General features: G+C 64.0%; 96 protein-coding genes, 1 pseudogene and 1 riboswitch. Of the genes and pseudogenes, 47 read left to right on the forward strand and 50 right to left on the reverse strand.

The genetic code is table 11. The features are described 5' to 3' along the window. The 12 genes from EJI00_RS20135 to EJI00_RS20190 form a co-directional block, all read right to left on the reverse strand. The coding region (locus EJI00_RS20135; RefSeq protein ID WP_126749260.1) for a fatty acid desaturase family protein at window positions 1-926 on the reverse strand (926 nt) is incomplete at its 3' end. A 72-nt stretch (window positions 927-998) separates the two neighbouring features. Further along, window positions 999-1,667 carry a GntR family transcriptional regulator gene (locus EJI00_RS20140; protein WP_126749261.1) on the reverse strand — a complete coding sequence of 223 codons (669 nt, stop codon included), beginning with the start codon at window positions 1,665-1,667 and terminating at the stop codon, window positions 999-1,001. 29 nt (window positions 1,668-1,696) lie between these two features. After that, entirely contained in the window at window positions 1,697-2,992 is a 1,296-nt protein-coding gene (locus EJI00_RS20145) for an FAD/NAD(P)-binding oxidoreductase (RefSeq protein WP_126749262.1), read from the reverse strand. Further along, on the reverse strand, window positions 2,989-3,237 hold the full coding sequence (locus EJI00_RS20150; RefSeq protein WP_126749263.1) for a (2Fe-2S)-binding protein: 249 nt from the start codon (window positions 3,235-3,237) through the stop codon (window positions 2,989-2,991). Before EJI00_RS20150 ends, EJI00_RS20145 begins: the two co-directional genes overlap by 4 nt. Continuing rightward, window positions 3,234-4,343 carry an NAD(P)/FAD-dependent oxidoreductase gene (locus EJI00_RS20155; RefSeq protein ID WP_126749264.1) on the reverse strand — a complete coding sequence of 370 codons (1,110 nt, stop codon included), beginning with the start codon at window positions 4,341-4,343 and terminating at the stop codon, window positions 3,234-3,236. The genes EJI00_RS20150 and EJI00_RS20155 overlap by 4 nt, the downstream gene beginning before the upstream one ends. Before the next feature lie 113 nt (window positions 4,344-4,456). Further along, window positions 4,457-5,392, reverse strand: a complete 936-nt coding sequence (locus tag EJI00_RS20160; RefSeq protein ID WP_126749265.1) for a 4-hydroxyproline epimerase — start codon at window positions 5,390-5,392, stop codon at window positions 4,457-4,459. 13 nt (window positions 5,393-5,405) lie between these two features. Then, window positions 5,406-6,548, reverse strand: a complete 1,143-nt coding sequence (locus tag EJI00_RS20165) for a branched-chain amino acid ABC transporter substrate-binding protein (protein WP_126749266.1) — start codon at window positions 6,546-6,548, stop codon at window positions 5,406-5,408. Between the two features lie 38 nt (window positions 6,549-6,586). Next, window positions 6,587-7,501 (reverse strand): dihydrodipicolinate synthase family protein, encoded by a 915-nt coding sequence (locus tag EJI00_RS20170; RefSeq protein WP_126749267.1) that lies wholly within the window; start codon window positions 7,499-7,501, stop codon window positions 6,587-6,589. 134 nt (window positions 7,502-7,635) lie between these two features. Then, window positions 7,636-8,610 carry a tripartite tricarboxylate transporter substrate-binding protein gene (locus EJI00_RS20175; RefSeq protein ID WP_409514035.1) on the reverse strand — a complete coding sequence of 325 codons (975 nt, stop codon included), beginning with the start codon at window positions 8,608-8,610 and terminating at the stop codon, window positions 7,636-7,638. Window positions 8,611-8,649: 39 nt separating this feature from the next. Then, window positions 8,650-9,855, reverse strand: a complete 1,206-nt coding sequence (locus tag EJI00_RS20180) for a M20 aminoacylase family protein (protein WP_126749268.1) — start codon at window positions 9,853-9,855, stop codon at window positions 8,650-8,652. Between the two features lie 77 nt (window positions 9,856-9,932). After that, complete coding sequence (locus EJI00_RS20185; protein ID WP_126749269.1) at window positions 9,933-10,799, reverse strand: pirin family protein; 867 nt, start codon at window positions 10,797-10,799, stop codon at window positions 9,933-9,935. After that, entirely contained in the window at window positions 10,796-11,386 is a 591-nt protein-coding gene (locus tag EJI00_RS20190; protein WP_126749270.1) for an NADPH-dependent FMN reductase, read from the reverse strand. Before EJI00_RS20190 ends, EJI00_RS20185 begins: the two co-directional genes overlap by 4 nt. A gap of 85 nt (window positions 11,387-11,471) precedes the next feature. Here EJI00_RS20190 and EJI00_RS20195 point away from each other — a divergent pair, with 85 nt between their 5' ends. After that, window positions 11,472-12,404: a LysR family transcriptional regulator gene (locus tag EJI00_RS20195; RefSeq protein WP_126749271.1), complete on the forward strand. Its 933-nt coding sequence runs from the start codon at window positions 11,472-11,474 to the stop codon at window positions 12,402-12,404. A 37-nt stretch (window positions 12,405-12,441) separates the two neighbouring features. Beyond that, entirely contained in the window at window positions 12,442-12,918 is a 477-nt protein-coding gene (locus tag EJI00_RS20200) for a peptidylprolyl isomerase (RefSeq protein ID WP_126749272.1), read from the forward strand. A gap of 36 nt (window positions 12,919-12,954) precedes the next feature. Here the strand turns inward: EJI00_RS20200 and EJI00_RS20205 are convergent, their stop codons facing one another. Further along, window positions 12,955-14,547: a CYTH and CHAD domain-containing protein gene (locus EJI00_RS20205; protein WP_126749273.1), complete on the reverse strand. Its 1,593-nt coding sequence runs from the start codon at window positions 14,545-14,547 to the stop codon at window positions 12,955-12,957. A gap of 186 nt (window positions 14,548-14,733) precedes the next feature. Here EJI00_RS20205 and EJI00_RS20210 point away from each other — a divergent pair, with 186 nt between their 5' ends. Both EJI00_RS20210 and EJI00_RS20215 read left to right on the forward strand, forming a co-directional pair. Beyond that, window positions 14,734-15,150 (forward strand): VOC family protein, encoded by a 417-nt coding sequence (locus EJI00_RS20210; protein ID WP_126749274.1) that lies wholly within the window; start codon window positions 14,734-14,736, stop codon window positions 15,148-15,150. 27 nt (window positions 15,151-15,177) lie between these two features. Then, window positions 15,178-16,395, forward strand: a complete 1,218-nt coding sequence (locus EJI00_RS20215) for a pirin family protein (protein ID WP_126749275.1) — start codon at window positions 15,178-15,180, stop codon at window positions 16,393-16,395. Between the two features lie 30 nt (window positions 16,396-16,425). On the opposite strand, the gene EJI00_RS20220 is transcribed toward EJI00_RS20215, so the two are convergent. Then, window positions 16,426-16,716 carry a YciI family protein gene (locus EJI00_RS20220; protein WP_126749276.1) on the reverse strand — a complete coding sequence of 97 codons (291 nt, stop codon included), beginning with the start codon at window positions 16,714-16,716 and terminating at the stop codon, window positions 16,426-16,428. 148 nt (window positions 16,717-16,864) lie between these two features. Between EJI00_RS20220 and EJI00_RS20225 the strand changes: the two genes are divergently transcribed. Together EJI00_RS20225 and EJI00_RS20230 are read left to right on the forward strand one after the other, a co-directional pair. Further along, window positions 16,865-17,944 (forward strand): M4 family metallopeptidase, encoded by a 1,080-nt coding sequence (locus EJI00_RS20225; RefSeq protein WP_126749277.1) that lies wholly within the window; start codon window positions 16,865-16,867, stop codon window positions 17,942-17,944. Beyond that, window positions 17,941-18,279 carry a protealysin inhibitor emfourin gene (locus tag EJI00_RS20230; protein ID WP_126749278.1) on the forward strand — a complete coding sequence of 113 codons (339 nt, stop codon included), beginning with the start codon at window positions 17,941-17,943 and terminating at the stop codon, window positions 18,277-18,279. The genes EJI00_RS20225 and EJI00_RS20230 overlap by 4 nt, the downstream gene beginning before the upstream one ends. Before the next feature lie 13 nt (window positions 18,280-18,292). Here the strand turns inward: EJI00_RS20230 and EJI00_RS20235 are convergent, their stop codons facing one another. After that, complete coding sequence (locus EJI00_RS20235; RefSeq protein ID WP_126749279.1) at window positions 18,293-19,621, reverse strand: Nramp family divalent metal transporter; 1,329 nt, start codon at window positions 19,619-19,621, stop codon at window positions 18,293-18,295. A gap of 115 nt (window positions 19,622-19,736) precedes the next feature. Here EJI00_RS20235 and EJI00_RS20240 point away from each other — a divergent pair, with 115 nt between their 5' ends. The 3 genes from EJI00_RS20240 (at window position 19,737) to EJI00_RS20250 (ending at window position 21,346) form a co-directional block, all read left to right on the forward strand. Continuing rightward, the gene (locus EJI00_RS20240) at window positions 19,737-20,045 is read left to right on the forward strand and encodes a putative quinol monooxygenase (RefSeq protein WP_126749280.1); all 309 of its coding nucleotides are present in this window, start codon (window positions 19,737-19,739) and stop codon (window positions 20,043-20,045) included. 85 nt (window positions 20,046-20,130) lie between these two features. Beyond that, window positions 20,131-20,727 carry a hypothetical protein gene (locus EJI00_RS20245; protein ID WP_126749281.1) on the forward strand — a complete coding sequence of 199 codons (597 nt, stop codon included), beginning with the start codon at window positions 20,131-20,133 and terminating at the stop codon, window positions 20,725-20,727. A gap of 19 nt (window positions 20,728-20,746) precedes the next feature. Continuing rightward, a complete protein-coding gene (locus EJI00_RS20250) occupies window positions 20,747-21,346 on the forward strand; it encodes a hypothetical protein (RefSeq protein WP_126749282.1) in 600 nt (199 codons plus the stop codon). 74 nt (window positions 21,347-21,420) lie between these two features. Here EJI00_RS20250 and gap read toward each other — a convergent pair whose 3' ends face one another. Next, complete coding sequence (gap, locus tag EJI00_RS20255; protein WP_126749283.1) at window positions 21,421-22,422, reverse strand: type I glyceraldehyde-3-phosphate dehydrogenase; 1,002 nt, start codon at window positions 22,420-22,422, stop codon at window positions 21,421-21,423. 65 nt (window positions 22,423-22,487) lie between these two features. Beyond that, window positions 22,488-24,596, reverse strand: coding sequence for a transketolase family protein (locus EJI00_RS20260; RefSeq protein ID WP_126749284.1), 2,109 nt, complete (start codon window positions 24,594-24,596; stop codon window positions 22,488-22,490). A gap of 135 nt (window positions 24,597-24,731) precedes the next feature. Here EJI00_RS20260 and speD point away from each other — a divergent pair, with 135 nt between their 5' ends. From speD to EJI00_RS20275, 3 genes are read left to right on the forward strand one after another with little or no spacing between them, the layout of a single operon-like run. After that, window positions 24,732-25,112, forward strand: coding sequence for an adenosylmethionine decarboxylase (speD, locus tag EJI00_RS20265; protein ID WP_126749285.1), 381 nt, complete (start codon window positions 24,732-24,734; stop codon window positions 25,110-25,112). A gap of 26 nt (window positions 25,113-25,138) precedes the next feature. Further along, entirely contained in the window at window positions 25,139-25,849 is a 711-nt protein-coding gene (locus EJI00_RS20270; protein WP_126749348.1) for an NDP-sugar synthase, read from the forward strand. After that, complete coding sequence (locus EJI00_RS20275; protein WP_126749286.1) at window positions 25,846-27,240, forward strand: aminopeptidase P N-terminal domain-containing protein; 1,395 nt, start codon at window positions 25,846-25,848, stop codon at window positions 27,238-27,240. The genes EJI00_RS20270 and EJI00_RS20275 overlap by 4 nt, the downstream gene beginning before the upstream one ends. On the opposite strand, the gene EJI00_RS20280 is transcribed toward EJI00_RS20275, so the two are convergent. From EJI00_RS20280 to EJI00_RS20310, 7 genes are all read right to left on the reverse strand, one after another. Then, window positions 27,182-28,156 carry a LysR family transcriptional regulator gene (locus tag EJI00_RS20280; RefSeq protein WP_126749287.1) on the reverse strand — a complete coding sequence of 325 codons (975 nt, stop codon included), beginning with the start codon at window positions 28,154-28,156 and terminating at the stop codon, window positions 27,182-27,184. The genes EJI00_RS20275 and EJI00_RS20280 overlap by 59 nt on opposite strands. A gap of 33 nt (window positions 28,157-28,189) precedes the next feature. Then, the gene (locus EJI00_RS20285; protein ID WP_126749288.1) at window positions 28,190-29,542 is read right to left on the reverse strand and encodes an esterase-like activity of phytase family protein; all 1,353 of its coding nucleotides are present in this window, start codon (window positions 29,540-29,542) and stop codon (window positions 28,190-28,192) included. Between the two features lie 138 nt (window positions 29,543-29,680). Next, window positions 29,681-31,291 carry an NAD(P)/FAD-dependent oxidoreductase gene (locus tag EJI00_RS20290; RefSeq protein WP_126749289.1) on the reverse strand — a complete coding sequence of 537 codons (1,611 nt, stop codon included), beginning with the start codon at window positions 31,289-31,291 and terminating at the stop codon, window positions 29,681-29,683. A gap of 7 nt (window positions 31,292-31,298) precedes the next feature. Next, entirely contained in the window at window positions 31,299-32,849 is a 1,551-nt protein-coding gene (locus EJI00_RS20295; protein WP_126749290.1) for a polyamine aminopropyltransferase, read from the reverse strand. A gap of 16 nt (window positions 32,850-32,865) precedes the next feature. Further along, window positions 32,866-33,084: a DUF350 domain-containing protein gene (locus EJI00_RS20300; RefSeq protein ID WP_015868006.1), complete on the reverse strand. Its 219-nt coding sequence runs from the start codon at window positions 33,082-33,084 to the stop codon at window positions 32,866-32,868. Window positions 33,085-33,141: 57 nt separating this feature from the next. Further along, complete coding sequence (locus EJI00_RS20305) at window positions 33,142-34,641, reverse strand: DUF4178 domain-containing protein (RefSeq protein WP_126749291.1); 1,500 nt, start codon at window positions 34,639-34,641, stop codon at window positions 33,142-33,144. A gap of 9 nt (window positions 34,642-34,650) precedes the next feature. Continuing rightward, window positions 34,651-35,700, reverse strand: coding sequence for an SPFH domain-containing protein (locus EJI00_RS20310; RefSeq protein ID WP_126749292.1), 1,050 nt, complete (start codon window positions 35,698-35,700; stop codon window positions 34,651-34,653). Window positions 35,701-35,868: 168 nt separating this feature from the next. On the opposite strand from EJI00_RS20310, the gene EJI00_RS20315 reads away from it, so the two are divergent. The 4 genes from EJI00_RS20315 (at window position 35,869) to EJI00_RS20330 (ending at window position 39,504) form a co-directional block, all read left to right on the forward strand. Continuing rightward, window positions 35,869-38,211 carry an NADP-dependent malic enzyme gene (locus tag EJI00_RS20315; protein WP_126749293.1) on the forward strand — a complete coding sequence of 781 codons (2,343 nt, stop codon included), beginning with the start codon at window positions 35,869-35,871 and terminating at the stop codon, window positions 38,209-38,211. Window positions 38,212-38,393: 182 nt separating this feature from the next. Beyond that, window positions 38,394-38,807, forward strand: a complete 414-nt coding sequence (locus EJI00_RS20320) for a ribonuclease domain-containing protein (protein ID WP_126749294.1) — start codon at window positions 38,394-38,396, stop codon at window positions 38,805-38,807. Window positions 38,808-38,857: 50 nt separating this feature from the next. Next, window positions 38,858-39,283, forward strand: coding sequence for a barstar family protein (locus tag EJI00_RS20325; protein WP_126749349.1), 426 nt, complete (start codon window positions 38,858-38,860; stop codon window positions 39,281-39,283). Next, window positions 39,262-39,504 carry a hypothetical protein gene (locus tag EJI00_RS20330; protein ID WP_126749295.1) on the forward strand — a complete coding sequence of 81 codons (243 nt, stop codon included), beginning with the start codon at window positions 39,262-39,264 and terminating at the stop codon, window positions 39,502-39,504. Before EJI00_RS20325 ends, EJI00_RS20330 begins: the two co-directional genes overlap by 22 nt. Window positions 39,505-39,554: 50 nt before the next feature. Here EJI00_RS20330 and rsmA read toward each other — a convergent pair whose 3' ends face one another. Genes rsmA through EJI00_RS20345 form a run of 3 tightly spaced genes read right to left on the reverse strand, consistent with a single transcriptional unit; the run spans window position 39,555 to window position 44,334 of the window. After that, window positions 39,555-40,325: a 16S rRNA (adenine(1518)-N(6)/adenine(1519)-N(6))-dimethyltransferase RsmA gene (gene rsmA, locus EJI00_RS20335; RefSeq protein ID WP_126749296.1), complete on the reverse strand. Its 771-nt coding sequence runs from the start codon at window positions 40,323-40,325 to the stop codon at window positions 39,555-39,557. Continuing rightward, complete coding sequence (locus EJI00_RS20340) at window positions 40,325-41,734, reverse strand: peptidylprolyl isomerase (RefSeq protein ID WP_126749297.1); 1,410 nt, start codon at window positions 41,732-41,734, stop codon at window positions 40,325-40,327. The genes rsmA and EJI00_RS20340 overlap by 1 nt, the downstream gene beginning before the upstream one ends. 17 nt (window positions 41,735-41,751) lie before the next feature. Then, entirely contained in the window at window positions 41,752-44,334 is a 2,583-nt protein-coding gene (locus EJI00_RS20345; RefSeq protein ID WP_126749298.1) for an LPS-assembly protein LptD, read from the reverse strand. A 234-nt stretch (window positions 44,335-44,568) separates the two neighbouring features. On the opposite strand from EJI00_RS20345, the gene EJI00_RS20350 reads away from it, so the two are divergent. The 5 genes from EJI00_RS20350 to EJI00_RS20370 all read left to right on the forward strand — a co-directional run bounded on the left by EJI00_RS20350 (window position 44,569) and on the right by EJI00_RS20370 (window position 49,714). After that, a complete protein-coding gene (locus EJI00_RS20350) occupies window positions 44,569-45,663 on the forward strand; it encodes an aminoglycoside phosphotransferase family protein (RefSeq protein ID WP_126749299.1) in 1,095 nt (364 codons plus the stop codon). Then, window positions 45,664-46,398 (forward strand): 16S rRNA (uracil(1498)-N(3))-methyltransferase, encoded by a 735-nt coding sequence (locus EJI00_RS20355; protein WP_126749300.1) that lies wholly within the window; start codon window positions 45,664-45,666, stop codon window positions 46,396-46,398. Window positions 46,399-46,476: 78 nt separating this feature from the next. Then, window positions 46,477-47,841 (forward strand): M20/M25/M40 family metallo-hydrolase, encoded by a 1,365-nt coding sequence (locus EJI00_RS20360; protein ID WP_126749301.1) that lies wholly within the window; start codon window positions 46,477-46,479, stop codon window positions 47,839-47,841. A 101-nt stretch (window positions 47,842-47,942) separates the two neighbouring features. Beyond that, window positions 47,943-48,404 carry a YidB family protein gene (locus EJI00_RS20365; protein ID WP_221885056.1) on the forward strand — a complete coding sequence of 154 codons (462 nt, stop codon included), beginning with the start codon at window positions 47,943-47,945 and terminating at the stop codon, window positions 48,402-48,404. A gap of 134 nt (window positions 48,405-48,538) precedes the next feature. After that, entirely contained in the window at window positions 48,539-49,714 is a 1,176-nt protein-coding gene (locus EJI00_RS20370; RefSeq protein ID WP_126749303.1) for an MFS transporter, read from the forward strand. A gap of 67 nt (window positions 49,715-49,781) precedes the next feature. On the opposite strand, the gene EJI00_RS20375 is transcribed toward EJI00_RS20370, so the two are convergent. Then, window positions 49,782-51,290, reverse strand: a complete 1,509-nt coding sequence (locus tag EJI00_RS20375) for a M20 family metallopeptidase (RefSeq protein ID WP_126749304.1) — start codon at window positions 51,288-51,290, stop codon at window positions 49,782-49,784. A gap of 91 nt (window positions 51,291-51,381) precedes the next feature. On the opposite strand from EJI00_RS20375, the gene EJI00_RS20380 reads away from it, so the two are divergent. Beyond that, window positions 51,382-52,179 carry a DUF72 domain-containing protein gene (locus EJI00_RS20380; protein WP_126749305.1) on the forward strand — a complete coding sequence of 266 codons (798 nt, stop codon included), beginning with the start codon at window positions 51,382-51,384 and terminating at the stop codon, window positions 52,177-52,179. Between the two features lie 21 nt (window positions 52,180-52,200). On the opposite strand, the gene EJI00_RS20385 is transcribed toward EJI00_RS20380, so the two are convergent. Continuing rightward, window positions 52,201-52,719: a polymer-forming cytoskeletal protein gene (locus EJI00_RS20385; protein ID WP_126749306.1), complete on the reverse strand. Its 519-nt coding sequence runs from the start codon at window positions 52,717-52,719 to the stop codon at window positions 52,201-52,203. A 135-nt stretch (window positions 52,720-52,854) separates the two neighbouring features. Between EJI00_RS20385 and EJI00_RS20390 the strand changes: the two genes are divergently transcribed. After that, window positions 52,855-53,778 carry an ion transporter gene (locus EJI00_RS20390; protein ID WP_126749307.1) on the forward strand — a complete coding sequence of 308 codons (924 nt, stop codon included), beginning with the start codon at window positions 52,855-52,857 and terminating at the stop codon, window positions 53,776-53,778. Here EJI00_RS20390 and EJI00_RS20395 read toward each other — a convergent pair. The 4 genes from EJI00_RS20395 to EJI00_RS20410 form a co-directional block, all read right to left on the reverse strand. Further along, entirely contained in the window at window positions 53,723-54,313 is a 591-nt protein-coding gene (locus tag EJI00_RS20395) for an IMPACT family protein (protein WP_126749308.1), read from the reverse strand. The two genes, EJI00_RS20390 and EJI00_RS20395, sit on opposite strands and share 56 nt — an antisense overlap. Window positions 54,314-54,350: 37 nt before the next feature. Beyond that, the gene (gene metW, locus EJI00_RS20400; protein WP_126749309.1) at window positions 54,351-54,938 is read right to left on the reverse strand and encodes a methionine biosynthesis protein MetW; all 588 of its coding nucleotides are present in this window, start codon (window positions 54,936-54,938) and stop codon (window positions 54,351-54,353) included. Beyond that, entirely contained in the window at window positions 54,935-56,113 is a 1,179-nt protein-coding gene (locus EJI00_RS20405) for a homoserine O-acetyltransferase (protein WP_126749310.1), read from the reverse strand. Before EJI00_RS20405 ends, metW begins: the two co-directional genes overlap by 4 nt. Window positions 56,114-56,241: 128 nt before the next feature. Further along, entirely contained in the window at window positions 56,242-56,805 is a 564-nt protein-coding gene (locus EJI00_RS20410) for a TMEM165/GDT1 family protein (RefSeq protein WP_126749311.1), read from the reverse strand. 32 nt (window positions 56,806-56,837) lie between these two features. Beyond that, window positions 56,838-56,997, reverse strand: a riboswitch (yybP-ykoY riboswitch). Between the two features lie 264 nt (window positions 56,998-57,261). On the opposite strand from EJI00_RS20410, the gene EJI00_RS20415 reads away from it, so the two are divergent. Beyond that, complete coding sequence (locus EJI00_RS20415; protein WP_126749312.1) at window positions 57,262-57,843, forward strand: RNA recognition motif domain-containing protein; 582 nt, start codon at window positions 57,262-57,264, stop codon at window positions 57,841-57,843. 102 nt (window positions 57,844-57,945) lie between these two features. Here the strand turns inward: EJI00_RS20415 and EJI00_RS20420 are convergent, their stop codons facing one another. From EJI00_RS20420 to EJI00_RS20435, 4 genes are read right to left on the reverse strand one after another with little or no spacing between them, the layout of a single operon-like run. Then, complete coding sequence (locus EJI00_RS20420; protein ID WP_126749313.1) at window positions 57,946-58,728, reverse strand: SDR family oxidoreductase; 783 nt, start codon at window positions 58,726-58,728, stop codon at window positions 57,946-57,948. A gap of 31 nt (window positions 58,729-58,759) precedes the next feature. Continuing rightward, window positions 58,760-59,404, reverse strand: coding sequence for an LPS export ABC transporter periplasmic protein LptC (lptC, locus tag EJI00_RS20425; protein WP_126749314.1), 645 nt, complete (start codon window positions 59,402-59,404; stop codon window positions 58,760-58,762). Next, window positions 59,401-59,949 (reverse strand): KdsC family phosphatase, encoded by a 549-nt coding sequence (locus EJI00_RS20430; RefSeq protein WP_126749315.1) that lies wholly within the window; start codon window positions 59,947-59,949, stop codon window positions 59,401-59,403. Before EJI00_RS20430 ends, lptC begins: the two co-directional genes overlap by 4 nt. Continuing rightward, a complete protein-coding gene (locus EJI00_RS20435; protein WP_126749316.1) occupies window positions 59,949-60,947 on the reverse strand; it encodes an SIS domain-containing protein in 999 nt (332 codons plus the stop codon). Before EJI00_RS20435 ends, EJI00_RS20430 begins: the two co-directional genes overlap by 1 nt. 87 nt (window positions 60,948-61,034) lie before the next feature. Between EJI00_RS20435 and EJI00_RS20440 the strand changes: the two genes are divergently transcribed. Beyond that, window positions 61,035-63,020, forward strand: a complete 1,986-nt coding sequence (locus EJI00_RS20440; protein ID WP_126749317.1) for a monovalent cation:proton antiporter family protein — start codon at window positions 61,035-61,037, stop codon at window positions 63,018-63,020. Between the two features lie 41 nt (window positions 63,021-63,061). Here EJI00_RS20440 and EJI00_RS20445 read toward each other — a convergent pair whose 3' ends face one another. From EJI00_RS20445 to rpmH, 7 genes are all read right to left on the reverse strand, one after another. After that, the gene (locus EJI00_RS20445; protein ID WP_126749318.1) at window positions 63,062-64,009 is read right to left on the reverse strand and encodes a zinc ribbon domain-containing protein; all 948 of its coding nucleotides are present in this window, start codon (window positions 64,007-64,009) and stop codon (window positions 63,062-63,064) included. An 87-nt stretch (window positions 64,010-64,096) separates the two neighbouring features. Then, window positions 64,097-64,558 (reverse strand): Crp/Fnr family transcriptional regulator, encoded by a 462-nt coding sequence (locus EJI00_RS20450; RefSeq protein WP_126749319.1) that lies wholly within the window; start codon window positions 64,556-64,558, stop codon window positions 64,097-64,099. Window positions 64,559-64,648: 90 nt separating this feature from the next. Beyond that, complete coding sequence (gene mnmE / locus EJI00_RS20455; RefSeq protein WP_126749320.1) at window positions 64,649-66,067, reverse strand: tRNA uridine-5-carboxymethylaminomethyl(34) synthesis GTPase MnmE; 1,419 nt, start codon at window positions 66,065-66,067, stop codon at window positions 64,649-64,651. A gap of 77 nt (window positions 66,068-66,144) precedes the next feature. Next, window positions 66,145-67,830 carry a membrane protein insertase YidC gene (yidC, locus tag EJI00_RS20460; protein ID WP_126749321.1) on the reverse strand — a complete coding sequence of 562 codons (1,686 nt, stop codon included), beginning with the start codon at window positions 67,828-67,830 and terminating at the stop codon, window positions 66,145-66,147. After that, window positions 67,827-68,114 (reverse strand): membrane protein insertion efficiency factor YidD, encoded by a 288-nt coding sequence (gene yidD, locus EJI00_RS20465; RefSeq protein WP_126749322.1) that lies wholly within the window; start codon window positions 68,112-68,114, stop codon window positions 67,827-67,829. Before yidD ends, yidC begins: the two co-directional genes overlap by 4 nt. Beyond that, complete coding sequence (locus EJI00_RS20470; protein ID WP_126749350.1) at window positions 68,111-68,509, reverse strand: ribonuclease P protein component; 399 nt, start codon at window positions 68,507-68,509, stop codon at window positions 68,111-68,113. The genes yidD and EJI00_RS20470 overlap by 4 nt, the downstream gene beginning before the upstream one ends. A gap of 86 nt (window positions 68,510-68,595) precedes the next feature. Next, a complete protein-coding gene (gene rpmH, locus EJI00_RS20475; RefSeq protein WP_007834827.1) occupies window positions 68,596-68,730 on the reverse strand; it encodes a 50S ribosomal protein L34 in 135 nt (44 codons plus the stop codon). A 319-nt stretch (window positions 68,731-69,049) separates the two neighbouring features. On the opposite strand from rpmH, the gene dnaA reads away from it, so the two are divergent. The 4 genes from dnaA (at window position 69,050) to EJI00_RS20495 (ending at window position 75,354) form a co-directional block, all read left to right on the forward strand. After that, window positions 69,050-70,429, forward strand: a complete 1,380-nt coding sequence (dnaA, locus tag EJI00_RS20480) for a chromosomal replication initiator protein DnaA (RefSeq protein ID WP_126749323.1) — start codon at window positions 69,050-69,052, stop codon at window positions 70,427-70,429. A gap of 84 nt (window positions 70,430-70,513) precedes the next feature. Beyond that, window positions 70,514-71,620 carry a DNA polymerase III subunit beta gene (gene dnaN / locus EJI00_RS20485; RefSeq protein WP_126749324.1) on the forward strand — a complete coding sequence of 369 codons (1,107 nt, stop codon included), beginning with the start codon at window positions 70,514-70,516 and terminating at the stop codon, window positions 71,618-71,620. A gap of 134 nt (window positions 71,621-71,754) precedes the next feature. Next, window positions 71,755-74,379, forward strand: coding sequence for a DNA topoisomerase (ATP-hydrolyzing) subunit B (gyrB, locus tag EJI00_RS20490; RefSeq protein ID WP_126749325.1), 2,625 nt, complete (start codon window positions 71,755-71,757; stop codon window positions 74,377-74,379). Between the two features lie 153 nt (window positions 74,380-74,532). Further along, the gene (locus EJI00_RS20495) at window positions 74,533-75,354 is read left to right on the forward strand and encodes a hypothetical protein (RefSeq protein ID WP_126749326.1); all 822 of its coding nucleotides are present in this window, start codon (window positions 74,533-74,535) and stop codon (window positions 75,352-75,354) included. A 109-nt stretch (window positions 75,355-75,463) separates the two neighbouring features. Here EJI00_RS20495 and EJI00_RS20500 read toward each other — a convergent pair whose 3' ends face one another. Then, the gene (locus EJI00_RS20500; protein WP_126749327.1) at window positions 75,464-76,609 is read right to left on the reverse strand and encodes a glycosaminoglycan attachment protein; all 1,146 of its coding nucleotides are present in this window, start codon (window positions 76,607-76,609) and stop codon (window positions 75,464-75,466) included. Between the two features lie 613 nt (window positions 76,610-77,222). Here EJI00_RS20500 and EJI00_RS20505 point away from each other — a divergent pair. From EJI00_RS20505 to EJI00_RS20530, 7 genes and pseudogenes are all read left to right on the forward strand, one after another. Next, on the forward strand, window positions 77,223-77,645 hold the full coding sequence (locus EJI00_RS20505) for a helix-turn-helix domain-containing protein (RefSeq protein ID WP_126749351.1): 423 nt from the start codon (window positions 77,223-77,225) through the stop codon (window positions 77,643-77,645). A gap of 234 nt (window positions 77,646-77,879) precedes the next feature. Then, on the forward strand, window positions 77,880-78,605 hold the full coding sequence (locus EJI00_RS20510) for a TnsA endonuclease N-terminal domain-containing protein (protein WP_126749328.1): 726 nt from the start codon (window positions 77,880-77,882) through the stop codon (window positions 78,603-78,605). Next, window positions 78,565-80,574, forward strand: coding sequence for a Mu transposase C-terminal domain-containing protein (locus tag EJI00_RS20515; protein WP_126749329.1), 2,010 nt, complete (start codon window positions 78,565-78,567; stop codon window positions 80,572-80,574). The genes EJI00_RS20510 and EJI00_RS20515 overlap by 41 nt, the downstream gene beginning before the upstream one ends. Further along, a complete protein-coding gene (locus EJI00_RS20520) occupies window positions 80,561-81,520 on the forward strand; it encodes a TniB family NTP-binding protein (protein ID WP_126749330.1) in 960 nt (319 codons plus the stop codon). The genes EJI00_RS20515 and EJI00_RS20520 overlap by 14 nt, the downstream gene beginning before the upstream one ends. Next, window positions 81,517-81,879: pseudogene (locus tag EJI00_RS25610) on the forward strand (TniQ family protein); the annotation flags it as partial. The gene EJI00_RS20520 and the pseudogene EJI00_RS25610, both read left to right, overlap by 4 nt. A 426-nt stretch (window positions 81,880-82,305) precedes the next feature. Further along, window positions 82,306-82,908, forward strand: coding sequence for a hypothetical protein (locus tag EJI00_RS25450; protein ID WP_260590794.1), 603 nt, complete (start codon window positions 82,306-82,308; stop codon window positions 82,906-82,908). Further along, the gene (locus EJI00_RS20530; RefSeq protein WP_126749332.1) at window positions 82,901-84,718 is read left to right on the forward strand and encodes a TniQ family protein; all 1,818 of its coding nucleotides are present in this window, start codon (window positions 82,901-82,903) and stop codon (window positions 84,716-84,718) included. Before EJI00_RS25450 ends, EJI00_RS20530 begins: the two co-directional genes overlap by 8 nt. 166 nt (window positions 84,719-84,884) lie before the next feature. On the opposite strand, the gene EJI00_RS20535 is transcribed toward EJI00_RS20530, so the two are convergent. Then, a complete protein-coding gene (locus tag EJI00_RS20535) occupies window positions 84,885-86,225 on the reverse strand; it encodes a site-specific DNA-methyltransferase (protein ID WP_126749333.1) in 1,341 nt (446 codons plus the stop codon). Window positions 86,226-86,331: 106 nt separating this feature from the next. Here EJI00_RS20535 and EJI00_RS20540 point away from each other — a divergent pair, with 106 nt between their 5' ends. The 4 genes from EJI00_RS20540 (at window position 86,332) to EJI00_RS20555 (ending at window position 89,343) form a co-directional block, all read left to right on the forward strand. Next, window positions 86,332-87,237: a DNA adenine methylase gene (locus tag EJI00_RS20540; RefSeq protein WP_126749334.1), complete on the forward strand. Its 906-nt coding sequence runs from the start codon at window positions 86,332-86,334 to the stop codon at window positions 87,235-87,237. Further along, window positions 87,238-88,593 carry an HNH endonuclease gene (locus EJI00_RS20545; RefSeq protein WP_126749335.1) on the forward strand — a complete coding sequence of 452 codons (1,356 nt, stop codon included), beginning with the start codon at window positions 87,238-87,240 and terminating at the stop codon, window positions 88,591-88,593. 139 nt (window positions 88,594-88,732) lie between these two features. Continuing rightward, window positions 88,733-89,098 carry a hypothetical protein gene (locus EJI00_RS20550; protein ID WP_126749336.1) on the forward strand — a complete coding sequence of 122 codons (366 nt, stop codon included), beginning with the start codon at window positions 88,733-88,735 and terminating at the stop codon, window positions 89,096-89,098. Then, the gene (locus EJI00_RS20555) at window positions 89,095-89,343 is read left to right on the forward strand and encodes a hypothetical protein (protein WP_126749337.1); all 249 of its coding nucleotides are present in this window, start codon (window positions 89,095-89,097) and stop codon (window positions 89,341-89,343) included. The genes EJI00_RS20550 and EJI00_RS20555 overlap by 4 nt, the downstream gene beginning before the upstream one ends. 219 nt (window positions 89,344-89,562) lie before the next feature. Here EJI00_RS20555 and EJI00_RS20560 read toward each other — a convergent pair whose 3' ends face one another. Both EJI00_RS20560 and EJI00_RS20565 read right to left on the reverse strand, forming a co-directional pair. Continuing rightward, complete coding sequence (locus tag EJI00_RS20560) at window positions 89,563-91,515, reverse strand: UvrD-helicase domain-containing protein (protein WP_126749338.1); 1,953 nt, start codon at window positions 91,513-91,515, stop codon at window positions 89,563-89,565. Next, on the reverse strand, window positions 91,512-93,881 hold the full coding sequence (locus EJI00_RS20565) for an AAA family ATPase (protein ID WP_126749339.1): 2,370 nt from the start codon (window positions 93,879-93,881) through the stop codon (window positions 91,512-91,514). Before EJI00_RS20565 ends, EJI00_RS20560 begins: the two co-directional genes overlap by 4 nt. A 405-nt stretch (window positions 93,882-94,286) precedes the next feature. On the opposite strand from EJI00_RS20565, the gene EJI00_RS25455 reads away from it, so the two are divergent. Beyond that, window positions 94,287-94,781: a uracil-DNA glycosylase gene (locus EJI00_RS25455; RefSeq protein ID WP_260590795.1), complete on the forward strand. Its 495-nt coding sequence runs from the start codon at window positions 94,287-94,289 to the stop codon at window positions 94,779-94,781. Window positions 94,782-94,885: 104 nt separating this feature from the next. On the opposite strand, the gene EJI00_RS20575 is transcribed toward EJI00_RS25455, so the two are convergent. Together EJI00_RS20575 and EJI00_RS20580 are read right to left on the reverse strand one after the other, a co-directional pair. Continuing rightward, window positions 94,886-95,197: a hypothetical protein gene (locus EJI00_RS20575; RefSeq protein WP_185868177.1), complete on the reverse strand. Its 312-nt coding sequence runs from the start codon at window positions 95,195-95,197 to the stop codon at window positions 94,886-94,888. A 181-nt stretch (window positions 95,198-95,378) separates the two neighbouring features. Beyond that, on the reverse strand, window positions 95,379-96,149 hold the full coding sequence (locus tag EJI00_RS20580; protein WP_126749340.1) for a DUF4393 domain-containing protein: 771 nt from the start codon (window positions 96,147-96,149) through the stop codon (window positions 95,379-95,381). A 403-nt stretch (window positions 96,150-96,552) separates the two neighbouring features. Between EJI00_RS20580 and istA the strand changes: the two genes are divergently transcribed. The 6 genes from istA to EJI00_RS20610 all read left to right on the forward strand — a co-directional run bounded on the left by istA (window position 96,553) and on the right by EJI00_RS20610 (window position 102,017). Further along, complete coding sequence (istA, locus tag EJI00_RS20585) at window positions 96,553-98,097, forward strand: IS21 family transposase (protein WP_126749341.1); 1,545 nt, start codon at window positions 96,553-96,555, stop codon at window positions 98,095-98,097. After that, window positions 98,087-98,878, forward strand: coding sequence for an IS21-like element helper ATPase IstB (gene istB / locus EJI00_RS20590; protein WP_126749342.1), 792 nt, complete (start codon window positions 98,087-98,089; stop codon window positions 98,876-98,878). Before istA ends, istB begins: the two co-directional genes overlap by 11 nt. Window positions 98,879-99,300: 422 nt before the next feature. Continuing rightward, entirely contained in the window at window positions 99,301-100,047 is a 747-nt protein-coding gene (locus tag EJI00_RS20595; RefSeq protein ID WP_126749343.1) for a TIGR04255 family protein, read from the forward strand. Next, window positions 100,044-100,511, forward strand: coding sequence for a hypothetical protein (locus EJI00_RS20600; RefSeq protein WP_126749344.1), 468 nt, complete (start codon window positions 100,044-100,046; stop codon window positions 100,509-100,511). The genes EJI00_RS20595 and EJI00_RS20600 overlap by 4 nt, the downstream gene beginning before the upstream one ends. Continuing rightward, entirely contained in the window at window positions 100,441-100,962 is a 522-nt protein-coding gene (locus EJI00_RS20605) for a hypothetical protein (RefSeq protein ID WP_126749345.1), read from the forward strand. The genes EJI00_RS20600 and EJI00_RS20605 overlap by 71 nt, the downstream gene beginning before the upstream one ends. Before the next feature lie 131 nt (window positions 100,963-101,093). Then, a complete protein-coding gene (locus tag EJI00_RS20610; protein WP_126749346.1) occupies window positions 101,094-102,017 on the forward strand; it encodes a nuclease-related domain-containing protein in 924 nt (307 codons plus the stop codon). Window positions 102,018-102,216 lie beyond the last annotated feature (199 nt).

Raw genomic sequence — 102,216 nt, forward strand, 5'->3', positions numbered from 1 at the left:
GGCTGGGCCGAGGCCGCGCGCTTCAGCAGGCTGAGGTAGCCGGGCTGCACTTCCATGCGCGCAGTTGCGCCGCGTCGCTGCAGCAGCCGGTGCGCCTTCGGCAGGCTCCAGCAGGGCAGATTCGTGAACATGTGGTGTTCGCAGTGGTAGTTGACCCAGTAGGGCGCGACCAGCGCGCGCTCGAGCCAGCCGGCATGCGTGGTGCGCGCCTGGCGCAGCGGATCGGCCTCGTTCTGCGCCACCAGCGCGTGCTCGGCGATATTGCGCACGCGGCTCACGAGCGGCAGCCAGGTGGCCATGGGCAGCAGCCACATCAGCAGCCAGACCCACCCGTAGCCGGCCAGCGCGAAGGCCAGGAAGCCGAGGCCGTTGCCGAGCAGGAAGCGTCGGTCCTTGGCGAACTCGCGCCCGAACACCCGGAGCGCCGACTCGCCCGGCGCGCGGTTCCGGATGCCTTCGGCGATGTGGCCGAAGCGCTGCTTGTAGAAGGTCTGGCCGCTCAGGTCGCGCACGACCTTGCGCCACATCGATTCACGCGTGATCGGAAAAGGCGCCGACAGCACCAGGTCCGGGTCTTCGGTCTGCTGCACGAAGCGGTGGTGCTGCAGGTGATACGGCCGGTAGTCGCGCAGCGTGGACGAGCACAGCCAGTAGGCCACCCAGTCGTTGACCTTGCGGTTGCGGTGCAATCCCGCATGCGCGGCGTCGTGCATGAGGATGAAGAGCCCCAGCTGCCGCGCGCCAACGATCGGCACCATGAACGGCACAGTCCAGGGCCACGCGATGCCTACGAGCATCGCGGCGCCGATGACACCCCAGCAATGCGCAACCAGCCAAAGGCCCTTCCATGAGGAACGGCTGGTGAGCGACTGCCACTCTTCGGCGGTGAAGAAGTCTTCGGGTTGGGCGCGGGGTGCGACGGCCATCGCGCCAGTATGCGCCGGAGGCCGCGGCAGATCACGCGTAGTTCCCCGGTGTTGGCCGAGCGGCCCTTCGGCCTACTTGTCGATGATTTTCCGGGCGAAAAGCTCGAGGTAGTCCATGAGCCGGTTGGCACCCGCGACGGCCGCGGCCTCGTTGCCGGTGGCAATGCCCTGCGCCAGTTCGAGGTGCGCATTGGCGCCTTCCACGATCTCGCCTTCATGCTGGTAGGCGTACCAGAAGCGCCGGCACTGCACGATGAGCGGGATCACCGCCTTCACCGCCGAATCGTTGTGGCTCGCCTGGTGATTGACCAGGTCGAGCGCCCGGTCGGCCTGCATGTAGTCGTTCAGGTCGCCGCGATGGGCGGCCTCGACCATCACCTCGGCGCAGCGCACGATCTCCTTGCGCTGCAGCGCGGTGGCGCGGCGCGCCGAGCAGGCCGCAATCAGCAGTTCGAGCACGCGCCGGGTCTGGATCACGTCGAGGTGGTCGGCCAGGTCGATGGTCGACACCAGCAGGCCACGGCGCGGCTGCTGCACGATGAGGCCGATCGACACCATGCGCATCAGCGCCTCTCGCACCGGCGTGCGGCCAAGCCCGGTGCGCTCGGCCAGGTCGGCCTCGACCACCTGGCTGCCGGGCTCCAGCTGCATGGTGGAAAGCAGCGTCTCGATCGCGTCGTAGGCGAGGTCGGCGGCCCGTCGCTTGGGCTGGGGGCGGGAGACGGTCTTCGGTGGGGCCATGGTTTTTTTCTTCTGAAGCTGCTTCGGTTTCATTGTCGGGCCACATCGTTGCCGTGGACCGCAAGGCCGGCCAGGGTTGCAATGCGCGCCGGCGAGAGTGGTGGCCGCGGCGAAGGCGGCGTCCAGCCGAAGAGGAACTGCGCCGCATCGCCGCACACGCGGCCCTGGCAAGCGCCCATGCCGCAGCGGCGATGCAGCTTGGCATCGGTCCAGCCGCTGCAGCCTGCAAGCGCCGAGAAGGGCACGTCTTCGCAGCGGCACACCAGCGTGTCGGGCTGCGGCATCTGGCGGATGCCGGGGGCCAGTGCAAAGCTTCGGTGCAACTGTGCGGCAAAGGCACTCCAGCGGGCACGTTCGTGTTCATGCTGCGTTGCCGCGCGTTCATTGCCGACTGCCGCGTAGCCGGCAATGGTGCCCTGCGCAAGCGCGCGTTCGCTGCCGCCGAAGCCGGTGCATTCGCCGGCCGCATAGACGTTGGGCAGGCTGGTGCGCTGCAAGGCATCGACCGCCAGCGCCAGTGCACCGTTGTCTGCAGGCGCAAGGCCGCAGCCGAGCAGTTGGCCGAGCTGCGTATTGGGCGTGAGGCCGAAGCCGCACGCCACGCGATCGCATTCGATCTGCACTTCTCGCGCGCCTTGGCGCAGCCGGACCGATTCGACCTGGCCATCGCCCTGAACGGCGACGATGTGCGACGAGGTGCGGTACCGTGCATCGCCCAGCGTCAACGCTTGAACTGTCTTGCCCGGCCAGCGCAGCAGCTTGACGGCAAAACCCGCCACCGCCGCGAGCGATGCCTGCTCGGCGATGCGCACGACCTTCGCGCCCGCGGCGCGCGCGGTGGCCGCGGCTGCGAGCAGCAAGGGCCCGCTGCCCGCAACGACGATGCGCTCGCCCTCGACGGGCAAGCCTGCCTTGACGAGCGCCTGCAAGCCGCCCGCACCAGTGACGCCGGGCAGTGTCCAGCCCGGGAACGGCAGCAACAGTTCGCGTGCGCCGGTGCACAGGATCAGCTTCTTCCACTGCATGCGCCAGCCGCGCACGGCATCTTCGAGCAGCAGTTCGCCGTCTGCAGGCGCAGCGATCACGCGCGTGCCGCTGCACACGCGAATGTTGGCGTGGCGCTCCAGTGCCTCGCGCCACTTGCGCGCGGCGGGCGGTAGTGCGGCGCCGGGACCATCGCGCCAGATCTGGCCGCCGGGCGCGGGGTTGTCGTCTATGACGACGATGGATGCGCCGCTGGGCGCCGCCGCCAGCGCCGCGGCCATGCCCGCGGGACCCGCGCCGACGATCAACAGATCGCAATGCTCCAGCGCCATGGCGTTCATGCCGTGGTCTCCACCTGCATGCCTTCGGCGCAGACCGTCTGGCAGGCCAGCATGCGGCGTCCGTCGATCCGTACACGGCATTCCTGGCACACGCCCATGCCGCAGAACGGCGCGCGCGGCTGGCCCGAGACGGAGGTGCGTGCAACGCCTACGCCACCGGCGATGCGCAATGCCGCGGCCACCGAAGTGCCCGCCTTTACGCGAACCCGGCGGCCATCGATGTGCAGCGAGGTCTCGCCGCTCATGCGAATTTTTCTGAAGCAAGGCCGCGCGGCGCGTAAGGCGCCGCGTCGAATTCAGGGGCGGTGCCGTTCATGAGCGCCGCAAGCAGGTGCGCGCTGCCCGGCGCAGTCGTCACGCCCAGGCCTTCGTGGCCGACCGCGAGCCAGAGCTTTTCGCGCCACGGGTGCTTGCCCAGCAGGGGCAGCCCGTCGGGCGTGGCAGCGCGCATGCCGGTCCAGGAGCGCACGGCGGTGAGGTCCGCAAGGCCGGGCAGGTACTCGAGCGTGCGTTGCAGCATGCGCGCGAGCATCGGCGCCTCGACGGCAGGGTCGGTAGTGTCGAACTGGCGCGAGGAACCGATCAGCAGTTGCCCCGTCGGCCGCGGCTGCACGTTGAAGGCGACCGAATCTCCGTCGCTGTGGTGCGCGCTGGTCACGTAGCCGAGCTCGACGAGCTGGTGATGCACGGTGCCCGGATAGCGGTCGGTGATCAGCAGGTGGCCCTTCTTGGGGCGAATCGGCAGTTCGGGGCACAGCGTGGGGGCCTCGATGCCGTTGGCGAGCACGATCTGCGGTGCAGTGCGGCGGCTGCCGCCAACGAGCCGCAGCGTGCCGTCGCCTTCAATCTCATCGACCTTCGCATGTTCGACGCGGACCGAATCGCCGTCCTGTGCGAGCAGCCAGCGCGCCGCATTGGGCGCATAGAGAATGCCGTCGCCAGGCACTTCGAGCGCACCTGCAAGACCGTTGCGCAGCGCGGGTTCGGCGCGCGCCAGTGCGACCCCATCGAGCAGGCGGCTTTCGATGCCGTGCGCCCGCAGCCTCTGCTGCTTGCGTTCGGCCTCGGTCATTTCTTCTTCGTTCGCGGCAATCCACAGGGTGCCGCAGGCGCTGTAGGCACACTCTTCGCTCATGCGCGGCGCCAGCGCGCGCCATTGCGCGGTCGAGTGGCTGCTCAGTGCAAGTTCGGCCAGGTTGTCGTCCATCACCACCAGGTGCCCCATGCCGGCGCCGGTGGCCCCGCCGATGCGCGCGTCGAGCACCAGCACGCGGCGGCCTGCTTGTGCCAGCGCATGCGCGCAAGCGGCACCGACGATGCCGGCACCTATGACGATGACATCGGCGTGCACGGCCTATTGCACTTCGGGGAACACCGCGGAACCGGCTTTGCCGGGCCGCTGGTGTTGCCCCCGGTAGGGGGTTGGCGCAGCGACACGAAGTGCGCGAAGACTGGAAGCGAGCTTCATATCCGGATGCCCCACCCGAAAGGATCGTTGTCGTCGATCAGCAGCGTGGCTTCGGCACTGATGTGCGCACGGCCGCGCAGGGTTGGGATGACCTTGCCGTCTTCCACCGTGTAGCTGGCTTCGAAGCGGCTGCCGATGACGCTGGCCTGCGTCCACACCTCGCCCGGCGCGAGCTTGCCGTCGGCCGCGAGGCAGGCGATCTTGGCGCTGGTGCCGGTGCCGCATGGCGAACGGTCGTACGCGTTGCCGGGGCAGAGCACGAAGTTGCGGCTGTCCGCACCGCCGTCGTCATCGGCAAAGAGTTCGATGTGGTCGATCTCCGCGCCTTCCGCCCCGGTGATGCCTTGCGCAACGAGCGCCTTGCGAAGTGCCTCGGTGTAGCCGGACAGCGCGGCGAGGTTGTCGCTGGCCACGCGCTGGCCGTGATCGCTCACCAGGAAGAACCAGTTGCCGCCCCACGCCACATCGCCATGCACAGTGCCGTGCCCCGGAAGCTCGACGGCCACCTGGTGCAGATGCCGGTAGGCAGGCACGTTGCGCACGCTCACCGAACCATCGGCATGCAGCGTGGTCGTGACGGTGCCCACGGGCGTTTCGATGCGGTGCTCGCCCACGCCGATGCGCCCCATGTGCGCAAGGCTTGCCACCAAGCCGATGGTGCCGTGGCCGCACATGCCGAGGTAGCCAGTGTTGTTGAAGAAGATCACGCCGGCCGCTGCATCCCTGGACACGGGTTCGCACAGCAGCGCACCCACCACCACGTCGCTACCGCGCGGCTCTAGCACGGTGGCGGCGCGCCACTTGTCGTGCCGCTCGGCCAGCAGCGCGCGGCGCTCGACCATGCTGCCGCCACCCAGGTCGGGGAACCCGCCAACGACCAGGCGCGTGGGCTCGCCGCCCGTGTGCGAATCGACGATCTGGATGCGCTGCATGTCTTCCTTCGGCTCAGTAGCTGGCCAGGGGAACGGGCGCTGCGTTCTTGAAGGTGTACACCGTAATCGGTGCCTGCTTCATGTTGCCCTGCTCGTCGTAGGCGTAGGTTGCGGCCACGCCCTTGTAGGTGGTCTTGTAGAGCTCGGCGCCCACCTTGTCGGGGTCGATGGAGTTGGCCTTCTGCATCGATTCGCCGATGAACATCACCTGGTCGTAGTACGAGGCCGCATAGGCATCCGCGTCGACATTGAAGCGCTTCTTGAACTTGGCCTTGAACGCCGGGCCGCTCTGCGCCTTTTCAAGGATGGAGCCACCCTGTGCGCAGAACACCAGGTCGTTGACCGCGTCGCCGCCCAGCTTGCCGGTGGCCGGGCTGCACACGGTGTCGCCGCCCAGCAGCTTGCCGGGCACGGCAAGCTGCTTCATCTGGCGCGCCATGGGTGCGGCCTGCGGCGCATAGCCGCCGAAGAAGATGGCTTCGGGCGCCTTGGACTTCATGTTGGTGAGGATGGCGGTGAAATCCACGGCCTTGTCGGTGGTGAACTCCTGGCCGACGATGGTGAGGCCCTGCTTCTTCGCCTCCTTGGTGAACTCTTCCGCAAGGCCCTGGCCGAAGGCGGTGCGGTCGTCGATCACGCCCACCTTGGTGACCTTGAGCACCTTGGCCGCGTACACCGCCATGCTGGAGCCGATCTGGTTATCGCTCGCGATGATGCGGTACAGGTTCTTGTAGCCGCCCTGCGTGACCTTCGGGTTGGTGCCCACGGTCGAGATCATGGTGCCGCCGCTGGCATAGATGCGCGAAGCCGGAATGGCCACGCCCGAGCAGTACGGGCCCATGACGTACTTGACGCCGTCGTCCACGAACTTCTGCGCAACGCTCACGCCGGTCTTGGCGTCGCACTGGTCGTCTTCGGACACCAGCTCGAACTTCAGCGTCTTGCCCCCCGCGGTGATCTTCTTCGCGTTGAGTTCCTCGATGGCAAGGCGCACGCCGTTTTCGTTGTCCTTGCCCGCGAATGCATTGGGCCCGGAGAGAGGGCCGCTGTGGCCGATCTTGACGACCTGCTCTTGCGCGCCGGCGTGGCCTGCGAGGGTGAGGGCGGCGAAGCCCACGAGGCCGATGAACGGAACCATGCCTACTTTTGTCTTCATGCTTCTTCCTAGGTTGGGAACAACGAAAAGAGCGGTTATTACATAACCGACTGGTATTGCACAGGCCGTGTTGCCAGCGCCTTCTTCACGATGGCCTCGACGGCCGCTCGCTCTTCGCCGATGAGCGGCAGCCGCGGGCGGCGCATGTGCTCGCTGCCCACGCCCACCAGTGCGTCGATCAGCTTCAGGTTCTGCACCAGCTTGGTCGACACGTCCAGGTGCAGCATCGGCGTCATCCACTGGTACAGCTTCAGCGCTTCGGCAAACTTGCCGGCCTTCATCAGGTCGTACAGCGCCACCGTCTCGCGCGGGAATGCGCAGCCGACGCCGGCCAGGAGGCCGTCGCAGCCCAGCGCCAGCCCTTCGTACGCCAGGTCGTCCACGCCCAGGAACAGCTGGTAGCGGTCGCCCACCGTGTTGCGCAGGTCCGTGATGCGGCGGATGTTGTCCGTGCTCTCCTTGATGGCCGCGATCCATTCGCAGTCGGCCAGTTCCACCATGTGCTCGGGCTTCAGGTCCACCCGATAGGCCACCGGGTTGTTGTAGACCATGACGGGTTTTTGCGCCGCATTGGCGATGGTGCGCACATTCAGCATTGCCTCGCGCGAATCGGCCACGTAGATCACCGACGGCATCACCATGAAGCCCGCCACGCCCAGCTTGTTGGCTCCGTCCACATAGCGCAGCGCTTCACGCGTGCTGGTTTCGGACACATTCGCCAGCACCGGAATGCGGCCGTCCGCGGCTTCGAGCGCAATCTTGGCGACCTGCAGCTTTTCTTCGAGCGTGAGCGTGCTTGCCTCGCCCAGCGAGCCGCAGGTGACCAGGCCGTGGATGCCGTTGCGGATTTGAAAATCGATGTGGCGCGCGGTGCCTTCGGTATCGATGCTTTCGTCGGCGTGGAACTTGGTGGTGATGGCGGGAAAGATGCCTTGCCAGCGGGGATTGGTCACGGATGGTGCTCCTGAGGTGTGCGGTGGAAATCAGGTGCACTTTAAATATATTAACAATATATCGTCAAGACATTTCTGCTTTGCCACGCCCCTGGAACGAGGCTTGGCCTGGCGCGGTTCGCTGGCGGGCTCTCCTAGTCGATCTTCGCGCCCGATGCTTTCACCACCGCGCCCATCGCATCCCAATCCGCGCGCAGCAGCTTCTGAAACTCCTCGGCGCTCTGCGTGCGGGGCTCCACGCCCAGGCGCTTGAAGCGCTCCTGGATCACCGGATCGGCCAGAACCTTGTTGGCGGCCGCGTTCAGGCGCTCGACCTCAGCCTTGGGCGTGCCGGCAGGTGCGAGCAGGCCGATCCATGAATCGAAGGCGTAGCCCGGCAGCCCGCTCTCCGCGACGGTCGGCAGGCTGGGCAGGAAGGGGCTGCGCGCCTTGCCGGTCGACGCGAGCAGCTTCATGCGCGGGTCTGCCTGGAAACCCATCACGCCGATGCTCGAGGAAATGACCGCCTGCACCCGACCCGCGAGCACTTCGTTCACCGCCTCGCCCGTGGACTTGGTCGGAATATGGGTCATCTCCAGCCCTGCCTTGGCGAGGAACGACGCCATTGCAAGGTGCGTGGCGCTGCCGTTGCCCGCCGAGGCGTAGTTGTACTTGCCCGGGTTGGCCTTGACCTCCTTGATGAAGTCGGCCGTGTTCGACACGTTGAGCTCGCTCGCCACCGCCAGCACATAGCCCGCGTTGCCGATGTTGGCCACGCCCACGAAGTCCTTCAGCGGGTCGTACGAGAGCTTGCTGTACAGAAAGCCGGCGATGTTGTGGCTCGCGGCGGCGAGCACCAGCGTGTTGCCGTCCGCCGGCGCCTTGGCAACGGCTGCCGCGCCCACCGTGCCGCCCGCGCCCGCACGGTTTTCGACAACGGCGCTGGCATTGAGCGCCGCGCCAAGCTCGGCATTGAAGGCGCGCGCCACGGTGTCTTGCACCGCACCGGTGCCGAAGGGCACGACGATGTGGATCACGCGCTGTTGCGCGTGAACGGGTGCGAGGGCGCCCACGGCCATGGCAGCTGCAAGGGCAGCGAGCGAACGTCGGGTGAACAGGGTCGGGGTCATTGGGGTGGCCGCTTTCATCATCGTTGGCAGTAAGAAATTTCAGGCGCCCGACGGCAGCCAGCGCTGTACCAGCTTCACGAAGTAGCTGGCGCCGATCGGAATGATCTCGTCGTTGAAGTCGAACGAGGTGTTGTGGATGATGCAAGGGCCGGGCCCGTGGCCGTCGAGCCGGTGGTCGCCTTCGCCATTGCCCAGGAAGGCGTAGCAGCCGGGCCGCGCAAGCAGCATGTGCGCAAAGTCTTCGGCGCCCATCACGGCAGGAAAGTTGTCGGTGACCATGTCGTCGCCCACCACCTCCCGCATCACGCCGGCGGCAAAGCGCGCCTCGGCCGCGTGGTTGACCACCGGCGGCGAAGAACGGTTGAAGAAAACCTCGGCCGTGCAGCCGTGCGCCGCGGCCACGCCGGCGGCCACCTCGCGCAGGCGCGCCTCGATCTTGTCGATGGCCTCGATGGAGAAGGTGCGGATGGTGCCGCCGACCGTGGCCACGTCGGGAATCACGTTGGGCGCATCGGAGCCCTGCAGCTGCGTGACCGCGAGGAGGGCACGCTCGGTGCTCGGAATGGTGCGCGGCACGATGGTCTGCAGCTGCTGCGCGAGCGTGACCACCGCGGCCACCGGGTCGATGCCGGTGTGCGGCATCGAGGCGTGCGTGCCGCGCCCACGCACGGTGATCTTGTAGGTATTGCTCGACGCCATCAGTGCGCCTTCGTTGAGCGCGAAGCGACCCACGTCGCCCACCGGAAAGTTGTGCAGCGCAAAGACCGCATCGCACGGAAAGCGCTCGAACAGGCCGTCCTGGATCATCTTCTTGGCGCCGGCCTTGCCCATCTCCTCGGCCGGCTGGAAGATGAAATGCACCGTGCCGTCGAAATCGTCAGGGCCCTGCTGCGACAAGTGCCACGCCGCGGCCAGCAGTATGGTGGTGTGGCCGTCGTGGCCGCAGGCGTGCATGCGGCCTGCGTGGGTGGACTTGTGGGCAAACTCGTTGGCCTCGTGGAGCGGCAGCGCATCCATGTCGGCGCGCAGGCCGATGGTGCGCGAGCTGGTGCCCTTGCGCAGCACGCCCACAAGGCCCGTGCCGGCAATGCCGCGGTGCACCTCGATGCCCCATTCGGCGAGCAGGCTCGCCACCTTTTCGGAGGTGCGGTGCTCTTCGAAACCGAGCTCAGGGTGGGCGTGAATGTCGCGCCGGATATCGACGAAGCGGGAGACGTTGGCGGCGAAGGAATCGACGATGTTCATGAGGATGGGAGCTGCAGCGGAGTCGTTCGAAGCGAACGATTCTGGCGCAGCTGCCCATCGGGCGCAAAAACACAGGCTCAGGCGAGCCGGCCTTCCTGCCGCAATCGCGCGCCGATGCGCCGGATCTCGGCCTCCCCCTGGTCCAGCGCGGCCTTGCTCGTATGCACCGAATAGTGCCCCATCACCAGTTCATGCGGATGCTTCACGGCCGAGCCCAGCACGAAGGACGTGTTGCCGCGCGCCACGAAGTCGATGGCCGCGCCGGACTCTTCGAACACCGCCAGCTCGCCCGTGCCGACGGGTTCGCCGCCGGTACCCGTGCCGAGGCGGCCCGCGCTCACCGCCACCCACCCCACGGTGTGGCCGGCGGGCGGCGTGTAGCGCCAGTGCTCGCCGTCCTTCAGCTGCACGGCCAGGTAGTTCATCGGCGCCGGTGCCGGAATGAGGCTTTGCGCCGCGCCGTAGCGGCCGAGCAGCACGCGCGCCGGGCCTTCCGCCGGTACCTGCGAGGGCGAGAGATAAATGCTCTGGGCCGGCGCGTTTTCTTCCGCAGCCGGCAAGGCCACCCAGAGCTGGAAGCCTTGCACGCGCTTCGTGCCCGGCGCGGGTGCGCCGTCGTGCCACACGCCGTTGCCGGCGCGCATCCACTCGACGCCACCGGCCGGCAGCACGCCCTGCTCGCCGGTCGTGTCCTCGTATTGCGTGTCGCCTTCGATCAGCCAGGTGAGCGTGGCAATGCCCGAGTGCGGGTGCATGCCGAAGCCCTTGTGGCCGCCCGTGGTGTCGAAACCGAAGAGGTCCAGGAACACGAACGGCTTCAGAAACTCGCCCAGGTCGCCCGGGCTCATGAGCCGGACGATCGGCCCGTGCTGCGAGCCGAACGTGCGGTAGACGATGGCGCGCGCCGCGGTGGCGGCAGGAGTGATGGCGGTTGCGGTGCTCATGCGGCCTCCCTGGCGGTCTTCAGCGCCTTGGTCCACCACGCGAGGTCGTCGAGCATGCCGTTGGCGGCCTGCGCCAGGTGCGGAAAGTCGTCGAAAGTCTTGCCCTGCTGCCAGATGCCGAGAAACTCGACCATGCCGATGTGCACCGCGTTGCGCACCGGCGCCATCTGCATCTCGACGGCGACGAGCCGCAGCTGCTCCACGGCACGCGCAGCGCCCACGCCGCCGTAGCCCACAAAAGCGATCGGCTTGCGGATGAACTCCTTGTAGGCCCAGTCGATGGCGTTCTTCAGCACCGCGCTCGGGCCGTGGTTGTATTCGGGCGTGACGACGATGAGCCCGTCCAGCGTGTCGAGCTTGGCGGCCCAGCGCTGCGCGGCCTCGTTCTTTACGGGGCCCCAGGCCGGCGCGCCTGCTTCGTTGAAGAAGGGCAGCGGATAGTCGCGCAGGTCGATCAGTTCGAACGACAGATCGGTGCGCTGCCTGGCCAGCTCGTAAATCCAATGCGCGGGCTTTTCGCCGAAACGGCCTTCACGGGTCGAGCCGATGATGATTCCGATGCGAGGTGGTTGTTGTTGCGAGGTCATGGGCACAAGGTTAGGGTTGCACCCATTGATCGACTAGACGGCAGAATCGGATTTCACTCATCCATTGTTGCAAGGAATCGCCGCCATGCTCGACCTCAACGACATCGCCATGTTCGTGCAGGTGGTGCGCCACGGCAGCTTTGCCGGGGCGGCGCGCCGGCTCGGCCTGCCGCCCAACACGGTGAGCCGGCGCATCCAGCAGCTGGAGGCACGGTTGGGCACGCGGCTGATGCAGCGCTCCACCCGCAAGCTCACCCTCACCAGTGCGGGCCAGGCTTTTCACGAGCGCTGCGCCGGCGCGGTCGACGGGCTGGTGGAGGCTGGGCAAGAGCTGATGACCGGCAGCCGCGAGCCGAGCGGCTTGATCCGCGTGGCGGCAACCGCCGATTTCTTCGACTTCTTTCCCATGGAGTGGGTGGCCGACTTTCTGGCCGCGCATCCGCTGGTGCGCGTCGACTTCGTGCTCAGCGACGCCAAGGCCGACCTGATCGCCGAGCAGATCGACATCGCATTCCGCGGCGGCGAACTGCCCGACTCAGGCTATATCGCCCGCAAGCTCCTGAACGCCCTGACCGACGGCATGGTCGCCAGCCCCGCCTACATTGCCGCGCGCGGCGCACCCGCCACTTTGCAAGACCTGGCGGCGAACCACGACTGCGTGACCTCGCCGCACCCCAGCGGCCGCACCATCTGGCGCATGGCGGGCCCTGACGGCGTGCAGGAAGAGGTGCAGGTCGCGGGCCGCTTCAGCGGCAACACCGCCCAGGCGCTGCGCAAGGCTGCCATCGCCGGACTGGGCGTCGCGCTGCTGCCGCCCACCATGGCCCGGATCGACGTTCAGGCCGGCCGGCTCGTACCGGTGCTGCCGCAATACCAGCGCACGGGGCAGGGGCTGAGCGTGCTGTATCCGAGCCGCAAGCACCTGCCGCTGGCGGTGTCGGCGTTCATCGACGTGGTGACGGAGAAGCTGAGTGCGGAGGAGGCGTTGCCGGAAATGCTGCGGGTGGCGAAGGCCTAGCCTCACCGGCCGATCGATTTGCACAGAAAATGCCTTCATGAAAATCGAAAAAGACACCGTCGTCACCCTCAAGTACAAGGTCGCCGACGCCCAGGGCAAGCTCATCGAAGCCAGCCCCGAGCCGATGGCCTACCTGCATGGCGGGTACGAGAACACGCTGCCCAAGATCGAGGAAGCGCTCGATGGCAAGGAAAAGGGCTACCAGACCATACTGAACCTTGCGCCTGAAGACGCCTTCGGCCTGCGCGATGAATCGCTGGTGCGCAGCATTCCCAAGTCCGAATTTCCGCCGGGCGTGAAGGTGGGCGGACAGCTGCAGGGGCGGCTCGACGACGGCACCGAGCACGTTTTCACGGTAATGAAGATCAAGGGTCCGGTGGTGCTGCTCGACGGCAACCATCCGTGGGCGGGCAAGGCGCTGAAGTTCAGCCTCCAGGTGACGGACGTGCGCGCCGCGCTGCCGGTGGAGATCGAGCATCGTCACGTGCATGGGGCGCACGGGCACCACCACTGATCGAAGCTTCGATCCTTCGGCCTTCCGGCGTGCGGCCTACTTCTTTGCCCAGAAGCTCCGCGCCTTCTCGATCTTGCCCAGCGCCTTGCGGCACGCCTTCGCGCCAGCCGCATGGCGCGCGCTGAACCAGCCGACCGCGAACCATGCGCGCGCATCGTGCGCAGCGGCTTCGCGGTAGAGCGCCATCGCCACGGCTTCGTCGTTGAACTCGCCCAGCGCGTCTTGCGCCGGACGCAGCCGCTTCAGGTATCGCTCGGCAGCTGAGCTTTTTCCATCGCCCGCGTCGGCAAACAGCGGCGCCACGAACTCGGCCAGGTAGCGCAGGCGCTTGAGCCGCTTGCGGGTGCGGTGCTGGTCTTCGGTGGGCAAGGACTCGAAGCGCTGGCCGTCTCGGACGACCTGTTTATGCAAGCGCTGCAGGCGTTTGCGCAAGAAGCCGCGGGCGTCGCCGGCATCCAGCGGCGCCGGTTGCTCCTGCTGCGCGGCTTCCCCGGCTTTCGCCGCTTCCGCGTGCGTCGTCGTGGCGGTAAAGCCGATGAGCGAGACCAGCACCGACTGGAATGCGTGCGTGCGCACGATGTCGCCGGCTGACTGTACGCGAGCCGCGGCCTGGTCTCCCGTGAGCGGATCGAACTCCGGTGCGCCTGCGCTACGCAATTGCGGCTGCGCCAGCTTCACGACCTGCTGGCGATCGCGCAGCGCGCCAAGGGCGTGAAAGGCTTCGACCAGGGGCGGCTCCCATGCGGCCGCGTCGAGAAGACCCGCGCTCGCATCGAGCCCCGCGAGTTCGCGCAATGCGGTACGCAGCCGACGGATGCCGATGCGCAACTGGTGGATCTGTTCCTCGTCGGTGCTGCCGGCTGCGATCTCGCTGGCGTTGGGCAGCATCTGGGCGAGGCAAGACGCAACCACAGCTTGCTGGATGGTGCGGCCGTCGAGCTTGCTGTTTTTTTCATCGGCGAAGCGGGGCGTCTCTGCCTTCACGGCCGGCACGAGCTCGAGCTTTGCCAACAGGCGGGCGCCGCGTTCGGCCTTGGAGAGGGTGCTGAACCACAGGCCGTGCTGCTGCGACCAGCGGCGCGCAAGCGCCACCAGTCCTTGCACATCGCCCCGCTTGAGTTCGAGTTCCAGTTCGCACACCGGCGATTCGCGCTGCTCGGGCGTGCCTGCGTGGGCGACGACCTTGCCGACGTCGAGCGCCAGCTCCACCACGGCCGCGTTGGCGCCGGTGGTGCGCACGTCGCGCGTGAGCCGCACGATGTCCGTCGATTGGCGCTCGACCAGTGCCGCGTCGCTCTCGGCCAGCACCTTGGCGAGCCGCTCGCCGACCGGCGTGCCCTGGTGGCGTTGCGGGTCGATCGTGGGCGATGCGCCGCCCGCCGCGGCGCCAAGATCGACGTTGTGTTCGAGCCGGTGCAAGGCGTTGTCGCCGGTGGCCTTGACGGTCTGCACCCAGCGCCGCCCTTCCTTGCGCAGGCGCAGCACGATGCCTTGCGCGGCCAGCGCCTGGTCGGCGGTGTCGAAATAGCGCGCCTGCAGCCGGGTGCGCGCCACGGTGCCGCGCCGCATGGCGGCCTCGACGGCTTTCAGGCGCTCGGCGGGAATATGAAACTTGAACTCGATTTCCATGAGGGCATGATGCCCGCTCTTTTTCCGCCCGGCGCCACTTCCGGGCGGGCCAGGGATGCCCCCGCGATTCCGAGTCTGAAAAAATATGTGGACGCCGTCCATTTTCTTTGATATCTTTTGTGGACGGCGTACACAACGCGCTGGCAAACCACCCGATCCACTCTTCATCGACACAGGAAGACCACCATGGCCAACAAGCAAATCTTCGTGAACCTCCCCGTCAAGAACCTGGAAAAGTCCAAGGCGTTCTTTTCCGCGCTGGGCTACACCTTCAACGAGCAATTCACAAACGCCAACGCTACGTGCATGGTGATCAACGAAGGCAGCATCCACGCCATGCTGCTGGTCGAAGACTTCTTCAAGACCTTTACGGACAAGAGCCTCACGGACACCAGCAAGAGCACCGAGGTGCTGCTGTGCCTGTCGTGCGAAAGCCGCGCGGAGGTGGACGAGATGGTGGCCAAGGCGGTGGCCGCGGGCGGCACGGTGCCGCGCGCGCCGCAGGACTACGGCTTCATGTACGGACACGGCTTCCAGGACATCGACGGCCACCTGTGGGAGCTGAGCTACATGGACCCGAACGCCGAGATGCCCCCGCAGTAAGGCACGGCCGAAGAGAACGAGAGAACGATGCCCATCGTTCCATATGCGCTCTTCACTGTTGCACGGAAGGCACCTTCCTTAAAGCACGTTCGCCCCGATATTCCGAAGAACAATGCTGCCGCGCGTTCCGCGGCGCGATCAACGGAAAGGAATATCGAGGTGTCCAGCAACAACGACAGCAATGAAGAAGGCCGCAGCCCCGTGCTGCAGGTGAGCGCGCTCGGCTTTCCGTGGCAGACGATCGACCCGTTCCTGTTCTGCGTCTACCACGACGACGCTTATCCCAAGGCCAACGCGCAGATGGGGCCCGAGGCTCCGCTGGCGGGCCGGCAGATCGGCCAGGACTTCAGCCGCAAGGACGGCTGGAGCATGTACCACGGCGACACGGTGCCGGGCTTTCCATCGCACCCGCACCGCGGCTTCGAAACGGTGACCATCGTGCGCAAGGGGTTGGTCGACCATTCCGATTCGCTGGGCGCCACCGCGCGCTTCGGCGGCGGCGATGTGCAGTGGCTCACAGCGGGCAAGGGCATCGTGCATTCGGAGATGTTTCCGCTGCTCGATGCGAACGCGCCCAACCCGCTGGAGCTGTTCCAGATCTGGCTCAACCTGCCGGCCAGAAGCAAGATGGCCGATCCGCACTTCACGATGTTCTGGTCGGAGGCGATTCCGCGCTTTGCGTCCGACGATGCGAACGGCGGCCGCACCGAGGTCGCGATCATCGCGGGCCGCTTCGGCGATTCCGCGGGCAATGGCAACGCATCGGCGCCGATCGCACCGCTTGCGCCGCCGCCCGATTCATGGGCTGCGCAGGCCAATGCCGACGTGGCGATCTGGACGCTGAAGATGACGCCCGGCGCGCAGTGGACGCTGCCTGGCGCAACCGGGGAGGGCACGCGGCGCATGCTGTACTTCTTCAAGGGCGCCTTCGCACACGTTGCGGGGCAGCGCATAGAAGGCCCGGCCGCCATCGAGCTGCGCGCCGATGCGGCTGTGGACTTGGTCAATGGCAACGAAGAGGCCAGCGAATTCCTGCTGCTGCAAGGCCGCCCGATTGCGGAGCCCGTGGTGCAGTACGGGCCCTTCGTGATGAACACGCAGGCGGAGATCAGCCAGACGCTGGCCGATTACCGCCGCACACAATTCGGCGGCTGGCCGTGGAGCGACCCGGCGCCGGTGCATGGCCGCGATGAGGCGCGTTTTGCGCGGCACCCGGGTGGGCGCGAAGAAAAACCGAGGCCTTGAAAAAGAAGACGCAGGCCAGCCCGCGGCGCATCAGAAAGTTTTAAGCAGCTCGACGGCGGGCGCGGTCATGCTGGGCACGAACTCGATCACGTGCGTGCTTGCGGCGCCGCTCTGCACGAACGGGTCGCGTGCCAGCACCGCGTCGAGCGCGGCCCGGTCGCCCGAGCGCGCGAGGATCACGCCACCCTTGCGCGGCACCTGCCGGCCCGAGGCCACGAAGAGGCCGCTTGCGTAGTGCTTTCGTAGCCATGTCATGTGCCCATCCATCAACGCATCGAGCTCTTCAAGCGGACGGATGTAGGTGAGAGTGACGATGAACATGGACGAGGCGGCAAGTAGATCTGGAACTTGCAATCCTATGGCCTGAAGCGTGGGCATTCCGTGACACGAGAAGTAACGAAGTGATCTATGTTTTGCAGCTTCTGCTAACTTCTTTTTCATTGCTTCAACTGCCCAGGGGAGTCGTTCAATGCCGCTTCAGTCGCCGCGTTTTTTGCCGCCTGGTTTCGTACCGCCGTATCTGCTGGACCGGCTGGCCGAGCGTGCGAGCGCCCATGCGAGCGCGCGGGCGGCGCAAACGCTGATGATCGACCGCGAGCACCGCGGCCTTCGCGAGACGGTATCCGCCCAAGGCCCGCCAGGGGTCTCGTCAAGCCGGCCTCCGGCATATGTGCGGCGCGATTCGCCGCAGCGCGCCGTTCACGACGCGGAGCACACCATGAGCCTGCCGGGCCGGCTGGTGCGCGCCGAAGGGCAGGCACCCACACGCGACATTGCAGCCGACGAGGCCTACGATTACCTGGGCGCCACCTACCGGCTGTACCGCGACATCTACGAGCGCGACTCCATCGACAACGCCGGCATGCCGCTCACGGGCAGCGTGCACTATGGCAACGACTACGACAACGCCTTCTGGAACGGCAAGCAGATGGTGTTTGGCGACGGCGACGGCGAAGTCATGAACCGCTTCACCATCGCGGTGGACATCATCGGCCACGAGCTGACGCACGGCGTCATCGACCACGAGTCGGGTTTGATCTACCAGGGGCAGTCGGGCGCGCTCAATGAATCGGTCTGCGACGTGTTCGGTGTTCTGGTGAAGCAGCACTTGCTCAAGCAGACGGCGCAGCAGGCCGACTGGCTCGTAGGTGCGGGGCTTTTCACCGCCAAGGTAGAGGCACGCGCCCTTCGTTCGATGGCCGAGCCCGGCACGGCTTACGACGATCCGGTGCTCGGCAAAGACCCGCAGCCCGCCCACATGAAAGACCTGGTCGTCACGCGGCAGGACAATGGCGGCGTGCACATCAATTCCGGCATTCCGAACCGCGCTTTCTATCTTGCGGCCACGGCCATGCAGGGTCCGGCCTGGGAGACGGCGGGCCGCGTCTGGTACGACACCGTGTGCGACAGGCGGCTGCGCCAGGACTCTGATTTCCTGGCCTTCGCACAGCTGACCGTGGAGAATGCGGCCAGGCGCTTCGGCGCCGACAGCGCGGCGCACAAGGCCATCGGCGCCGCATGGAACACCGTGGGGGTCACACCATCATGATTCAGCTTCCGCCTCTGGACCAGGCTTCGGTCGTGCGGGTGACGCGCGAAGGTGGCGTTGCCTACATGCCGGGCCTTTCGCGGCCGCGCAGCTACCAGTTGGGCAATTGCAGCGAAGAACTGCGCCAGCAGATCGGCGAAGCCTTGCAAAGCGCTGCTCCGCATGCAGAGCAGCGCGACGGACCCGCCTCGCCGGGCGGCGACCAGCGCTTCTACCGCGTGGAAGTGGTGGTGGAAAGCGCCACCACGCATTCGGGTTCGGTCAGCTTCGAAGTGCCCGAGAACGAAGCGCCGGAGGCGCTGGTGCATCTCTGGAAAGATGCGGCCGACCGCTGAGCGCAGCCTCGGTTCAGAGCCCGCCGCAGATCGTAGACACCACGAGCCACACGTTGGCCGAGCTGATCACGCCGAACAGCCCCCACGCCAGCAGCTTGACCACGGGGCCGTTGGCAAAGCCGCCCATCATTGCGCGGCTGCTCGTGAAGCGGATCAGCGGCCACATCGCGAACGGCAGCTGAAAGCTCAGCACCACCTGGCTCAGCACGAGCATCTTGCCCACGCCGCCGTCGCCGAACCACCACACGCCCAGAAAGGCCGGCCCGAGTGCCAGCGCCCGCGTGATGAGGCGCCGCTGCCAGCACGGAATCTTCAGGTCGAGAAAGCCTTCCATGATGATCTGGCCCGCAATGGTGCCGGTGAAGGTCGAGCTCTGGCCCGAGGCCAGCAGCGCAATGCCGAACAGCGTGGCCGCCACCGCACTGCCCACGATGGGTTCGATGAGCCGGTAGGCATCGTCGATCTCCGTCACTTCCACGTGGCCTGTGCTGTGGAAGGCACTGGCCGCCAGCACCATGATGGCCGCGTTGACCAGAAGCGCGAGCGAAAGCGAGATCACCGCGTCGAAGGTGCAGAAGCGCACCGCCTCGCGCCGCGCCGCATCGCTGTCGGCCACCAGCCGGGTCTGCACGATGGACGAGTGCAGGTACAGGTTGTGCGGCATCACCGTGGCGCCGACCACGCCGATGGCAAGGTACAGCGCGCCGGGCTGCTGCAGCCGCTCGAAGCTCGGCGCAAAGCCCATGGCCACGCCGAACCAGTTGGGCTGCGACATCGCAAGCTCCACCACGAAACAGCCCGCGATGGTGCCCACCAGCCCGAGCACGATCGCCTCGACGCGCCGGAAGCCAGCGCCTTGCAACCCGAGGACGAGCAGCGTGTCGAACGCCGTGATCGCAATGCCGACCGGAATCGACACGCCGAACAGCAGATGCAATGCGAGCGCGCTGCCCAGCACCTCCGCCAGGTCGCAGGCCACGATGGCGAGTTCCGCGCCCAGCCACAGAAAGCGGCTGACGCGCGGCGAATAGTGTTCGCGGCAGGCGCGCGCAAGATCTTTCTGCGCCACGAGGCCGAGCCGCACGCACAGCGTTTGCAGCAGCATGGCGGCCAGGCTCGCAAGCAGCACCACGAAGAGCAGGCCGTAGCCGAAGCGCGAGCCGGCCTCGATGTCGGTCGCCCAGTTGCCGGGGTCCATGTAGCCGACCGACACCAGCAGGCCCGGGCCCGCGTAACGCAGCAGCTTTTTGCCGAAGGGCAGGTCCTGCGGGACCGCCACGCTGCCTTTGACCTCGGAAGGGCAGAACGGCGCGGTGGCGGTGCGGGGCAGCGGAAAGAACATGCGGGCGATGATAGGGGTGGCGCATCGGGTCTCGCGCGGGACCGACACCAAAGCGCCGGATCTTTTAGATTCGACGCTCGCCATTCAATCACTCACACCACCGGAGTCCGTTTCAATGATCCACGTCGTCGCCGTCATTACCGCCAAGCCCGGCCAGCGCGCCCAGTTGCTCGAAGCCTTTGCCGCCAACCGCGCGGCCGTGCTGGCCGAAGAGGGCTGCATCGAATACGGTGCCACTATCGACGCGCAGGGCGTTCCGTCGTCGAAGGCCAGCTTCGGGCCCGACACCTTCGTGGTAATTGAAAAGTGGGAAACACTGGCCCACCTGCAGGCGCATGGTGTCGCACCGCACATGAAGGCCCATGGCGAGAAAACCAAGGCGCTGGTCGAGAGCAAGCTGATCCACGTGCTCGAACCCGTCTAAGAGATCGGGCAACGGGCCTTCGCGCGCGGCGCAATGCCTGCTACCCTCGCGCCGGGATCAGGCATCCCGAGGAGGGACTCACGGCATGGCGATCTTCTTCAGACCGCGCGGCTGGCACGTGCGCGCTTTCGCGCCAAGGCTCTGCGCAATGGCCGCGGCCGTGCTGCTGGCCGGTTGCGCGCAACTCGCTGCGCCGCCTTACGCGGCCGACTATGAAGCGCTCGACCGGCTCGAGGCCACGCGCCCGGGCATGGTGGCCGTGGCCAAGGTTCAGCCGACCGCCCCGAACGACAAGATCAACAGCCTGAGTCTGCGCCGCGCGAAGCTGCTTTCGCCCAGCGGCACCTTCGCGCAATACCTGGAAGACGCGCTGATGCGCGACCTGGGCGAGATATCGGCATATGACCCCAAGGCGCCCACCCGCATCGCGGCGCGAATACTGGTCAATGAACTTGATCTTGGCGTGATCAACGGCACGGGCCGCATGGACGTGGAGGTGGTGGTGACGCGCGCCAACGCGCAGCGGCTGCGCAAGACCTACCGCGGCGAGATCGCCTTCGATTCGAGCTACGCAAACATCGTCGCCGTGCCCGCCGGGCAAGCCGCCTACCCGAGGCTGGTGCGCGCGCTTTTGCGCCAGGTGTATGCCGACCCGCAATTCATCGCGGCCATTGCGCCGTAACGCTGCAGAGAGCCGCACCATGTCGTTCGCTTTTTCTTCTTCGGCTGCACGCGCGTGCGCTGCCGCGGCGCTCGCGGCCTTGCTCGCCGCCTGCGCCCATCCGATCACCATGATCACCGAGACCGCGCCGCCGCGGTCGATGGCCCACCTGGTCCCCAAGAAGGTGGCCTATGTGATGACCGACGCCCAGCGCGACCAGCAGGTGACGAGCCCCGGCGGCAGCGGCGACCGCGTGAGCTACTACCCCTACCGCGATCTGGAAAAGTCGATTCGCGATGCTTTGCGCGCGGTGTACCGCGACGTGATCGTGCTGCGCACCGCCGGTGACGCAAAGGCCAACGAGGCGGCGGGCGTTTCGCTGGTGTTCACGCCGCAGATCAAGACCGATTCGAGCTCGTCCTCATGGATCACCTGGCCGCCCACCTCGTTCACCGCCGAGGTGAGCTGCGTGGTGAGCGATGCGGCTGGCGGGGAGGTGACGCGCGTGCGGGCGGTGGGCAACGGCACGGCGGATTTCGGCGAGTTCAATGGCGACTACGGACTGGCCGCCCGGCGCGCGGCCAAGCAGATGACTTCGCAGCTCAGCAGCGAGATCCGCAGGAACGAGAAGCTGCGTTGAAATACTGTGCTTGCTGACCGGACGCATAAAAAAACGCGCCCAGGAGGCGCGTTTTTCATTGAAGCGTCGAAGCCTTACTTCGAGACGACCTTCACCATCTCGAGGCACTTGTTCGAGTAGCCCCATTCGTTGTCGTACCAGCTCACGAGCTTGACGAAGGTGCCGTCCAGCGCAATGCCGGCTTCGGCGTCGAAGATCGAGGTGCGCGGGTCGCCGCGGAAATCGGTGGCCACCACCTTGTCTTCGGTGTAGCCCAGCACGCCCTTGAGCGCGCCTTCGCTCTGCGACTTCATTTCAGCGCAGATTTCCTTGTACGTGGCTTCCTTCTCGAGCTCGACCGTGAGGTCGACCACCGACACGTCGGAGGTCGGCACGCGGAAGCTCATGCCGGTGAGCTTCTTGTTGAGCTCGGGGATCACCACGCCCACGGCCTTGGCGGCGCCGGTGCTCGAAGGAATGATGTTTTCCAGGATGCCGCGGCCGCCGCGCCAGTCCTTGTTGCTCGGGCCGTCGACGGTCTTCTGCGTGGCGGTGGCGGCGTGCACGGTGGTCATCAGGCCGCGCTTGATGCCCCACTTGTCGTTCAGCACCTTGGCGAGCGGGGCCAGGCAGTTGGTGGTGCAGCTGGCGTTGCTGACAATGGCTTCGCCGGCGTACTTCTTGTCGTTCACGCCGTAGACGAACATGGGGGTGTCGTCCTTCGACGGGGCCGACATGATCACCTTCTTGGCACCCGCGTCGAGGTGCTTCTGGCAGGTTTCCTTGGTGAGGAAGAGGCCGGTCGACTCGAGCACGATGTCGGCGCCGACTTCGTTCCACTTCAGCTGCGACGGGTCACGCTCTTGCGTGAGGCGGATCTTCTTGCCGTTGACGATCAGCATGTTGCCTTCAACCGTGACTTCGCCCTTGAAGCGGCCGTGCACCGAGTCGTACTGGAGCATGTAGGCCAGGTAGTCGGGCTCGAGCAGGTCGTTGATGGCGACGATCTCGATGTCGTTCTTGAAGTTCTGCACCGCAGCGCGCAGCACGTTGCGGCCGATGCGGCCGAAGCCGTTGATACCGAGTTTGATAGCCATCTGATTTGCTCCTAAGGTTGAAAAACTTGTGATCTGACGGAAAGAAGAAGCGCCTGGCTGCCAGCTCAGTCGCGCAAGGCGGCTTCGACGGTGGCGGCAACGTTCTCTGCCGTGAAACCGAAATGCTTGAACAGCGCCGGTGCGGGTGCCGACTCGCCGTAGCTGTCGATGCCCACGACGGCCGCGCAGCCGTATTTCCACCAGCCGCCGGTGCAGCCCATTTCGACGGCGATGCGCGGCAGCTTCTTGGGCAGCACGCTCTTCTTGTAGGCCACGTCCTGGCGGTCGAAGGTGGTGGTCGAGGGCATCGACACCACGCGCACGGCAATTTTCTTCTCGGCCAGCAGTTTCTGCGCGGCCAGGGCCAATTGCACTTCGGAGCCGGTGGCAATAATGACCGCGGCGGTCTTCTTGCTCTTGAGGCCGACGGCTTCAGGCTCCGACAGCACATACGCACCGCGGCTGATGTCGCCGAGGTCGCCCTTCGGCGCGTAGGCGATGTTCTGGCGGCTGAGCAGCAGTGCGGTGGGGCGCGACTGGTTCTGCAGCGCCACGGCCCAGGCCACGGCGGTCTCGGCCGTGTCGCCCGGACGCCAGACGTCGAGGTTCGGAATCAGGCGCAGCGACGCGGCGTGCTCGATCGACTGGTGCGTGGGGCCGTCTTCGCCCAAGCCGATGGAGTCGTGCGTGAACACGTGCACCACGCGGCGCTTCATGAGCGCGGCCATGCGGATGGCGTTGCGGCTGTAGTCGCTGAAGGTGAGGAAGGTGCCGCCGTAGGGAATGAAGCCGCCGTGCAGCGCCACGCCGTTCATGATGGCCGCCATGCCGAACTCGCGCACGCCGTAGTTGATGTGGCGGCCGATCAGGCCGTGGGGCGGCTCGGCCTTGTCGGCAGTGCTGTCGGGCTTGGGCTCGTCTTCGGCGCCCTGGGCGGGCTGCTGCGGCTGGCCCATGACCACGGCACCGGTCTTTGCGTCGAAGCGCAGGGCCGCGGTGCTCTTGGTGTTGGTGAGGTTGGAGCCGGTGAGGTCGGCGCTGCCGCCGAGCATTTCGGGCAGCGCGGCGGTGAAGGCCTCCAGAGCGAGCTGGCTGGCCTTGCGGCTGGCCACGGTTTCGCCCTTGGTGTGGGCCGCCACCACGGTGTCGAACGCCACCTGATGGAAGTTCTTGGGCAGCTCGCCCTTCATGCGGCGGGTGAACTCGGCGGCCAGGCCCGGGTAGGCCTGTGTATAGGCGGCGAACTTGTCGTTCCAGGCAGCCTCGGCCTTGGCGCCCTCGGCCTTGTGGTCCCAGTCGGCGTAGGCTTCCTGCGGCACTTCGAAGGCAGGGTAGGGCCAGTTCAGCGCGGCGCGGGTGAGCGTGATTTCATCGGCGCCCAGCGGCTCGCCGTGGGCCTTGGCGGTGTTGGCGCGGTTCGGGCTGCCCTTGCCGATCTGCGTCTTGCAGATGATGAGGGTGGGCTTCGAATCTTCCTTCTTGGCCTTGGCGATGGCCTTGGACACGTCCTTGGCGTCGTTGCCGTCGATCGGGCCGATGACGTTCCAGCCGTAGGCCTTGAAGCGTTCTTCGGTGTTGTCGATGAACCAGGGCTTCACCTGGCCGTCGATGCTGATGCCGTTGTCGTCGTACAGCGCAATCAGCTTGTTCAGGTGCCAGGCACCGGCCAGTGCGCAGGCTTCATGGCTGATGCCTTCCATCATGCAACCGTCGCCCAGGAAGGCGTAGGTGTGGTGGTCGACGATGTCGTGGTTCTTGCGGTTGAACTCGGCCGCGAGCAGCTTCTCGGCCAATGCAAAGCCCACGGCGTTGGTGATGCCCTGGCCCAACGGGCCGGTGGTGGTTTCCACGCCGGGGGTCACGTCGACCTCGGGGTGGCCGGCGGTCTTGCTGTGCAGCTGGCGGAAGTTCTTGAGCTCGCCGATGGGCAGGTCGTAGCCCGTGAGGTGCAGCACCGCGTACAGCAGCATCGAGGCGTGGCCGTTCGAGAGCACGAAGCGGTCGCGGTCGAACCAATGCGGGTTGGCCGGGTTGTAGCGCAGGTGTTCGCCCCAGAGTGCGACGGCCATGTCGGCCATGCCCATCGGTGCGCCCGGATGTCCGGAGTTAGCTTGTTGGACGGCATCCATGGCCAGCGCGCGAATCGCGTTGGCCATCAGGGCTTGGTTTGCCATGGGCGGTGGACTTTCGGGGAATGTGGATTGGGGGGAACCCGCGATTTTACCGGGCTCGCTCCAACCCGCTCCAATACGGCCTGAACACCCGACTGATGTTCTTTGGCGACACCCGGACTGCTAGAGTTGCCACCCATGCACGGGCTGCACCTCACCGCCGATCTCCACGACTGCCAATGCGCAATGCAATGGCTTACCGACAAGGAGGCGCTCGGCGCCGTGTGCCTGAAGGCCGTAACGGCCGCCGGGCTGCAGCCCGTGGGCAAGCTGGTGCACGGGTTTCCGGCCACGCCGCAGGGGCCGGGCGGCGTGACGGCCACGGTGCTGCTGGCCGAATCGCACCTGTGCATCCACACCTGGCCCGAACAGCGCGGCGCCACGCTCGACGTGTATGTGTGCAACTTCGGCGGAGACCATTCGACCAAGGCGCATGCGCTGATGGAATGCCTGGTAGCGCTGTTCCAACCCGGCCGCAGCGAACGAAACGAGCTGCTGCGCGGCAAGGTGGCGGCGTGAGCAGCGCCCCGGCTTCCGCGCGGGCGATGATCCTCGCCGCCGGCCGCGGCGAGCGCATGCGTCCGCTGACCGATACCACGCCCAAGCCGCTGCTCGAAGTGCGCGGCAAGCCGCTGATGCAATGGCCGATGGAAGCCCTGGCGGCCGGCGGATTCACCGACCTGGTGGTCAACACCGACTGGCTGGGCGAGCAGATTTACGCCCGCTTCGGCACCGAACCGCAGCTTGGCGAGCAGCTCGCGCTGTCAGTTTCGTATTCCGACGAAGGCCGCGACTTTGGCGGCGCGCTGGAAACGGCGGGCGGCATCGTGCGCGCACTGCCGCTGCTGGGCGATGTTTTCTGGGTGGCCGCGGGCGATGTGTTCGCGCCGGATTTCGCCTTCACACAGGCTTCGGTGGCGCGGTTCATGGCCAGCGGCAAGCTTGCGCACCTGTGGCTGGTGCCCAACCCGGCGCACAACCCGAAGGGCGATTTTGGCCTTTCGGCCGAAGGTCTGGCGCTCAATTCGGCGGCCGAGAAGTACACCTTCTCGACCATCGGCCTGTACCGGGCCGCGCTCTTTTCACCGCCTTACTGCAGCATTCCCGCCGGCAACCCGGCGGGCGTCAAAGCCCCGTTGGCACCGATCTTGCGCGCCGCGATGGACAATGAACTCGTGAGCGCCGAGCTCTACACCGGGCCATGGACCGATGTGGGAACGCCCGAACGGCTTCTTCAATTGAACACGCCAAGATGACCTCAGAAGACAACAAGATCTACGCCGAGCGCCGCGCGCGCCTCGCCTCGCAACTGGGCAAGGACGGCATCGCCATCGTCCCGACCGCGCCCGAGCGCCAGCGCAACCGCGACAGCGATTTCCTGTTCCGGCACGACAGCTACTTCTATTACCTGACGGGCTTCACCGAACCGAACGCCTGGCTGGTGCTGGCGGGCGACGGCCGAAGCACGCTGTTCTGCGCCCCCAAGGACCTGGAGCGCGAGATCTGGGACGGCTACCGCCTGGGCCCCGATGCCGCGCCCGAGGCGCTCGGCGTGACAGAGGCCTTCTCTGTCAACGACCTTGACGCCAAGCTGCCCAAGCTGCTCGAGAACAGGTCGACCGTGTGGTTTCCGTTCGCCACCCACAAGGGACTCGAGACCCGCATCGACGGCTGGCTTCAATCGGTGCGTGCGCGCGTGCGCTATGGCGCGCTGTGCCCTCAGGAGCAGCACGACCTGTGCGGCCCGCTCGACGAAATGCGGCTGATCAAGGATGCGCACGAACAGGACATCATGCGGCGCGCCGCGCAGATCAGCGCCAGGGCGCACATTCGCGCGATGGAGCTTTCGGCGCGCATGCTGCGCGAGGGCAAGGACGTGCGCGAATACCACCTCGACGCCGAGCTGCTGCATGAGTTCCGCCTGGGCGGCTCGCAGTACCCGGCCTACGGCTCCATCGTGGCGGCGGGCGCCAATGCCTGCGTGCTGCACTACCGCGCCGATGCGGCCCCGGTGCGAAGCGGCGAGCTGGTGCTCATCGATGCCGGCTGCGAACTCGACGGCTACGCCAGCGACATCACGCGCACCTTTCCGGCCAACGGCAAGTTCAGCGGCCCGCAGCGCGCGCTGTACGACCTGGTGCTTGCCAGCCAGGACGCGTCGGCCGCGGCCACCAAGGCCGGCAACCGCTTCAACGACCCGCACGATGCGGCCGTGAAGGTGCTTGCGCAGGGCATGCTCGACCTGGGCCTGCTCGACGGCAACAAGGTCGGCAGCGTGGACGACGTGATCGACAACCGCGCCTACTTCCAGTTCTACATGCACCGCACCGGCCACTGGCTGGGCATGGACGTGCACGACTGCGGCAGCTACGTCGAGCCCACGCAGGTGGGCGAGGTGAGCGAACGAAAAGATCCGCTGTCCAATGAGGTCATCAAGAACCGGCCAAGCCGCATCCTGCATCCGGGCATGGTGCTGACGCTGGAACCCGGCATCTACGTGCGGCCCGCCGACGGGGTGCCCGAGCAGTTCCACAACATCGGCATCCGCATCGAGGACGACGCCATCGTCACGGCCACCGGCTGCGAGCTTATTTCGCGCGGCGTGCCGGTGAAGGCGGACGAGATCGAGGCACTGATGCGAGCTTGACCGCCCGCTGAGACACCGGCGGCGGCACATGCCGCGCCTGCAGGAAGTCGATGAACACCCGCAGCTTGCGCGGTATCTGCGCCGAGCTCGGGTGATAGAGGTAGAAGCCCGGAAAGGTCGGCCACCAGGGCTCGAGCAGCGGAACCAGCCGGCCGCTGTCGAGATCGCCGCGCACCGAGCCTTCGAAAGCCACCGCAATGCCCGCGCCGTCGCGCGCGGCGGCCAGCAGCACGTCGCCGTCGTTGCTGATCAGCGGGCCGGCCACTTCGACGTCGAGCACGCGGCCGTCCTGCGCGTACTCCCACCGATAAAGGCCGCCCGTGGTCAGGCGGTAGTTCATGCATTGGTGTTCGCGCAGGTCTTCGGGCGTCTTCGGCAGCTGGCGTTTCGCAAGGTAGCGCGGCGACGCAACAGTCACCATGCGCTGCGGCCCGCCCATGGGCAACGCCACCACGTCTTGCGCCAGGCTTTCGCCAAGCCGGATGCCCGCATCGAAGCCGCCTTCGATCAGATCGACCATGCGGTTGTCGCACACCAGTTCGAGCGTGATGTCGGGAAACGCTTCGGCAAAGTCCCCCAAGTGCGGATACAGCAGAAGCTCGGCCGACGCGCGCGCAACGTTCAGCCGCAGCAGCCCGGCCGGCTTGTCGCGCGCCTCGTTGATGCCTTCGACCGTTTGCGCGAGCGCGGCAAGCGCCGGCTGCGCACCCTTCAGCAGTTGCTGGCCCAGCTCGGTCACGCCCACGCGGCGCGTGGTGCGGTCGAGCAGGCGCACACCCAGCCGCCGCTCGAGCGTGCGCAAGGTCTGCGACAGCGCCGAAGGCGAGACGCCCAGCTCTTCCGCCGCCCGCGTGAAGCTGGCGTGGTGCGCAACGCGTGCGAAGGCGGCAATGGCGGGAAGCAGTTCGGGCGACATGCGCCCGATTATCGAGACCGCGGCAGACCCCGGCTACTTTGCCTGCAGCAACGCCCCCGCTTCGAGCAGCACCAGCTCGTTGTCGTCCGCCTTGTTCGGCTCGCGGCTGCTGGAGAACGGCAGGTTGTTGTCGTTGCCCACCACGATGTGCGTGGCGTCGACCACATCGACGTTCTCGATGGTGAAGAACGGGAACTTGAGCACACCCTCGTTCAGCGGCTTGCGCGCGAGCCTGGCCGGGTCGGCGATGTTCAGCAGGTCGATGTAGCCGATCTTGCGCACCGCGCCGCCCACGTTGGCGTCGTTCAGCTCGACCTTGTAGACGCGCTTGAACTTGGCGATGTCGTGGAAGCAGTCGGTGCGCTTCTGGCCTTCGGGGCAGGCCTTGTCGTTGGTGCCTTCGCCGTTGTCGCGCTCGATGATGAGGCCCGTGGCGCCATCGATCATGTTGAAGTCGCCGATGGCATGGCCGTTGGCTTCGAGCACGTAGTGCCAGTGGCGGCCGGTCCATTTTTCGGAGGCCACGTCGAACTCCAGCACGCGCAATGCTTCCTTGCCGTCCTGTTTCTCGTAGTCCTTGGCCTCCGCGTTCCACACCGGGCCTTCGAGCAGCGCATAGAGCTTGCTGCCGTCTTTCGACGCCGCCATGCCTTCGAAGCCCTTGGAGCGCTTGACCTGGAACTCGACCGCGCCACCTGGTGCACCCGGCGTCGTTACCGCGGGATGGTCCGGCGAACGAACGGCCTTGCCGCCCACCAGCGTGTCGAACACCGCGAGCACCTTGCCCTTCAGGCCGGCCTTGATCAGGAAGGGACCGAACTCATCGCCGATCCACATCGCGCCGCCGGCAAACTGCAGGCTCTCGGGGTCGAAGTCGGAACCCGTGAGGTAGCGCTGCTTCGTGCCTTCATGAACGATGCGGAAGGGCACTTTCTTGTCGGGGTCGTGCAGGAAGACGGTCTCGAGGCGGTTGAACTTGCCGCTCTTGAAGTCCACCTTGTAGTGGTTCAGGTAGAGCATGAAGTCCGGCGAATTGGCCTTGGCGCCCGCACCGTTGTCGGTAAGGACCCAGAACGAGCCATCGTCCATCTTCTTGATGCCCGAATGGCCCTGCAGCGGCTGGCCCTTGAAAGGCACCGAAACGCCCGTGCCGCGCCCGCCCGAGAGGCCTTCCACAGTGCCCGGCGCCTCCGCCCGCTTGCCCGTGGTGAACTTGCCGCTCACGTGCAGATCGGCCGGCGCGTCTTTGGGCGCCGCAACGAAGCTCTGCGCGGGCAGCACGGCATGGCCGGCGAGCGTGGCGGGAAAAGCGGTCTGTGCGGCGGCATGGCCGCAAGTAAATGCGGCGGCAAGGGCGATGAAGGAGAGAGAAGCGATGCGCGTCATGAGAGCAAGAAGAAAGGCTTCAGTCGAAACGCGAGACCATGCCGATTGCGCGTGACGCGGCCATGACATGCAGCGTTCAGAACTGGAGCGAAGGCTTGTTCATCATCAGCCGGGACACGGCCAGTGCGGCGAAGATCTTCATGCGGCGTCCATGCCCGCAACGTGCCCACGCGTGAAGGCTTCTTCAAAGATCGAGTAGCCCGACCAGTCCGCATGCGCGAACGAGAGGCGCCCGGCGGCAACGTCGCCGCGGTGCGCCGCACCGAGCCGTGCCAGCAGGCCCGGCGTTGGAATGGCCATGGCGTGGCCGTAGCGGGTGATCTCGACGTGCGTGGCCAGCTCCGGCAGGTCCGGGTGCGGCACCGAGAGCTCGGCGAGCAGATCGTCCCGCCATCCGGTCCAGGGGCGGTCCTGCAGCAGGCGGCGGCCGTCGGCCGTGTCGTAGCTGCTCGGGCCAAGCGGCCGGTACCAACTGATGACGGTGCTGCGCGGCGTGGGATCGAGCGTCTGGTGGCGCGCATCGACGTACCCCAGGCCGCGTGTGCCGTACACGACGTTGTCCCAGCTCGGCGCTGCGCCGGGACGGTCGGCAAGCGGGCCGCTCAGGTGCACGTTGGCGACCAGCCAGGGCGCATGGCGCGTGTGCGCGGCGGCATTGCGCAGTACCTCCGGTGCGTTCTCGACGATGCGGGCGGCGATGAACACCGGCAGCGCGACGATGCAGCGCTCGGCCTGCCAGCGCACCAGCGATTTTGTTTTCGCGTCCCATGCGTCGACCTCGACGCCGCCGCGCAGATCGGCGATGCGCGTGACGACCTGGCCCGTACGCAGCCGGTCGCCAAGTGGCTCGGCGAGCCGCTTCGTGAGCCAGCCGTTGCCCTCGGGCCAGGTGAGAACGCCGTCGCGTTCGGGGTTCGAATCGGCACCGGTGCCCGATGAACCCGGCGCGTGAAACCCGTGCCGGCTTGCGAAGTAGTGGATGCCGGCCCAGGCCGAAACGTGGGCGATGCCGGCGCCATAGTCGTCGCGGCAGCAGTAGTCGAGGTACCAGCGCAGTTGCGGATCGCTGAAGCCTTCGCTGTCGAGCCAGCGCTCGAACGGAACGGCGTCGAGCGCGAGCAGCTCGGGGGTTGCCGCCACCTTGAGCGTGGGAATGGCGAAATGCGCCGCGTGTTGCAGCGCATCGATCCGCTTTGCGAACTTGCGGTACTGCGCATGGGTGCTCTCGCCGACGTCGTTCACGGGCAGAAGGCCGTCCTGCCACTCGCCGCGAAAGAACAAACGCTCCTGCGGGCTATGGCAAAGGCTGCGCTCGTCGTATTCCCAGCGGCCGGCCACGCGGCGGCGCAGGCCGAGTTCCTCGAGCAGGTCTTGCACCTCGCGTGCGTTGTCGTCGGGCACCGGCAGGTAATGTGCGCCCAGCGGGCAGGCAATGCCGTTGACCATGCCGGAGCGGGAGTTGCCGCCGGCCGTGTCTTCGAGTTCGAGCAGGGCGAAGTCTTCGATGCCCGAAAGCCGCAAGGCTCGCGCCGCGGCAAGGCCTGCAACGCCGCCTCCGGCGATGACCACGCGCGTGCGCTTCACGGTTGCGGGGGCCTGGCTCTTGAGCGCGCCGTCGCGCATGGCGTGGCCTCGCGCCATGTCGATGCCGGTGAAGCCGCCTTCGATGATTGGCTGCGGCGCCTCGCAGCCCGCGAGGGCAAAGGCGCCCGCCGCACCCACTGCACCGAGAAAATCGCGCCGCTGCATGCCGGGGCTAGTGCGTCATAACCTTGCCCCACTCCTGTTCGTAAGTGGTGACGAGAGTCTGGTTCGACAGGCGGTTGACCTCGGCCGGCACACGCGCCATATCGAGCGGAAAGTCGAACATCAACGGCAATGTCGAAGGTGCCAGGAAACGCAGTCCGGAAGGCAGCGCATCCGGCATGCGGTACGGGCGGCGGCTGGCGATGATGTAGCCCCACTCGCCGAAGCTCGGCACGTGCGCGTGGTAGGGCGTGGCCTTCAGGCCGACCGATTCGATGGTGGTCGCGACGGTCCAGTAGCTCTTGCGCGCCACCAGCGGCGAGGTGGTCTGGATCACCGCATAGCCGCTCGCGGAAAGACGCTTTTCGAGCAGCGAATAGAAGCTGTTGGTGTAGAGCTTGCCGATGGCGAAGTTGGTCGGGTCGGGAAAGTCCACCACGATGACGTCGAACATGTCTCCGGGTTGCTGCAGCCACTGGAAGGCGTCGGTGTTGACGACCTTCACCTTGGGGGACGACAGCGCATGGCCGTTGAGCGCAGCCAGCGTTTCATGTCCGGTAAAAAGCTGGGTCATGTTCGGATCGAGCTCCACCAGCGTGACCGATTCGACCGAGGGGTACTTGAGAATCTCGCGCACCGCCATGCCGTCGCCACCGCCGAGCACCGCCACTTTCTTCGGTGCGCCGTGCGCGGCCATTGCCGGGTGAACGAGTGCCTCGTGATAGCGGTATTCGTCGCGCTCGGCGAACTGCAGGTTGCCGTTCAGGAACAGCCGGTGCCCGAGCTGCCCGCGCGTGACCACGATCCGCTGGTAGGGCGAACTGGCGCTGAACACGATGTGGTCCTGGTAGAACTTGTCTTCGGCCAACGTGGTGATGTGGTCGGCCCACACAAAGGCGCCGAGCAGCGCCGCGAGCGAAAGAAAGCAAGCCAGCGCATGAGCACCCATGCGGCGCAGTTCATGGCGAAACAGCCACAGCGCCCACACGGCCACGGCCGCGTTCATGAAGCCGAACAGCAGACCGGTGCGGATCATGCCGAGCTGCGGCACCAGGATGAGCGGAAAAGCCACCGACACCGCCAGCGCCCCGAGGTAGTCGAAGGTGAGCACCTGCGACACGAGGTTCTTGAGCTGGATGTTGCGCTTGAGGATGCGCATCACGAGCGGTATCTCGAGCCCCACCAGCGTGCCCACCACCATCACGAGGCCGTAGAGCAGCAGGCGGAACGCGCCGGGCACATAGGCGTTGGCCAGGAAAAGAATGGCTGGCAGCGCACCGCCGATGAGCGCGACGAGCAACTCGATGCGAAGGAAATGCGCGGGCAGCTGCCGCTCGAAATAGCGCGAGAGCCACGAGCCGACGCCCATGGCGAACAGGTAGGTGCCGATGATGGTGCTGAACTGCAGCACCGAATCGCCGAGCAGGTAGGAGCTCAGCGCGGCCGCGGTCAGTTCATAGACCAGGCCGCAGGCGGCCACCACGAACACGCTGGCAAGCAGCGCAATTTCAACGGGCTGCGGCCCCTTGGCCGGCGGCGCCGGACTGGCAGGAGCATCCACGGAAGCCAAGCAGGCGCTAATGGATCGCCGCGGCCACGATGACGCAGATGCCCAGACTCATGGCCGCGACCACCAGCCCCAGCGCGACGTTCTGCTTCTCGACGATCTCGCCCCACAAATCGTAGGGGGTGAGCTTGTCGATGATCAGGAAGCAGAGCCAGAAGATCAGCACGCCAAGCAGCGCATACACGAGCGATCCGAGGACCACGCCCGGTTTCAGCCATTCAAATCCCATGGGGACCTCCAGTCGTAGTAGCAGTAGTGAGAGAAGACATCGCGCGAAACCCCGCCGTCATTTGTGGCCGCCGCCGCTCGAGTAGCCGCCGTACGAGCCGCCCGTGCTGCGCGAACTCGAACAGTTTTGCACGCGCGGGTCGCAGCGCGACGAACAGGTGCTCAGGATGATGAGCACAACGATGACGATGATCACGATGAAGATGATGGTGCCGCAGCCCATGCCCGACGCAGCGCTGACGGGCAGTGCGTCGCCGCGCACGAACATGTCCTTCTTGTCGTCGAGCTTGAACGCGGCGGACACCGCGCCGCTGTCGAGCTTGCTGCCCGAAGACCAGGTCAGCTCGTTGGCCGAGCGCTCCATCGACAGCAGCGCATTGCCGCTGGCGAAGTCGCGGTTGAAGGTTTTCTGCCCGCGCTCCACCTGCCAGTAGAACTCGCCGGCCACATAGGTGGTCTCGGCGTTGTAGGCGTATTGCTGGGTGTAGCGCTTGCCAAGATAGCTGGCGCTGCTGCCGTTCTCGGCCATGACGGGCGCGCCGGTGGTCGGCTTGACCATGCTCCAGCCGTCTTCGGCGTCGACCAGGAAGCTGAAGCCGCGCTTCTTGTTGTACAGCAGGTACTCGCTCCAGCCGAAGTGCTCGTCGTCGCCGGGCTCGGTGCCCATGCGATGCTGGAAGCCCACCACCTGCCACTGCGCGCCCTGCAGCTGGCCCACGCTGCCGATGGCGATGAGCGGCCGAACGGGTTCGTTCTGCTCCGCGTGCTTCAGCTCGCCGCCGATGCCTTGCGACAGGTCGATGATGCTGTTGCAAGAGCCGCAGGTAATGCTCTTGCTGTCGGCCAGGTTGACGGTAACGGGCGCGCCGCAATTGGGGCAGTTGAAGGCGCGGCCTTTTTCTTCCTTGGCGGATTCGTCGCGCAGGCCGGTGAGCTGCAGGTCTTCAAGCTGTACCGAGCGGCCCAGGTGCGCGCCGGGAGGCTGCGTGCTGTAGTCGAGGCTGAGCACCAGGCCGTTGCCGCTGCGCAGCTCGACCATGGGGAACGAGCGGCCCAGTTCCGGCAGATGCGAGAGCTCGCCCTGCGCGGAAAGCAGCGCCACCTGTTCGTTCGACGACACGGTGTAGCTCTGGCCGTTGAAGGCGCTGGTGGCGCCCACGCGCAGGTCGGTCGGCGGCGGCGCGGCGCGCTGCAGTTCGAGCGGCAGCGCAAAGACATAGGCACCGTTGTCCTCGCTCAGGATGCCGGCGCGGCCGTCTTCGAGCGCGGCGATCCATTCGGTCCAGCGACCGCCCGGATGGCTGTATTGCAGCCGCCCGACGATGGTGAACGGCTGGTCCTGGATGCGGCCCGCGGCAAGCAGCTGCAGCGGGCTGAAGTCGTCGAACAGCTCCGCCATCTTGCCGATGCGCGCGAGCGTGTCGCCCTGGCGCACGACGGTGCTCTGGCAATACGGGCACACCGCATGCGTCGATTGCGCGGAACGGAATTCGACCGGTGCGCCGCAGCCAGGGCAGGGCGCACGGTAGGCGCGCTGGGCGCCTGGTTGCTCAGCCATTGCCGGTGCTTAGACCAGCTTCTTGAGCAGCTCCGCCTTCTTGGCGTCGAACTCTTCCTGCGTGAGGATGCCCTTGGTCTTGAGCTCGCCGAGCTTCTCGAGCGTGGTCATGACATCGTTCGGGCTCACCACGGCAACAGCGGGCTGCTGCTGGGTTGCCGCAGCCTGCGCCGCTGCGTTGGGGCTCAGGCCCTGCGCGAGGTTTTGCGCCAGCACCTGGCCGAGCGCCACGCCGGCACCCAGCCCCATGGCGTCGCCCGCAATGCCGCCGCCGTTGGCAGCGCCTTCGGCGAACTTGGGAATGGCTTGCGCCGTCTGGTACTGCATGAACTTGCCCATGTCGTTGCCGACCATGCCCATGCCGATCTTCTGGTCGAGGATCTTCTGCAGCTCTTCGGGCAACGAGACGTTCTGGACCGTGATGTTCTCGAGCTTGATGCCGATCTTCTCGAACTCGGGCACCAGCTGCGCGGCCAGCGCCTGCGCAAACTGGATCTGGTTGGCCGCCAGGTCGAGAAAGGGCACGCCGCTGGAGGCAATGGCGTTGCTGATGTTCTGCAGCACCAGGCCGCGCAGCTGGCCGTCGAGATCGGCCACGCTGTAGATGTCGCGCGTGCCGGAAATCTCGGTGTGGAACAGCTTGGCATCGCCGATGCGGAACGAGTAGTTGCCGAAGGCGCGCAGGCGCACGGCGCCGAAGTCCTTGTCGCGGATGGTGATGGGCTGCGGCGTGCCCCACTTCTGATCGACCTGCTGGCGCGTGCTGAAGAAATAGACGTCGCTCTTGAAGGGGGATTCGAAGAGCTTGTCCCAGTTCTTGAGGTACGTGAGCACGGGCAGCGTCTGCGTCGTGAGCTTGTACATGCCGGGGCCGAACACGTCGGCCACCTGGCCTTCGTTGACGAACACGGCCACCTGGGACTCGCGCACGGTGAGCGAGGCGCCGTTCTGGATTTCCATCTCGGCCATGGGGAAGCGCCAGGCCAGCGTACCGTCTCCAGACTCGGTCCACTGGATGATGTCGATGAACTGTTTCTTGATGAAATCCATCAGGGCCATGGCCGCTCCTCGTCGAGTTTTTTTACAGACTGCGCATATTGCCACATCGCCTTGACAGGCCGGCGTGCTTTCGGCAAGGCCCATACCCCGCCATACCGGCCCATGGCGTCATGGGCCGAGGTCTACAATCGGCGCCCCCAGAAGAAGCGCCACCAGGAGCAACGGCCCATGTCCGATTTGACGACCTCATCGACCCCTACGCCCGAAGACAAGCGCGCCGAACTGCGGCGCGCCGCCCTCGAGTACCACGAGCTTCCGGTGCCCGGCAAGATTGCCATCGCCGCCACCAAGCAGATGGTGAACCAGCGCGACCTGTCGCTGGCCTATTCGCCCGGCGTGGCCGCGCCTTGCGAGGAAATCGTCAAGGATCCGGCCAACGCCTTCAAGTACACGGCGCGCGGCAACCTGGTGGCGGTGATCACCAACGGCACCGCGGTGCTCGGCCTGGGCGACATCGGCGCGCTGGCTTCCAAGCCGGTGATGGAAGGCAAGGGCGTTCTCTTCAAGAAGTTTGCCGGTGTCGACGTGTTCGACATCGAGATCGACGAAAAAGACCCGGTCAAGCTGGTCGAGATCATCGCCTCGCTGGAGCCGACCTTCGGCGCCATCAACCTGGAAGACATCAAGGCCCCGGACTGCTTCTACGTCGAGCGCGAGCTGCGCAAGCGCATGAAGATTCCGGTGTTCCACGACGACCAGCACGGCACGGCCATTACCGTGGCGGCGGCCATGCTCAACGGCCTGAAGGTGGCGGGCAAGGACATCACCGAGGTCAAGCTGGTCACCTCCGGCGCGGGCGCTGCGGCGCTGGCTTGCCTGAACCTGCTGCTCAAGGTGGGCCTGAAGCGCGAGAACGTGTTCGTCACCGACCTGGCCGGCGTGGTCTATGAGGGCCGCGAAGAGCTGATGGACGACGACAAGCGCCAGTACATGCAAAAAACCACGGCCCGCACGCTGGCCGAGGTGATCGACGGTGCCGACGTGTTCCTGGGCCTGTCGGCCGGCGGGGTGCTCAAGCCTGCCATGGTGGCCAAGATGGCCCCCCGCCCGGTGATCTTCGCGCTGGCCAACCCGAACCCGGAAATCGCGCCCGAAGACGCCCATGCGGTGCGCCCTGACGTGATCATGGCCACGGGCCGCACCGACTACCCGAACCAGGTCAACAACGTTCTGTGCTTCCCGTACATCTTCCGCGGCGCGCTCGATTCGGGCGCCACCACGATCACCGACGAGATGGAAATTGCCGCGGTGCGCGCCATTGCCGACCTGGCGCAGGCCGAGCAGAGCGAGCGCGTGGCGGCCGCCTACGTCGGCGAAAAGCTGTCTTTCGGCCCTGAATACCTGATTCCGAAGCCCTTCGATCCGCGGCTGATGATGAAGATCGCACCCGCAGTGGCCAAGGCCGCCGAGGAAAGCGGTGTGGCATCGCGTCCCATCAAGGACATGGACGCCTACCGCGACCGCCTGCAGAGCTTCGTCTATGCCTCGGGCACCACGATGAAGCCGATCTTCGACGCCGCCAAGCGGGCGCAGAAGAAGCGCGTGGCGTACTGCGAAGGCGAGGAAGAGCGCGTGCTGCGCGCCGCGCAGATCGTGGTCGACGAAGGCATTGCCCGCCCGACGCTGATCGGCCGCCCGGCCATCATTGCGCAGCGCATCGAGAAGTTCGGCCTGCGCCTGAAGGAAGAGCTCGACTACGACATCGTCAACGTCGAGCAGGACCACCGCTACCGCGACTTCTGGCAGACCTACCACCGCATGACGGAGCGCAAAGGCCAGACGGTGCAAACCGCCAAGATCGAGATGCGCCGCCGCCTGACGCTGATCGGCGCCATGCTGCTGCACAAGGACGAGGTCGACGGCATGATCTGCGGCACCTGGGGCACCACGCTGATCCACCTGCACTACATCGACCAGGTGATCGGCAAGCGCCCGGGCGGCTGCGAAAGCACCCCGCAGGACGTGCCGGTGTACGCCTGCATGAACGGCCTGCTGCTGCCCGACCGCCAGGTGTTCCTGGTCGACACCCACGTCAACTACGACCCCTCGCCCGAGGAACTGGCCGAAATCACGACCATGGCGGCGGAGGAGATGATGCGTTTCGGCCTCAAGCCCAAGGCTGCGCTGTTGTCGCACTCCAACTTCGGCACCAGCAACGAGCCCAGCGCGGTCAAGATGCGCAAGACGCTCGACCTGCTGCGCGTGCAGGCACCCTGGCTCGAAGTGGACGGCGAAATGCACGGCGACGTGGCGCTCGACAGCAAGCAACGCGCGGTCGTCATGCCGCACAGCGCGCTCGCGGGCGACGCCAATCTGTTGGTTTTTCCGAACATCGACGCAGCCAATATTTCTTACAACCTGCTCAAAACTGCGGCAGGCGGAAATATCGCCATCGGCCCGGTTCTGCTCGGCGCCGCCAAACCTGTGCACATTCTCACGGCCAGCGCAACCGTTCGGCGCATCGTGAACATGACAGCCTTGACAGTCGCTGACGCAAACGCAGAGCGATAGGCCATCTGGCGAGAGTGGCTGCCCACTTAAGGGGCCACTCTCCGCCCCTTCGGACTGCTCAAACTTTGGGCAGTCGCTTGCTATTTTCGCCAGCGTGGTGCACACTCGCGGGCTTGAATTTGCGGGTTAACCCCAGGGTTGCACGCCAATTTGGAACCCCCGCTCTTTTCTTGTGGTGCCCCATGGCGGCTTACGCCTCGATCACGTCCTCTGTCACTAAGTTTGCGCTCACCGGCTTCGTGCTGGCGGCGTTGGCGACGGGGGCCGAGGCCCGCCGCGAGTGGTTCGGCACCGGAAAGCCCGCCCAGGAATCGATTGCACTGACCGAATTGCCGGCTCAGGGCCAGCGAACCTACGAAGCCATTCTGAGTGGCGGCCCCTTCCGATACGAAAAGGACGGCACGGTATTTGGCAATCGCGAGCGTCTTTTGCCGCCGGCGCGGCGCGGTCACTACCGCGAGTACACGGTGGCAACACCCGGCTCGCGCGATCGCGGCGCACGGCGCATTGTCTGCGGCGGTGAACAGCGCACGACACCTGAGGCCTGCTGGTACACGGCAGACCATTACGCGAGTTTCAGACGGATTGCACCATGAGCGATGACAACGACTTGAGCGGCGCCCCGAAGCGCCCCGAAGAAATGATGATGACTATGGAAAGACCAGCGGAGATGACTTTATCCCTTCGTGCCGTACGCCCGAACATCGTGCAATCGATTCGTGCGTTCCGCGTGAACGACCTGCAGGAAGCCGCCAACGCAGCAGGCCAGCACTTCCTGTACGCCAACCTGGGCAATGCCCAGACCAAGCAGGACGTTCTCGACCTCATCGCGCAGCAGTTCACCTTTCCGGCGCACTTCGGCAAGAATTTTGACGCGCTGTACGACTGCATGACCGACCCGTTGTATAAATCGGGCCCGCAGCCCGGTTTTGTCATCGTGCTCGAACAGATTCCGGCCAACGCCAAGTTCGACAAGGAAGCGCGCGAGCAATTGCTCGACATCTTCCGCGACGCCTCCGACTACTGGGGCGACCGGAAGGTCCCGTTCCGGTGCTTCTATTCTTTTCTGTAGCCCGTTCTGCACACACCAGCCAAGCAGAACGGGCGAACGAGGCTCAGCCGAACGGCGCAGCACTCGATGGCATCGAAATCAACAGCAACAATGCAACCGCAGCAGCCGGCGCGGAGCCGGAAGGCGAAAAAATGCCGACCGATAAACTGGTCGACGTTTCGCCGCTCGCATTGCGTATGAGCAGCCCCTTTAATGCGGGCTACTGGTTAGCAGCCGCGTAAGACGCTCTCGCCCCAGGCGCTACAAAAAGCCCGTCTCGCGACGGGCTTTTTTATTTGGACTCAGGAGGAACGGCCTGGGCCAAGGCCACGTATTCGGCCACAGGCACTTCCTCGGCCCGGCGCTGGGCGTCGAATTCACCCGCAAAGCCATGCTCTTCGAGCCACCGGCCCAAGGTATGCCGCATGATCTTGCGGCGCTGGCTGAAGGCAACCTGCACGATTTCACCGAGGCGGGCCGCATCGACGGCCGGCGGCTCGGTCAGCGGCACCATCCGCACCACGGCACTGTCGACACGCGGCGGCGGATCGAAACTCTCGGGCGGCACGAACAGCACGTTTTCCATCCGGTAGCGCCACTGCAGCATCACGCTCAGGCGGCTGTAGTCGGAGGTGGCGGGCTTGGCGACCATGCGGTCGATCACTTCCTTCTGCAGCATGAAATGCTGGTCGGCAATCAGGTGGGCGAAGCCCAGCAGATGGAACAGGATGGGGGTCGAGATGTTGTAGGGCAGGTTGCCGACCACGCGCAGCGGCGTCGGAAACCTGGCGGCCAGCTCGGCGAAATCGACCTTGAGCACGTCCGACTCGATCACGTCGAGCTGCGGATGGTCCCGCAGCCGCTTGGCCAGGTCGCGGTCGAGCTCGACAACCGTCAGGCGCCCGAGCCGCTCGACCAGCGGCTGCGTGAGCGCCGCCAGCCCCGGACCGATCTCGACCATGGCGTCGCCAGGCTGCGGCGCGATCTCGTGCACGATCGCATCGATGATGCCCCCGTCGGACAGGAAGTGCTGCCCGAACCGTTTCCTGGCGATATGTGCCATCAGGACTGGGGCGGCTCGCGGTATTCGACGTAGGCGCGCGCCCGCACTTCCTGCACCCAGGTGGTGAAGGCTTCTTCGACCCGCTGCTCGCGCAGCACGGCCCGTGCGGCTTCGCGCTGCTCGGTCTGCGTGAGCTTGGATTCACGGCGGCCGACCACCTGGATCAGGTGAACGCCGAAGCGCGACACCACGGGGTCGCTGATCTGGCCGGGTGCGAGCCGGTCCATGGCTTCCTCGAACTCGGGCACGAACTGGCCCGGGCGCGACCAGCCGAGATCGCCGCCTTCCTTGGCGCTCGCGTCCTGCGAGTTGTCGCGCGCCAGACCGGCAAAGTCGGCTGCGTTGGCTTGCAGGCGGCGCTTGAATTCGGCCAGCTGCGCAACCGCTTGCGCTGTCGTGCGCTTGGGGTCGTTGAGCAGCAGGATGTGGCGCACCTGGGTCTGGGTGACGGTCGCGTCCATGGCGCCCAACTGGGCCTTGGCCAGAACCTTCAGCACATGGAAGCCCGCACCCGAGCGGATGGGCCCCGCAATGCCGTTGACCGGTGTCGACTGCGTCGCTTCGACGAACAGCGACGGATAGCGGTCGGCGCCGCGCATGCCGATGGCACCGCCGTTGGCGCGGTCGGGCGAATCGGAGTTTTCCTGCACCAGCTTGGCGAAGTCTTCGCCGGAACGGGCGCGCTGCGCGAGGCCCTGGGCCTTCTGCTGCAGCGTGGCCACTTGCGCGGGGGTGGCGTTCTCGGGCACGGCGACGAGCAGCTGCGCGAGATTGATGTTCTGCAGGGCCGCGTCCTTGGTGGGGGAGTTTCGCTGGTCGCGCAGGTATTCGTCGGCCTCGGAATCGCTGACCTTGACCTTCGATTCGACTTCGCGGTCGCGCAGCCGCGTGAGCAGCAGCTGGTCGCGCAGATCGTTGCGGAATTCGCGCGGTGCAATGCCTTCGGCCGCCACGCGGCGGCGCAGTTCTTCGACGCTGAGCTGGTTCTGGCGTGCCACGGTCTGTTCGGCCTGGTCGATCGCCACGTCGTCCACCTTGATGCCGTTTTCCTTCGCCAGTTGGAGCTGGGCACGCTCGGAGATCAGGCGCTCGAGCACGAGGCGCGTGAGTTCGGCGCGGGGCACGCGCTCGGCTTCGGCGTTTTCGCGGACGAGGCGAGTCACGCGCGTCTGCACCTCGGTGTTGGTGATGGGCTCGGAATTGACCAGCGCGACGATGTACTCGGCCGAGCGCTGCACCGGCGCCGCGGTGGAGGGCGCGGTACGCGGGACCGGCGGCGCAAGCCGCGGGCCGGCGCGCATGATGTCCGTGATGCCCCCGCCGCCGCTGGGACGCAGGCCCTGCGCGCCGGACGTTGCAGCCAGCGCCGCAAGGCAGCTCAAGGTAAGGATGGAACGGATGTGTTTCATGGCTTTGCTCAATCGTCTCAGTCGTAATTGGTGAAGCGGCTCGGCGCCTCGGTGGGCTCGCGCAGGGGCTGGTAGCGCTGGATGTTTTGCCGCAGGGCCTGCATGGGACTCGATCCGATGCTGGAAAATCCGACGAATTCGAGCTGGAACATGATGCGGGTGTTGGCCGTCACCTGCCCGGTCGTCACGCGCTGAAGCACCACGCGCCCGATCCAGCAGCAGCCGTCGTACTCGAAGCCGAGCACGCCGTCCGTGAGTTTCTTGTCCTGCAGGCTGTAGTTGAGCCGGCCCACGGCATACCAACGCCCGCCGCCCTGGCCCTTGCCCGGGCCGAGGTCCTTGCCCTTGTCGCCCCACAGGTCGTTGAGCGGCCATTGCCAGCCCACGTCGAACGACTTGTTGCCGTCGGTGGCGGTCGGGGTGCTGGGCGCCTGGTAGCGGAATGCGGCGCTGAGGTTGTGATACGGCTCGGGGTTGTAACGCGCGCTGATGGCCGAACGCGTCGACCTTTGCGTGTCGGGGTTGTACTGCACGACCGTGTCCAGGCTCCACTTGGGCGTCCAGTTGATCTGCGCGCCCACCAGCAGGTCGCTCGCGCGATCGGTGATCGGCACGCCGCCCGGCAGTGTGACTTTTTGATCGCTGAAACGCAGCCGCTGCGCAATGCCGAAACGCGCTGCTTCAACACCCGTGGCGGGGTCGATCAGGCGGGACGTCACGCCGAGCGTGAGCGTGTTGGTGTCGGAGATGCGGTCGTTGCCCGAGAACGCGTTCTCGGTATAGATGGTCGCAAAGCTGAAATCGTTGGCCGCCGAATCGTAGTTCGGCAGCATGCTCTGGTTGCGGTACGGCGTGTAGACGTAGTACGCACGCGGTTCCAGCGTCTGGCGGAAGGCACGGCCGAAGTAGTTCGCATCCCGCTCGAAGATCAGGCCGCTGTCAAGGCTGAAGGTCGGCACCGTGCGGTTGCTCGAGGTCGGAAAGAAATACAGCGAGTTCGGGTTGTAGGGCACGCCGTTGACGTACGTGATTCCGTTGACGGTGAGCTTCGGAACGTCCGCCTGCGGCAGGTAGTAGTTGTACGAAGTCGCATGCAGCTGCAGCTTCGGAATGACGAAGGAACTCGGCGTGATGAACGGACGGCTGATGGTTGCCTGGGCGAAGGCGCGATCCCCGTCGGGCTGCGACTGCTGGTTGACGTCGAAGCCAGGCTGGCCGCTCAGGATGCTGTTGACCCGGAAGCGCGTGTAGTCGAGATTCAGCCCCACGTCGAAGCCGTGCCAGTCGTACTTGGCGTAGTTCGCGGTGATCTGCGGCATCCGGTCGTACGACGGCACGATCGGCGAGAGGTTGTATTGCAGCGTCTGGTAGCGCGTGGTGCGCAGAATGCCGCTCCAGTCGTCCTTGGCCCAGTTGAGTGCCGCTTCGTTCGGCAGCTGGCGCTGCGCCAGTGTGGGCGTGCGCGTGAAGTCGCGCCAGTAGTCGTCGTCGCTGACCCGGTTGATATTGATGTTGGCCGACAGCGAATCCAGGCCCAGCGCCTTGGCATTGAACTCCTGGTGATGGGTGCCCCAGATGCCCCAGCGCTTGCTGCTGTTGGGCGCTGAGGTCAGGTCCTTGGCCTGGATTTCTCCGTTGGCCAGCTGCTGGAGCTGGCTGGCGCGCAGCTCGTTGTAGCGCTGGCCCACCAGGCGGTCGCTGCCCATGAAGTCCAGGCGGATGGTGCCGTTGTAATCCTTCTCGAGATAGCGGAACTCCGAACCCAGGTTGAGCCCCCGCTTGCTCATCAGCGTGGGCGTGAACGTGGCATCGCGGTTGGGTGCGATGTTCCAGTAGTACGGCTGCGAGATCTCGATGCCGTTGGTGTTGTCGATGCCGACCGTCGGCGGCAAGAGGCCGCTCTTGCGCTCGCTCGACAGCGGAAAGCTCACGCTCGGCAGCGGCGGCGTGCTGATGCCCATGAAGCTCAGCCGCGCATCGGTGGCCACGCCGATGTTTTCTTCGGTGTCGGTGGTCATGGTGGCCGCGGTCAGCAGCCAGGCGGGCATCCAGCCCGGGTAGTCTTCGCGCCGGCAGGTGGTGTAGGTGGCGCTGCGCGCCACCGACACGCTGCTGTCGACGAAATCGATGCGCTGCGCCTCGCCGTGCCCGCCGGTGGCGAGAAAGCTGTAGCGCACATTGTTGAAGAAGCCTTCGAAGGTCTCGAGCTTGAGCTCGAGCTCGGGACCTTCGTACACATTGCCGGCCTGGTTCACCCGCACGTTGCCGCGCGCCTTGGCCCGGTCGTCGGGCTGGTAGTACTCGAGCCGGTCGGCGGTGATGGCGACTTCGCCGCGCCGCAGGGTGGCATTGCCTTCGACCACGGTCTCCAGGTCCTGGCGGCCGGACAGGCGGTCACCGGTAATCAGGCTCGGCAACTGGCTGCGCTCGGCGGGGGGCAGTGTTTCGGTCAGCTGCGGCGTGCGCTTGAGCACCAGGGGGCCGTCGAGGCCGCCCGCCGGCTGCGCGGAGGCGCCGTGCGCGTGCAGCAGCGCCAGCGACAGCAACGCCAATGGCAGCGGCGGACCGGAACGCCGCAAGGCAGCAGCACGTCGGCTCATCAAGCGCCCCGCCGCATCGTTCCGGAGAAGGACCGCAGTCTCCCCGAGGAGGGCTGCGAGTGCACAAGGTGCCAAACGTGGGAGCTTTGGATCGTAGGCATCGGTCAGGAACGAAGGATCGTCGGGAGGACGGCGCGGCAGGCCGGCAGGTTGCAGGAGCCGGCGGCAACTCTGTTCGACCAGGGAGGACCGCAGGAGTTGCCGCGCCAGGCGGATTTGTAGAATCGATTATCCATGACAGCACCCCAGTCCCCCGCCACCGAGCCCGCCCCCCCTGCCAACCCCATTCTGTGGGCCGATCCGCAGCGCGCCGCGGTGTTCGAAGGCTGGCTGGCCGGCATTGCCGCCGCGCACCGCCTGCTGCCCGGCACCGTGCGCCTCGCGTCGGCCGATGCGAGCTTTAGGCGCTACTTCCGCGTCGACACCTCAGAGGCCGCCGGCACCCGCATCGTGATGGATGCGCCGCCCGACAAGGAGAACAGCGAGCCGTTCGTGCAAGTCGCCCGTTTGATGGCCGAGGCCGGCGTCACGGCGCCGCGGGTGCTCGAATGGGACCGGCCCAACGGCTTTCTGCTGCTCGACGATCTCGGCCACCAGACCATGCTCGACGTGATCGATCCGGCCCAGCCGGACGCGAGCCGTCCGCTCTACGACCAGGCGATCGACGCGCTGATCCGCTGGCAACTGGCGTCCAGGCCGGGCGTGCTGCCGCCGTACGACAGGGCTTTGCTCGAGCGGGAGCTGGCGCTTTTCCCCGAGTGGTACATCGGCCGCCACCGCGGCATTGCCGTCGAGGGCAAGCTCAAGGAGCGGCTGGAGCGCAGCTTCAAGCTCATCGTCGAGAGCAACCTGGCCTCGCCCAGCGTCTACGTTCACCGCGACTTCATGCCCCGCAACATAATGGTCCGCGATGGTACCGACCTGGGCGTGCTCGACTTCCAGGACGCGGTCTACGGCCCCATCACCTACGACATCGCCAGCCTGATGCGGGACGCTTTCCTGAGCTGGGACGAAGAATTCGTGCTCGACATCACGATCCGCTACTGGGAGGCCGCCCGCAAGGCCAAGCTGCCGGTCGACGCGGATTTCGGCGCCTTCTATCGCTCGGTCGAATGGATGGGGCTGCAGCGCCATCTCAAGGTGGCCGGCATCTTCGCCCGCCTCACGCTGAGGGATGGCAAGCCGCGCTACCTGGCCGACACGCCACGCTTCGTCGCCTACATCCGCTCGACGGCCAGCCGCTACATGGAGTTGACCCCGCTGCTGCGCGTGATCGACGAGATCGAAGGCAGCTCGGCCATCACCGGCTTTGCCTACGGCAGGGTCTAGATGCCCCGCTTTCATTGCCCGGTGCCGCTGGCCGCCGGCGCCACACTGGCCCTGCCGCCCGGCGCGGCGCGCCACGTGCAGGTGCTGCGGATGCAACCCGGCGATGCGCTCACGCTGTTCGACGGTTCCGGCGGCGAATACGCGGCCACGGTCGAGCGCATGGGGCGCAGCGACGTTTCCGTCACGGTCGGCGTCCACACGCCGGCGGAGCGCGAAGCCGCACGCGCAGTGCATCTCGCGGTCGGCATGCCCGCCAACGAGCGCATGGACTGGCTGGTCGAAAAGGCCACCGAACTGGGTGTCGCAAGCATCCAGCCCCTGGCAACGGCCCACGGCGTGCTGCGCCTTTCGGGCGAGCGCGCCGAGAAGAAGAGGGCCCACTGGGAGGCCATTGCCATTGCGGCCTGCGAGCAATGCGGCCGCAACCGCGTGCCGGTGATTCATCCGGTGCGGTCTTTTTCCAGCCCCTCGGCGTGGATCGATGCGGCCGCCGGCAAGGACACACTGCGCCTCATCCTGAGCCTCGCCGAAGGCACGCGGCGCCTCACGGACGCCACCGCTTCGGCGCCAGCCGAACGCGGCGTGCTGGTGCTGAGCGGACCCGAAGGTGGCCTGAGCGCCGCTGAGGAACAAGAAGCGCTCGCCTGCGGCTTTGCGCCGGTCACGCTCGGACCCCGCGTGCTGCGCGCCGAAACCGCGGCACTCGCTGCGCTGGTATTGCTGGCCGGTAGCTAGGCCAGGCCGCTGGAGAGCAAGTTGCGGAACAATGCTTGCTTCACCCATTCATCACGACCAGAGAAGGATCTTCACGCCATGCTTCGCTCGCCACGCGCGCTCCGATTTGCGCCCCTCGCTCCCCTTGTGCTGGCCATGCTCTTCGCCACCCAGGGTGCGCAGGCTCAGAACACCGCCGTGGCGCCCACGCCCGCGCAAGTCGCTCCCGAGGTGGACAAGGTCTTTACCCAGCTGACGGCGGCGCCTTCGATCCAGAAGCTGCTCGACGCAGTCAAGGCCGACCACGACCGCTCGATCGAAGACCTGAAGATGCTGACCGAGATCGAGGCGCCCCCGTTCAAGGAGCAGAAGCGCGCCGAGGCTTTTCTGGCGCGCATGAAGGCACTCGGCCTCACCGACGCGAAGATCGATGCCGAAGGCAACGTGATCGGCCTGCGCAAGGGCACCGGCAACGGCCCCAAGCTGCTGGTCTCGGCCCATCTCGACACCGTGTTCCCGGCCGGCACCGACGTGAAGGTGAAGGAGCGCGACGGCAAGCTGCACGCGCCCGGCATCGCAGACGACACGCGCGGCCTCTCGGTGCTGCTGTCGTGGCTCAAGGTGCTCAACGACAACAAGGTGCAGACCGTGGGCGACCTGCTGTTCGTCGCCAATGTCGGCGAGGAAGAGCTCGGCAACCTGCGCGGCATGAAGGCCATCTTCCGCGACAACCTCGACATCGACGGCATGGTGGGACTCGAGCCGTCGCCGGACGGCAACGTGCTGATTCTCGGCACCGCGAGCCACCGCTATGAAGTCACGTTCAAGGGGCCGGGCGGCCACAGCTTTGCCGCCTTCGGCCAGGTGCCCAGCGCCATCCACGGCATGGGCCGCGCCATTGCCAAGATCGCGGAAGTGCGCACGCCCAGCTTTCCGAAGACCACCTTCACGGTCGGCACGGTGGGCGGCGGCACCTCGGTGAACACCATTGCACCGGATGCGCGCATGGCGATCGACATCCGTTCGGACGACATGGCGTCGCTGCTCGAAACGGAGAAGAAGATCCTCGCCGCCATCGACGAAGCCGTGGCCGAAGAGAACAAGCGCTGGAACGTGAGCACGCTGAGCGCCAGCAACAAGCTGATCGGCGACCGGCCGGGCGGGCGCACGCCTTCCGACTCGGTGATCGTCGAGGCAGCCATCCGCTCGAACACCGCCTTCGGCCACAAGACGCTGCTGCGCGGCGGCAGCACCGATGCCAACGTGCCGATGTCGTATGGCATTCCGGCCATCATCATCGGCGGCGGCGGCAAGTCCGCCGGCTTTCACGCCCTGAGCGAATCGATCGACGTGACAGACGCCTGGAAAGGCGCGCAGAATTCGCTGGTGACAGTGCTCGGCCTGGTCGGCGTGCAAGGGGTCAGCCCCGCATTGCTGCCGAAGCGCGCGGTGCGCACCAAGTAATTTGTCACGCCGCGCGTTCGAAAGTGGGCAACCCCTTTCGCGCGCGGCTCATCTCGCTGGCGACAATGCCGGCAGTTCTGTCACACACCAAGGAAACGTCCATGGGAATGCTCGATTCGGTACTCGGCCAAGTGCTGGGAGGCGCTGCCCAACAGCAGCAGCCACAAGGCGGCGGCATCGGCGGCTTGGGAGATCTCGGCGGCCTGGCCGGTGCGCTGGGCGGCCTGCTCGCCAACAACGGCGGCCAAGGCGGCCTGGGAGGGTTGGTCTCCAAGTTTGAACAGGCCGGCATGGGCGATGTCATCGGCTCATGGATCGGCAAGGGAGAAAACCAGCCGGTCTCCGGCGGACAGCTGCAAGAGGCGTTGGGCAGCGACACCATCGCCAACATCGCTTCCAAGCTCGGCATCAATGCGCAAACCCTGCTGCCCATGCTGGCGGCCATGTTGCCCACCCTCATCGACCAGCTCACGCCGCAAGGCAAGGTGCCTGAGCAAGGCCTGGACACGCCGAACGACCTCCTGGGTTCGCTCGGCAGCCTGCTGCAGAACAAGCAGCTGTAAGCCAATTTGCTCACAAGAATTATGGCGCCCGCGAGGGCGCTTTTTTTTGGCTGCCGCATTTCGACTGGCGCATCCGCGGCGAATCACGTAGAACCTCAAACCTTCATGCCGCAACCTGCTTCCACCTTCTTCCGATGAACCGCAACCTCTGGCTGCTTGCCATCTGCCAGGGCTTGTTCCTGACCAACAACGTCACGTTCATTGCCATCAACGGCTTGGTGGGCCTGAGCATTGCGCCGCGCGGCTGGATGGCCACGCTGCCGATCATGGGCTACGTGGTGGGCGGCGCGCTGACCACCGGGCTGGTGGCACGCACGCAGCAGCGCTTCGGCCGACGCGGGTCGTTCCAGATCGGCTTGGCCGTCGGGCTCGGATCGGCCCTGCTGTGCGCATTCGCGGTGATTTCGAAGAACTTCTGGCTGCTGTGCTTTGCCACGGTGGTGGCCGGCTACTACAACGCCAACGCCGGCCTCTACCGCTTTGCAGCCGCCGAACTTGCGGCACCGGCGTGGCGCGAGAAGGCCGTGTCGCTGGTGATGGCCGGTGGATTGATCGGCGCCGTGGCGGGGCCCAACCTCGCCACGGCCACGCGCGAAGTGTTTGCCGTGCCGTTCGCGGGTGCCTACATTGCGCTGGCGGCGGTGGCGTTGCTGTCCATGGCGGTCATGCACTTCATTGAATTTCCACCCCCGCTCACTCGCCAGCAGGCAATGGGTGGAAGGACGTTGTCGCAGCTCATCCGCCAGCCGGTGTTCGTCGTGTCAGCCGCGGCGGGTGCGTTGGGCTTTGGCGTGATGAACCTGCTGATGGCCGCCACGCCCATCGCGATGCAGATCTGCAGCCTGCCTTTCTCCGATGCCGCGCTGGTGCTCGAATGGCACGTGATCGGCATGTTCGCGCCCGGCTTCTTCACCGGCCACCTGATCCGCCGCTTCGGTGCGCTGCCAGTGATGGGCGTGGGAGTTGCGCTCAACTTCGGCTGCATTGCCGTCGCGCTCTCGGGTGTGGAGCTTCAGCACTTTCTCGTGGCGCTGTGCCTGTTGGGCGTGGGCTGGAACTTCCTGTTCACCGGCAGCACGACGCTTTCGCTCACCGCCTACACGGCGGAAGAACGAGACCGGGCACAGGGTGCGCTCAACTTCTGCGTATTCGCGACAGTGGCACTGACCTCGTTCGCCTCGGGCGTGCTGGTCACGACGCAGGGCTGGCAGCTGTTGAACTACGGTTCGCTGGTGCCGGTGGTGCTCACGGGCGCGGGGCTGCTGTGGCTTGCCCGGATGCGCCGGTGCGAGGCCGCTACAAACGCATGACGCGCCGCTTCAAGCGCGCGTGACGATGAAACGCGCTGCGGCAAGGGCTGCCGCAGCGCGGTACCGATCAAGCAGCCGGCTCCGCGGCGGCGGTGCGGTGCGCGGCCGGCAAGGCCGCAATCACTTCGGCCACGGCGGCCGTCAGCTTCTTGGCATAGGGCACATGCAGGAACTCGTTGGGGCCGTGCGCGTTGCTCTTCGGGCCGAGCACGCCGCAGACCATCATCTGCGCCTTGGGAAAGCCGGCGCTCAGCATGTTCATCAGCGGAATGGTGCCGCCTTGGCCGATGTAGCCGCACGACGCGCCGAAATGCGCCTGCGAAGCCTTGTTGAGCGCGTCCTCGAACCACGGCGTGATCGTCGGCGCGTTCCAGCCGGTAGCGCCGCCGCCGCTTTCGAAGGTGACACGCGCCTGGTAGGGCGCGTTGTCCTCGAGCAGCGCCTTCAGCTTCTGCACCGCCTCGGCCGCGTCGACCAGCGGCGGCAGGCGCAGCGAGAGCTTGAACGCGGTGTAGGGGCGCAGCACGTTGCCCGCATCCTTCAGCGCCGGAAAGCCTTCGGCGCCGGTGACCGACAGCGTGGGCTTCCAGGTGCGGTTGAGCAGCGCCTCGACCGGGTCGGTGGTGGTCGGCAGCGCGAACATGGTCGAGCCGCCGCAGTCGTAGTGCGCCCACGGAAAGCGCTTGTAGACCTCTTCGCCGAGGATGGCGGCGGTGGCCTTGGCCTGCGCCAGCCGGTCAGCCGGCACTTCGCAATGGAAGCTCGCGGGCAGCAGGCGGCCGGTGGCGCTGTCTTCGAGGCGGTCGAGCACCTGCCGCATGATGCGGAAGCTCGAAGGCACCAGGCCCGACGCATCGCCGGAGTGAATGCCCTCGGTCAGCACCTCGACCTTGAGCGTGCCGCTCGCCATGCCGCGCAGCGACGTGGTGAGCCACAGCTGGTCGTAGTTGCCGGCGCCGGAGTCGAGGCAGATCACCAGTTCCACATTGCCCAGCCGCGGGCGCAGCGCATCGACGTACGGCAGCAGGTCGTAGGAGCCGCTTTCCTCGCAGGTCTCGATGATGCCCACGATGCGCGGATGCGCCGCGCCCTGGTTCTTCAATGCCTGCAGCGCGGCGACGCTGGCGTAGACCGCGTAGCCGTCGTCGGCGCCGCCGCGGCCATAGAGCAGGCCATTCTCGTACTTGGGCGTCCAGGGGCCGAGGTCGTTGCGCCAGCCGGTGAATTCGGGTTGCTTGTCGAGGTGGCCGTACATCAGCACGGTCTCGCTCATGTCGGTGCCTGTGGCCCGCACTTCGAAGAACAGCACCGGCGTGCGGCCTTCGAGCCGCACGATCTCGAGCTTCAGGCCTTCGACCTTCTGCGCCTCGACCCAGGCCGCCGCATTGCGCAGCACCGTTTCCAGGTAGCCGTTGGCCGACCAGTCCTTGTCGAAGCCCGGCGACTTGGCGGGAATGGCGATGTAGTCGGTGAGTTGCCTGACGATGTCGCCGTCCCATTGGGCGGTGACATCGGAGAGAGCGCGCTCGGCGTCGAGCGTTCCGGCGGGCATTTCGCGGTGCAGGGGGGCGTTCATCGGTGGGTTCTCCGCGGGTGACGAAAAAAACGCATTTTGCGCCTCGTCGCGACCCCGCGTAGAGTGCGGCGTTCTCAACCCGGAGCGCAATGTGAGCAAGGCAACATCGACTCGGACCCAGGCGAATATCAAGGTGGGCATCGGCGGCTGGACCTACGAGCCCTGGCGGGACAACTTCTATCCCAAGGGGCTCGCGCACGCAAAGGAGCTGCGCTATGCGAGCCGCAAGGTCAGCGCCATCGAAATCAACGGTACTTACTACAGCACCTTCAAGCCGGAGACTTTTCGCAAGTGGCACGACGAGGTGCCCGACGACTTCATGTTCTCGATGAAAGCCTCGCGTTTTTCGACCAACCGCAAGGTGCTGGCCACCGCGGAAGACTCGATCAAGCGCTTCATCGACAGCGGCGTGAGTGAACTCGGCGACAAGCTCGGGCCGATCGTGTGGCAGTTCATGCCCACCAAGCAGTTCGATGCGGAAGACTTCGAGGCCTTTCTGGAGCTGCTGCCCAAGAAGGAGGGCAGCCGCGTGCTGCGCCACGTGATGGACGTGCGGCATGAGAGCTTCATCACGCCCGCCTACCGGGCACTCGCGAAGAAGCACAAGGTGTCGACCGTGTTCACCGACGCCGACAAGTTTCCGTCGTTCGAGGAGCCCGAAGGCGACTTCGCCTACGCGCGGCTCATGATGGCCGACGCCAAGCTCAAGACCGGTTATGCGCCGAAGGCGCTCGACAGCTGGGCCGAGCGCGCGCAGCAATGGGCCGGGTCGCCCAAGAAGCGCGACGTGTTCGTCTATTTCATCAACGGCGCCAAAGAAAAAGCACCGGCCGCGGCCGGTGCCTTGCTGGAGCGCCTGGGTTGGAAGCCGCCCGAAGAGGCGGCCTGACAGCTAGGAGTCAGATATGGATCAGGTGGCCGATTGCAGCGACTGCTTGGCGCCGAAGCTGATTTCGCCCGAGAGCTGGCCGCCTTCTTCGATCACGATCTTGCCGTAGCGGATCTTGCCGGTGACCTTGCCGGTCGAATGGATCACGAGCTTTTCGCGCACCGTGAGGCTGCCGTCGAAAATGCCGCGGATTTCGGCGATGTCGATTTCAGCCGAGCCCTTGAACTCGCCCTGTTCGGCAATCTGCATCAGGCGCGAGTCCATGGTGGCCTCGACCAGGCCTTCGACCACGAGCGTGTCGCAATCGGTGATCTCGACGCCCTTGAGCTTGATGTTGGGGCCGACGGTGAGCTTGCTGCCGCCTTCCTTGGCGACGGGAGCGGCCGCCGGAGCCAAGCCGCCTTGCTGTGCGCTGAGGGAAGAAGGGTTGACGGGCGAACCCGAGAGATTGGTACCCGAGCCCACCAGCGGCGCGGGGCGGGAGGTCAACGAGTCGGTGTCACGATCACGCTTGCCGAAAAATGGGGACTGTGTAGCCAAAGGGGAGCTCCTCAACAAAGGGGCTATCGTAAGAACCACTCCACGGCCTGCGGCACTTCATTGCGCAAGAAACGTAACTGAATAAATCCCCCGGCGTTGGACAATCCCCCTTTTCGTGACCTCCCGGCCCGCAAGATGACCCGAACGAACACCGCTCCCGCTGCCCGGACCCTGGCTATCTCCTCGACCATCGACGCGCGCTTCGACAAGCCGGCAAGCGGCTGGCGGCGCCGGCTGTTCACCGTGATCTTCGAGGCCGACACGCGTGCCGGCCTGCTCTTCGACCTGGCGCTGATCGCCGTCATCGTGACCAGCGTGCTGGTGGTCATTCTCGACAGCGTGCAATCGATCCGCGACCAGTGGCGGCCTCTGTTCAATGCGTTCGAATGGGGCTTCACCATTCTCTTCACGCTCGAATACATCGCGCGGCTCGCCTGCGTGAACAAGCCGATGCGCTATGCGCTGAGCTTCTACGGCGTGATCGACCTGCTCGCGCTGCTGCCAACGTACCTGGTGGCGTTTGCGCCAGAGCTCGCCTACCTCATCGATGTGCGCGTGCTGCGGCTTTTGCGGGTGTTCCGCATCTTCAAGCTGTCGCGCTACTCGGTGGAATACCGCGCGCTGGTCTCCGCCGTGGCCGCGAGCCGCCGGAAGATCACGGTGTTCGTGGGTTTCGTGATGCTGGTGGTGCTGGTGATGGGCACGCTGATGTACGTGGTGGAAGGCCCGGTGCACGGCTTCACCAGTATTCCGGTGGCGATCTATTGGGCGATCTCGACCATGGCCACGGTGGGCTTTGGCGACCTGGTACCCAAGACCGACCTTGGCCGCGCCATTGCGTCCGTGATGATGCTGGTGGGCTGGGGCGTGCTGGCGGTGCCGACCGGCATCGTCACCGCCGAGATGGCGCGCCGTGGCCCGGGCGACGATGAGGCCCCCGTGGTGCTCGCGCCGCGCGGCGTGCTGGCGATGGCCGCGCCCCCGGTGGTGCCCGCGCGGCGGCTTACGCCTGCGGCCAGACGGCGCGCCCTTGCGCAGCATCGTCGAGGCGGGCGATGAAGGCGCTGGCGTCGGGCTCGGGCAGCGTGAATGCGAATTCCACGGCGTCGCCGTGCCGCACGTCTGTAATGGAGGCGCCGCTCACAGCTGCAATCTCACGGCGCACGAGCCCTTCGAGCGCATAAGGCACGGTGCATTGCAGCAGCCGCTGGCGCACCAGCGGTACCAGCGTTGCGCCGACACAAGCCTGCGCAACCGCATCGGTGTAGGCCCGCACGAGCCCGCCCGCGCCCAGCTTGATGCCGCCGAAGTAGCGGACCACAGTGGCGAGCACGCCTTCGAGTTGCTGGTGCCGCAGCACCTCGAGCATCGGGCGTCCGGCGGTGCCGCCCGGCTCGCCGTCGTCGTTGGCCGCCGATTGGCCGCCTGCCATCAACGCCCAGCAGACATGCGCCGCGGCGGGGTGTTCATTGCGAAGCGCCGCCACCACGGCCAGCGCGGCGGCACGGTCGGCCACGGGCTGCACGCAACCGATGAAGCGGCTCTTCTTGACCAGCAGTTCGCTGTGCGCCGGTTGCGAGAGCGTGAAGCTCATGAGGCCGCCGTGTTCGCTTTTGCGTGGCGCAAAGCGCTCAGCGCTCCCGCTCGAACTTGAACACGGCCGTGCTCGCGCGCGCGTTGGGCAGCCAGCGCACGCTGCGGCCTTCCTGCACGCCGAAGGCATCGAGCACGCGCAGGCTGTTCTTTTGCGCCAGCACTTCGAAGTCCTTGAAGGTGCCGACCCGGATATTGGGCGTGTCGTACCACTGGTAAGGCAGGCGGCGCGTCACCGGCATGCGGCCGCGCGCAATGCTGATGCGGTTCGGCCAGTGGGCAAAGTTGGGAAACGCGACGATGCCGATGCGGCCCACGCGCGCGGTTTCGCGCAGCATGACCTCGGCATTGCGCAAATGTTGCAGCGTGTCGATCTGCAGCACCACGTCGAAGGTGGCGTCGTCGAACACCGCAAGGCCTTCGTCGAGGTTCAGCTGGATCACGTCGACGCCGCGGCGAATGCACTGCAGCACGTTGCCGTCGGCGATTTCCACGCCGTAGCCGGTGCAGCCGCGCTCGCGCTGCAGCAGGTCGAGCAGGGCGCCGTCGCCGCAGCCGAGGTCGAGCACGCGCGCGCCCGCGGGCACAAGGTTGGCGATGAGGCGCTGGGCTTCGATATCGCTCATTGGGCGGCACTCCCTTCAGCCTCGGTCTCGAGCGCCACGCGCTCGAAATAGGACCGCACCACACCCATGTAGCGCACATCGTCGAGCAGGAACGCGTCGTGCCCGTGCGGCGCGTCGATCTCGGCGTAGCTCACGTTGCGGCGGTTGTCGAGCAGCGCCTTCACCAGTTCGCGGCTGCGCGCGGGCGAAAAGCGCCAGTCGGTCTTGAAGCTCACGAGCAAAAACTTGGCGGTGGCCTTCGCAAGCGCAGCGCTGAGGTTGCCGCCGTGCGCGCGTGCCGGGTCGAAGTAGTCGAGCGCGCGAGTGATCAAAAGGTAGGTGTTGGCGTCGAAATATTCGCTGAACTTGTCGCCCTGGTAGCGCAGGTAGCTTTCGATCTGGAACTCGATTTCCTGCGTGGAATAGCGGTAGTCCAGCGTGGCCGCCTCGCCTTCCACCGCGCTGCGCAGGATGCGTCCGAACTTCTCGTTCATGACGTCGTCGCTCAGGTAGGTGATGTGGCCGATCATCCGCGCGATGCGCAGCCCCCTCTTGGGCACGACGCCGTGTTCGTAGAAGTGGCCGCCATGGAAGTCGGGGTCGGTCACGATCGCGCGGCGCGCGACTTCGTTGAAGGCGATGTTCTCGGCCGTGAGGTTGGGCGCACTGGCCACCACCACGGCGTGGCGCACGCGGTCCGGGTATTGCAGCGTCCACGACAGCGCCTGCATGCCGCCGAGGCTGCCGCCCATCACAGCCGCGAGCGTGCGGATGCCGAGCGCGTCGAGCAGCACGGCCTGGGCATCGACCCAGTCCTCGACCGTGACCACCGGAAAGTCTGCGCCGTAAATGCGCCCTGTGGCCGGGTTGGTGTGCATCGGACCCGTGGACCCGAAGCAGGAGCCGAGGTTGTTCACGCCGATCACGAAGAAGCGGTTGGTGTCGACAGGCTTGCCCGGGCCCACCATGTTGTCCCACCAGCCTTCGGACTTGGCCTGGCCTTCGTAGACGCCGGCGACGTGGTGCGAGGCATTGAGCGCATGGCACACCAGCACCGCGTTGCTGCGGTCGGCGTTCAGAGTGCCGTAGGTTTCGTAGGCGAGCGTGTAGCTGCCGAGCGACGCGCCGCTGCGCAGGGCCAGCGGGCCCGCGAACTGCATCGACTGCGCAGAGACGACCAAAGAAGTTGACGACATCAATAAAAAACCCGGCCTCGCCAAAAACGAGCCGGGTTGTTCGCCCACTGACTGTCTTTAGCTGAATTTATAAAGCGCCCGCAAGCTGAAGCAAATCGGCGCAGCCGGCAGTATATCGCTCTGCCGCATTACCAGCCGACGATCATCACGATGCCGAGCACGAGGAAGATCGCCGCAGAGATGCCGTGCACGAGCGTGATCGGCACCCGCTTCACCAGCTTGTCGCCCAGCCAGACCACGGGCGCATTGGCCAGCATCATGCCGAGCGTGGTGCCCGTGACCACCCAGATGTAGGCGTCGGTGAACCGGGCGGCGAGCATGACGGTGGCGATCTGGGTCTTGTCGCCCATTTCGGCCAGGAAGAACGCGATGAGCGTGGTGCCGAAGACGCCGTAGTGCGAGGCCGCGGGCGCGTCGTCTTCGTCGAGCTTGTCCGGAACCAGCATCCAGGCGGCCATGGCGATGAACGAGCCCCCCAGGATCCAGCGCAGCAGGTCGGGGCCGAGCCAATGGGTGATCCAGTTGCCGACGGCGCCGGCCAGGGCATGGTTGACGATGGTGGCAACGAAGATGCCGAGCACGATTGGCCAGGGTTTTCTGAAGCGGGCGGCCAGCAGGAGGGCCAGCAACTGGGTCTTGTCGCCCATTTCGGCGAGCGCGACCACGCCGGTTGCAACGAGAAAAGCTTCCATGAGGGCAGGGGTTCCTTGGGCCGAAGGACGCAATTGACCGTGCAACACCTTCGGCCAAATTCCCGAAGTTGCACGGTCAAAGGTCTCGCCAGGTGAATCACTGCGCGCGCCATGTCCCGTGTGGGGCAGGACAAGTCTGTTGACGCGGGCCCTTCTCGCGGTGGAAGGCGGCTACTCCCCAATGACGGAGCGGATTCTACCTGCGGCTTTGCGGCCCCTTCGGCGCCGTTCTTGTAAGCGGGCGCTAGCTTCTTTTAATTTTCGGAAGCCCTACAGCAAGCAGCAAATTCCTGCTTGCATTTCGTGTATTTCACCCATAATGCACGAGCCTCCCTCTTCATTTTGCCGGGGCGGCAGTTCGGTGATCGGTCAGTTTCGCGCGACTCGACAGCTCTTGGTTGAGTGATGCTTTCGGGACTCCATCGCTTTTCTTGATGTGTTTATAGGAGTCCCTTGATGGGCAACAAACTGTATGTCGGCAACCTGCCTTACTCGGTGCGCGACGGTGATCTCGAACAGGCTTTCGGACAATTCGGCTCGGTAACCAGCGCCAAGGTCATGATGGAACGCGACACGGGCCGCTCGAAGGGCTTCGGCTTCGTCGAGATGGGCAGCGACGCGGAAGCACAAGCAGCAATCAACGGCATGAACGGCCAGCCCCTGGGCGGCCGCAGCGTCGTCGTCAATGAAGCACGCCCAATGGAAGCACGTCCCCCGCGCAGCGGTGGTGGTGGAGGCTACGGCGGCGGCGGTGGTGGCTACGGCGGCGGCGGTGGTGGTTATGGCGGCGGTGGTGGCGGTGGCTACGGCGGCGGTGGTGGCGGCTATGGTGGTGGCGGCGGCGATCGCAGCGGCGGTGGCGGCCGTTCGGGCGGTGGCGGCGGCTACGGCGGCGGTGGTGGTGGCCGTAGTGGCGGCGGCGGCGGTGGTGGCGATGGCGGTTTCCGCAGCCCCTACGGCGCCGGTCCCCGTGGCGGCGGCGGTGGCCGCTCCGGCGGTGGTGGCGGTGGCTACGGCGGCGGGAACAGCGGCTACTGAGCCCTGCATTCCAGGCACACAGGCAAAAGGCTCCCGAGGGAGCCTTTTTCTTTGGCGCTCGCGAAGAATCCGCTCGCGCAGCCTTGCCGAGAGCCCTGCCGTTCAGCTTTCGCCGCTGCGCTTCTTGCGGGCCCGGCCCTGCACGGCGCGGTCGAGCACGGCGTTCGGCAGCATGCGCATGAGCTTGGCGACAACGCCCATCTGCCAGGGAATCACGCGGTAACTGGTGCCGGCCTCGATGGCGCGCAGCGCCTGGTCCGCAAAATCTTCGGCCTTCATGAGAAAGGGCATGCCGTACCGGTTGCCCTGGGTCAACGGCGTGTCGATGTAGCCGGGGCAGAGGGTGACGACCTTGACGCCGCTGCCATGCAGCTCGCCGCGCAAGCTCTCGCAGTACGCGACGACACCCGCCTTGCTGGCGCAATAAGCCCCGTGCCCCGGCAAGCCGCGTATGGCCGCGACGCTCGCGATGCCGACCAGCCGGCCGCTGCCGCGCTGCCTCATTGCCGCCACGAAAGGGTGAAAGGTGCCCATCAGGCCCACGTTGTTGGTGGCGAAGGTTCGCGCCATCACGTCAATGTCTTCACGTTCCGCCGTGTCGATGCCCACGCTGATGCCGGCGTTGGCAATGACTACATCGGGCAAGCCCTGGCGCTCGATGCATGCGGCGCCCGCGGCCAGGATGCTGTCGATCTGCGCCACGTCCGCGCTATAGATCCGGTAGGTGGCCGGATCAAGGTTGCGGGCGTTTGCCCAGGTTTCGATTTCCGCGGTGCGCCGCGCCACAAGGGCCAGCCGGTAGCCGGCTTCGTGGAAGCTGGCGGCCAGGGCCTGGCCGATGCCGCTCGACGCACCGGTGATGAAGACCAGCGGGGACGTAGTCATGGGTGCGGGCGGCTTCCGGTGATTTTTTTCTTCAGCGCGGCTTGCCGCCCGAGGCGGCTGCCGACGGAATCAGGACGCCGCGCACTCGCCCGGTCAGGTTGGCGACCCCGCTCAGGTTGTCGTAGTCGAGGTTGTCGGCGGTGAACTGGTCAGTGCCGCGAATGAGGGTGACGGGCTTGTTCGAGGTCACGCGTTCGGTGTCGAGAAAGGCATGCAGAAAGTCGCCGCGGAACTCGAGGCGCGGCGTGGCCTTGCCGTTGGGGCCGACGACCGGATCGCGAATCACGATGGCATTGCCGAAGAGCTGGATCTCGCTGCCGTCGGAATTCGACAGCCCGCGGTTGGCCGTGGCATGGGTCGTGTAGCCCTGCGGAGAGACGGAGCGCACGCGCACCTCGTCAACCTCGGTGGTGTCGGTGTCGGGGTAGTGACGGCCTTCCTTGCCGTGGAGTTCGCTGCGCAAGTCGCCGTTGGGCAGGTAGTTCTTGATGACGAAGCCGCGCATGAAATAGTCGGGCTCGTGGGTGGGCGCGGCCTTGACCGTGGGCTCGAGCAGCTTGGGCGCATTGCGCACCAGCCAGTAGGTGCCGAGCGCCACGGCCGCCGTCAGGATGATGGGCAGGTAGATGGTGGCGCGGTCGACCGCGTTGCGCAGCAGGTTCCAGGCGCGGCTCATTGCGTGGGACCTCGCGCAGCGTCGAGCAGGCGCCGGTACTGGCCGCAGGCGGTCAGCAGCACGTCGCAGAACTCGCGCGCCGCGCCTTCACCGCCGCGCGCCCGGGTGACGTAGTTGACGGCGTCGCGCACTTCCACGTGCGCGTTGGCTGGCGCCGCTGCAAAGCCGACGCGCGCCAGCACCGGCAGGTCGGGCCAGTCGTCGCCGATGGCGGCGGCCTGGTGCCAGCCGAAGCCCAGCTGTTCGAGCATGGCCTCGGCCGCGGGCAGCTTGTCTTCGGTGCCGTAGCGCACATGCTGGATGCCGAGTGCCTCGAGCCGCACGCGCAGCGGCTTGGAATCGCGTCCGGTAATCACCGCCGGCGTGATGCCCGCCAGGCGAAGCAGCTTGAGCCCGTAGCCGTCGAGGATGCTGAAGCGCTTGAGGGTTTCGCCGTGCTCGGTGAAGTACACACCGCCGTCGGTCAGCACGCCGTCGATGTCGAAGAAGGCCACCCGCACATCCTGCGCGGCCAGCAAGGTTTCAGCCTGGAAGTCGAGCGGCATCAGATGACCTTCGCGCGCATCAGGTCGTTGATGCTCAGCGCGCCGATCAAAAGCCCCACGGGGTCGACGATGAGCACGCTGGTGATGCGGTGTTCTTCCATCAGCTCGGCCGCCTCGACCGCCAGCGCATCGGCGCGCAGCGTGCGCGGGCCGGGGTGCATCACGTCGGCGGCGGTCAGGCCGCGCAGGTCGCCGCCGGTCTCCACCTGCCGGCGCAAGTCGCCGTCGGTGAAGATGCCGATGGCCCGGCCGTCGGCGTCGACCACCGCCGTGGCGCCCAGGCCCTTGGAGCTCATCTCGCGCATCAATTCGCTGAGCGTTGCGGTGGGGGCCACGCGCGGCACGTCGTCGCCCGAGCGCATCACGTCGCTCACATGGGTGAGCAGCTTGCGGCCCAGCGCACCGCCGGGGTGCGAGCGCGCGAAGTCTTCGGAGCCGAAACCGCGCGCGTCGAGCAGCGCCACCGCCAGCGCATCGCCCATTGCCATCTGGGCGGTGGTGCTTGCGGTGGGGGCCAGGTTGAGCGGGCAGGCTTCCTTGGCAACGCCGGCATCGATCACGATGTCGGCGTGGCGCGCCAAGGTGGAATCGGTGCGACCGGTCATGGCGATGAGGGGCACGCCCTGGCGCTTGACCACGGGGAGAATCACGGTAAGCTCGTCGACCTCGCCGCTGTTGGAGATGGCCAGCACCAGGTCGACCGACTTGATCATGCCGAGGTCGCCGTGGCTGGCCTCGGCCGGGTGGACGAACATGGCCGGCGTGCCGGTGGAGGCCAGGGTGGCGGCGATCTTGCGGCCGACGTGTCCGCTCTTGCCCATGCCCATCACGACCACGCGGCCGCGCACTTCGAGGACCTTGCGCACGGCTTCGACGAAGCTCGGGCCCACGCGCGACTTGAGGCCGAGTACGGCATCGGACTCGATGTCGAAGGTGGCACGGGCCCGCGCAAGGATGGCGTCGGCGTCGACCACGGGGGGCAGGGGAGCTGAACTCATCGGCGGATTTTACGGGGCGGCCGGCATCCGCCGTCATCGGGTGAAAGCGGCGCGCGCGGGGCATGGACATTGCTCTAGCATCCAGCCATGTCTTCGTTCGATCTCACGCTGTTGTATTTGCTTGCCGCGGTCATCGGCGTGGTGATCTGCCGCTCGCTGAAGCTGCCGCCGATGCTGGGCTATCTGTCGGCCGGCGTGCTGATCGGCCCCCATGCGTTGGCATTGGCGCAGAACTCCGAGGCCATCCGCCACTTGGGCGAGTTCGGCGTGGTGTTCCTGATGTTCGTCATCGGGCTGGAGTTCAGCCTGCCCAAGCTGCGCGCCATGCGCAAGCACGTGTTCGGCCTCGGCCTGCTGCAGGTGCTGCTGACGATGACCCTCGCCACCGCCGGCGCGCTCTTGATTGCCTCGCAGCTGCCACCGGCCTGGCGGCTCGGCTGGCAGACGGCGCTGGCCCTCTCGGGCGCGCTCACCATGAGCAGCACCGCCATCGTGGTCAAGCTGATGGCCGAGCGGCTCGAGCTCGAAAGCGAGCACGGCAAGCGGGTGATGGGCGTGCTGCTGTTCCAGGACTTGGCCGTGGTGCCGCTGCTGGTGCTCATTCCCGCGCTGGGCGCGCCGCCCGAAGCGCTGGCCAAGGCGCTCGGCTTCGCGACGGTGAAGGCCATCCTGCTGATCGGCGTGCTGCTTTATGGCGGGCCGCGCATCATGCGCTGGTGGCTCACGCTGGTGGCGCGGCGGCGCAGCGAGGAACTCTTCATCCTGAACGTGCTGCTGATCACGCTCGGCCTGGCCTGGCTCACCGAACTGGCCGGCCTGAGCCTGGCGCTGGGCGCCTTCATCGCCGGCATGCTGGTTTCCGAAACCGAATACAAACACCAGGTCGAAACCGACATCCGCCCGTTCCACGACGTGCTGCTGGGGCTCTTCTTCATCACGGTGGGCATGTCGCTCGACTGGCACATCGTGGTGGACCGCTGGGCGCTGGTGGGCGTGCTGCTGCTGATACCGCTGGCGTTCAAGCTGGTTCTGGTGACGGTGCTGGCACGGGTGCTGGGCGCCACCTCGGGCGTGTCGCTGCGCACCGGCCTCTACCTGGCGCAGGCGGGCGAGTTCGGCTTTGTGCTGCTGACGCTCGCACAGGAGCGCAGCCTGCTGCCGCCGTGGCTGGCCAACCCGGTGCTGGCGTCGATGGTGCTGTCGATGCTGGCCACGCCGTTCATCGTGATGTACACCAACGCGATCGTGCGCAAGCTGGTAGCGAGCGACTGGCTCCAGCAGTCGCTGCAGATGACGTCCATCGCGCGCAAGACCATCAACACCGCCAAGCACGTGATCATCTGCGGCTACGGGCGCTGCGGCCAGAACCTCGCGCGCATCCTGGAGCGCGAAGGCATTCCCTACATGGCGCTGGACCTGGACCCCGACCGCGTGCGGCAGGCAGCCGCGGCCGGCGATTCGGTGGTGTTCGGCGACGCGGCGCGACTGCAGGCGCTGATGGCGGCCGGCCTGGCCCGCGCCAGCGCCGTGGTCGTCACCTATCTCGACGTACCCGGCGCCATGAAGGTGCTGGCCAACACCCGCGCCCACGCGCCGCAGGTGCCGGTGATCGTGCGCACCCAGGACGACCACGACCTGGAAAAGCTGCAGGCGGCCGGTGCGACCGAGGTGGTGCCCGAGGCCATCGAGGGTTCGCTGATGCTCGCGAGCCATGCGCTGGCGCTTGTCGGCGTGCCGATGCGGCGCGTGATCCGCGTGGTGCAGGACCAGCGCGACGCACGCTACAACCTGCTGCGCGGCTACTTTCACGGGGCCGACGACGACAACGCCGACGAACTCGACCATGAGCGGCTCAACACCTTTACGCTCACGCCGGGTGCGCGCGCCGTCGGCCAGACGCTGGCGCGGATGGCGCTGGAAACACTGGGTGTGCGCGTTGCCGGCCTGCGCCGGCACGACGGCCAACCCCAGGTGCCCACCGACGACACGGTGCTGACGGACGGCGACACCCTGGTGCTGTCGGGCAAGCCGGCCGCATTGGCGGTCGCTATCGAGCGGCTGCAAAAAGGCTGAGAGTACGCGCCCGGCAGGGGCGGCCGCGGCTTTAAGCCCGCTCAGTTCACCAGCGTGGGATTGCGTTTTTCTTCTTCGATCCGCTGCTGACGGCGCACCGCCTCGCATTGCGCGTGCGGCTTGAATTCGGGCTTGAGGCACTGCGCAGCCATGCATTGCGCCTTCGCGATGAAATTGCGGTCGCCGCAGATGGATTGCGGATCGGTGGGCCCCGCGGCCGCGGGCTGCGGCGCGGGCGCGGCGGCCACTGCGGGTGCGGCCTCGGGCGCACTCGGCTGCGATGGTGCTGCCGGCGCCGGCTTGCGGGACTTGGCCGCGGATGGCGGCTTCGGCGTGGCGATGGTCGGCGTGGCCGGGGCTGCGGCGGCAAGTGCCGCATCTGCAGCAGCCGGGGGCTCAATGGGCGGCAATGCGAGCGGTGCCGCCTCGGAAGCTGGCGATGCAGGAGCAGGCGCCACGGCAGGTGCGGCAACAGGCGCGGCAGTCGACGCCGCTTCGGCCTGTTCGGCCGGCGTGCCTTTTCCGTAGCCGTACCAGCCGGCGACGATCATGAGCAGCCCGACGGCCAGCAGCACCAGCCACAGCAGGATGCCGCGCACACGCGGCGGCTTGCGCACTTCCGCGCCGACAGGGCGCGGCGTCCGAGGCCTCGAAGCCTTCTTGACCCTGGGCTCGCGCGGCGGCGAAGGCGGCCGCTTGGAGCGGCCCGCGCCGACGATGACGGTCTTCTCATCAGCCAGCGACCCGGCATGCGCGTAGGCGGCTTGAGAAGCGATCGGCAAGCTGCCGTCGAAAAGCCCACCGGGGATGGTGGGTGCGCGCAGTTGCGCGGGCGCCGTGGCGGCCCATTCGCGCTCCGACCGGCTTTCAGGGCCCGGGGGCGGCGCCATCGGCGCCGGTGCCGCAGGCGCCAGCTTTCCGCCGCAACTCCTGCAGAAATTCGCGCCCTCGCGGTTCTCCGCACTGCACACCGGACAGATCAAGGCCATGACGACTGACTTCTAGGGAAAACGATTTCAAAAACTGGCTGCGAAGAGCCGTCTGGGCCTGAATTGCCGAACCGACCCGATGGATGTTCAGGTCACCGCGACGCGCTTGGACCGGTGCCCCATGCGCTTGGCGATCACCGCGCCGAGCCCCATGGCGATTTCGAGGGCGAGGTTGGGTTGCCGGTTGGACATTTCCGCAAAGCGGATGGCCGTGAGGCGCCACACGCGGCCGGCGCCGGTCACCACCACGTTGGCCGAATGCGGCTCGCGCGAGAAGAACGAGCCTTCGCCCACCACCGATCCGGGCATGAGCACGGCCAGCTTCATCTGTTCCTTGCTGCTGACGCGATGCACGCTGATGGCGCCGCCTTCGAGGAAATACACCGAGCGGTCGTGGGTACCTTGTTCGATGAGAACGTCGCCAACGCCGGTATCGATGGGCTGCAGGTAGCCCGCCAGCGTTTCCCACTGCTGTACGTTGAGCGTCAACGCGAAGGCGTCGTTGCTGTTGTTGTCCGCGATGGCGCGGCTCAGGTTCTGGATGGACATGCTTTTCTCAACCCCCGCATCTGTGCCGAAGTATCCGCGAAGGCCGCAGGTTTCGGCTACAACTCTTTACGTTTTTCGTTGCGGCTGTCGCTATTTGCCGATGCAAAAGCGCGAAAAGATGACCCCCAGCAGGTCGTCCGCGCCGAATTCGCCGGTGATTTCGTTCAGTGCGTTCTGCGCCAGGCGCAACTCTTCGGCCAGCAGATCGAGCAGCTGGGCTTGTGCCGCCAAGTGGCCTGCAGCCAACTCCAGGTGGGTTTGGACGCGGCCCAGCGCCTGCAGGTGGCGCGCGCGTGCGAGGTAGACACCCTCTGGCACCGACTGCCAACCCGCCATGGCAAGCAGCTGTTCGCGCAGCGCTTCGATGCCGAGGCCGGTCTTGGCGGAAAGGACGATGCCTTGGGCCGAGCCGGGTATCCCGGCTGCCGGCGCGGCGTCCTGCTTGTTCCATACGTCGAGCACCGGCACGCTCGCGGGCAGCTTCTGCCGCAGGCCGCGCAGGATCTCCGCGTCGGCCGCGGCGTAGTCGGCAAGGGCCGCGCGCGTCAGGTCGTGAAGGAAGAGCACGGCGTCGGCGGTCTCGATCTGGCCCCACGCGCGCGCAACGCCGATCTGCTCGACCTCGTCGCTGCTCTCGCGCAGGCCCGCGGTGTCGGCCACATGCAGCGGCACGCCGTGGATCTGGATGGTCTGCGAAACCACGTCGCGCGTCGTGCCCGCCACGGCGCTCACGATAGCCAACTCGGCCCCGGCGAGCGCATTGAGCAGCGAACTTTTGCCTGCATTGGGCTGGCCCGCAATCACGACCTTGATGCCTTCGCGCAGCAGCGCCCCCTGCTTCGCCCGCTGCTGCACCGCCGCCAGTTGCGCCTGCAGCCTCACCAGCTGCCCGGCCGCATCGGCCTTTTGGAGAAAGTCGATTTCCTCTTCCGGAAAGTCGAGCGTCGCCTCGACCAGCATGCGCAGGTGGATCAACGCGTCGCGCAGCGTATGGATCTCGCGCGAGAAGGCGCCCGAGAGCGAACGGCCGGCGCTGCGCGCAGCCGCCTCGGTGCTGGCGTCGATCAGGTCCGCAATCGCCTCGGCCTGGGCCAGGTCGATCTTGCCGTTGAGAAAAGCGCGCTGGCTGAACTCGCCCGGCTCGGCCACGCGCAGGCCGGGCAGCCGCGCGCGGCCGGTCATCGGATCGGGCTCGGCGGCGGCTTCGAGGCAGCGCGCCAGCAACAGCTGCAGCACCACCGTTCCGCCATGCGCCTGCAGCTCGAGCACGTCTTCGCCGGTGAACGAATGCGGCGAGGGAAAGTGGATGGCCAGGCCGTGGTCGACCGGCTCGCCGGCCGCATCGCGGAAGGGCAGGTAGGTGGCTTCGCGCGGCTTGAGCGCCCGGCCGCAGAGCGCGTCGCTCAGCGGCGCGAGCCGCGCGCCCGAAACGCGCACGATGCCCACCGCCCCGCGCCCCGAGGCGGTGGCAATGGCGACGATGGGATCGGTGGTGCGGGCGAATGTCATGGAAGCGCGATTCTTTCAGCAAAAGCAAAAGGGCCGCGAATGCGGCCCTTTTGCACAGTGGCGGAAGCTGCCGCGGCTTACTTGCCCAGCACGCCCAGCCGCTTGTTGATGAACCACTGCTGCGCGATCGACAGCACGTTGTTGGTGATCCAGTACAGCACCAAGCCGGCCGGGAAGAAGATGAACATCACGCTGAACGCGAGCGGCATGATCCACATCAGCTTGGCCTGCATCGGGTCCGGCGGCGTCGGGTTGAGCCAGGTCTGGAACAGCGAGGTCAGCGTCATCACGACCGGCAGGATGTACCACGGGTCGGGCGCCGACAGATCGGTGATCCAGCCGATCCACGGCGCGTGGCGCATTTCGACCGACGACAGCAGCACCCAGTAGAGCGCAATGAACACCGGAATCTGGATCAGGATCGGGAAGCAGCCGCCCATCGGGTTGACCTTCTCGGTCTTGTAGATGCGCATCATCTCCTGCTGCATTTCCTGCGGCTTGTCCTTCAGCCGCTCGCGCATTTCCATGATCTTGGGGTTGATGGCCTTCATCTTGGCCATGCTGGCGTAGGCCTTGGCGTTGAGCCAGTAGAAGGCCGCCTTCAGCAGCACCACCAGGGCCACGATGGACCAGCCCCAGTTGCCCAGGATGCCGTGCAGCTCGTTCAGCAGCCAGTACAGCGGCTTGGAGATGATCGCGAAGATGCCGTAGTCCTTGACCAGGTCGAGGCCCGGCGCAATGGCTTCGAGCTTCTTTTCTTCTTCGGGGCCGGCGAACAGCGCGCTGTTGACCACCAGGGTCTGGCCCGGGGCGATCTTCGGCAGCGTGGCCACCATGGCCACGGTGAAGAGGTTGTCGCCCAGGTCCTTCACGCGGAACTCGCGCCGGAGCTGTTCGCTGGCCGGGTCGCCCTTGAGGAGCCACGCCGACACGAAGTAATGCTGCACCATCGCAATCCAGCCGTCGTTGGCGGGCGGCGGCGGCTCGACCTTGCCCTTGGCAATGTCCTTGAAGTCGAGCTTGTGAAACTTCTTTTCGTTGGTGTAGGCCGCGGGGCCGGTGAAGGTGTTGGTGCCGAACATCGTGCCCGCCGCCACCGTGCCGTGGCGCAGCAGCTGCATGTAGAGCTGCGCATCGCGCGGCTGGTCGCTCACGTTGACCACTTCATGGCGCACGCCGACGGTGTATTCGCCGCGCTTGAAGACATAGGTCTTGACGTACTTCAGGCCGCCCGAGGGCGCACTTTCGAAACTCACTTCGAGCGTGTTCTGGCCTTCGGCCATTTCGCGCGGGCCGGCTCTCGGCGTCATCGGCGTCAGGTGGTTGGGGAAGGCTTCGCCGGTCTGGCTCAGCAAGCCGGTTTGCGCCACGTAACGCGTCGCGGGCGAGTCGTTCTCGAACAGCACCACGTGCTTGGTGCGGTCGGCCTCTTCGTACTTGAGCAGTTCGAGGTAGTTGACCGTGGCGCCTTCGCTGTCGATCGCGGCCTTGAAGAGATCGGTGGTCACGCTGACCTGCTCACGCGGTGCGACCGGCGCGGCCTGCGTGGGCACGGCGGCGGCAGTGCCGCCAGCGGTGGACGCGGTCGGCACGCCGTTGCCGGCCGCCGGCGTACTGCCTGCCGGCGCGCTGGCCACGGCAGCCGGCTTGCTCGACGGCAGGAAGGTCGGCTTGTTGCCGTTGAAGACCTGCCATTGGTCCCACAGCAGCACCAGCGAGAAACCAAAAATCACCCACAGGATCGTGCGGCGTATATCGTTCATGACGAAGACTTCTTGTCGGAGGAAAGGAGAGACGAAAACAGCGAGCCTGACTTGTCAGTGCGACACTGTGATGCCGGTGGAACCGGATCGTGCCCGCCCTGGCACCAGGGCTGGCATCGCACGATGCGGTGCAGGGTGAGATAGCTGCCCTTGAGGGCACCATGGACTTCCAGCGCCTCGATCGAATAGAGCGAACAGGTCGGCTCGAAGCGGCACGACTGCCCGAGCCAGGGGCTCAGCAGCAGGCGGTAGCCCTTCACAAGGCCGATCAGCAGGCGCTTCATGGGGAGGATGCGGAGGAGGAGCGCGCGGCGCGCGCCAGCAGTTGCTGGAGCTCGGCGCGAACAGCGCTCTTGAGCTTGTCCGAACTGGCGCTCACGAATTCCTTGCGGTCAAAAGCCGCGCGCAGCCGCACTACGTGCGCCGCACGTGGCAGGCCGGCGTCGGGCGCAGCGCTCACGATGTAGATCTGGCGCTTGATGGCGTTGCGCGTGACCGCGCGACGCGCCCAGCGCTTGGGCACCATGGCGCCCAGCCAGACATCGTCGGACGCGAACAAGGGCTGCGCGCTCGATGTCGAGTCGAGTGCGCAGCGATGCAATGCGAAATGAGCAGTGCGCGCCACGGTGGCACCTGCGAGGACGGCCTGGAATTGCGCGCGGGTCTTGAGCCGCTGCACGGAAGCCGGGCCGGACACGCCAGAAACACTGGCTGAGGAAGCTGGCGCTGGCGGGTCGGCGGCTGGCAACGGCAGAGGAACTGCCGTCAGACGGCCAGGCGCTTGCGGCCCTTGGCGCGGCGCGCGTTGATGACGGCGCGGCCGCCACGGGTCTTCATGCGGACCAGAAAGCCGTGGGTACGGGCGCGGCGGACTTTGGAAGCTTGGTAAGTGCGTTTCATGATGAGATTTCCTGCTGGTTCCCCCGATATCCACCGAGCCCGACGAAGCCTGGAAAGGCTGTATCGGGCAGGCGGGCGCTGGGAGCGTTTTTCGGATGACCCCCGAAAGACGCAATGAGGTTTTCAGGGAAACCCGCAATTATCGCAAACATTCGGCCCAACACCAAACATCGAGTAACTTTGCGGGCCTTTGCATAGTGCCCGGGGGGATGTGGATAAGGTTTTGACAAGTTAGAATGCGGGCCGCCTTGCAGCAGAGAATATCCACAATACATATACCAAAAAATGGACGAGGGACTCACCACTTTTTCAAGCACCCATGTCGACTGACGGCATCGGTGAAAGCCTCTGGCAGGCCTGTGTCGACCAGCTCGCGCAGGAGCTGTCCGAGCAGCAATTCAATACCTGGATCAAACCCCTGACGGCGCAGGTCACCGACGACCTTTCGCGCATGACGGTGTTCGTTGCCAACCGCTTCAAGCTCGACTGGATCCGCGCGCAGTACGCCGGCAAGATCGCCGCCATGGCCGAGAAGATGTACGGCCAGCCGGTGGCAGTTGAGTTAGCGCTTGCTCCGCGTGAAGCGCCCGTGCGCTCTGCACCCATTGCCGTCATGGCAGAAACCGATGTGCCGCGCGACATGGCCGGCCCGGGCGAGGAGCCGGCCGCGGCCGGCTTCAAGAATCGGCTGAATTCGGGCCTGACCTTCGACACCCTGGTGGAGGGCACCGCCAACCGCATGGCGCGCGCCGCGGCCATGCACGTGGCCGGCATGCCGGGCCATCTGTACAACCCGCTGTTCATCTACGGCGGCGTCGGCCTCGGCAAGACCCACCTGATGCACGCTGTGGGTAACCGGCTGCTCGCCGACCGGCCCGATTCCAAAGTTCTCTACATCCATGCCGAGCAGTTCGTCTCGGATGTGGTCAAGGCCTATCAGCGCAAGACTTTCGACGAGTTCAAGGAACGCTACCACTCGCTCGATCTGCTGCTGATCGACGATGTGCAGTTCTTCGCCAACAAGGACCGCACACAGGAAGAATTCTTCAACGCGTTCGAGGCCCTGCTCGCCAAGAAATCGCACATCGTGATGACCAGCGACACCTACCCGAAGGGCCTGGCGGACATCCACGAGCGGCTGGTTTCGCGCTTCGATTCGGGCCTGACGGTGGCCATCGAGCCGCCCGAGCTCGAGATGCGCGTGGCCATCCTGATCAACAAGGCGCGGGCCGAATCGGCAGAAATGCCGGAAGAGGTGGCCTTCTTCGTTGCCAAGAACGTGCGCTCCAACGTGCGCGAGCTCGAAGGCGCGCTGCGCAAGATCCTGGCCTACTCGCGGTTCAACCAGAAAGAAATCTCGATCGCCCTGGCGCGCGAGGCGCTGCGCGACTTGCTGTCGATCCAGAATCGGCAGATCTCGGTCGAAAATATCCAGAAGACGGTGGCCGACTACTACAAGATCAAGGTCGCCGACATGTACAGCAAGAAACGCCCGGCCAGCATTGCGCGGCCGCGGCAGATCGCGATGTACCTGGCCAAGGAACTCACCCAGAAGAGCCTGCCGGAAATCGGCGAGCTGTTCGGCGGGCGCGATCACACAACGGTGCTGCATGCGGTTCGCAAGATCTCGGGCGAGCGCCAGCAGCTCACCGAACTGAACCAGCAACTCCACGTGCTCGAACAAACGCTCAAGGGCTGACCCCGGATGTCATCAGCCACCCGCAACAGCGGAGAATGGCGTCTTACAAGCGGATTCAAAGAGATAAGAGAAGAGGAAGAAGACATGATCGTTTTGAAGGCAACCCAAGACAAAGTCCTCGCCGCGCTGCAGTCGGTGGCGGGCATCGTGGAGCGGCGCCATACCCTGCCGATCCTGGCCAATGTGCTGATCCGCAAGACCGGCGGCCAGCTGCAGCTGACCACCAGCGACCTCGAGATCCAGATCCGCACCACGGCCGAGCTCGGCGGCGACGAAGGCAACTTCACCACCACCATCGGCGCGCGCAAGCTCATCGACATCCTGCGCACCATGCCGGCCGACCAGACCGTGAGCCTCGAATCAAGCGCGAGCAAGCTGGTGCTCAAGGGCGGCAAGAGCCGCTTCACGCTGCAGTCGCTGCCGGCCGAAGACTTTCCGCTGGTGCAAGAGGCCGCCAATTTCGGTCCTGTGTTCAGCGTGCCGCAAAAGACGCTGAAGGATCTGCTCTCGCAGGTTTCGTTCGCCATGGCCGTGCACGACATCCGCTACTACCTGAACGGCATCCTGTTCGTGGCCGAAGGCAAGCAGCTGAGCCTGGTCGCCACCGACGGCCACCGCCTGGCGTTTTCGTCGGCCACGCTCGACGTCGAAGTGCCGCGCCAGGAAGTCATTCTTCCGCGCAAGACCGTGCTCGAAATGCAGCGCCTGCTGTCGGACGCCGAAGGCGCCATCGAGATGCAGTTTGCGAACAACCAGGCCAAGTTCAGCTTCGGCGGCATGGAGTTCGTCACCAAGCTGGTCGAGGGCAAGTTCCCCGACTACAACCGCGTGATTCCCAAGAACCACAAGAACAGCGTCACGCTCGGCCGCGCCCCCCTGTTGGCCAGCCTGCAGCGCACCGCCATCCTGACCAGCGAGAAGTTCAAGGGCGTGCGCCTGAACATCGAGCCCGGCACGTTGCGCATTGCATCGAACAATGCCGAGCAGGAAGAAGCGCAGGACGAGCTCGACATCGACTACGGCGGCGACGCCATCGAAATCGGCTTCAACGTGACCTACCTGATCGACGCGCTGACCAACATGGGCCAGGACATGGTCAAGCTGGACCTGGCCGACTCCAACAGCTCCGCGCTTTTGACCATCCCCGAGAACGCATCCTTCAAATATGTCGTGATGCCGATGCGAATCTAGAAGACAGAAAACACAGCGCCTTGCGCAGACAGCCCGCGGCCCTCCGCGGGTTTGCGCTTTCAAGAGGCAGGAAAAGCAGGCCGCCAAGGCCCGAAAAATCCCGTGAATGCCGTGAGAGATAGAGGAATATCCGAATGAGTGCAGAAGAAAACAAGCCCGAAGTACCCCACACCGAACCGGTCTACACGCCCGAGATCGAGAGTGCGGTGCCGATCGAGATCACGCCCGCCGACACCAGCTACGGCGAAGGCTCGATCACGATCCTCGAAGGGCTCGAGGCGGTGCGCAAGCGCCCCGGCATGTACATCGGCGACACCTCCGACGGCACGGGCCTGCACCACCTGGTGTTCGAAGTGGTCGACAACTCCATCGACGAAGCATTGGCCGGCCACTGCGACGACATCGTCGTGACCATCCATAGCGACAACTCGATCTCCGTGACCGACAACGGCCGCGGCATTCCAACCGGCGTGAAGATGGACGACAAGCACGAGCCCAAGCGCTCGGCCGCTGAAATTGCGCTCACCGAACTGCACGCCGGCGGCAAGTTCAACCAGAACAGCTACAAGGTGTCGGGCGGCCTGCACGGCGTGGGCGTGAGCTGCGTGAACGCGCTGAGCGTGATGCTGCGCCTGGTGGTGCGCCGCGAGGGCAAGATCCACGAACTCGAATTCAGCCGCGGCTTTGTGCAGAACCGCTTGCTCGAAACCGTGAACGGCGTCGAGGTCTCGCCCATGAAGATCATCGGCGACACGGACAAGCGCGGCACCGAGGTGCACTTCTTGCCCGACACCGAAATCTTCAAGGAGAACAACGATTTCCACTACGAAATCCTCTCCAAGCGCCTGCGCGAGCTGAGCTTCTTGAACAACGGCGTGCGCATCCGCCTGAAGGACGAGCGCACCGGCAAGGAAGACGACTTTTCGGGCGCCGGCGGCGTGCGCGGCTTTGTCGAATTCATCAACAAGGGCAAGACCGTCCTGCATCCGAACTCGTTTTATGCAGCGGGCGAAAAGCCGGCCGACACCTACGGCGGCATTCCCGGCACGCACATCGGCGTTGAAGTGGCCATGCAGTGGAACAGCGGCTACAACGAGCAGGTGCTGTGCTTCACCAACAACATTCCGCAGCGTGACGGCGGCACCCACCTCACGGGCCTGCGCGCCGCGATGACCCGCGTCATCAACAAGTACATCGAAGAAAACGAATTCGCCAAGAAGGCGAAGGTCGAAGTCACCGGCGACGACATGCGCGAAGGCCTGTGCTGCGTGCTGAGCGTGAAGGTGCCCGAGCCCAAGTTCTCGAGCCAGACCAAGGACAAGCTGGTGTCCAGCGAAGTGCGCGCACCGGTGGAAGACATCGTCGGCCGCCTGCTCACCGACTACCTGCAAGAGCGCCCGAACGACGCCAAGATCATCTGCGGCAAGATCGTCGAGGCCGCCCGCGCCCGCGAAGCCGCGCGCAAGGCCCGCGAAATGACGCGCCGCAAGGGCGTGCTCGACGGCATGGGCCTGCCCGGCAAGCTGGCCGACTGCCAGGAGAAGGACCCCGCGCTGTGCGAGGTCTACCTGGTGGAGGGCGACTCCGCCGGCGGCTCCGCCAAGCAGGGCCGCGACCGAAAGTTCCAGGCCATCCTGCCGCTGCGCGGCAAGATCCTGAACGTGGAAAAAGCGCGCTACGAGAAGCTGCTCACCAGCAACGAAATTCTCACGATGATCACGGCGCTCGGCACTGGCATCGGCCGTGCCGGCGCCACCAGCGCAGGCGGCGGGGCGGACGACTTCAACGTTGCCAAGCTGCGCTACCACCGCATCATCATCATGACCGACGCCGACGTCGACGGTGCCCACATCCGCACGCTGCTGCTCACGTTCTTCTACCGGCAGATGCCGGAGCTGGTCGAGCGCGGCCACATCTACATTGCGCAGCCGCCGCTCTACAAGGTGAAGGTCGGCAAGGAAGAGCAATACCTGAAGGACGGCCCCGCGCTGGACGCCTTCCTGCTCAAGGTGGCGCTGAAGGATGCGAGCATCGAGACCGGCGGCCCCAACTCGACCACCCTGAGCGGCGACACGCTGGCCGAACTGGCGCGCAAGCACCAGCTGGCCGAGGCCGTGATCGCGCGCCTGCGCAACTTCATGGACGCCGAAGCGCTGCGCGCCATTGCCGACGGCGTGGCGCTCGACCTCGACACCACGCCCGCGGCCGAAGCTTCGGCTGTGGCACTGCAGGCCAAACTGCGCGAACTCAACACCACCGGCGTGCCCGCCGAAGTGAGCAGCGAGTTCGACGCCCGCACCGACAAGCCGCTGCTGCGCATCAGCCGCCGCCACCACGGCAACATCAAGAGCAGCGTGCTCACGCAAGACTTTGTGCACGGTGCCGACTACGCCGCGCTCGCCGAAGCCGCCAACACCTTCCGCAACCTGCTGAGCAGCGAGGGCGCCATCGTCCGCCGCGGCGAGGGCGAGCGCGCCAAGGAAGAAAAGGTGGCCGACTTCCGCATCGCAATGAAGTGGCTCATCGGCCAGGCCGAAAACGCCACCTCGCGCCAGCGCTACAAGGGCCTGGGCGAAATGAACCCCGCACAGCTGTGGGAAACCACCATGGACCCGACCGTGCGCCGCCTGCTGCGCGTGCAGATCGACGACGCGATCGAAGCCGACCGCGTATTCACGATGCTGATGGGCGACGAGGTGGAGCCGCGGCGCGAGTTCATCGAGCAGAACGCGCTGCGGGCTGCGAACATCGACGTGTAAGAAGTGTCGGGCGACACGAAAAGTGAAAAACGCGCCAAGTAAGTGAAAAAGCTCCGACGCGGAAAGTGAAAAATTCCCGCACCTCAATCCAGGTGCGCGATCACGCCTCCCTGAGAAGTAGCGTCGGCTCGGAGTAGGCTTCGCCAATACGCGATGTCCAATCCTTCGTTCTCACCGACATTTCAGGCACTGCTGAAGGAAGTGCAGTTCACCCGCGACATTCTTGGAGCCGGTGCAACTCAGATTCGTCGTGCCAACTACGCATCAAAGGGTACGTATTTCCTCGCTCTCGTAAGTCTGTCGACCGGACTTGAGCGCTTGGGAAAGCTGTGCCTGATGATGGATCACCTCCTTTTGCACGGCAGCTTCCCAGATCTCGCGCAACTCAAGCGCGAGATCGGACACCGCCTCTCACTGATTCACGAACGGACACAAGCGCTCGTCCAACGTCGGGGCCTCACGCTTCAGTTCAGACAGACTCTCGAAGATCCGATCCACGGCGCCATCCTTGGATGCCTACACAACTTCGCAGAAGGGGATCGGTACGCAAACATCAACCTCCTCGCGGGCGCACCGTCCGCAACGGATCCGGTTGCGGCTTGGCATCAAGAAGTCGACCTACCGCTCTTTCGACTGCGAGTCTCCCCCGCGAAGCAGGCCCGGATTCGCCGTAATGCCCAAATGATCGACCAACTCATCGGCCCAATGTCCATGGTGGTCCATCTATCAGAGACCGGAGACGCCATCGACAATCTAGAAGACGCGAGTTTCCGGACTGGTGCAATGGAGGCGGTAGGGCCGTACCGTCAGTTATATGTCCTGCAGATAATCAGGTACTGGGTGGAGGTACTCGGTGAACTTCAGTACCCTGCCATGCAGGTCAGTGACGACATACCCCACTTCTCTGAAGTCCTAGCGATCTTCAATAACGACGACAGCTACTTCAGGTCGCGCAAGACCTGGGAAAAGTTGTAAGGCCCAGCCTTCACTCAAGCGCCTCACACACCGGCATGACTGGTCCGGTTGATACGTTGAGCTCCCGCTTTCGTCATAGGAAACGGCCGCGAATGCATCGCCACCGAATCTATAGCGGGCGCGAGCCTATGACTTTCAATAGCGGCTTCAGTGATTTCATGGTGGCCGAGATCAGCATTTCATGCAGGGCCACCTCGTGCGCAAGTTCAGTGCGCGTCGTTTTGGCAGGGTAGATGCGTGTCCCGGAAGAGTGCGGAATGAAGGGCTCTGCGGCCGTGGAAACTATCTTGTCGCCTTCCCTGCGCACCTCAACCGCAGCGCCAAGCCAGCCCTTTTGAAGCGGATGTGTTGCTGTCGGATTGAGGATCAGCGTCGACGCTTGCCGCCAAGTCTCTATTGGAGCGCTTGCCTCGCCCACCTCATATATGAATGGGTCCGGCATGGCGGAATTGGGATCCAGATTTTGCGCCATCCCAATCCTGAGCATTGCGAGCTTGCGCGACGCTCCGAGCGCCTGCTGTCCCATTCGATTGAACTTCGAAATAGTACCGGAATTGGAAAAGAGGACCGCGGAGACCATCTCGCCATTTGGCTGACTGAAGAAGCCAGATGGTATGGGAGTCAAATTTTTCTTCAGATGTGATTCAATCGCATGCTCGCTGATAACAAGTTCGCCTTGCGCATCGTGATACCAGCGCTCTTCAGAGCCGAAGAGGTACTGGATCAACGGGACAGCGGTCTGCATCAGCGAGCCGGGCCCGTGAAAATCCTCGATCGCCAAGATCAATGGTCTCCCGTTGACGTGCGGAAGATCCCAATACCTTTTCTGAAGCTTGCTGAACAGCGGGCTCCCAAGCTTGACCGCTGCTTCGTGGCGCACATGGTGCAAAACGTCCTTCTCCGAAGCCTCAAAAAATTCGTACGGTTCGCCCTTGGACGGGTTCGCTGTGACGGCTTCCACGGCTGAGGTGATGCCATCGCGAGATATCAGGAAGTCAGGACTGTTGTGAGTTCGATCCACGGTCAGGCCAACTTCGCGAAAGAACTCGAAGAGATACAACTCGAATGTTCGGGCGTCAAAGCCGGTTGTTTGAAACTGCTCGACAAAATTGCCATCGACGTCTTCAAAGGACGCCTGCGTCTTTTTCAGCTCATCGCGCGCAGGTTCGAAGCCGTCGCTGTCACGAAGAGTCAGAAACTGGGGGTGTAGCGCCTTGTCCGGCCTACCAAGGTTTGCAAAAAGATCGATTGGCATTGGCGTCCAATTTGGCATGACTCATGCGGTGGAGCATGCCACGCAGGACTGGCAAACAGGAAGAGGGGAGAAGGGGGGCCGATCCCGCGTGCAACTTGGTCCGACTGAACAGCTGCAGTCTCTGCTCTTGTCGTTGAAAGTCGTCCTTTCGATGCATCGACTCGATATGCGTCTGTGGATTCGAAGGATCTCCACGACTTTCCTCGAGGCGTATATCTGATGGAGGGTCGATCAAATCGGCGCCGGCGTGTCGCGCCAAATGCCCATGCAGCAATCAAGGTTGTGCAGAAGAACGGAGTGCGCGCTCCCGGGTAGCGAGTCGCAAAAAGCGATTAATGCGAGCACGAAATGCGCGTAGAGAAGACGCACTGAGCCAAATAACACGCACATAGTGCGGTCCGCACGCACACCATGCGAGGCTGTCTTCCGAAGTTAATCGCGGCAGAAATTCATATTGCAGGACCACGATAAACGGGACATTGACCGCCGTCCAATGTGCGAATACGCTGCCCGCGATACTCGGGTTTCATGATGGTTATACGGAGGCGTTCCGCTCAAGCCGCCCAGGCCTTCGCCTCGCATGAATCCTCACGATACACACAGGTTGATGTCGATGAGTCCCTTCTCGCATTTGCTCCATGAACTGCGCCTGCGGCACAACGTGCGCCAGGCGGACCTTGCCGCATTGCTTGGCTACGAGCAAAGCTATGTGTCGGCCTTAGAGGTTGGATTGAAGGGGCCGCCCACTCCCGAGTTCGTCGAGAAGCTGATCGAAGCGTTGCCGCTTGCGACCCCAGAAGCCGACGAACTGAGGGCGGCCGTCGAGGCTTCTCAACGGAAACTCGTGATCGATATTGACACACCTCAGGACGTGTACTGGCTGCTCAATAAGCTACGCCGCAAGCTTCCATCCCTGAGCCCGAAGCATGTTCGATTGATCAAAGATGTTCTCGATATGACGGACGCACATTCGGAGCCGTGGTCGGATCCATTGCGGCGAATAGGGCGCAGAAGAAAACAGGAGGCCACCATGTAAAAAACGGGACAAACCTTGCGGCTTGCCCCGTTGGTCTGAGCATCTCACGATACGCAGTTCGCACCTCCAGTATCGCGACCGCTCCGGCCAGCGTCAAGACCGCTCCACCTTTGCACCTGTTATTCGCACGGCTTTATTGCCGAGCGCGGGAATATCTACGCCCGAAAACAGGCAACCCAAATCCGTCAAGGCCGCTGCGGAGCTGCAGTCACGCTTTGATCGACGGAGCAATGCATGTCTACACAATTCTGGGCCGGCCTATGGAATGGCCGCAAACCCGCTGGCGATACACACCTGCGCTCACGCGAGGTGCTCAGTCCTTCCGGCGGCATCATGCGCGGCAAGTTTCCGAGCCGCAAGAACGGCCGCATGGTTCACCATGAAGGGCTCCTTGAGCTCGACGCCATCTACCTCTTTGAAGCTTCGCCGGCGATAGACGGCTACCGCGAGCAGCCAACACAGATTCCCTATCCAGACGGCGATCGCGTTCGCAGGTACACACCGGACTTTGAAGTCAGGCTGATTGACGGCCGCGTTGTCTTAATCGAGGTAAAGCCGACCGCAGCTCTTGCGTCCGCGGAAACGGCTCACAAGCTCGCACGCATTGCCGACCACATGCACCGCAGCGGCCAGCCATTCGTGGTTCTGACCGAACAAGTGCTTCGGCGTGAACCTCGGCAATCTAACATTCGAACGATCTGCCATCGTGCACCTCGCGTTCTACCGTCACCTAGGCTCGCTCGGATCGCTCTGGAGCGCTGCATCGCGCAACTGCCAACGACGCTCAGCGAAGCCACACGGCATTTTGCCCAGCATGACATCGACCTGTACAGCTTGTTGATGATGGGCTTGTTGCGCTGCCCGTTGGAAAAAGAACCCATCGGTCCCGCCACTTGCATCACATCTACAACGGAGGCAAATGATGGCTGGTTTTGGCTTTCAGAAGAACACGGCCTTTGAGTGGAAAGGCGCAATGTTCCGAGTCGAGCGCTTGCAACCCGGCGACGGCGTCGTGTTGGAAAACCTCGATGGTGGAAAGCTTTGCTTCACCACTCGCCAGGAGCTCCTAGACGACTACACCAAAGGACTTGTCGCTCGACCTTCCTCGAACTTGGCTGTCACGTCAGGTCGTCCGATTTATTCGAGGCCGCTGGACCAACTTCCCGAGAAGGTGCTCAATGCAGCAATTCGCAGGAAGCGCTATCTCGACGGACTCCTCGCACGAGGCAGACCCGTATTCACTCCGGAATACATCGTCCCTATCCTCGAGGAGATCTGCGCAGAAATAGGCGACGTCACACCCCCTAGCGCCACATCTGTCTACCGCTGGTACCAGCGATTCTCTCGCAGCAGTGACTCGCGGGCGCTGATCCCGCGGTATGACCTCCGCGGGGTGCATCGGTCCCGCCAAGCCGACAGGGTGATGACTCTTGCGTCAGAAGCCCTGACGGAGGCATTCAGGCTATCGCCCCTCACGACTGGTCGTGAAATACACGCCTCGCTGCTCGGAAAGATCACGGCAGAGAACCGCTGCGCCTTCCCTAGCGATCAGCTTGTGGCTCCCAGCGAAAGGACGGTGAATCGAATGATCGCCAGTGCGAGCCTCTACGAGATGACGGTCCTCAGGGATGGCCAGGCAACCGCGGACAAGCGATCTCGTGTGGGCAAAGCCGGTATCAAGACGGCAAGAATCCTTGAGCGCGTGGAAATGGATCACACGCCCCTTGATGTATTTCTAATCGATGAGCGGACCTGGTTGCCATTGGGTCGCCCCACACTGACCATGCTGATCGACCACTTCAGCCGAATGCCACTCGGCTACTACATCAGCTACGGTAGCCCGTCCGCGGCGGCGGTAGTGGGGGCTCTTCGACACGCCATTCTTCCGAAAAATCCGGCATCACCGGCAATCCCGACGTTGAAGGTCGAAGGCAGCTGGCCATGTTACGGAATCCCCCAAAGTCTCGTGGTCGACAACGGTCTCGAGTTTCTAGGGGCCGACCTCGAAGCGATTGCGTTCGATCTGGGATTTGCGATCACGCAATGCCCTGCGCGTCAGCCCCGTTTCAAAGGAACGGTGGAACGCTTTCTGGGAACCGTCAATCACAGCTTCGCTCACCAGCTCCCCGGCGCGAGCTTCGCGCGCTTCCATCTTCGAGGCGACCACGATCCTCAGGGACAAGCAATCCTGACGCTTGGCGAGTTCACACACGTACTCGAAAAATGGATCATCGACATATATGCCCAGCGCATTCACAAAGGGATCGGCACAACACCTGCGGCGCGCTGGAGCGAGGGCATCGTGGTTTATGAGCCCACGCTTCCAGCAGACTTGCGACTGCTTCAGTCTCGAATAGGGCAGAGCACATCACGAAAGCTGCGTCGCGATGGCTTTGAACTCAAAAGCATTCGCTACAACGGAAGTCAGCTCGGCACCATCCTGCGCCAGTACGGTGAAGGAGTTGAGATTCGAGTCGTTTTTGACCCTGAGGACCTTGGCGAAGTGCAGGTCTGGGGTCCATCGGACGTCGAACCGATCCCTGTCCAAGCGACGGACCTGGAGTTCGCGAAAGGCCTCACCGTTCGACAGAATGAGTTGATCAGACAAATCGTTCGAGAGAACGGCTCCAGGGTTGAAGACCGACAGGCAGTACTGCGCGCCCGACATGAAATTGCCCAGGCATTGCTGGAACTGATGACCAGTCGGAAGCAGAAGGCTCGTCAACGGTCCGCGGCGATCCGCGGGATCAGCAGCAGCAAGCCCGATCCATTTGCACCATCGCCTGGTGCCGGGGGGTCCGAAGACGCAAAGGCGAAGGTGCGCAAGCAACTTCCGCGCAAAACAGGTATGCAGGAGGGCCAAGACGTTCCCGTCCTGCTGCCAGCGTTCAAGATCACCGCAAAACGAGGTGACCATGGCGGCGACTGACGTGCTCGATCAGCTCAAACAGTTCGAGGAGCAGTACATACCGTTCCCAACCTTCGTCGCAGCAAAGGACGCGATCGAGTCGAGCTTGAGCTTGTTTCGCGAGACAGGGCTTGCCAAGCACATGCTCGTTCTCGGCGAGGCTGGCACAGGAAAAAGCAGCCTGTGTCGCTGGCTGGCCGAGCGCCATCCCAAACGGGTCCTGCCCGAACGCAATATTGTCGAAGCTCTGTTTGTGGCCACGCCGCCTGCCGCCACCGTCATAGGCATAGCCGATGCGATCCTGACGGCACTAGGTGACCCATGGCATGAGCGCGGGTCCGTCACGGCCAAGACTGCCCGAATCGTCACCTTGTGCCGGGAGTGCCGTGTCGAGATCATGCTGCTCGACGAGGCACAGCACCTTCATGACCGGGGCGATACGCGCACCCACTACATGGTCGGTGACTGGCTCAAGCACCTCATTGATGCGATCGGCATTCCCACCGTCATGCTCGGACTGCCGAGACTCGAACGATTGTTGGAGATCAACGATCAGCTCCGGCGCCGGTTCTCACGGCGATTGAGGCTGGGACTCGGACAGAGTGACACAGACAGCGTCGAGACGGAATGCCTGCAGCTCTTTCTCTCGTTGGTGTCGCTGGTGTCTGTGCCCGTCTCGTCTCGCCCGTACGACTCCAAAGAGATGGGCATGCGGCTGTACTTCGCGAGTGACGGCCGTGTTGCCTACATCAAAAAGCTGCTGGCGAGCGCCTTGCAGCAGGCGCTCGATCAGAACCTCGACGTCGTCGATGCCGAGGTGTTCGAGAGGGCATTCACCGACGAACTTTGGTGGGAAGGCATTGGCAAGCTCAATCCATTCAATCCGAAGTTCGAGTTTCGCCGGCTCGATCGCGGCGGGGAGCCGTTCCAACAGGCCGAAGAGGGGCGTCCGCGCAAAGCGAGATGACGGAATCGACGACGTTCACTGAATTTCCCGTAAGGCCATTGCCTCGGGAAGGGGAGAGCGCAGCCGGCTATTGCTGGCGCTTCTTCGACGCGAATGGCCACACCGCGCCGGCAACGGCGCGAGTTGCGGCACGTAGTGACCTGCCAGTGGATAGAAAGATCAGCGCGATGGTTGGTCCGCACGTAATCGATCGACTTCGATCTGCGGAACGGGATCGTCTGACCTGGCAAGGCTCGCTGCCGCCCGCCAACTGGTTTGCACGTTCACGGATGCCCCGTTTCTGCAGCGTGTGCATCGCCGAACTCGGATACCACCTGGCTGTTTGGGACATGCCGCTCATGTCAGCCTGTGGTGTTCATGGTTGTCGTTTGCTGAGCCGCTGTCCAAGATGCAGCGCTTCACTGAGCTGGAGTACGCTGGGCTCCGGCTGGCGCTGCACATGCAAAACCGCCATGTCGACGGTGATACCCTTGCGAGCACATCGCTGGGAAGTGATCTTCAGCCGGCTCTTGGCGGGTGCGTGTGATAGCGACGCCCCAGTTGAACTTCGACATCGAGCTTCACACGAGCCGATGACCCGGTGCCAATATCGAACGCGGGATCTCTACGGGCTTCTCGTCTACTTGCTCTCGGCGAGAAGGTATGTCCGCAATGGCGGGCACCGGTCGATGGATGCCGCGTGGTCAGAACTCCGGCGATATGGTGAGCGTACGGCACCGTCGAGACCTGAGGTCACACTGCTGAGCACGCTGTCACCCAGTCTTCAGGTGAAGGCGGGCAGATTCATGCGATGGCTTTGCCGCCATTCAGCCGAGACGCTGGTCGACATGGGCGATGACCCTCGCTTTACTCCGATGCTCGATGCGCTCCAGAGCCTGAGCGCCGCAGGGAATCCGTTTGCCGGCCCTGCGCTTTGTACCGTCGGTGAGTGCTGGCGCAGTTCGCACATCGGCATCTCGTCGCTGGAGACGGTTTGCTTCAACCCACAGCTTCGGCTTGATGAACGCGTGCCGATCCTCGATGGATTCAGCCGTTGGTGGGCGAGCTTTGTCACGCAAATCCAGCCGCGCGATCCCGCAGACTGTTTTGCTGACGATCCGTCCGACGAAGAGGAGTGGCTATCGGTATGGGATTCCCGACACCACGCCGTGTCGATACTCAATGCTTTCTTGGATGTTGCAAGCGGCAAGCGATCTCGTGACGGCCTGCTTCAATTGATTCGGCGTTGGCATCCTCCAGAAGAACTTCGGCGATCTGGTGCGACTTTGCAGTCGGTCGGTGCCTATCTCACAACCTTGAGCCTGAGAGAACTTGCCTTCGTAGACGCATTGATGTCTGCGCCGATGTCGAGCAACAGGCCTCCCACTGACTATCCCAATCATGGCTGACATCGACCAACCGCGTGTGCCCGGCGTCAGCTACGCTGTGCGACCAAGGCCGTACGTTGGGGAATCCCTGGCCGGTTTCGTTCTGCGTGTGGCCCAACGAAATGGCTACACGACGGAGTCGCAGTTACTGACCTCGCTCCAGCGCCGCAGGCAACCGGCCTTCGAGGAGCTTTGTGACCGACTGTCGCTCAGCGATACCGAGCGATCACGGCTCTTCGGTACGTTGCCGCGACGATGGGATGCCGACATCATGGGAGTCGGGCTCTCTGCGCGGGACTTCAATCACGAGAGCGTGCGCTGGTGTCCGCGGTGCTTGGACGAGAAGGGCTTTCTGGATGGCCGGTGGGACCTGAAATTAGTCTGTGCCTGTGTGTACCACTCGATCTGGCTGCGTGAGAGCTGCGGCCGATGTGGGCGGCGCCCAACGCGAGCAACTGTCATCACCGGACATTGCGAATGCGGGTCACCCCTGGCCGACGGCCCGGGTTCGCCGGCGCCACCACAGGTCGTCGACCTTACCCATGCTCTCGGGGGTTCCCCCGAAGGCATGCGACTGACCGCGGGGGCGCCACCCGCGAATGCGTCAGTGGCAAATCTTCTGGTGCGTTATCTCGGGCAGTTTTCGCCGCAAGCCCGGCCGTCCCGGCCTGGTCAGATTTCAGGCCTTGATCGCTTGGCCGTTGCGAGCGCCCTTGTCTCGGGCACCGCAGCACTGCTGAAGGACTGGCCGACAGGCTTCCATTCATTGTTGTCGGCCATGCAATCGACTGTCGCGCAATCGCCCAGCCTTCGCCGATCGTTCTCTCCGCTGTATCAAGTGTTATATGTCGATCTGTCCGATCCGTGGTTTCAATTCATGCGCGACGCTTTTGAGGACTACCTGCGCGAGCACTGGTGGGGGCTGGTTTGCAAACGAAATCGCTTGCTGCCACGACAGGCTGTTGAGGCACACCCGCGTCTGACCACAAGGCAGGCGGCGGATACGTCAGGTTTGACACCAGCGGTCATCCGGCACCTGGTGCAAGCGGAGTTGCTGCCCTCGGCTGTTGCCCTTCTTCCTTCTGGCCGTCGCGCTCGAACGATCGGCAGTGAGGACCTGGAACACGCAACCATAGCGGCCGCTGGCGGCCTGAACCTCGGGCAAGCTTCCGAACGCCTCGGCCTGCCGGAAGGGCGACTCCGGGAATTGGTCGCTGCTAATGTCGTCGTGCCGCTTATCGCCAAGAGTGGGCGACAGCGCCAAGCCGCATGGGTGTTCAGCAAAGCAGAGGTCGAGCGACTGACCCTGACGCCGAACGGCACTTCGTCAGTGACAGTGATTACTTTCAGGCAAATCCTGAGGTACTGGCACCTACGACCACCTGAGCCGGCCGCGCTGGCGAAGGCTGTGTTGGCGGGCGATCTGCCTGTGAAAGGTGATGGCTGTACGCGCGTAGGCCTGGGCAACGTTCTGTTGAGTCCGCTCGCCGTCAGAGACTGGCTTGACTCCCGCCGGTCGACAACTGAGGCGACGGTATCCATTAACACGGCGGCGAAAACGTTGGGCGTCAAACAGCAGGTTGCGTATGCGCTGACGAGGACCGGACTGTTGCGAGCCACCGTAGCTCACGACGGAAATCATCGAGTTGTTGCTCGCACGGAGATTGATCGATTCAGGAAAGCATTCGTGTCTCTAGCTGAACTTGCAAAACACTCAGGACACCTGCCCCGGGCTATCTTGAAAGCGCTAGATGCGACTCCGGTCTGCGGCCCGTCAATCGACGGCAGCCGGCAATACTTCTATCGTCGGGCTGACATCCATTTTCGCTAGACCGGTCCCCTGCGGCCGATGTCTGGATCCCCGCCATCTCCCCGCAGTTGCACAGACGTTTGCGGGGCAATATGAGATTGGACGACGTGAAGAGTCACACGTGAATCACGCGCCTCGCCGTTTTTTCAGCTAGCGCTGAAGGTGGCGCATTGTCCGGAGGCGCGTATCAGGCTGTAGCGAAGGATGCTCCATCACGGATCAACGATGGGCTGCGCGCCGCCGCCTGCGCCGCCATATGCCGCTTGATGGCCTCAGCTCGACACTTCCCGGTAAGTGTCCCGAACCGAGGTGCCACATGGACGACCCCGAAACTGCCACCTCCAACCCAGGAAGTGGCCTCAGTAACGCCGCCCGAGTCAGCGCCGTCGATCACCTGCTGAAGTCTCGGCAGCAGAAAGTCGAGGACGGTCTGCGTATTGCGTTCCGCGATCACCCATCGGCGGCGCATTTTGTGTGCGACGGCAGCAGTTGTTCCGCTACCGCCGAATATGTCGACCACGAGTTCGCCCGGATTGGTCGCAATGTGAATGATTCGCTCCAGAAGCGACTCAGGCTTAGGAGTGTCGAACACCTCGACATCCGGGAACATTGCCATCAAGTGCCGCTTCGCGTCGTCGTTCGTTCCGGTGTCCGGTGGCCCCCACACCGTGAATGGAACGAGCCCTCTGAGTTGATGGGCGAAGAGTTTCAGCCGCGGAGAACCGTCGCCGCCTTTAGGGAACCATAGTCGGTCATCTGCAAGCAAATCGCGATAGGTCTGCTCGGTGGCGTACCAAGAACGGCCTCGTGGAGGCCGCAATACTTGCCCGGTCGGCGTGACGATGTCGTACTGCTGCGCTTTGCGAAAGCCGGGCGCCGTAAAGGGCGCGTCGGACCAAGGTCCGCGAGGATCATCATCGCGGTTCTGCAAGTGCGCTTCGTCCTTGACCAGCAGATTGCGCGATGTCTTCCATTTCTTCGGCCCACTCGGGGCATACACCAAGATTGTGTCGTGGTTCGACGAAAAGGCTGCACGGGAGTCACGTGTGGTCTTCTTCTGCCAGACGACAGAGGCGACAAACGCGTTCTCGCCGAAAACTTCGTCCATCACTGCTCGTGCCCGGTGCACCTCTGAGTCATCAAGATGCACCCAGACGCTAGCATCCTCTGCGAGAAGTGGGCGCAGCGCTTCAAGACGGTCGCGCATCATGCTGAGCCACATCGGCCGTTGCATGGTGTCGTTGTACTGACGAAAGTTCACCTGAGTGTTGAAAGGCGGGTCGATGTACACGAGCCGAATGCCGCCGTCCAGGACGGTCGTCTGTGACGACAGCGCCTCCAGAACGTCCAAGCCATCGCCGAAGGCCAACACGTTCGCCTGAGCGTTCAATGGGGCCGCCGTGAGTGGTTCAAATTTGAGCGGCATCAACAGTCGCCGGTCGGTTGGCTGCACCCACTCTAAGCCCGCCTCACCCGAGGCCCGCAACTGCAGGTCTTTGTTCGGCCAAATGAGTTGAACGTCGGACATAGAAACCTAGAGACCGGAGGTGAGCAACTGGCGCTCAATACTGGTGATTTTTACAGGATATCATGAGCCATCGAAACGCAGATGGAACGATGGGACCACAAAGAGAATGACGCTGCCAGCTCTGGACATGCCACCCGATATTTTGCACGCTGTTCAGGCTGACGCGATGCCCATCAAGCCCTTCATCAGGTGGGTAGGTGGCAAGGCACGACTCCTTCCGCGCATCCTTCCGCACGTGCCTGCCAACATAAAGAATTACTACGAACCGTTTTTAGGTGGTGGCGCAGTCTTTCTCGCATGTGCCTCCCGTGTGTCTGGCCGCTCGCGGCTTGCGGATCTCAATGAGCATCTTGTCGCAGCTTGGGTTGCAATGAGAGACCACCAGGCGGAGCTGCGTCCTTTGCTCGACTGGTACTTGGCGAACGACTCCAAGGAGTTCTACTACGAGGTGCGGTCGACCATTCCTGTTGGATTCGTTGAAAAGGCGGCGCGCTTCCTTTACTTAAACGCGGTTTCGTGGAACCACCTGTGGCGGGAAAACTCTCGAACCGGAGCCATGAACGTGCCTTGGGGCGACCGCAGCTTCAAGGGCATCAACGACGCGACGATGAAGTCCATCGGCGAAGTTCTGACTCGTGCGGACATCGTGGTCGCCGACTTCCGCGAAGTGCTTGGCACCGCCACACGCGGAGACTTCGTGTACCTTGACCCGCCGTACTTGCCCGTGTTCACGCGACCAGATGTGGAGAAAGAGCCCACCGCAAAGTTCAACAAGTACACGGCGAAAACCTTTGAGATGGTGGACCTCATCGAGCTCGCAAAGATCTGCGCTGATCTGTCTCATCGAGGCGTGCGATGGATGATGTCCAATCGCGACACCGAGTCGGTTCGCGAGTTGTTCCCAAACGCTGAAATCATCGGATTTACAACTCATCGCTCGCTGGCCGCGCAGAGTCGACGGGAAGTCGAAGCGCACCTTTCGCCCGAAGCGATCATCATCGGGAGAGTCTGAATGGGTGCACAGGCAGTTGAGTGGGTGCTCGTAATCTTCTATGGCCCGTCAGCGCACCGCGCTACTTATGGGCGCTTAGCAGGGACCACGTACACGAAGGATTACCTTCAGCTCTCTAAAAGGACTGAATTTCTCGATGCAGTGACCCGCCTCTTCCCAGTGGACGTCAGCGGCGCTGGGTCGGTGCCGCTTACCTATCGGTGGCCTACGGGAACGACGCCGGGCGCGTTCGTGTTCAACTCCGCAGACCGGCCACACCTCAAATGGGAAACAATCCTCGGCGCGCCGAAGGCCTGGAGGATGTCGCTCGCACCGAGCGAAACCACGGCCGAGACGATCCCGGGAGATCCCTCCCACCTCGATTTCGAAGCTGCCGAAAACGAACTCGCGCTACTTGCAGATCGTGGCGCTGGGCAGCCGTACCTGCTGGCAATTAAGCTTCGGGACGAACCGAGGACGTTGCACCTGCGCGCCTACCTCAAGAATCCGAGCGAAAGCTATGGGTGGGCCGACTTGAGACTTGCACCGCAGGAAATCCAAGATCTTGCTGCGACGACATCTCAGAAGTCAGCTCTTGCATGGTCGCTCCTTCATAGCGCGGGGATTGCGCCGAGCGCACAGGTTAGTGACGCGATTTCGCGACTCGCCCAATCGAAAAATCGCACGTCGGTGATCGACACGCTTGAAATAGATGCGGGCCGTGCACTCATCAGCTACCTCCGGGCACCTGGTCACGGGCTGTTCTTCGATCCGGCGCGGAATCATGACGCATGGATGCAGCCCGCTTCTCTTACCAAAGACATCGCCGCGTCCATCGATGACTTTTTGCAGGCGCTGGAGGCGCGCTTCCCCGCCATCTCACAAGGAGACGCGGCTGCCGAGGCACTCGAATCTGATCCAGTAGAGGTCGAAGCCTTCCGCGAGAAAATTGGGCAAAAAAACTACGAAGTGGCAGATTCGACAGCGACGGTCAAGACCAGAGGCAGCGCGCAGAAGGTGTTTGCCGAAGCGGTCAAGGCAAACTATGGATATCGGTGCGCGATTACTGGAATCGGGACTAAGGACTTTCTCGTCGCATCGCACATCGTTCCGTGGAGCGCAGATCAAAGCGTCCGACTGGACCCGTCGAACGGTATTTGCCTTTCACTTCTCGTTGACCGAGCATTCGAGAAGGGACAGCTACTAATTGAGGACGATCTCACGATTCGCATCGACTGGGACAGAGTCGGAAATGATCACGCGCTTCGGAGCCAGCTTGAACCGTACGACGGGCAGAAGTTGAGGGCGCCAGAGGACGAGTCTCCGCAGCTACAGTACCTTCAGCGGCGGCGGGCGCTCGTCGCTTTAGCTGACTGACGCAGATGTGCGCTGTGCGGCGCACGCGTGCGTCATGCAAGGCTGAGCCAAAGCGGTGGACGGGCGTGACCGCACTGTTTATCGAACTTACGTTGCCAAGTGCGGTTTGTCCGACAATGTCTTATCTGCTGGAGATGGCATGGTCGAAATACTTGTTGGCATCGTTTGCTTGGTCGCCGCGTTCCTCTTCTTCACGACACCTCGTAAGGGGTCGCTGGCGCAACTGCAGATCGACGAACGGGCGAAGGAGATTGCCTTTCGAGCATCGCCGGCCGGCGATGAGTTGACGCAGTACCGCCGAGAGCAGGTCGACGGCTACAGCGTCTGGTGGGAGCGCACCAAAAACCGGGCATACACGCTCGACCCCAACAGATGGGACGGCCTCCAGCCCATGAAATTTCCGCGAGATTGGGCTGTCGAGTGGCCCGACTTGGAGCGCGCAAAGCTCCATGAACTCATGAAAGCGGCAGAGTCGAAGGTCGAGAACTCGGTAAGGACACCATGACGAAATCAGGCATCGAACCACAGCGCAGCCTCGAGGAGCTCCTTCCAGAGAAACTGCGTGAGGGTTGGCTCAGGACCCTGGCTGACCGACGCGAGGCGTATCGGACGAAAGATGAGAAGAAAGCAGAGGCTGCTTTTCAGTACGGCTTGGGCTTCGTGCACGCCCTGTATCAGGCAGAGTTGGTAAGCGCGGGAGCCAGGGACGACTTGCGCGAACTGCTCATTTCACCCGATATAAGACGCTGAGGGCGTGACGCGCCGCCTGGCGCGCATGACGGCGTCCGGCCGAATCACTCGAAGACTTTGTAGGCCCACCCGTAGTAGCTGTAGAGGTATTCTCCACCGCTCTTTCGGTCCGTCAGCTTCGCCTGAATTCAGAGCTTTGTACCGACCGGGTAGTTGCCCGAGAGGCTTTTTGAACATCGATCGCTTGAATCCGCAGCCGAATCTTGCCATCCAGCAGCACTACAAAGCGTTTATTTCCTCCTCAGCAAACCATTCAGATTGCTTGATTGCGGCAAGCGCTGCTGCGGGGTTTTGGGCCCAGAGAACCAGAGCGAGGCTTTCTTCAGCTCGGCTGCAGGTGACGTAAAGAAGTCGCAGCGTTCTATCGATGGTCGTCTCATTGCCCTCCCCGACGTTCTCTCGGTCGGTTGGGCTCAGCGCCTCGGCTCCGAAGAGCTTGTCGTAGGAGAACTGGTTGCCGCCAGCTTCCTCATCGTCCATGACGACCATGACGTGCCTGAACTCGGAGCCTTTGACCACTTGGTGTGTGGCGAGCTCGGCTTCGCCGGCAAGGTAGGCGCGATACCTAGCAATCTCTTTCCAGGGCGCGTTGAAGAGAGCGTGCCATCCGCGCTTTAGCCGGTCTTCCTTTGCTTCCTTGCCTTTGATCTTCGGCTCGGGTGGTGGAGCCGAGGTGTCTCCATATGCTTGGACTAAACGTGAGTCCGCATCGAACAGCCTCCCCTCAAGGACAGGCGACAAGACTTCCCGCACCGTAGCGCCGTCTCTGATCGTGGCGGCGGCGAACCCCATGACTGCGTCGTGAATGTTGCCCAAGGCCGCCTGACGTTCAGCACTGGTCTGCGGCAGCTTCGCAAGCGCGCCATGGCGGCGCAGCACATCCATGGCTGCAAACTCGTTTAGCGATCCATCCGGCTGCAGGCACTCGGCAAGCTCAAGCATTGGGCCGAGGATCGGCCGAACCATGGCAGGACCGGTTCGCTCCCCGTTGCTCTTAGGCATTGCGGCATCCTTGTCTAGCAGATCCATCGCGTTGTATGCCTCGAAGAAGTCGCCTCGTTTGGCGGCCAGCTTGTGCTCAAGCGCGAGCGTCTTGTAGCTTCGCACGCCCCCTTGCCAAGCCGCACTGGTAGTCGCGACAGCCATGGCTTGCGCGCACTTCGCCTCCTTCTCAATCTTGTTAGCCGTATCTGTCTTGGTGTCGCCGACGAAGATGCGGACCGTGCCGGCGTTCTTCTCCGTCCGCGAATGCTGAGGCACGCCTGTCCTGGGCTGAGTACGGCCTTCGATGTCCGCATCCCAAATCTTGTTGATGAGCTTGACGATGCGCTGCTGGCTGCGATGGTTCATCTGCAACGCGGGGCGCTCCCAATCCTCGGGCACGTGCGACGGCAGGTCGTCGTGGCCATCAGGGTAAATGCGCTGCCGATGATCGCCTAAGAGGCCGAGCGCGATGTGACCCGGGCGGCTCTTCGAAAGTCCGAACAGCGCGTCGAGAACACCCTTCATCGTGTCTTGCGACTCATCGATGAGGATGAGCGGGTGTCGATCCTCCAAAATACGCTGCAGAGTAGGTCGCTCACGAATGAGCCATGCCGCCACTTCCAGGACTTCAGCGTGTGACAGCGCACCTTGTCCGTAGGTGTTCCGGTCCGGGTGATAGATGAACGCCTCCGTCTTGCGGATTTCGTCGGCCTCTGCCTCAAGCTCAGCGTACTTCTCCCGGTCTCTGTCCGACTCCCCCTTCTTTTTGCCCATTGCATATGCTTTGGCATCCGCAAGCTTCTTGGCATTGCGAGCAAGCAGCGCGTCTCGGATGTCCTCGTCGAAGCCCTTGATGAACTCCCAGCAGAAAGCGTGGATCGTCGATACGGCGGTCAGGTAGTTCTCGCCAAGCCGACCGGTGACGACGGCGGTCGCGTTCTTGGTGTAGGTGATGACGCGAACCGACTGACCGCGAGACCGGAGCCGCTCGGCATACTGTCCACCTGCTTCATGCTCCACCACCCCGGTGAGTCGTCGCAGGACCTCGACCAACGTGCGAGTCTTCCCGGACCCAGCTCCGGCGAAAAGGAAGAAGCTGCGCGGCGGAACCGCTGTGATGTAGCCGCAGATGTCCTCGACAACGTGTGCGTCGCGGTCATTGTCCAGCGGCTGCACTGCGGCGTTCACGGGGTTTCTCCCGCTGCAACGTTGAGCTGATCGCCCAGCCAAGCAAGTGCGTCAGCGATGTACATGGGACATGCCAAGGCTTGACCATTGTTCAGTCGCTCGAAAAGGGTGGCGGCGAAGTCGCCCTTACTGAAGTTCCCGCGCAGCATTGCGTGGAGCTCCTTCAGCAACTCAGCGTGCTCAGGGTGATCGAGCACGAGGCCTATCACCTTGCCAAGAGTGCCACGATGGTCTTTTTTCTTGCCAGTGGTGGGGTCCTTTTCATCATTCAACGCCTTGAACCAGTCGATGTTGGAGAGCACCAGAGCGTCCTCGAACGAGCTGGGCCATTGGTCACTGGCGGCCGCAATGGGTAACTGCCATGCGAAGCGGACTTTGACGCCGGAGTCAGAGGTCCACTCCAGCTGGGCTGCCATTGGCTTTGCATAAGCTTGGAAGTTCGGCAGCTTCGGATGCCACGCGGTCAGCGTGTCGTTCCCGCATTCCAGGCCCGCTTGGCCTGCAATGTGCACCGCCGCCCGCACGATTCGCCCTTTGGCATTCGTGGTCGGCAGCACAGGGTCCAAATCGGTGATGACGGCGGTTGGAATTCCCAGCCGCTCCACAAGCGGCCTAAGCCGGTGAGCATGGCTGCCTCCGATGTCGAGGAAAGACACGTACTTCTTGGCAAGCTTGGGGAAGTCCCGCTCGATGAATAGCGGCACGAGCATCCGCTCGGCGGTGCCCTCCACGAAGACGGCCGCATCAGCGAAGAGCAGGTCTGTGTGCTGGACCTGAAAGTAGCGCTCGGCGAACGTCCTGGTCTGGATGTCGTCGCCGAAGGCATCGCCGAGATTGATGACCTCCGTGCTGGGTTTGACCCCTGCGCCAGTACTTGCCACCCGCTTTACATATCGAAGTCTCGTGAAGCTGTCGCCATGGGCCAGATGGCTTGAGTGAGTGCTGATGAGCAGTTGGCTGCGAAGGTAGCTATGCACCGGCTCTTTAGGGCGAATGAGCCCGTGGGCGTTCGATGAGAAGTTGCGCTGGACTTGCACGTGAAGGTGGGCTTCAGGCTCTTCAACCATCACGAGGTGAACTGCGGCCGGAGTGCCCTGCGGCGGATTGAGGCGCGCAGCACGGAACGACACGAGCATGAAGCTCAGGGACTGAAGATTCTGATAGCCCAGCCCGATGGAGTGCTCGGGCAACGATTCGTCTACCTCGCTCTTGTCTAGACGATACTGAACGGCAGTACTGTGCGCCAGAAGATCAGAGGTCTGGATACGGGTGCGGAAGTAGATCTGTTGAGGGTCGTGCATGCCCGGATATCCGAGGACCTCCACATCCTCCATCGCCGGCTGCAGCGCCTTATAAATCGAGTCGTCGAGTTCGGCTTGAGCTTTGGCGATAGCCTCGACTAGATCCTCCCGATGTCCATGGCCGGACGGCGCGACGTTCAAATGTTGCCGAGCAAATTTCAGGAGCTGGCTCGAGAACATTCCGGGTCGAGTGTTGGCTGACTCAGACCGCGACTCATCTTCCTCGGCGCCGAGTCCGCGCTGAGCCGGAACAAAGTCCACGCGGATGAGCTTGCGTAGGAGCGACAGCTCGACCGGCTGTGAGCCAAGCGGCAGATGCTGCAGGTCACGACGCTTTTTGTCCGCCAGAGGCCCCTTCGCGGGGTCGAGGCGATATGCGGCTATGCGGCGCAGGTCGGCAGAGTTCCGGAGCCAGTAATCAAGCAGGTCCATTGGCCATGCGTGGCCGTCCTTCGCAAGCTTCCGCACAGGAACGCGTGCTTCACGATATCGCCAAGCCAGCTTACGAAGTTCGTCCGCGGCTGCCACGGGCTCCACCCGAACCCGCACGCCAACGGCTCCCCCCGACCACTTCAGCGACGTAATGAATGGAGCAACATGGTTGTACGCCCCTTCCTTCGCATCGAACCAAAGGTCGATAAATGGCATGCAAGCGATGAGCTGCTGATACTGATCCTCCCACTTTTCGGCATCCTTGGATTCGGTCGTGGGATCTTCGTCGAGCGCCTCCCAGAGCTCGCCCAACTTGCGCAACTTCGCCCACTGCGCGAGGCTGATGTCGAAAGCGCGGAAGCCGGGCGCCTCGCTAAGAAAGTTTCGAAGGACGGTGAGTAGAGAAGTCTTGCCGCTGTTGTTAGCGCCAACCAAGATCGTGGTGGACTCATCGAGCTCAAGGCGGGTTTTGCCTAGACGTCGGAAGTTGCTGACCTCGACGCAAGCGAGCCGAATTGGCGAAGCGCAGAGAGGCGCTGCTCCTGCGGTGGGTGGCGCTGCGGACACGCTCGGTGCGGGACCCGCGGCGGGGTGGGCGGGGGGAAGGGGAGCAGAAATCTTGTGCGTGATCATGGCGCCTGCCTATATGCAACCGCCTCTTCTGTCAGCGGCAAGGCTTGTAGTATGAGCCCACGATCGAGAACGCCATGACGCTCGATTTTGAGGTCCATCGCGAAGACTACGACGCCGCGAAAAAGATCGTACAACGCAAGAAGAAGCCTGCGCCACGATACCGGACGTGTTCAACCCGTACGCCGACACGTGCTCGGTGCACGACCGTGCTGGTGCGCCCGCTATGCGTCGACGTAACCTCACGACGCTGCTGAGCGCCGCGAGCCAGTTGGGTATCGATACGATCTGGATGGGCAGGGACCTCGGGTACCGCGGCGGGCGCCGCACAGGCCTGGCGCTCACTGACGAGCGTCATCTGCCGGCGATGAGCCGCATCTGCCGGGGACCGAGTCAACGAGGTCCACCATGGGACCGGAGGTCGCAGAGCGTACCGCTGCCGAAATATGGGCCGTGCTCACACTGCTAGACAAGCCACCCCTCCTGTGGAATGTCTTTCCTTTTCATTCCCACGAAAAAGACGACCCATTCACCAATCGCAAGTTCACCACGCGCGAGCTACGAGAGGTCGACGAGCTGAACGCAGCGCTGATCTCCTGGCTGGGCATTCGGCGGATCGTATCGATCGGGCAGGACGCGGCCAGCTATGCCGCCAAGTTCGGTGTGGAGGTGGTCAGCGTTCGACATCCAAGCTATGGGGCGTCACAGAGTTTCGCGGGGGCATCCGCCAACTGCATGGCCTCGATGTGCGCAAGCGATGCGTGGCGCTGGATCAGCCCGAGCTTTTCTAGTCCAGCGCCACTGCGTCCAAGCGTTACCGCACCGCCTGGACGCGGGCTGCGCTCGCTGAACTCCAGTAGCGCGGCGTGCAAATGCACTTCAGCGTGCCGGGGCCATAAATGAGCACCGGTCACCGTCCCAACCGCCGCAGAGGTGTGCCACCAGTGATGGCCGACATCAACTTGCGCGCACGGACGGGGCAGAAATACCCCACAGGAGAAGAAGGCTCAGGGGATCTGTGGGGGCATGATCTGCCGATCCATGGGCAAGTTGTGTCGCCACTGCGAACCAGCACCATCTACCCATGATTGCAGCTGGTCAGCACTCAATTGCGGGTTTGCACGCAGCGCTGTTGCCACCATGGCAACAGCCTGATGAAAGCCGCGGCGATAGGTGCCTTCCGAATCGCGCTTGGCTTCGCCCACGTCCGAGAGCGGGCTCATATCAACGTTCATTTCATTAATCCCTGAGATACAGCCCAGATTGGGCCGCTGCAAGCGTAACGCATGCTCGCGCTTGGGAAGCTCCAAATCGCGCACGGCGGCTGGTAGCACCAGTTGTTGCGGCCCACTATGGGCTAGAGCTTCAGATCGGCTGAGTCGGCCTGATGGAACTCCTACCCCTGTTTTCATCCTGCCTCGTCGGTCAAACGACAGTAGTTAACCGATACGAGCGTCAAGCAGTGCCGCAAGGGCACGGACGCAGACAAACTGATAGGCATCAATGATCTGCCGCACTGAGGCATGCAAGATGAAACAGCCGCCCAAACTCATTTAAGCGAATGAAATGAAGCCGGTAGTTTTGAATAGCGGACTGACCTCGAACCGACGCGAACGGGCCTTCCCAAGGCTCGTTTGTATATGACACCAGGCCGAGTGATACCAAGTGTTCGATGTATGTATAGATCAGGTCCGGCTGCCCAAGGTCTTCCGGACGAACTAGTATTTCAAGCAGCTTCTCTCTTGCTGGGTACTGAAGGCTCGCTGTTTGAAGCGATTCGCGACGCTCTTCCTTGAGAACAGCCTTATTTTCTCGCGGATGCCCACGTAAATAAGCACAAGGATCGCTGTTAGAAAGCTGCTGAAGCAAGAGTGCCTCATCCGGGGCAAGTTGCGCGATAAGGTGCACAAACGCGGGATGGGCCCGGCCAACTTTGTCCCGACTCATCGCACTGCTCAGCAAGCTCATGTACATCGCCGCGACGATGTCGTCCTCTTGGTACTTGAGGCGTTCGGCAACCTGCAGCGTCAGTGATGGTACGGGAGGGATTCGCTTGTCTATGGGGACTGCTCGTATTGAACGATCGATAAATACAGCCAACCGGTCCTGAAGCGCACCTGTAATTTGCAGTGGAAACAAGACGAGCCGAATCGTCTTGGCAAAGTCAGTGCCCGCCTTGCCAGCCTCTTTGAGAACGCCAGAGAGCGCGTCTCCATAAACCTCTTTGGCAATTTCGCCGGGTACCGATTTGAGTAGATTGATTGGGTCCATACGGCGATCCTTTTAGGTCTCTCAAGCATGAAATTAGAACCCATCCAGGTTCACTCAGGTGAACGATGGCTGCTTCTGCCGCGCAGCGACAACGTTGATCGTCGGGGGTCGACGTCATTCAAGGCTTAAAGCGACTCTACATGCCTGCTGAATTCGCTCGATACTGATCCCTGGTTTTCATCTCAATTGACCCAGCGCGCGCGTGTCGCCCCAAGGGAATAAGGGTGAATGATGGCTCAAAGGGTCGCAAAAAATTATCTTCAATTTGGCTCATTTTTGAATGAAAAACATACCCCGTGTTGATTGCCACCGAAAATTGACCCGGCTAACGCACTAATTTCCGTCTAAGACTGACCCACGTAAAACTCTACCCTGCTCATTTTTAAGGCAGGGGATCCTAGGAGTGATAGACGTGGCGACATTGAGTGTCATCAGACGCTGGGCCCTGCGCGAGCAGATGTCCATTCGCGAGATAGCCAGGCGTACAGGCCTGTCTCGCAACACCGTAAAGAAGTACCTGCGAGCCGGCGAAGAAGCGCCGCGCTACGCCAAGCGGGCGAGCTCAAGCAAGCTCGACCCCTATGCCGACAAGCTCGCGACCTGGCTCGCGATCGAGGCCACCAAATCGCGGAAACAGCGGCGCAATCTGCGGCAGATCCACACAGACCTGGTCGCATTAGGCTTCGAAGGCTCCTACGGCCGCGTGGCGGCCTTCTACCGGAAGTGGCAAGCCGATCGGCAGGAGGCACAACGTATCGCCAGCCGCGGCACGTTCGTGCCGCTGGTGTTCGGCCCGGGCGAGGCGTTCCAGTTCGACTGGAGCGAAGACTGGGCCGTGATCGCTGGTGAGCGCACCAAGCTGCAGGTGGCGCATTTCAAGCTCAGCCACAGCCGGGCCTTCAGCGTGCGCGCCTACCCCCTTCAGACCCACGAAATGCTGTTTGACGCGCACAACCATGCGTTCGGCGTGCTGGGCGGCGTTCCCAAGCGTGGCATCTACGACAACATGAAGACGGCGGTCGACAAGGTCCGCACTGGCAAAGATCGAGACGTCAACGTTCGATTCAGCGCGATGGTGAGCCACTACCTCTTCGAGGCCGAGTTCTGCAATCCGGCCTCCGGTTGGGAAAAAGGCCAGATCGAGAAAAATGTGCGTGATGCCCGCCATCGGCTTTGGCAGCCCGTTCCGGCATTCCCGACGCTGGCCGAGCTCAACGACTGGCTCGAGGTCCGTTGCAAGGCGCTGTGGAAGGAGATTGCCCACGGGCAACTGCCAGGTACCGTCGCCGACGTCTGGGCTCAGGAGAAACCCTTCCTGATGCCTCCGCCACCTGCGTTCGACGGCTTCGTGGAGCACACCAAGCGTGTTTCGCCCACCTGTTTGGTGACCTTCGACCGCACGCGCTACAGCGTTCCGGCCTCGTTTGCCAATCGGCCGGTCAGCTTACGGGTGTACGCCGACCGGTTGGTGGTGGTCGCCGAAGGCCAGTTGGTGTGCGAGCACCAGAGGATCATCGATCGACGGCACGATGTGACGGGACAGACCATCTACGACTGGCGTCACTACCTGTCGGTGCTGCAAAGGAAGCCGGGTGCCCTCAGGAACGGTGCTCCGTTTGCAGAGCTGCCGGTGCCGTTCAAGCGGCTGCAGGCCATGCTACTCAAGAAGCCGGGCGGTGATCGAGAGATGGTGGAAATCCTGGCGCTGGTGCTGCACTACGACGAGCACGTGGTTCTGGCTGCCGTCGAGGCTGCACTCGACGCGGGTGTGGCGACCAAAACGCATGTCCTGAACATCCTGCATCGCCTCATCGACGGAAAGTCTGCCGCGCCTGAAGTGATCGCGCCGCAAGCCCTCAGGCTCTCGACAGAGCCGCAGGCCAACGTCCTGCGCTACGACCTACTCAGGGCAGCGCAGCAGGACAAGGAGGTACGCCATGGCACATGATTCCACGACGACCGCGATCGTCAGCCTCCTGAAGAGCCTCAAGATGTACGGCATGGCCCACGCGGTATCGGAACTGGGCGAACAGGGCGTTCCTGCCTTCGAAGCGGCCCAACCAATCCTATCGAAGCTGCTGAAGGCTGAAACAGCAGAACGCGAAGTGCGCTCACTGGCCTACCAAATGAAGCTGGCCAAGTTCCCCGCGTACCGAGATCTGGTCGGATTCGACTTCGGACACAGCGAGGTGAACGAAGCGACGGTGCGCCAGTTGCACAGATGCGAGTTCCTCGATCAGGCGCACAACGTGGTTCTCGTTGGCGGGCCCGGAACTGGAAAGACCCACTTGGCCACCGCGATCGGGGTGCAGGCCATCGAGCATCACCGTCGACGGGTGCGGTTCCTCTCGACGATCGAACTGGTTAACGCGCTAGAGGTGGAGAAATCCAACGGGCACACAGGTCAGATCGCCAACAAGCTCCTGCACGTGGACCTGGTGATCCTGGATGAATTGGGCTACCTGCCCTTCAGCGAGTCCGGGGGCGCACTCCTGTTCCACCTACTCTCAAAGCTCTACGAGAGAACCAGCGTGGTGATCACCACCAATCTGAGCTTCGGAGAGTGGGCCAGCGTCTTCGGAGATGCGAAGATGACGACTGCATTGCTGGATCGATTGGCACATCGGTGCCACATCCTGGAGACCGGAAACGATAGCTTCCGGTTCAAAAACAGTTCTGCAAAGTCCCAACCTAAAAAGGAGAACATCAAGCACTTATCCACATCGTGAAGCCTTCGAGTTCACAAAACGGGTGGGTCAGTATTCAATGGAAATCTAGGGTCAGAGATCGGCGGAATCCAACAGTCAAGGAATGGCTGTATATAAACACAGTCCTAGAGCTCAATCCCCTGTATGCATCCGGCAACAAACAATCTAAACTCACTCTAACTGGATTCTCTGGGGATCGCGTTGGCCCGCTCGAACGTCGTCGAGACATCTAAGCTCCAAGTCACCGTGGATGCCACCACGGACCGCCTCATTGACGAATTGGCCAGGATAGGTATTCATGGCACTTCAAAGGCAGAGGTAGCATGCTCAATCCTTCGCATGTGGCTTTGGGACAATCAAGAAAAGTTGATGCAGAACGGCGTGTTCGTGGCCCCTGAAAATGCTCCGCGTTCGCGATCAATCGCAAACAAGCGTTAGTAGTTATGGTCGCCGCAAGACACTTAGAACACGCGCCCATCAGGGAAGGCATGGTCGACATTCAGTTTGAGCCCCCAATCCCTCTGGAACGGATTGAGCGCTTCGCAGACTCTCTTGCCACTGAATTTCCGAAGCGGACTCGCTTATGGCAACACTCGTTTGGCGTTGAGATAAGCACCGGCGGCAAGCACAACGCAGCTAGTGAGGGAACGCCTTTAGGGGTTCGCCTTGAGTCCGATCCCTCCGGGAGAATCTTGTCGATTCGCACAAATGGCTTCGCGTTTAGCCGACTGGCTCCCTACGAGGATTGGGCCGATTTGCGAGAAACAGCCAAAACTGTCTGGGACAGGTTCGTCGTCGATGTTCAGCCGGAAGTAGTCAGTCGCATGGCGGTCCGGTTCATCAATCTCTTGCCATTGCCGGCACCCTTCAACGACTTTTCGGAGTACCTTACTGCGGCCCCAAATGTTCCTCCCAATTTGCCTCAAGGACTTTCCGCATTTCTTCAGCGCGTGGTGATCGTTGATCCCGCCCAGAATCGAAAGGCGATAGTTACGCAGGCGCTGGAGGAATCGCAGAGTAGTGTACAAACCGGGACCGTCGGGATTTTCCTGGACATCGATACGTTCCGGGTGGCCCGCGTCGACTCACCAAGCCCTGAAGTGTGGGCGGCACTCGACCAGCTTCGCGACTTCAAGAACGCAATCTTCTTTGATCACATCACCGAAAAAACTGCGGAGCTATTTCAATGAGCACACTTGACGCTACATACGTCCCGCTGTCAGCAGGCTTGTCCAACTACGGCATTGGTCCCGAGGCAACCAAGCTCGGGGCGATGCTCGCGGATGCTCTGAGCCCCCTCAGCCGGCAAAATCCGATCGAACCAGCCATCCACGACTTGTACACACTGAGACAAGAATCCGAGGCAGATGAGGGCGCCTCGTTGACAGCAGAGATGCTCGAAATAGGTAAACGATTTCTGCTCGCTTGGCCGAAGACGCTCCCGGCTCCTGAGCTTGCTTTGGATCATGACGGCGAGGTCACCTTCGACTGGTCAGCTTCTCATAGGCGCGTGTTCTCAGTAAGCCTTCGCTCTGACGGACGTGTGTCATATGCCGGGCGTCTAAGTGCAAGGAGAACTGTCCATGGAACTGAAGCTTTTGATGACTCGGTTCCTGAACAGATTGTTGAGGCCGTTAAACAGCTCTACGCCTGAGCAACCTGAACCTCAGCTCGAGCTTGCCGAGCCGCTCCTGCCGGCCGCGCTCGGTGCGGACGAATATGTCGCTCGTTTTGTATTCAGCGAGCGCCACATCGACAAGAAGTTTCGAAATGTGAAATGGCAAGGGTTCATGCCCATGCTCTACGAGGGAAATTTTGAAACGTCGGTTTGCCGAAACACCGGGATCCAAGAGAGCAGAGTTTGGGAGCTATCGCGAGTTTGCCGTCATCCGATGCAGGCTCTTGCGAGAGCTGATGTCGGCATAGTCGTAGCCCACGAAGCCCTGCTTATGGCGCAAGCAGCCCCTCAACCAAACTATGCTGAGCATGCCGTTATCTTGGGTTGGCCACCGATCACGAATGACGACAAGTCACCACAGATGATGGCTGCGACGCTGCTAGCTACAAGCGCGCAGACGATCTCACCGCCGCAGCTCTTGAGCTAAATGCCTTAATGTAGAAGGGCCATCTTGTCGGAATTCATGATCGATTTCGTGTTGATGTTTTCCGAGGGCGTCAACGCTGGGCTGGCCTCTGCACAAGAGGGAAGTTCAGTACAACTCGCCGGATCGAAGTAATGGGAGAAATCGCCCAGCAAGTTGGCATCATTGTCGGTCTGCTTGCCGCAAGCTTCGCCGGGCCACTGCTAGCCATTGGCTTTCTGGTCGCTCGCAAGCGCCGCGCGAGGGCTCGTCGTCGATCACCTGTTGCGATCGATCTTCTTCGTAGTCCCGGGCATACGATCCGAGAGCAGCTCGACGAAGTCGGCATCGACGTGCTCACCAATGTATTTCTATTGATGCTGATCCCGCTGCTGGCGCTCGCTACCTTCCTTGCACAAAGCCACCTGCGTGGCCTCCAGGGAATGATGCCTCTGAGCCCCATCTATGTGGTTTTGGTTTTGAGTTTTGTCGCCGTCATGGTTCGCAAGCTTTGGAGGGCGGGCGGGCAACTTGACAAGCTCAAGGCCGGCTACGACGCCGAGCTGGCCGTGGGGCAGGAACTCGATCAACTGATGCGTCAAGGCGCATATGTGTTCCATGATTTTCCAGCGGACGGCTTCAATATCGACCATGTCGTGATCGCTACCACAGGCGTTTTCGCGGTGGAGACCAAGGGTTTCACAAAGCCGAACCGAGGGCTCGGCAGAGCCGATGCGACCGTGGCGTTCGATGGCAAGGTATTGAAGTTCCCCACGTGGACGACCAAGGAACCGCTGGAGCAGGCCGAGCGGCAGGCTGACTGGCTCGCCAAATGGTTGACAAGCGCGACCGGCAGCCCGGTTTATGCGCTTCCCGTACTGGCACTGCCGGGCTGGTTCGTCGAACTCAGTGGTCGGAGCAACGTAAATGTTTACAGTGGAAGACAACTGTCTCAGTTGCTGAGATCTCGGGGTGCCAAGCCTCTGTCCGACCAGGATATTCAACGCGTCGCACACCAGGTGCAACAGCGTTGCCGCACGGTTGCGCCGAAGTACTCCGACAAGGAGAAAGCGTCTTGAGCGCAGCCGTTGCACAGGCGCAAGCACGGACCGCCCAGTCTTAGGCCGGAACTACGTAAAGCCACATGCGGTACTGGTGGGTTAACCAGAATCAAACCTACCGCCACGAGGTGCTCGGCGGTCAAGCAAAAAGCATCGCCAATCGTTCTTGCCAACGAATACGGTCCGCACTTGAGAACTGTGAACCCCGGGAGCCGAT

Source organism: Variovorax sp. DXTD-1, assembly GCF_003984625.1.
Classification (GTDB): domain Bacteria; phylum Pseudomonadota; class Gammaproteobacteria; order Burkholderiales; family Burkholderiaceae_C; genus Variovorax.

What these genes read in the sequence shown, in the direction of transcription:
- EJI00_RS20140 (WP_126749261.1), bottom strand. Translation starts at nt 1,667, where the DNA reads ATGGCCCCACCGAAGACCGTCTCCCGCCCCCAGCCCAAGCGACGGGCC.
- EJI00_RS20145 (WP_126749262.1), bottom strand. Translation starts at nt 2,992, where the DNA reads ATGAACGCCATGGCGCTGGAGCATTGCGATCTGTTGATCGTCGGCGCG.
- EJI00_RS20150 (WP_126749263.1), bottom strand. Translation starts at nt 3,237, where the DNA reads ATGAGCGGCGAGACCTCGCTGCACATCGATGGCCGCCGGGTTCGCGTA.
- EJI00_RS20160 (WP_126749265.1), bottom strand. Translation starts at nt 5,392, where the DNA reads ATGCAGCGCATCCAGATCGTCGATTCGCACACGGGCGGCGAGCCCACG.
- EJI00_RS20165 (WP_126749266.1), bottom strand. Translation starts at nt 6,548, where the DNA reads ATGAAGACAAAAGTAGGCATGGTTCCGTTCATCGGCCTCGTGGGCTTC.
- EJI00_RS20175 (WP_409514035.1), bottom strand. Translation starts at nt 8,610, where the DNA reads ATGACCCCGACCCTGTTCACCCGACGTTCGCTCGCTGCCCTTGCAGCT.
- EJI00_RS20180 (WP_126749268.1), bottom strand. Translation starts at nt 9,855, where the DNA reads ATGAACATCGTCGATTCCTTCGCCGCCAACGTCTCCCGCTTCGTCGAT.
- EJI00_RS20185 (WP_126749269.1), bottom strand. Translation starts at nt 10,799, where the DNA reads ATGAGCACCGCAACCGCCATCACTCCTGCCGCCACCGCGGCGCGCGCC.
- EJI00_RS20190 (WP_126749270.1), bottom strand. Translation starts at nt 11,386, where the DNA reads ATGACCTCGCAACAACAACCACCTCGCATCGGAATCATCATCGGCTCG.
- EJI00_RS20195 (WP_126749271.1), top strand. Translation starts at nt 11,472, where the DNA reads ATGCTCGACCTCAACGACATCGCCATGTTCGTGCAGGTGGTGCGCCAC.
- EJI00_RS20200 (WP_126749272.1), top strand. Translation starts at nt 12,442, where the DNA reads ATGAAAATCGAAAAAGACACCGTCGTCACCCTCAAGTACAAGGTCGCC.
- EJI00_RS20205 (WP_126749273.1), bottom strand. Translation starts at nt 14,547, where the DNA reads ATGGAAATCGAGTTCAAGTTTCATATTCCCGCCGAGCGCCTGAAAGCC.
- EJI00_RS20210 (WP_126749274.1), top strand. Translation starts at nt 14,734, where the DNA reads ATGGCCAACAAGCAAATCTTCGTGAACCTCCCCGTCAAGAACCTGGAA.
- EJI00_RS20215 (WP_126749275.1), top strand. Translation starts at nt 15,178, where the DNA reads ATGCCCATCGTTCCATATGCGCTCTTCACTGTTGCACGGAAGGCACCT.
- EJI00_RS20220 (WP_126749276.1), bottom strand. Translation starts at nt 16,716, where the DNA reads ATGTTCATCGTCACTCTCACCTACATCCGTCCGCTTGAAGAGCTCGAT.
- EJI00_RS20225 (WP_126749277.1), top strand. Translation starts at nt 16,865, where the DNA reads ATGCCGCTTCAGTCGCCGCGTTTTTTGCCGCCTGGTTTCGTACCGCCG.
- EJI00_RS20230 (WP_126749278.1), top strand. Translation starts at nt 17,941, where the DNA reads ATGATTCAGCTTCCGCCTCTGGACCAGGCTTCGGTCGTGCGGGTGACG.
- EJI00_RS20235 (WP_126749279.1), bottom strand. Translation starts at nt 19,621, where the DNA reads ATGTTCTTTCCGCTGCCCCGCACCGCCACCGCGCCGTTCTGCCCTTCC.
- EJI00_RS20240 (WP_126749280.1), top strand. Translation starts at nt 19,737, where the DNA reads ATGATCCACGTCGTCGCCGTCATTACCGCCAAGCCCGGCCAGCGCGCC.
- EJI00_RS20245 (WP_126749281.1), top strand. Translation starts at nt 20,131, where the DNA reads ATGGCGATCTTCTTCAGACCGCGCGGCTGGCACGTGCGCGCTTTCGCG.
- EJI00_RS20250 (WP_126749282.1), top strand. Translation starts at nt 20,747, where the DNA reads ATGTCGTTCGCTTTTTCTTCTTCGGCTGCACGCGCGTGCGCTGCCGCG.
- gap (WP_126749283.1), bottom strand. Translation starts at nt 22,422, where the DNA reads ATGGCTATCAAACTCGGTATCAACGGCTTCGGCCGCATCGGCCGCAAC.
- EJI00_RS20260 (WP_126749284.1), bottom strand. Translation starts at nt 24,596, where the DNA reads ATGGCAAACCAAGCCCTGATGGCCAACGCGATTCGCGCGCTGGCCATG.
- speD (WP_126749285.1), top strand. Translation starts at nt 24,732, where the DNA reads ATGCACGGGCTGCACCTCACCGCCGATCTCCACGACTGCCAATGCGCA.
- EJI00_RS20270 (WP_126749348.1), top strand. Translation starts at nt 25,139, where the DNA reads ATGATCCTCGCCGCCGGCCGCGGCGAGCGCATGCGTCCGCTGACCGAT.
- EJI00_RS20275 (WP_126749286.1), top strand. Translation starts at nt 25,846, where the DNA reads ATGACCTCAGAAGACAACAAGATCTACGCCGAGCGCCGCGCGCGCCTC.
- EJI00_RS20280 (WP_126749287.1), bottom strand. Translation starts at nt 28,156, where the DNA reads ATGTCGCCCGAACTGCTTCCCGCCATTGCCGCCTTCGCACGCGTTGCG.
- EJI00_RS20285 (WP_126749288.1), bottom strand. Translation starts at nt 29,542, where the DNA reads ATGACGCGCATCGCTTCTCTCTCCTTCATCGCCCTTGCCGCCGCATTT.
- EJI00_RS20290 (WP_126749289.1), bottom strand. Translation starts at nt 31,291, where the DNA reads ATGCAGCGGCGCGATTTTCTCGGTGCAGTGGGTGCGGCGGGCGCCTTT.
- EJI00_RS20300 (WP_015868006.1), bottom strand. Translation starts at nt 33,084, where the DNA reads ATGGGATTTGAATGGCTGAAACCGGGCGTGGTCCTCGGATCGCTCGTG.
- EJI00_RS20305 (WP_126749291.1), bottom strand. Translation starts at nt 34,641, where the DNA reads ATGGCTGAGCAACCAGGCGCCCAGCGCGCCTACCGTGCGCCCTGCCCT.
- EJI00_RS20310 (WP_126749292.1), bottom strand. Translation starts at nt 35,700, where the DNA reads ATGGCCCTGATGGATTTCATCAAGAAACAGTTCATCGACATCATCCAG.
- EJI00_RS20315 (WP_126749293.1), top strand. Translation starts at nt 35,869, where the DNA reads ATGTCCGATTTGACGACCTCATCGACCCCTACGCCCGAAGACAAGCGC.
- EJI00_RS20320 (WP_126749294.1), top strand. Translation starts at nt 38,394, where the DNA reads ATGGCGGCTTACGCCTCGATCACGTCCTCTGTCACTAAGTTTGCGCTC.
- EJI00_RS20325 (WP_126749349.1), top strand. Translation starts at nt 38,858, where the DNA reads ATGACTATGGAAAGACCAGCGGAGATGACTTTATCCCTTCGTGCCGTA.
- rsmA (WP_126749296.1), bottom strand. Translation starts at nt 40,325, where the DNA reads ATGGCACATATCGCCAGGAAACGGTTCGGGCAGCACTTCCTGTCCGAC.
- EJI00_RS20340 (WP_126749297.1), bottom strand. Translation starts at nt 41,734, where the DNA reads ATGAAACACATCCGTTCCATCCTTACCTTGAGCTGCCTTGCGGCGCTG.
- EJI00_RS20345 (WP_126749298.1), bottom strand. Translation starts at nt 44,334, where the DNA reads ATGAGCCGACGTGCTGCTGCCTTGCGGCGTTCCGGTCCGCCGCTGCCA.
- EJI00_RS20350 (WP_126749299.1), top strand. Translation starts at nt 44,569, where the DNA reads ATGACAGCACCCCAGTCCCCCGCCACCGAGCCCGCCCCCCCTGCCAAC.
- EJI00_RS20355 (WP_126749300.1), top strand. Translation starts at nt 45,664, where the DNA reads ATGCCCCGCTTTCATTGCCCGGTGCCGCTGGCCGCCGGCGCCACACTG.
- EJI00_RS20360 (WP_126749301.1), top strand. Translation starts at nt 46,477, where the DNA reads ATGCTTCGCTCGCCACGCGCGCTCCGATTTGCGCCCCTCGCTCCCCTT.
- EJI00_RS20365 (WP_221885056.1), top strand. Translation starts at nt 47,943, where the DNA reads ATGGGAATGCTCGATTCGGTACTCGGCCAAGTGCTGGGAGGCGCTGCC.
- EJI00_RS20370 (WP_126749303.1), top strand. Translation starts at nt 48,539, where the DNA reads ATGAACCGCAACCTCTGGCTGCTTGCCATCTGCCAGGGCTTGTTCCTG.
- EJI00_RS20375 (WP_126749304.1), bottom strand. Translation starts at nt 51,290, where the DNA reads ATGAACGCCCCCCTGCACCGCGAAATGCCCGCCGGAACGCTCGACGCC.
- EJI00_RS20390 (WP_126749307.1), top strand. Translation starts at nt 52,855, where the DNA reads ATGACCCGAACGAACACCGCTCCCGCTGCCCGGACCCTGGCTATCTCC.
- EJI00_RS20395 (WP_126749308.1), bottom strand. Translation starts at nt 54,313, where the DNA reads ATGAGCTTCACGCTCTCGCAACCGGCGCACAGCGAACTGCTGGTCAAG.
- metW (WP_126749309.1), bottom strand. Translation starts at nt 54,938, where the DNA reads ATGAGCGATATCGAAGCCCAGCGCCTCATCGCCAACCTTGTGCCCGCG.
- EJI00_RS20405 (WP_126749310.1), bottom strand. Translation starts at nt 56,113, where the DNA reads ATGTCGTCAACTTCTTTGGTCGTCTCTGCGCAGTCGATGCAGTTCGCG.
- EJI00_RS20410 (WP_126749311.1), bottom strand. Translation starts at nt 56,805, where the DNA reads ATGGAAGCTTTTCTCGTTGCAACCGGCGTGGTCGCGCTCGCCGAAATG.
- EJI00_RS20415 (WP_126749312.1), top strand. Translation starts at nt 57,262, where the DNA reads ATGGGCAACAAACTGTATGTCGGCAACCTGCCTTACTCGGTGCGCGAC.
- EJI00_RS20420 (WP_126749313.1), bottom strand. Translation starts at nt 58,728, where the DNA reads ATGACTACGTCCCCGCTGGTCTTCATCACCGGTGCGTCGAGCGGCATC.
- lptC (WP_126749314.1), bottom strand. Translation starts at nt 59,404, where the DNA reads ATGAGCCGCGCCTGGAACCTGCTGCGCAACGCGGTCGACCGCGCCACC.
- EJI00_RS20430 (WP_126749315.1), bottom strand. Translation starts at nt 59,949, where the DNA reads ATGCCGCTCGACTTCCAGGCTGAAACCTTGCTGGCCGCGCAGGATGTG.
- EJI00_RS20435 (WP_126749316.1), bottom strand. Translation starts at nt 60,947, where the DNA reads ATGAGTTCAGCTCCCCTGCCCCCCGTGGTCGACGCCGACGCCATCCTT.
- EJI00_RS20440 (WP_126749317.1), top strand. Translation starts at nt 61,035, where the DNA reads ATGTCTTCGTTCGATCTCACGCTGTTGTATTTGCTTGCCGCGGTCATC.
- EJI00_RS20445 (WP_126749318.1), bottom strand. Translation starts at nt 64,009, where the DNA reads ATGGCCTTGATCTGTCCGGTGTGCAGTGCGGAGAACCGCGAGGGCGCG.
- EJI00_RS20450 (WP_126749319.1), bottom strand. Translation starts at nt 64,558, where the DNA reads ATGTCCATCCAGAACCTGAGCCGCGCCATCGCGGACAACAACAGCAAC.
- mnmE (WP_126749320.1), bottom strand. Translation starts at nt 66,067, where the DNA reads ATGACATTCGCCCGCACCACCGATCCCATCGTCGCCATTGCCACCGCC.
- yidC (WP_126749321.1), bottom strand. Translation starts at nt 67,830, where the DNA reads ATGAACGATATACGCCGCACGATCCTGTGGGTGATTTTTGGTTTCTCG.
- yidD (WP_126749322.1), bottom strand. Translation starts at nt 68,114, where the DNA reads ATGAAGCGCCTGCTGATCGGCCTTGTGAAGGGCTACCGCCTGCTGCTG.
- rpmH (WP_007834827.1), bottom strand. Translation starts at nt 68,730, where the DNA reads ATGAAACGCACTTACCAAGCTTCCAAAGTCCGCCGCGCCCGTACCCAC.
- dnaA (WP_126749323.1), top strand. Translation starts at nt 69,050, where the DNA reads ATGTCGACTGACGGCATCGGTGAAAGCCTCTGGCAGGCCTGTGTCGAC.
- dnaN (WP_126749324.1), top strand. Translation starts at nt 70,514, where the DNA reads ATGATCGTTTTGAAGGCAACCCAAGACAAAGTCCTCGCCGCGCTGCAG.
- gyrB (WP_126749325.1), top strand. Translation starts at nt 71,755, where the DNA reads ATGAGTGCAGAAGAAAACAAGCCCGAAGTACCCCACACCGAACCGGTC.
- EJI00_RS20495 (WP_126749326.1), top strand. Translation starts at nt 74,533, where the DNA reads ATGTCCAATCCTTCGTTCTCACCGACATTTCAGGCACTGCTGAAGGAA.
- EJI00_RS20500 (WP_126749327.1), bottom strand. Translation starts at nt 76,609, where the DNA reads ATGCCAATCGATCTTTTTGCAAACCTTGGTAGGCCGGACAAGGCGCTA.
- EJI00_RS20505 (WP_126749351.1), top strand. Translation starts at nt 77,223, where the DNA reads ATGAGTCCCTTCTCGCATTTGCTCCATGAACTGCGCCTGCGGCACAAC.
- EJI00_RS20510 (WP_126749328.1), top strand. Translation starts at nt 77,880, where the DNA reads ATGTCTACACAATTCTGGGCCGGCCTATGGAATGGCCGCAAACCCGCT.
- EJI00_RS20515 (WP_126749329.1), top strand. Translation starts at nt 78,565, where the DNA reads ATGATGGCTGGTTTTGGCTTTCAGAAGAACACGGCCTTTGAGTGGAAA.
- EJI00_RS20520 (WP_126749330.1), top strand. Translation starts at nt 80,561, where the DNA reads ATGGCGGCGACTGACGTGCTCGATCAGCTCAAACAGTTCGAGGAGCAG.
- EJI00_RS25450 (WP_260590794.1), top strand. Translation starts at nt 82,306, where the DNA reads ATGCGATGGCTTTGCCGCCATTCAGCCGAGACGCTGGTCGACATGGGC.
- EJI00_RS20530 (WP_126749332.1), top strand. Translation starts at nt 82,901, where the DNA reads ATGGCTGACATCGACCAACCGCGTGTGCCCGGCGTCAGCTACGCTGTG.
- EJI00_RS20535 (WP_126749333.1), bottom strand. Translation starts at nt 86,225, where the DNA reads ATGTCCGACGTTCAACTCATTTGGCCGAACAAAGACCTGCAGTTGCGG.
- EJI00_RS20540 (WP_126749334.1), top strand. Translation starts at nt 86,332, where the DNA reads ATGACGCTGCCAGCTCTGGACATGCCACCCGATATTTTGCACGCTGTT.
- EJI00_RS20545 (WP_126749335.1), top strand. Translation starts at nt 87,238, where the DNA reads ATGGGTGCACAGGCAGTTGAGTGGGTGCTCGTAATCTTCTATGGCCCG.
- EJI00_RS20550 (WP_126749336.1), top strand. Translation starts at nt 88,733, where the DNA reads ATGGTCGAAATACTTGTTGGCATCGTTTGCTTGGTCGCCGCGTTCCTC.
- EJI00_RS20555 (WP_126749337.1), top strand. Translation starts at nt 89,095, where the DNA reads ATGACGAAATCAGGCATCGAACCACAGCGCAGCCTCGAGGAGCTCCTT.
- EJI00_RS20565 (WP_126749339.1), bottom strand. Translation starts at nt 93,881, where the DNA reads ATGATCACGCACAAGATTTCTGCTCCCCTTCCCCCCGCCCACCCCGCC.
- EJI00_RS25455 (WP_260590795.1), top strand. Translation starts at nt 94,287, where the DNA reads ATGGGACCGGAGGTCGCAGAGCGTACCGCTGCCGAAATATGGGCCGTG.
- EJI00_RS20580 (WP_126749340.1), bottom strand. Translation starts at nt 96,149, where the DNA reads ATGGACCCAATCAATCTACTCAAATCGGTACCCGGCGAAATTGCCAAA.
- istB (WP_126749342.1), top strand. Translation starts at nt 98,087, where the DNA reads ATGGCACATGATTCCACGACGACCGCGATCGTCAGCCTCCTGAAGAGC.
- EJI00_RS20595 (WP_126749343.1), top strand. Translation starts at nt 99,301, where the DNA reads ATGGTCGCCGCAAGACACTTAGAACACGCGCCCATCAGGGAAGGCATG.
- EJI00_RS20600 (WP_126749344.1), top strand. Translation starts at nt 100,044, where the DNA reads ATGAGCACACTTGACGCTACATACGTCCCGCTGTCAGCAGGCTTGTCC.
- EJI00_RS20605 (WP_126749345.1), top strand. Translation starts at nt 100,441, where the DNA reads ATGGAACTGAAGCTTTTGATGACTCGGTTCCTGAACAGATTGTTGAGG.
- EJI00_RS20610 (WP_126749346.1), top strand. Translation starts at nt 101,094, where the DNA reads ATGGGAGAAATCGCCCAGCAAGTTGGCATCATTGTCGGTCTGCTTGCC.